Raw genomic sequence first — 115343 nt, forward strand, 5'->3', positions numbered from 1 at the left:
GTCATGGGTAGTTTTTAATCGCAATCGTATCTGCCGGATTTCTCCTTTACCTTACGATTTTTAATCTTTCTTGTGCGCAACCAAGTGTGAGAGGCCAGATGCTCCACTACTCAGCAGATCTATTCAGCAAAACTGCCCGTTAGTTGAATGAATTTACGGGCAATATAACGATTAGATATACGCCTAATCGGCAATAGGAATATGTTCTTGTCCAGTACGGTAATCGGTTCAAGTTCTTGTCCTTGGCTTGGGACAAAAGCTTGTATCTATAAAATAAAAAAGCCGCTAAAATAGCGCCTTCAATGGGATCATGTTCTTGTCCCTTAACAGTTGGCTCCCCGTTTAGTTTATATTTCAAATGATAAAATCATTTTAATATCAATGAAGCGAAAAGAATCTATAATTTTAATATCTTCTATTTTAAGCCTGTATTCAAAATTTAAATCTAGATAGTAACAAACTTCCTCATTGTATTTCCGTGGTATATAGCCAATCTTGTGTTCAGAAAATTGAACCCCTACGTCAAAGCTGTTAGATCCTTAGTCTAGTAGCCGTATGTGGTCATAATTAATGAGAAAAATCAGCAAACACTAATGTACCAAGAGAATCGTGACTTTCCGAATAACAAGTGAATACACAACTTTAAATATTTTATGAGTTTCTTCATTTCAAATAAGTGTTCTGCTTACTTTTTTCCATCACAAATTTGTAGTGTTGATCAATTTCTGCTTTAAAAACGATAGATTTATTTAACTCTTGTTTTAATCTTACCAAGAAATTGTGTACGTCCGTAGTTAAAAGGGCTTCCGATTGCTTTCTATACAAAAGCATTACAGTGAGCCTCTTCACTTCCCTTAATGCAGAATCCTTTTTCTTCGTTTTTGTATACTTATAGAGATAGTTGAAATCTACTTTGATTTTACTCACCTTAATAAAGGGAGAATTACTATTTGATACCTCTAGATTACTCAATACATTAATGATTTCATCTATTGAATAATATATCTCTGTGATTTTCATTGATCTTCTCTTCTTCCATCTCTCTCTCCACGCCAGAACTACTGTATCAAGAATAATAAAAGATAAAAATGCCTCTTTAATTGTTGGCAAAAATTCAATATACATAGCGTATTCTTCAAACGTATAATCCAAATTAACACGCATAATGTGACTTATCCAACGCATAGGGTAGAAAAATATATTCGAAAATATTCCCGAGGTGAATGTACTTAAAGTAGTGAAAATATATAGGACTCCTGCAATAAAGTATAGCTCTAACCTAAATTCAAATAATAAGTACATCCATAAGAAGAGAATTAAGGCCGATAAATAGAAGCTACCATTCATAATCTTGCTGTTTAGATCAGCTATTAGATTCATATATGTAATTAAATCTTCTGTTGTTAATTCTTTTGAATTCAAGTAGCTAATATATTCACTATTCTTTTCTATCTGGTGGATGAAAAAATGCTCGTCCTCTAATAACTTGGAAAATGTATCTTGAGTACTATCCGTCTTTAGCTCACCTTTTAACTGGAATATCTCTTGAATTGTCTGACCTATTTTTGTTTCTTTATCAATCTTTTCAGAAAAGAAGATATCTTCACCATACTTGTTATCAGTCGCATACCTATAAAAAATACCTGTATCTACTTTCATGATAAGATTAAACAACGAGCTTGAAAGCCAAATATTTAGCGGAACATACATCACTAACATAATCATTGCGATTATACTTTTTCTTATTAAGTTATCCATTAATTATTGCTCTCTTTCATATTTTAAGATAAGTTACTTACTTACAAAAATACGAACTCTATCTTGAAACAAAGAGTTGATATAGTAATCTTCTTTTATTTAAATTCAACATATAAACTCAGGGCAATTTAATAACCAAGTTGAATCCATAATCCTTAAGGTAGGTAACTACAAATACGGAATTCACATTTATCTATGATTATATAATATTTGGTACCTACTTCACATGAAGACGAGCATTTATGTAATATATGTAGTTGAGTATCCTGAATTGGATATAAACAAAGTAACTTATTATTTGGGTACATCTTCCCTTTTGTAGTAGTTGTTTAAATTTTCTCTTAGGAGATTCTATGAGTACTCCTGCTGTCTCATTTTTTACGATTGTTTTGCTTTTCAGCAAAATGAGATGTTTTAAGATTCCCTCCCTTCTTCGTTTCCCTTGATATTTCATCTATCAAATCAAAATTATCCTGATTAAATAGATTCACTCTAAATGGTCGAGATACTTGTCCAATCTTTTTCAAGGCTTGTTCCAGATGACTCTCATGGATACTATCTTCACCTTTTTTAGAAGCAACTTCAGTAGCAAACTCCAAACTGAAACGACGTCCGATTTCATTAAATACGATTTGTTCAACTAAATCAAACACTTTAACGATCTGTCCAGAATCTAATTTTTCCGTACGAACCGTAAAACCTCCCTATTTTCCTCAAATTCCATAAAAAAAGATCGAGATAACTCCTCTCGACCTCTTTCTACTCCCTAATCAATTATAAGATTCCTTGCACAACCCTACTTTCATTTAACTACATACCCTTTATCCTCCAGCAACTTCACGATACTATCATCACTTAGGAAGTGCGCTGCACCAACCCCGATGATACTCTTCTGTTCCATTAGATTAACAAAATATTTTATAAGTGTGGAATGCCACCAAAAACATGCATATCAATTGTATAAAAATACATTTCTCGCTAATTGTGAAAAAGTTTTCTCATAAATTATGAAAATATTATCACTAATTATGACAACCTGTGCGTTGTCATAATTAGTGAGAAAAAATAGCAAAAAAAGGCTTATTTATTATCCCTAAATTTCATATTTAATGAGAAAAATTTATTATAGCATTTAAATTTCTCAGTGATTTTCACAATTTGTGAGAAAAACAACAACACTCACTTTGTATCTTTATACATGATAATGTATACTTTTTTCAGTGATAACTTCATCTAAATTATAACACTGCAAAAAGACTGTTATCTAATATTAGATAGCAGTCTCAGTTAAGATTTTATATTTATTGAAATCAAATCAATATATCGTTTTGCATTCTATAATAGAGCCGCCACCCCCTTTTCCTTCTCCTTGTAGAGAAACCGTAATCGCCACAATATTGCCTTGTTCTATATCGTTCAATTTTTCTTTATGGGCTGTACTTCCAGGAAACCTAGTAGCTCTCCAGTTTCATCTTCCGCCACAAAAATCTCTGTACCAGTTTGTACTTGGGTTGGGACAAGAACTTCTACTGATAAAATAAAAAGCCGCTAAAATAGCGACTTTAATGGGAATATGTTTTTGTCCCTCGACATCTTTTCAGCAATTTTATCTTCATCCTGCTCGTGTTTGACTGATGTAAAATTCTTGCTACTATCTGCATGGTTCTTATTCTTTTGATATTTTATTTACCCACCAGAATATCAAGCTAATTCCTGAAATGATGGCAAAGCTAAAAATAATTATAATAGCCATATTATAGACCCCTATTAGATATTAGATACCTGGGATGTTAACCTACACTTTATTGATCAACTCAGTCATTCGTTCAGAAATTCTTTCTTTCATATTAGCGTCTAAGTTCCCCACGTTAAATAGCTCAGAGTACCACAACCCATCAATGGCCAATCTTATGATTATAGCTGTAACTTCATCTAATCCATCCCGGCGCATTTCTTCGTATATTTTCTCAAGATTATCTTTAAACGACGAAAGCATTATCGGATCAGTGAATAATGCTGCTTTATACGCAGAAATAACTTTGTTAGATGAATTAATATCAAGTATTGTGGATTCAAGATAAGCGCGATGCCATTTTCCACGGGAAACTGGATCTTCATCGACTTTCTCTTTCATACTTTGTATAAAAGCATCTGTATATTCATCGATCATTGCTTTAATAAGTGCATCTTTGTTAGGAAAATGATGAAGAAGACCGCCCTTACTAACACCAGCCTGACTGGCTACAGCTTCTAGCGTTAACTTATCCATTCCATTATGATCTACAATGAATGAGGCAGCTGCCAATAAATCTTTACGCTTTGAATTACTTCTCATTATAAAACTCCTTCCTTATGGGACAGAACTTATTATACCCTAACTCATTAACTAGAAGGAGAAGCTTCTTTTCCTGTTTTCTTGGCTGTATTCAGTAAAACTACACCACCTATAATTAGAACCAGACCTACACCAGTGAATAACCCAAAATGTTCGTCCCAAATGATTATACCTATTACGGCGGTTAGTGCTGTCCCAACTCCAGACCATATAGCATAGGCGAGGCTTAATGGAAGTGTACGTAAACTTTTTGAAAGCCACACAAATGACCCACCCATCCCAACTATAAAAGCTATAGTTGGCAGGAGAATAGTGAAGCCAGAGCTTAATTTCAACATAGTAGTAGCAAATATTTCAAATATGATTGCTAATGCTAAAAACATAAATCCTTGTTTCAAGAAGCACACCCCCTAATATTAATTTGTTGCAAGTTTCATAAAAACTACTCCTGCAACAACCAAAATGAGACCAAATGTCTTTGGAGTACTCAATTTTTCTTTGTATATGAGTACACCAACTAAAGCTGTTAGTACTGTACCGACACCAGACCAAATAGCATAAGCTGTTCCTAATGGAAGAGTCTTAAGAACTATTGAAAGCAAGAAAAAAGCTATTCCCATACCCGCTATCGTACCAATGGTTGGTAGAATCTTTTTAAAACCATCGGATAATTTCATCATTGAACTTCCAAATACCTCAGCAAGAATTGCAAATGCAAGAATTAAATACGCCACTTTCCGACCTCCTAATCAATAACTTTGTTTAGTATTAAAATAAATATACTGTGTTAAAAAATAAATCCCTCTTTATTAACTATACCGTACAGACGGTTTTTTTGTAAAGAAATTTTTTAATATTTCTTGCACGTGATCGAATGGAGCAGATCGATTTATGATCCTTATTCTGAGGATAATTGCTTATGCAACTGTTTATTCCTGATATTCAATATCCATAGATTCTGCCTCATTACAGTCATATTTCCTAGCTCGTAACTAGTGGTAGATTTTATATTGTTAGTCAAGAGCTTCTTTTTGAATGCATGGTTGATTAAATCAGAGATATCAAACATAGATATGCTGCTTAAAGTTAAAATAAGTTGCCCGTTTGCTAAAAAACTAATCGGTAATAGGAACATCTTTATGTCCATCCAGCAATTGGTACAAGGTTCAGGGCGTGAATCTGCACCGATAAAGTAAAAAAGCCGCTAAAATAGCGACTTCATTTGGACTATGTTCTGTTCTTGTCCCTTGACATTTATTGAGTATTACGTGGGTCTGATCCTAACACTTGTTCACATATAACAGGCATCGAGTTCTCTTTCACAAAAAATAGGCTTTAGTAGATATATCCATTACCAACTTTTTAAGTTTATCAGCATCATCCATCGTTAGTAAATCTAACTGGGCATCAGCAAATTTAAGTTGATGATTAAGAAAGTTTGATTCTCATGCAGCATTCTACGCTCAACTTGGCGAGCATTCCGACCGACAATACGGATTAAGGTGCCGTCTGCATTATAATCAATTTTCATCATATCACCCTGAAGCGACGTCCGATTTTATTAAATACGATTTGTTCAACTAAATCAAACACTTTAACGATCTGTCCAGAATCTAATTTTTCCGTACGAACCGTAAAATCTCCCTGTTTTCCTCAAATTCCATAAAAAAAGATCGAGATAACTCCTCTCGACCTCTTTCTACTCCCTAATTATAAGATTCCTTGCACAACCCTATTTTCATTTCACTTCATACCCTTTATCCTCCAACAACTTCACGATACTATCATCACCTAGGGAGTGCGCTGCACCAACCACGATGATACTACTCTGGTCCATTAGATTAACATTTTTATAAGTGTAGGAATGCCACCAAAAACATGCATACCAATGCATAAACATACATTTCTTATCTATGCTGTTTATTTTACAACGCACATGTCTGTTCGTAAACTTGGATCAGATTTTATACGCCTTCATCGCTTTGAACAATTCCTTGAACGTTGGGCGTTTACCGTACATCAGCACACCTGTACGATAGATTTTCGCTGCGAGCCAGCCGAAGATCATAATCGATACCACAAGAATGGCCAGGGATGTCCAGATCTGCCAGGTTGGTGCAACACCTGCCCCAATCCGTACCAGAATTGCCGTTGGCGATGTGAACGGAATGAAGCTTGCTACTTTTAAGAGCAAAATATTCGGTGTAGCAATACTGAAAATCGCAATATAGAAGGAAACCAGGGACAACATTGTAATCGGCAATACGGCCTGACCGAGTTCTTCTGTCCGACTCACCATCGATCCAATGGCCGCAAACATCACCGCATACAGGAAGTAACCCAGAATGTAGAAGATGAGTCCATATACAATAACGGCGACGTTCACATCACTCAGATTCATATTGAAATCGCTCAATACATCGCGGTTATGCGGTAACAGCATATTACCGGCAACTACGGCACCGAAAATACCGATTTGCAGCAAACCTACCATGAAAATACCGATGATTTTACCAAACATCTGACTGAGCGGAGATACACTCGTAATCAAAATTTCCATAATACGCGAGCTCTTCTCGGCTGTAATCTCGGAAGCGATCATATTACCCGTCATCATCGTTGATGTGAACAACAGGATAATCAGCAGGTAAACAACTACGTAGTTTATGCCACTCATGCCACCTTCCGACTCTGCAGCAGTTCCGCTTTGGTCAGAATCAAGGCTGTGCTCCGTCAGTTTTACCGGCGTACTAATAAGCTGTTTTTGTTCCACCGTGAGTGTATCCTTCACCACCACATCCAGCTTCACAATTTGCAGCGCAGCTTCAATGGGTGCTATAACTTGCGGGGAAATATCATCGCTTGAATATAAGACCGGCTGGGGGAAATCTTGCCCCGCCACAGGTTCGAACTTCAGGTACCCATCCAGAACCCCAGATTCCACATCGGCCTTGAGTGCCGCTTCATCTTTACTTGCGTCGTTAACGACTTGATACATCTCATTTCCTTGTGCGGACGAATATGTCTCCAGTTTCTCGGCTACCTCTGTTTGGTTCGTGCTCAGAAGACCGATATTCACTGGCTGATTTCCGCCTGCACCTCCGCCAATGGAACCACCATTAAATAGGGTAATGAAATATGGAATATTGAGTCCAATCGTAATTAAAAGTGCAAGTACAATGGTCGTCACCATGAAAGATTTCGTTTTCACTTTGTTTTTGAACGTAAATCCGATAATCGTGCCCATTTTATTCATTCGACTCACCTACCTCACGAATAAAGATTTGGTTAAGCGTTGGTTCCTTGATTTCAAAATGTTCAACCGTCGTCTGAGCCATGGCTGCTCTCAGAATTTCCTGAGCTGCTTCCATCTGACCAATATGGATCAGGTATCCACGCTCATTTTGCTCTACCTTTTTCACACCTGGCAACTGTTCCAGACCGCCCACATTACCCGTGGTGCTCAGGAATACATGCTCACGTGGATAACGGCTCTTGATCTCCTTGATCTCTCCTTGCACAACGGTATTGGAGCGATGCAGAATTGTGATCTGACGACATAATTCTTCGACGTGCTCCATTCGGTGTGTCGAGAACAGAATGGCTGTGCCTTCATCACGCAATTCCTTCACCGTGGACTTCAGTAATTCCACGTTCACCGGATCAAGTCCGCTGAAGGCTTCATCCAGAATGAGAATTTGCGGTCTGTGGACTACTGCGGCTATGAACCCCATCTTTTGCTGATTCCCTTTGGATAGCTCCTCAATCTTTTTGTCGTAATACTCCGGCACCTCGAATCGGTCCAACCAATATTTCAGGCTCTGATCCGCATCCTTTCCATTCATGCCACGCAGACGGGCCAGATAGTTGATCTGTTCACTGACCTTTACCTTAGGATACAAACCGCGCTCTTCCGGAAGATATCCCATAATCTGCTGCAATTCTGTGCTATAGGGTTTGCCGTTGTACTGGATATTTCCCCCGTCCGGATGGATCAGCCCAAGCACCATACGCATCGTTGTTGTTTTACCAGCGCCATTGGCTCCAAGCAGACCGTAAATCTCCCCTTCTTTTACATTGAGCGTTACTCCATTAACTGCTGTTTTGTCTGCGTATTGCTTGACTACCTGTTTCAATTCCAATCGGTTCATCTTGTATCGTCTCCCCTCGGTTATCTCCACTGTGCCGGTGCATACCCGGCAATCCAGAATGCCAAGACTTCATCCAATTCCAGGTTACGGATTTTCAATACCCGGTTATTGGACAGCTCCAGCCTTTCCTGCGCTTCACTGACCCGGGTTGTAATTACGCGGACCAGCCCTCTCTCTTCAGAAGAAGATTCCACAACACCAGGGATACTCTCTGGTCGCAAGTCTCCTTCATACCAGACTTCTTTCCACTGATCGAGCACCATATCTTTCTCGGCCATCCCCAGCGACTGACCACGGTGCATCAATACGATGTAATCTGCAAGCCTTTTAACTTCATCCGCAATATGTGTGGCAATCAGAATCGTGGTGTCTCCCTCAGCCATAAAGGTACGGAACTGCTCGACCATCACTTTCCAGGCAAAGGGGTCCAGACCTGATGAAGGCTCATCCAAAAGCAATAATCTTGGGCGAGCTGCGATTGCAGCAGCGATCTCGAATTTCCGCCGTTCACCCTTGGACATCTTGTTCAGCTTCACATCAACAGGTACTTCCATATCGTGAACCAGTTGGTTGAACAACTTCATATCCCAACGCGGGTACCAGTAGGCCCGAAAATCAGCTGCTTCCTGTGCAGTAATCCGGTTCTCTTCGAGCCCAGCGTTGTCAGCCACAAAACCGATCTGTTGTCTCAGTTCAATGGGAAGCGGCCCCTCATGTTCCTTCCCAAACCATATAATCTGCCCGGCATCTGGCAATACCACTTGTTGTAGCATGTTAAGAAGTGTGCTTTTGCCTGAACCGTTATGACCGAGAATAGCAACTATATACCCTTCCGGGATGGTCAGATCAATCGGGCCAATTACTCTGCGTTTTCGCATTTTGGATACGCCGTTCAACTGAACTGCTATGGGCTCCATGTATGAATCACTCCCTCACTTCGAGTAAACTGCCTTCAGGACTTCCCGGAACAGACTCTCCAGTTCTTCTTCCGTACATCCTACCGATTTTCCGGACTGTACCGCTGCCTGCATCGCTTCCTGCGCAGCCTTCAATCTATAATTTTCTCTGTCGCCGGCTTCTACCTGGGCCACAAATGTACCTGTCCCCTGCTTCGTACGAAGCAGACCTTCATTCTCCAGATCTTGATAGACCCGTCTAACCGTAATGACACTGCAATTCAGCGCTCCGGCGAACTCACGAATGGACGGCAAATGTGTCCCCTCCCCCAACTGACCCGTAACAATTAACGATCTTAACTGATTTTCAATTTGGTGATATAAAGGTTCAGCGCTATTTTCATTAATTTGAATGGGTATTTTCACATCTTGCACCTCGCCCTCCGGTACACTCCAGTCTGTTACCTGTCCGTGCCGGTTTCATCCTGTATTCATTTTTTTTGCAATCATCCCTCATACCGTTAACTCAAATCCCGAGTGGAAAGTTTCTTCAGCGTCAATCGACTGAAAAGCCATAATCCCGCTAGGCCAGCCACCAAAGCAACCCACATAATCGGGGAAAGCAGCCCCCATGTTTTACTCATATCAATTACAATCGAAAATCCGTAACTACCCGATGTCCGGATCAGCAAGGATAAGATGATCGTAAGCGGCAAGAACAGCGAACTGAGCAGCAAATATTTTTTACCACTGTACAGAAACTCTCCGTAAATATATAAGCCTGTCATGAGAAGTCCGTAACCTGTACACGTTATGCCAAAGGCCAGGTACTGATCCCACCGGAACCCTTCCTGATGTAACCCGACCACATACAGTGATCCATAGAAAAAGATACCATTATACGTAAACGCCATCAGAGACTGCTGAAGTCTCGACCACATCACCGTCTCGTTAGGAATGGGAAGTCTGCGATAGTAGGCCAGCATCTGTGTATAGGAATCCTCCTGTATGTAACGGAAAGATCGTCTGCTGAACACAAACCCCTGAAATGGCACCATGATTAAAAAGAAAGTATCTACAACAGGATTAATGAAATCTGTCTTCTGTTGTCCTAATAACATCACACCACTCATGCCGCCAGTGTATATCATAAAAATTGCAGTCCACAGCCATTGGAGCTTATCCTTGTTCATCTCACTACGGGTCAACCACCACGCCTGTTTCCATGCGTTCATATCGCCTGCCTGCCTTTCCATCTTGACTGTGCTCACTGTATCTACTGTATATATCAATATACACAGTATACAGACCGCTCTCTTGTCCCGTCAACCCCTAGCAATGACAGTGGTGGCGACAGCGGTGGTGGAGATTAAGATAACTCCTCAAACCCAAAAAAGAGCTGTATCCGATATTGTGCGAACACAATTCGGAACAGCTCTTTCCTGTTTCCCGGCACCTGAATACAAAAGAGGTCTAATCCTTAAATCAGCTCAAAACCACTTGGCAGAGTACGATTCCTACGGATGGCACGAATCTCTTCCAGAGACAGCCGCTGATTGGTGGAGATCAGGGATTCCACATCGTTGCCACGGATCAGATCATCCAAATCTCTCAAGCTGGTGTTCCCACGATAGACACGGAATCCGCCTTGAAAGTTAGGTCTCGTAAACACAACCAGCGTTGCATTTGAACTTGTCGAGAAGAAACGCAGGCTCTCTACCCCACCCAGAATGTTATCCAGATTACGGAGACCCGTGTTACCACGGTAGATCCGGCTTCTACCAGCGAAGTTTTCCTCCGAATACACCGTGAGACGTGGATACGTTTGACTTACATGGACTGTTTTTTTCATTTGTTTTCCCCCTCTCGATCTCATTCTATGAATGAATGAGAGAGGAAGCTTGGACCAATCAACGGATGGATTCATCCATTTTCATATTTTCAAAGAATTCTATTCATCACATAAACTATTAAACGCCCAGAATAACTTCCCATACCGGACGTGTATGTCCACCAGGATACAGCAGGTATAACAGAACGTATACAATAACGCCAGTGATGGCACTGCTGAACCAGATCATGGATGTAAATCGTCCCCAGCGACGATGCGTCTTGAATTTCTTTTTGAACCCAAGCACCAGAGTGGAGATGCCGAAGACCGCTGCCACCGTGGCGAGGATAATATGAAAGATTAGAAATATCCGATAGAATATCTCCATCTCCGGGTCCCCGCCCCAAGCCGTATTCCCGACAAAGATGGTACGAGACATATAAATGACAAAGAACAGAAGGGCAGCAATGGCCCCTGCAATCATCGCGGTTTGGTGCGCCTCCCGTTTGCCACGGATAATTAGCACCCAGCCAATTCCAACCAGCACCGCGCTAATCACAATGAAAGAAGTACTGATCGTGGGTAGCAGAAAATACATATCCATCGTGTGTTTCCCCCTCTTGTCCAAACAAGACTTGTGTTATTTCGCTGCAGGATTAAGTGGACCTCCCGAATTCTCTATAGGATACGGATCATCATCATCTTCCCGTTTTTCTTTACGGTACCATTGGAAAAAGACATATGCCAGCATAGAGACGAAGATGCCTTCCTGTATGAATTTCATCAAAATACCGCCTACCTGCTGATCTTCTTTCGCAGAAGACAGGAAGTTGAAGAACGCCGGTCCACCGAACGAACGCAGCAAAGCCGTAGAATCCCCGGATACACAATACCGCATCGCCTCAGCCCATACCGCCGGGTTGCTGTAAGTTGCATATAAGGGTTCGGAAGCAAAAATAATCAGCCCACAAGCTGGTGTCAGAAGCACCATGTTCAGAAAAATAAAACCAATCTTGGACAACCCTGACGCCTGTCTTCCTTCCGGCAACGGATTGAGCAGCGTCCACCACATCAGCATGGAAGTAATGAAAAGTACAATGTAATACAGACGGTGAACCGTGAAATTCAACATTACATAATCATGTACCACTGGTAGATGATATAACGAGAACAATCCGTTAAACAACACAGCCGCCACGATGGGATGGGCCAAAAAAGAGAACTGCCGTGTTGGCAGCCACCGAATGATTCCGCGCCATACCCAGAGGGGTAATCCCTTCATCAGTAGCGGTGGCGCTACAAGATAGGACAGAGCCATACTCACCATATGGAAGCTGAACATCACATGCCCCAGCAGATTGAAGGGCCCCGCTTGTGCAAGGTACAACACAGTAAGCCCCGTAATAAACATAATCTTCTGTGCAGCTGTCGCCTGATCTGCCCCCTTGATCCGCTCACTGAACGGACCGACGAGCACTAGATAAGCTGCGGCAATGAGCAGAAACAACGCCAGAATAAGTGGACTCCATAAATCGTTGAAACTAAAATATTGCAACCCGAGCATACGGGAAACCTCCCCGTGACCTGTTTTGGTTGTTGCCTGAATCCATTGCGAGATTGATTCGCCTAAAAGGGGAAAAGACGGCGACACTGCGCCGCCGCCATCTCTTTTACCACCAAACCCAATAGAGTGCCATAATGATGCCAGTAAAGGCTACGAAGAATCCGAAGGCCATGAATAGGATCGGCATCAAATGTCCTTTGTCTTTCAAGTGCATCCAGTAACCAAGTTGTACAAATACCTGAAGGATCGCCATGACCACCAATATAATAATCGTAAAGGTCGTATTGACTCCTCCCGCAGAAGCAGCCGCGAATGCAATGAGTGTTAGGATGATCGAGAAAATAAACACAACGATGTGTTTCTGTGGTCCTTCCGTCCGGTGACGGTGTTTCACAGGCTGCTGATCACTCTTATCCTGTACCGACATGTGTTAGCCCACCTTTCCGAGCAGGTACACGACCGTAAAGATAAACACCCAGACGACGTCAATAAAGTGCCAGTACATTGCAGAGACGTATACTTTAGGTGCAGTTACGACCGTCAATCCTTTTCTGAACAGTTGCCCTATAATGAGTCCAATCCACACAATACCGAATGCAACGTGAGCTCCGTGGAACCCAACCAGCGTATAGAACGCTGAACTGAATGCGCTCGTGGTCATGCCGAACTCTTTATGTTTCACATATTCATAGAACTCGTAAATCTCAAGACCGAGAAATCCGAGACCAAGTACAACGGTAATGCCAAGCCAGAGAGCGAGAGCATTGCGCTTGCCCTTGTGCATGGCCTGGATGGCAAACACACTCGTCAGACTGCTGACCAGGAGAATAAATGTTGCTGCTGCCACCAGTGGCAGATGAAACAGTTCATTCGCCGTCGGTCCATCATTGGTTTGGCCACGGAGAGCAAGAAAGGTTGCGAAGAGTGTTCCGAACAACACCGTCTCGCCGCCAAGGAACAACCAGAAGCCGATAAGCTTGTTGCGTCCTTCCAGCGTTGCTTTCTCCGGTTCATGCGGCAAATTGTCGTTTACCGGTTCGGCATGTGAGGTTGTCATGTTCTAGCCCCCTTCTCATCCTGATCCTCCGGTTCAATATGCCAGCCATGATCATCATAGAGTGAACGCAGCGCCATCGATCCAAATGTAATCAGAAGTCCGACAATGACTACAATATAATTGTTGAAAAGTCCGTTCATAAACGCATTGCCGAAATCATCCTTGCTGAACATCAGCCCAAGTCCGGCAATGAAAATCCCAACAGACATGACAAACGGTAACGGAGTCGCGGACGGCATATGAATCGAACCTACAGGCTCGGCCGGTGTCATCTCCGTATGTCCTGCCATCTTTTCCTTCCAATACGCATCAATTCCACGTACCAGTGGAGTCTGCTTGAAGTTGTATTCTGGCGGTGGAGAAGGAATGGACCATTCCAGTGTACGGCCATCTTCCCACGGATCATTCGGCGAATCAGCTGGTTTTCTCGTAGTGATCACGATGTTCACGAGGAACATGATCACCCCAACACCCATCAGGAACGCACCGACGGAGCTGACCAGATTCAACAGGTCAAAATCCTGATTCGGTAAGTATGTAACGATCCGGCGCTGCATCCCCATCAGACCAAGGAAATGCTGTACAAAGAACGTTAATTGGAACCCGATCATAAATGTCCAGAATGTCCATTTACCCAGTGTTTCGCTCAGCATGCGGCCGAACATCTTCGGCCACCAGTAATGCAGTCCCGCGAACAAGCCGAGTACCAGTCCACCAACGATAACGTAATGGAAATGGGCTACTACAAAGTACGTATCATGAAACTGGAAATCTGCTGGAGCAGATGCCAGCATGACTCCGGTAACACCGCCCATAACGAAGGTCGGAACGAATCCAACGGCAAACAGGTTTGCCGCAGTAAAGCGAATCTGCCCGCCCCACATCGTAAAGAGCCAGTTAAATATTTTGATCCCTGTTGGTACAGCAATCAACATGGTTGAGATTGAGAACAACGCGTTCGCAACCGTACCGAGACCTGTTGTGAACATGTGATGCGCCCACACCATGAATCCCAGGAAGGCAATCAGTATGGTTGCAAACACCATGGAGCTGTAACCGAACAACCGTTTACGTGCAAAGGTTGGAATAACCTCTGAGATAATACCGAATGCCGGCAAAATCAAAATGTATACTTCCGGGTGCCCGAAGATCCAGAAAATATGCTGCCAGAGTACCGGGTTACCGCCACCTGCAACATCGAAGAAATTGGCTCCCAGTATACGGTCAAACGTTAACAGTACAAGTCCTACAGTAACGGCAGGGAATGCAAAAAGGATAATGGCTGATGTAATAAATGTCGTCCAGGTAAACATCGGCATCCGCATATAGGACATTCCCGGTGCACGCATCGTAATGACGGTGGCGAGAAAGTTAATGCCCCCGATGAGTGTTCCGAGACCTGCTATCTGGAGACCGATCGTGTAAAAATCCACACCGTGCGTTCCACTGTACTCGCTGCCAGAGAGTGGCGTATACGAAGTCCAGCCCGCATCCGGTGCCCCTCCCATAACCCAGCTCAGGTTCAGAAGCAGTCCGCCAAACAGAAACGTCCAGAAACCCAGAGCGTTAAGAAAAGGGAAAGCAACATCCCTCGCTCCAATCTGCAAAGGCACAACGGCATTCATAATAGCAAATATAATCGGCATGACACCAAGAAAAATCATCGTTGTTCCGTGCATCGTGATCAATTCGTTGAAGACTTGTGCCGATACAAAATCATTCATCGGCTTCATCAGCTGAATCCGAATCAAAATGGCTTCAATACCGCCAATACCAAAGAAAAATCCACCCGCAACTAAATAGAGAATTGCGATTTTTTTGTGATCGACGGTGGTGATCCAATCCATCAAGCCCCTGTACCGCTTGACGCTATGAGCATGAGCCAAGGTAGTGTACCCCCTTCTTCGTCCTTGCTGTTCTATTCATAGTCCAATTTGTAGTTGGCCAGATATTCGGCAATTCCGTCGATTTCTTCATCCGTGAGTCCAAGGTCTTTCGGATTAGGCATCGTATTGCCTGGCTTCACGGATTGTGGATCATGCAGCCATTCTTTCATGTTATCCAGCACCGGATTGCCTTCTTCCTGTCCTTCAACCTGGTTCAATAGAATGCCTGCAACGGATTGCTTCCCGCCGATTCCCGTCAGGTTAGGCGCAACTGGCCCACCCTGATCGCCAACGGCGTGGCAAGAAAGGCAGTTCGTTTTGAATTTCTCAGCCAATTGAGTGTCTTCCGGCAATACTGCCGGTGCTTTCATTTCGTTAACCCATTTGTCGAAAGATTCCTGACTGACCGCTTTTACCTTGAATTCCATGAAGGCATGCGACCTGCCGCATAATTCAGCACATTTACCTCGGTAAACGCCTTCATTTGGCGCCGAGAAGCTGAACTTGTTAAGCGTTCCATCCGGGTTTGTGTCCATTTTACCCGCAAGTGACGGCACCCAGAAGGAGTGAAGCACGTCAGCGGTTTTCAATTCGAATGCGATTTTCTTTCCGGTCGGGATGATGAGATCTTGAGCGGTGGTTACATCATATTGAGGATAAGTGAATTCCCACCAGTACTGATGTGAGGTGACTTTGACCTGAATTGCATTTTTGTCGTTGGACAGATCTTCGCCTTGGGCAAAAATCGTTTTTACCGTCGGTACTGCCAGAACGATAACAAGCAACAACGGAATGGCTGTCCATATTACTTCCAGCTTGAAATTACCTTCAACCTGTTCGGGCATTTCATTCTGCCCGGCTCGTCTGCGAAACCGGATAAGGACATAGGCGGCAATGGCAAATACAATGATGAGCACCACGATCATAATCGCAATGGATAACTTCATCAGATCATATTGGCCTTGCGCCACAGGACCCTGAGGTTTCATTACCGACAAGTCTTCCCGCCCGCATGCGGATAGCAGCAAAGAGAACACCGCCAGCAAGGGGAGAATTCGCTTTGCAACCTGCCACTGTTTCATCATTGATCTACCCCACTTTTTTAACATTTTCGTAGATTTCCGTTTTCGCCCAAAATAAACTCAAATTAAGTTCATTTCAGCACGATACAGGTAATCCTGTCCGACATACAGAACGCTTACAAAAATAACGCTTCCACTACTCCCGTCTTTTCCTGCTAAGGGCATGTCTGCGCATTCTTCCAATTCATTCTATATGGTTCAATCACTTATTAAATATAAGTTGAGGGTATGATTTTGTCAATCTTTGGACACATGTTCACAAATTGTTCACTATATGTAAAAAACCGCACCACAACTTGATTTGTAACCGATTTCAGTTAAAAGTATTACTCTCTACTTTTGAAAAATTTTGCCAAATTTCGGTGATGAAATTGATTTTTTTGCCGATTTTTCTCACATTGAAAACATGCAGTATTATGCAAAAAAGAAAAGCATGCATCGGGTGATCTCCCTTATAGCTCCTGGAAGGAGCAGTGAAGCTCCATACCGCCTCCATTTAGAATCAGACGGTACGGAGCCTAAACCCATTGTATATCTCGACACCGTTATGCAGCCCCACTACCAGCTTGCAAGTGACTCAGCATTCATGTTCCATCCGTCAGTATAAGAGGTCCATCCCCTGTGATAGCCACCGTATGCTCATACTGGACGCCCCAGCTTCCATCAACGGTTCTTACCGTCCAGCCGTCTTCATCCCATACAACCGCTCCAGAACTGCCTTTTGTAAATATGGGCTCGATGGTAATAACCATGCCCTCTGTCAGCAGCATACCCGTTCTGCGTTTCCCGTAAGGAAGCACGTTTGGGGGTTCATGGATGTATTGACCAATGCCATGACCAATGAGAGGCTTCACAATACCGTAACGATACATCTTCGCTGTCCGCTCAATCGCATTCCCGATATCCCCCAGCGTATTTCCTGGCACTGCCAGTGCTATCGCCTTATGAAGTGCCCTTTCCGTTCGCTTCATTAGCTTACGAATGGACCTGCGTTGTTCACCGATCCCATACGTCCATGCAGAGTCGGCAAGCCAGCCGTCTTTGTTCACTACCATATCAATCGTCACCACATCTCCTGTGGACAGTTCCCGGTCATCAGGGAAGCCGTGGCAAACCACTTCATTAACGGAGGCGCATGTAGCGTATGGATACCCTTTGTATCCCTTTTGCTCAGGTGTAGCTCCTCTTTCAGCCAAAAAAGCTTCCACCCGCTCGTTAATGTCACCTGTGGTTACACCAGGGGCGAGCCACTTTTCAATTTGTTCGTGACAGCTTCGCAGAATGCGTCCTGCTTCCCGCATGTAGCCAATCTCTTCTTTTGTTTTCAAAATAGGGTCCACATGCATTCATCCTTCCTGCCATATGTGTACTTCCATGTATATGCAGCAGGAACGGAACAAAGCCCCCCAAAAGTGCAGCAGCTCGGAGGCTTATTCCAATTACTCCTAGGGGACCCATTACCCATTAGAAATATAAACATATCATTTTCCAAACAAAAAAAACCGCCTGCCGGAGCCTAATGCCCGGAGACGGTTCTATTCATATCGGAACAGTATATTCAGAGTTGTGTGTGTTTCAGGACACGGAAGAATCCATCTTGACAAGCTCATGCTCGACCACAGAAGTCAATTCTTCCTCGTATCCACCCGTAATCCGGTATTTTCTCACGTACTCCTTCACGAATTTTTTTGGATCTTTAGGACGGAAAATCCGAGTCATTTCCCTCAAACTTTCTTTGACCTCATTGTGACCTTTCGTTGCCATTGTAATTCCCTCCCAAAACGTTGAAAGTGAATGCTCCGTTTAGAGAATGCCGAATAAGTCTTAAATGCCATCCATGAAGTTGTGTGCGCGGCTCAAAGCAAGCTTTAGGTCGGGAACCCTGCTTAAGCAAGTACCTGACACTATAAATACCCGATATGATTCGGTATGAATCATAATCTTATTGTAGCATATTCGGAAGTATCTTACGACTTGACAACTTTACCTAATATTTATAACGGTTTTTATGCCCAAAAAGTTTAATTCCGAATCATATGTAATAAATATGACACTTCTATACGGAATTAATATATCCAGCATAACACTCAACTATTCGGGGGATATTATCACGGACAACCCATACAGTTAAAATACTGGGATCTAAGGAGGCGTTGTTTTATGGATCAGAAAGACAAAGAAATGCTGCCCCTTTCGCATGAAAAGGTGGAAGTGGACGGAATATACACCAACGAAGCTGGACAAGAAGAGCATCTGCATCGCGGACAACACTTCCCGGCTGACCCTGTTCTCGGTAAGACCGAATGGGAACTGACGGAATTCGCTTTTGACAACCATCACGAAGGTCGTACCGACGAACGTTTGGTTCCCAAAGAGAATGACATCGATAAGATTGGCAAGATTACCCATCCACGAAGACACTTTCAGCGTGGTGACCGTTAAGTTATATAATGAGGCGAGAAAGGGGCATGTTCCAGGGCAGCATTAGGAACATGTCCCTTTTGAATGAGCAAAGATACATTTCGTCCCATCCGGTTCAGTTCTGTCCCCCTTCCTCATAGCCTATATAAAAAGGACAAAGGAGGCTGGACCGGATGTCCCCCATGAAATCATCAAGCGGTCTGGATGAAAATATTGCCGGCATGCTCTGTTATCTGTTCACTTTTGTAGGCGGAATCGTATTTCTGGCTGTAGAGAAACGCAGCCGTTTTGTTCTGTTTCATGCACTTCAATCCGTCACGGTATTTGGCATCATCATGGTCGGTCATGTGCTATGTGCATTCCTCCCGCTGTTTGGCCCACTGCTGGCATCACTGTTGTCCCTGCTTGGCGTGGTGATCTGGCTTCTCATGGTGGTCACCAGTCTGCAAGGCAAATGGCTAAAGCTCCCTTGGGTCGGAGACTTTGCAGAGAACCAGATGCGGCATCTGTAAGATATAACGTGTCTATCGGCTTTACCCCCAAAGTAATTCATCCCGTGAGTCAACATAATAATTCATCTTGTTTTTAAGCCAAAAAAAGCAAAAACACCGGATATCCTGCCCTTTCGAGCATGAGTTTCCGGTGTTTTGTTTATTATCCTCAATAACGATTCACAGCATAGATGATTCATCCCCTGAATCGTTCAAGTCGTTTATCTTTTTTATTCACAGCATTTATTATTCATGCCATGAGGAATTTGAAGTTAACATAACATACATATTGGATGCATTGAGGTAATGATAATGAGACAATTTCATCTTTACATTTTACGCCGACTTGCCATTATCCCCGAGGATAACATCCGCTTGTCGTTCTGCCATTTTGGCAGCTGTTGCTGGAGTACCCAGACCATTGAACAGCAAATTCATGAAAATAGCTGTAAAGCTACCTGCAATGATTCCGTTACCGAGCATAATCTGTGCCCAGTCCGGCGCACCTGCGAACAATTGAGGCACAACCGTTACCCCCAGCCCCATACCTACAGAGCATGCGATGATGAACAGATTCTCATGGCGGTTCAGATCGACCTGACTGCCCAGAATACGAATACCAGACGATACTACCATACCGAACAATGCAACCATGGCCCCGCCAAGAACAGAACCTGGAACAAGCTGTGCGAGTGCCGCAATCTTCGGTACAAAGCCGATGACCACAAGCAGTCCGCCTGCTACAACGATCACATCACGCGTTTTGACCCGGGTCATCTGCACAAGCCCTACATTTTGAGAATAGGTCGTGTATGGAAACGAGTTAAAAATACCACCCAGTACTATCGCCAAGCCTTCTGCACGATATCCACGGGCCAGATCTTTGGAAGACAGGTCTTTATCCAAAATTTTGCCGAGAGCCATAAATACACCAGTGGATTCAGCCACGCTGACAATCGCCACCAGAATCATGGTCAGAATTGGTACAACCTCAAACGTTGGTTTACCAAAGTAGAACGGCTGCACAACGTGGAACCAGCTCGCTTCGCGAATTGGCGCAAAGTTAACTTCACCCATAAGCCCTGCTGCCACGGTACCCACAAGAAGACCAATCAGCACTGAGATGGAACGAACGAATCCTGTAGTAAACCTTGTCATCAGAATGATGAACAACAATACGCCGAAGCCGAGCAGAAGATGAACTCCACTGCCAAAATCTTCTGCGCCCTGGCCGCCGCCGAGATCGTTGAACGCTACCGGAATCAGGGTCAGACCAATAATGGTTACGACCGATCCGGTGACGACTGGCGGAAAGAGCCGAATCAATTTCCCAAAAATGCCCGAGAACAATACAACGAATATCCCTGACGCGATGATCGCACCATAGATGGCAGACACACCGCTCTTCATCCCGATTAAAATCATTGGGGATACGGCCTGGAATGCACAGCCAAGCATGACGGGCAGTCCCACTCCGAAGAAACGATTGCCCCATACCTGTAACAATGTTGCGACGCCACAGGCGAGCAGGTCAATCGCAATTAGGTAGGTCAATTGCTCCTGCGTAAAGCCAAGCGCCTTGCTGACGATAAGCGGAACAACAACGGCTCCTGCATACATCGCCAGCACATGCTGGAGACCCAGGGAGAACGTTTTGATCGGATGCCGATGCCGCTGAAAAATACGTTCGCGTCCCATATTAGATCGTGACCTCCTCGTCCGCAAACGTGACCTGTCCGTCGGAAAGTGCCCCGATGCGAACCAGCGATTCCACCCGGTATCCTGCTTCTTTCAGCAAGCGACCTCCTGGCTGGAACGCCTTCTCGATAACGATGCCAATCCCAACCACTTCAGCGCCTACCTGCTCCACAATGCGGGCCAGACCAAAAGCTGCTTCACCATTTGCCAGGAAATCATCGATGATCAATACGCGGTCACCGGGCTGCATGAACTTCTTCGCAACTGTAATTTCATTCGTCTCCTGCTTGGTAAAGGAGTACACCTTCTCGACAAGAATGTCTTCGGTGAGCGTAAGTGATTTCTGCTTCCGTGCAAAAATAAGCGGCACGTTGAGTTCCAGTGCGGTCATGATGCCTGGTGCGATACCTGATGATTCAATGGTCAGTACACGTGTAATGTTCTCCCCTTCAAAACGACGGATGAACTCCTTGCCCACTTCCTTCATCAGAACCGGGTCCATCTGGTGGTTCAGGAACGAATCCACTTTGAGTACTTGCTCGGACAGAACAATGCCTTCCTGTATTACCTTGTCTTTTAACAATTGCATCGTAATTCTTCCCCCTGTGCGCCCTCCCGTACAGAAGCCTGCATGACCATCGATCCGCTCGGTAAAAAAACAAAAAGCCCGCCTTTTTACACGCTGCGGAAGGACCGGAGACGGGAAAAGACGGACTTGTACGTATGTGGACAAGCCGCATGGATACTGCGAGTGTAATGGAATGGAAAATCATGATTACAGGATGACTCAGAGCAAACCTCACTCAAAACTCCCTATCGAAATAGGAATACGAAGCTGCCTGAACATTCTTTTTCAGACAAACTGCCCGAGAATCCTTTCTTTACATACCTTACAAACGTTGCAGATCTTTCCCGTAGTCCGATCATTCCGGTGATCGGGTAGAGACATGCAGGCCTATTCCTGCACATATACGAGTAACGGCATATTTAATTTTGTTGGCTCCATGATTCGTTACAATGTATGATCGCGAACCTGAATGTAAAAGTGTGAACAGAACTGATAATGTTAGAAGTATACCGAATCGGCGGCGTGAAATAAAGAAGTATTTTCATGGAAGTTGCGGAAACTTGTCTTAATTTGCATAAAAGGGATGATTGCTGCGTGTTTTTTATGTACAATATGAGGGCGGAAGCGTGTGTCCGAACGGAGAATCGATGGATACGCCGCCTGTATTTTGAGTTATTTGATAAAGGAGATTTGCAGACATGAAAGGCGTACTGAAGGAATTTAAAGAATTTGCCGTACGTGGCAACGTCATCGATCTGGCGGTCGGTGTCATTATCGGGGCTGCTTTTGGCAAAATTGTCACATCCCTCGTGAATGACATCATTATGCCGCCAGTGGGTAAACTGCTTGGAGGGGTTGATTTCAGTCAGAAAATTATCAATCTGGATTGGGATATGAGAACCGCCAGTGGGCAGGAAATCAAAACATTGGCACAAGCCAACGAAGCTGGCGCAACCGTAATTGCTTACGGGCAGTTCATCAACGTCATGATTGATTTCATTATCGTTGCTTTCTGTATTTTCATGCTTGTCAAAGGTATCAACTACATTAAAAGCAAAGAACACAAAAAGCCCGAGCCGCAAAAAACGACAAAGGCCTGCAAATACTGTCTGTCCGAAATTCCGGCTGCCGCTACCCGCTGTTCGCACTGTACTTCAGAACTGAAAGCCGAAGGAACTGGCGCAACGGCTTAATCGTTTCCGCACTTCGAGCGTCTCAGAATCCAATTTCTGAGCCGGACTTAATTGAAGACCATTGTTATGATGATCGAATTTATGTAAAGTAAATCCTGCTTGCTCTGTCCGTTATTCTTCCTTCATCCGTGTTGTTGGGAAAACCCGCACGATGGCGGGTGGAGTCAAAACAGCTCCCACATGAAAGGTCTCACCGTAAAGGTGGGGCCTTTCCTTTCCTTTATTTTACGAGCCAGGCGCAAGCAGCCTTGTTTACCACACTTTCACTCACACTCACACCATGATACTAACTAGAATCGACGCGGCAGCAAATGCTCCAAAATCGACTTCAAGTCCTTATCTTCCTTATAAACCTCTTCCCCGGTATCAAGCTCTGTCACTCGAATATATTCAAAGTTTGCCGAAGCATCCGTAGGTTTGAACAGCAGCTGTGCTTCATCTTCCAAACGTACATGAAATCCCATATCCTTAAACATGGTCGTTAACTGATTGGTTGCCGGTTCTTGTCCCTGTCCAACAAATATAAGACCTCTAAGACTTTTGCGTTCCTGAGGTTGCGGATAAATGACTTGAAAGTGTACAATGCATTCCATAAGATGGTTCCCCTTTCGTTTAAAACATACTTTGTGAAATTTTGAACTTTAAAACTTGCTATATAAGGAGATACGTATCATGACCCCAGAACGTTTCGATATTTACGACGATCAGCAAAACTGGATAGGTACAGAGCTTCGCAGCGTAGTGCATGCCAAAGGATTCTGGCACCGTTCATTTCACTGCTGGATCGTGCGCGACGAAGGTTCGCGGCGGTTGGTACTTTTTCAACGACGACGGGATATCAAGGATACCTTCCCCGGAAGTTACGACATAACAGCAGCAGGGCATCTCACTGCCGGCGAACAGCTGCATGAAGCCAGTCGTGAGCTTGAGGAAGAACTGGGCGTGCAAGCGCCTTTTGAAACACTGACCTATCTGTTGACTGCAAGACAGCAACTTGAAGGGCAGGTTCGCGGTGTTCCTTTTGTCGATCGGGAATTCAGTTCCGTCTATGGACTGTGCTTAAACCAGCCTCTCGAAGCCTACACCTTGCAGGCAAGCGAAGTCGACAGCCTGTATGAAGTGCCTTTGGATGAACTGATTGCCTTATTCCGTGGTGAAACCCATGCGATTCAGGCAGTGGGAGTACAAGCCGTACAGTCGGCGTCTAATCAGGTGGATCAGGCAAATGGTAACTCTGTTCCTCTTCCCGTTCAAGCACGTCACATTCGCGAGATTCAAGCAGCCGAGTTCGTGCCACACGGTACAGGATATTATATCGATGTACTTGAAGCGTTATATCATATACCCAAAGACAGATCCAATCCTGTATAAGATTGCGTTACGTTCCTAGCTTCATTTTCTCAAAAATAGCATGACTTCATACCCTACTACATTAGCTCAACAGGGAACATTTGCTGTGATGAACATCACTGCTTCCGTTAAGTAGCATAAACAGGCGTCTGCCTCTAGGCAGCGCCTGCTTCCGTTAGCATGTATTTAAGCGTTAATAAGATGCCTTCTCTTATTAGATTGAAGCCGTAATCACGGAAGCTCCAGACCCTTAATCCGGCTTAATTCCCTCCGAGGGGACTGACCAATAACGTGCTGAGAGGTTTTGGTATCGATGCCCGTAACGAGACTCCAGTTCCTCCCCCATATCCTGCTCCAGCTCATACAACACCAATTCTTGAGCAAAATGATTCAGCAGCAGCCCGGTCATGACCGGATGCTCTGTCACCATCGCCTGAGTGACGCAGGATTCCCCGCGCATCCCTACCATGCACCAACGCCGATCCACCACTAAAGAGAATTTCCGGCCATTACCTGTTCCGTATGAAGGCAAACCAGGCCAAGGAGCGGGCTGATCCATAATGCCCTCTCCACCATCGCACGACCATAACAGTCGCACGCCGCGGTCTTCGGCACGCTGCAAGTCGGCACGCAACAACTCCGCTTCCTCACGCCACACGTCCACCACAATCTCATGTTTGGCCTCTGCCAGTTCACGGCTTAGATTTTCAAATACGTTTTTGTCGCCTTCAATGTTGTAGAAGACCGGCTTCTCTGGCTCATGCTGCGGCATACTGGTCTGCACATATTCAAGGGAAGCACGCATCTGACCGGAAATCATGCTGGCCATCTCCTCCGGCTTCAAGACACTGTATTTTGCAGGCTCTCCTGCGCTGCAACGCAGGAACCCCCGCTGTTCCAGCCGTTGCAGGGTGGCATATACATTGGAACGGGACACACCCAGCCTTTTAGCGACCTCATATCCCGAGGCCGAGCCTTGGCGAGCGAGTTCCACCATAATTTTAGATTCCATCTCGGTAAACCCCAGATGACGCAAATGATGCAGCAGTTGGTCCATATTCCCGTCCCCCCATGCTGTAAGCAACCAGCGCTGCCTCACAATGATTCCGCAGCGCTTTCTACTGCATCAGATCTGTTCTGCTCCGCAGCGTGGGCACCATTTCGAACCTTTGGGCAGCTCAGCCGCACAAATCTGACAATTCACCATCTCGCGTGGCACTTCGGTCTGTACGTCCACCGTGTTCACGATCGGATTATTTTCTTTCCAGTACCGAATGCGCTCATCCAGCTCCTGCTGACGCTCACGCTCCCGCTGCATTTCTTCATCCCGACGGCGTTCCCACTCTGCATCGAACGCTTCCTTTTCCTCTTGGGTAAACTCTGTGCTGTTATACTCGGATTCGGTCTCCAGATCCGCAATGGACGGAATCACCGTGTGATACGGCTCAGCTTCCTCCAGTTCCTCTTCAGTTGGCGCATCATAAATTGGTCGCTCCGGGCTATGAGCCACGGCCGCTTCCTGTCTCGCAGGGCTCGTCGCTCCTACAGACGCTGCTGCGGGTTTGAATTCGCCCAACTTGCGTCCGCATTTTGGACAGAAGTTGGCATCCAGTGAAGCGACATGTCCGCACTCGCATAAGCGCTCATTTTTGAGTTGTGCAATCTTGTTGCGCAAGCCATCGATTTCGTCCTGCAATTCGTCGCACAGCCCCGACAGATCCACCATCTCTTTTTCGGCACGCGTCAAGTCCTGTGCGCGATAGCCTTCATAGAAGATACGACCCATATCTGTAAAATGGACTTCCTGTTCCTGCTGCAAGCCCACAATCTGATTATTTATTTTGCCGATTTCAACGGCGTGCTGGGCACGCTCTGTTGCTTTGTTTGCTCCGTTTTTAATTCGTTGAAGCAGTTTCATAACATCTCCTCCTCATCCCGTCAAAACCCATATCATTTTAATTTTCCATAGTATAGCATTTTGCATAACTCGATATAATCACAAGCGGTACAACCTACCGAGGGATACGAGCATTCCGATCCATATGTATGCTGATTGGAAGTCACTCTCCTGATCTTATGCAAAAGCTCAGCATATAACTTATACGATATCATGCCAAAAAGTTGCGAAATCGCGCGCGAATGCCCGTTTTCTGCCGATGCTGGATGAATACGGGGGCTTTCGTCAGGACCATACGTTCGGGTATAATGAAGCTTTGGCCCTGTTGATCCGCCTCTTTGGGCGGTTAACCCTATCATACCAATTTACAATGCGATTGTGAAAAGGGCAAATGAATTACTTTTAAGCCGGGATAGTCCTATCCCTGAATGCATATAGAGGTGGATGAATGATGTTAAGTCCGAACTCAACGTTTTACCCCCGTCCGCTCGGAGTTACCCCGGCGGCATCCCTGCCCCAGTCCCCTTCGGCTCCATTGGAGACCAGTAGACAACTCGTTGGCAGTGATGAACGGGATGCCCCATATTTCCGCTCTCTGGAAGAGGTAGGCATCCGTCTAAACGGGCCCCAAATCTCAGCGGTTCGCCACGGCAAAGGCCCCCTGTTAACTCTCGCAGGAGCTGGCTGCGGCAAAACAACTGTACTGGCTGCACGAGCCGGCTACCTGATGGAGGTTAGTGGTGTTCACGCGGGAAGCATCCTGCTGGTGACGTTCACGAACAAAGCTGCCACCGAAATGAAAGACCGCATCGCTTCGCTGCCTGGCATTCGTCCAGCAGCTGCAAGAGCGGTGCAGGCCCGTACATTCCACTCGTTCGCGCTGACGCTGCTTCGTCATTACGGCGTGCAGGAAGAGATTTTTGGCGAGTCGCGCGCTCAGCATACCGTACTTAAGATGCTCCTGCGCCAGAATGGCATGAGTGAGGCCTTTCAGCCGGAGAGCCTATTGGCCATGCTGTCCGCCTGGAAAATGCAAGGATCTGAGACGAGCGATCTCCCCGAAAAATCACAGGAGGAACGAGACGCCAAACGTGTTCTCCTTGGTTATGAAGCCTGGAAGCGGGATCGCAACAAGATGGATTTTGATGATATTTTGCTGCGAGCTGCCGCACTTCTTCGTGATCCTGCTGTCCTGGGTCCGCTTCAGCAGCGTTTTCAGTACATTATGGTCGATGAGTTCCAGGATACGAACAGTCTGCAATATGAAATTGTACAAAAACTGGCTGCCGCCCATCGCAATCTGATGGTTGTGGGAGACGACGACCAGACGATCTATACGTTTAATGGGGCACGGCAGGAATCTATTTTGGAATTCGATAAAGTATACCCCGGTGCACGCATCGTGACGCTGGATATCAACTACCGCAGCGATGCGCGCATTCTGGGACTAGGCAGCGAATTGGTCGCCCGGAACAAACGAAGACGCGACAAGCGGCTGCGCGCAGCCGGGCATCGCGGAGATGCGCCACGGTTCGCCACCCCCTCCAATGCCGAGGAAGAAGCCGCTTGGGTTGTTAACCAGTTGTGTCAGCAAATCGAGGAAGGTCTGCATACATATCGGGATATCGCGATTCTGCATCGGACAGCCAGCAGCAGCCGGGCTATATTTGAGCAGCTTGTATTGAAAGATGTGCCGTTTGTACAACACGGCGCTTCCCCGGTCTTCTATGACCAGTCACTGATTCGACCGTTGATGGATCACATGCGCTTGTCGCTGAACCCACGTGCTGTAGATGCTCTGCCAAGTGCGCTGGGACCTCTCTATGTATCCCGCGATGCAGGGCTGGAGTGGATTCAGCGCAGTGAAGAGCAGCAAGCGAAGAAATATCCGCTCATCCATCTGGCCAAATGGGACAAGCTGAAGCCCTTCCAGCAGGAACAGGTCAAGGAACGTATCAAGCTGATCAAATCGCTAACGAAGCTGAAACCGGTGATCGCCATCCAGGAGATGCGCCGCCAGTTTTACGACAAATATATGGAGAGCGGTGATCCAAGCATCTTCACCCATTACAAGGAAACGATGCTGGAGACTCTGGACGAGTTCGAAGCCGCCGCCAAAAAATTCGAAACCGTGGAAGAGTTCATTCAATTCGCTGATGAGCTCTCTCGCAGACACCGTGAGATGGAATCACTGCGTCGTGCTCAGGACAGTGACGCGGTACAACTGATGACGATCCACCGGGCCAAGGGACTTGAATTCCCATGCGTGTACTGGATCGGGGCCAGCGAAGGAATCGTGCCTCACAGCACGGCATTGCGGCAGGATATTCCGGAAGACCAGAAGGCTGCCCTTACGGTGCAGCAGACGGATGCAGAATTGGACATGGCTCTGGAAGAGGAGCGACGGCTCGCCTATGTTGCAATCACTCGGGCGAAGCAGTATTTGTACGTCACTTCTCCCGCCAGTCATCACGGAAAACCGGCGGACGTTTCCCGCTTTCTGCTGGAGGCCTTCGGCATGGAGGTGCCGGACAAACGCAAAAACCGCGATGAAGCCCGAACTGGCCATCACGCTTCATACGGCAAGGGAAATGGCAATAGTCAGAACTCCCACTCTGGTGCCCGTTCTGAAGGCAGGAACGTGGTACACAGACGGACAATCAGTAACAATGAACGTCGTGACTTCGATGTTCATAATGAACGTGACGATGATCGGCTCAGTGAACGGCGCGGGAGTGGCATCATTGGGAACCACAAGGCATTTAGCACTACGGGTGTGAGTCAGGCAACTTCGTCTTCGTCCAGTTCGGTATCGCGCACCTCAGGAGATGCTGAACTTACAGAGACTGTAGCGATTTGGAAATGCAGTTCTTCCACCTGCAAAGCTTGGCTGCGCCAAAAACCGGATGTACCTTCGGCCAAAGCATCCAAAAAGGCAGCGTCTGGGCCCCCTCCTTGTCCGCTGTGCTCAGGCAAGATGGAAGCCAGTACCCGTAAGGTTCCCGTAACCGGTCGGTTCGGAAGGTAAACGATTACCATTCGTTTCAGGACGCTTGCTGCTGTTTATTAACAGTAGAAGCGTCTTTTTTCCATTTTAGAATGGAGGTTGGATTATGCAGGACGGCAAAAAGCATTACTATGTATCGGTAACCCATAATCTCATTGAACAGACCAAGAACGAATCAACACCGTTTGAAGTCATGGTCGACGATGAACAGTTAAATCGGCTGAAAGACCTAATGAAAGTACTCGAGGATGAAGATGCCTATACACTGCAGAGAGCCCCGGTACCCTATAAATCGGCTGATCATGACGATGCTACGGAGCAATTCTCGGATGGCATGACGCTGCTGTATTCCTTTCTGTATGACCATGGTACTCCGGATAGCCGACAAGCGATTGAGAGCATGAATGTACTTCCCCGGCTGCAAGATACGGATTATGATGACCCGGGATATGAGAATTCACCGCTTAATAAATGAACTCTTTTCACAAAGACTTCCTCTCCGATGACAGACCCATTGTCTGCTTCAGGAGTGATGGAAGTCTTTATTTTTTTACAGATTCAGTCCCAATAGTATCAATATTGATACTATAAACCAAAAATGATACTACTATTTATTTTTGATATTATGTCATATATTTATATATACATTAACTTATTTCTGCAAGGAGGATAACTATCGACATGGGAAATTCAATCATGATGAAAGCGTTCGGATATTACGAGCCTGGGTTAGAGGCCGACATACCGCCATTTCAGGAGGTGGAAGTGGAGAAACCAAAACCTACAGGACAGGATTTACTTATTGAAGTGAAAGCAGTGTCTGTCAATCCGACGGATTGGAGGTCGCATAGTTCCAAACATTCGGACGATTTATCCCTGACCATACCTGGTCGTGACGTAGCGGGCGTGGTCGTGGACATCGGCTCCGATTGCCATTTGTTCAACGTTGGTGACGAAGTATATTATGCGGGGAGCAATACGCGCCCAGGCGGACACAGTGAGTTTCATTTAGTGGATGAACGAATTGTGGGCAGAAAGCCGAAAAGTCTGGATTTCGCTCAAGCGGCAGCCTTACCTCTGACAAGTCTTACAGCAGGAGAAGCTATTTATGAGCGCTTGGGCATCTCCAGGAATGCATCGGATAACGAAGGTAACAGTATACTTATAATCGGGGCAGCGGGAGGTGTCGGATCGATCGCTACTCAATTAGCCAAGTTGGCTGGCCTTAGAGTCATAGCAACTGCCTCTCGTCCCGACTCGATCTCATGGACAAAATCAAACGGAGCAGACCACGTGATCAATCATCATCAGCCATTCGCACCCCAACTTAAAGATCTCGGACTAGTCGGGGTACAATATATTTTCGTGCTTAATCATATAGATGAGCATATGGCCGAGATGGCAGAAGTTATTTTGCCACAAGGAAAGATTTGTTCAGTTCTGCCGTTTGAAAAACCAGCCGAACTTCAAAAGTTATTTTTAAAAAGCGTAACACTCGTTTGGGAAATGATGTTCACCCGTCCGATGTTCCAGACAGATGATATGATTGAACAACATCTTCTTCTTAATGAAATCGCAGATCTGGTGGATGCCGGAAAAATTCACACAACGATGGCAGAGCGGATCGAACCAATTAATGCGGCTAACCTGCTGGAAGCCTACCGAAAGAGCAAATCGGGTACTGCGATTGGCAAAATCGTGTTAGAAGGGTTTGAAAAGTAACGTACATCCGTCTAGTCTGATCACGATCAATGAATCAACCAAAGGGTGTTGTCTCTCCAAAGTTAAGACGGAGAAACAACACCCTTTTAATACTACTTTAGATTCAATCTCCTATATCAGTCCAAACGAATCTCCTGGCCTTTTTCGGCTGATTCGTAGATTCCGCACAGCATCCTGGTTGAAGCCACACCATCCGCAATGGGACTGATTGGTTCAGTACCATTCAGACAACAATCCACAAAGTGATCAATCTGATTCTGGAAGGCACCGTGAATATCGAGACCCTTGTAGTCTGTCTGGGGCTGGATATTCAGGATCGTATTGTGTTTCTCGGTGACGATGAGTGTCTCGGGCTCCAGTTCAAACCCACCACGCTCGCCGTATAATCTAACTGAAGATTCTTCCCCACGTGCATGCAGGGTAAAGCTCACATCTACCGCCAAAGAAGCCCCGTTCTCGAAGCGAATTAGCGCATTCGCCATATCCTCTACATTGTTGACAGCAGAACTGTAATCTGCGGCTTTGTAAAAAGAAAGATGCTCGATATGGGCACGATTGCCCAGTTTTCGATACGTATTGCCACTCACCGAAACAGGCTTCGGTTTGCCCATCAGATACCAGCATTGGTCAATAATATGTACGCCAAGATCAATGAGCGGGCCACCGCCGGAACGGTTCTTGTCCGCAAACCAGCCTCCGGGATTTCCCAAGCGTCGCAGGATAGAGGCTTTGGCATAATACAATTCACCAAACTCACCGGCATCAATGAAACTGCGCACCATCTGCATGTTATTATCATAACGACGTACAAATCCCACAACAAAGGTACATCCGCTTTTTTTCACAGCCTCTTCAATCCGCAGCGCATCTTCCACATTGGTTGCTACCGGTTTTTCCAGCAGCACATGTTTGCCAGCCTCCAGAGCCGCGATGGCAAATTCGGCATGGGTATTATTCCACGTACAGATACTAACGGCATCCACATGCGGGTCCTTCAGCATCTCCCGATAATCGGTGTACACGGATTGTGCACCATACTTCTCTGCGGCTGCGGCTGCACGCTGTTCGTTCAGGTCACAGATGGCGTAAATGACGGCATTCTCGTTCTTGGTGTAACACCTCATATGAAGATCCGAGATGGACCCTGTGCCAATCATACCGATATGCAGCATTTTACTCGTACTCATCCTCTTCCTCCTTACCTTTCCAGAACATGGTTATGGTCTAGTCTGCCCGGAGCATGCCTTTGTAAATCCCTGGTGTTGAATTTTCGATCTTCACGGCCCCCAGTGTCTGAGCATAGAAATCTACGGGTCCTGCCGATCCTATGATCGCGTAAGCGTAACCATCTGCCTTCATGGCGTGCATACAGGCCAGCAGCAAGGCTGTACCTACACCTTTGCCCCGCGCCTCCTGACTAACACCTGTTGGACCAAAGAAATTGCGACACGTCGCCTCATAACAAGCGAAGCCGATCATTTTCCCATGCTCAAGTGCAATATAACAAGTCACAGGTTGACGTGCAAAAGCCACATCACATTCATCCACCCAGGGCTGACTAAAATGGGATCTTACCCAATCCAGCACAAGCTGCTTCTCTGGTGCAATGGCTCTTCGGATGACAATGGAGGAATCCTCCAACTTTTTGAGTCTACTCTCTTGCTCTGGCAAATGGTAAAGCGCCACCAACATATCACTCATCTGACCTTGTTCCTCCTTGTATTGAATGTTAGCAACCACACTTGAATTCAAACCAACATCAAGACGATCCGTAATGTAAATCACAGGTTATAGCACTCTCTTGAAACTTAACCCTATCTTGATGCCTGTAACCTGCAAGATGACTGATATTGCAAATTAGAACTGACACACTTCTTCCATAACTTACATAACAAGTGCAACCCTTGATCAAGTTGTCCCGTCTATAAGAATGAAGCGCGGCCCCAATTAGGAGTTTACCGCGATATAACCAAGATTAGAAGGGATGAAAATCAACAATGAACAACAGCATGAAAAAAGTAAGCGCCCTGATGGTCCTGTCCTTGGCCCTGAGCGGTGGAGCTGCATATGCAGCTACCCTGGACAGTACACAGCCCGTTAATTCAACCTCCGTATCCGCTGACAGCAAAGCAACTGAAGCCGTTAAAGTAACTGTGAACGGCGCGCCAATGGCTGACGGTTATTGGAACAAGGATGGTCAAGTACCCATGATTGCGCTGCGCGATCTCACGGAGGCACTTGGCATTGAACTGAAATGGAACAAGGAAAACAAATCTGCCGAATTGACCAAAGGAACGCTCTGGACACTTGTCACTACAGGCAAAGACCAGTATTCGGTCAATAAAATGCTGCTTAAACTGGGAACAACACCCGAAATCACGGATGGCAAACTGTTCGTACCCGCTTCTTTTGCAGAAGAAGTACTGCATGGTCAAGTGAAAACAACAGGAAACCAGGTAAACATCTCTCTTGAAGAGGACGTGAAAACCGTTACTGAGCGTGGTGTCATTACAGGAATCAATAGCGAAGGCAAATATCAATCCATCCATATCGGCGGTGCAGGTACAGACGGTATCGTACTTAATGTCGGTGAGGATACTACTTTCAAATCCGCGGATGGCAAAGATATCAAACTCACTGATCTGACCATTGGTATGAACGTGGAAGCGGAGCATTCAGAGATTGCAACCCTCAGTTTACCGCCGCAAACACCTACCTACAAGGTCACTGTGCTGGATACCGTTGCTTCAGATTCCGAAGCACAATTGAAAGAGGTTCTGGGTACAGCAGGCACGATTGAAAATGTAAAAACGGCTGCAGACAACATGATCCAAATTGAAATCTCTGGCACACGCCTGACTGAGACAGCACCTGATCACGTTATTCTTAACATTGGCAAGGATACACAACTGGTGAACCATGAAGGGGAAACCATCAAAGCAGAGGAACTGACCAAAGGGGCCAAAGTCATTGGATTCTATAGCCCGGTCCTGACTCGCAGCCTGCCGCCAATCGGAACGGCTTGGAAAGTAGTCATCGAAACACCAACCGAGCAACCTGAAGCAAAATAAGCAGCATGGAGGAACGACTAGCTGTTTAGGTCGCTGCCTTCCACCAGCATAGTGACATTATGTTCATCATGCAAAAATAACCTTACCCCACTTCCTTTTCCATGGAGGTGTGGGTAAGGTTATTTCTCTATCCTGAGTTTTACATAATCAATGTATAACGTTCTGTCCTAAAAATTTCTTCACGAAATGTATATAATAGCTCTATTTCGTTATTTCGCCATCCGTTTCAGCTTCTGCATCAATAATCGCTTCCGCCTCAATTTCCACCATCAGCAAAGGATCAATGAGCGCACTAACCTCTACCATCGTGGCGACAGGCTGGATCTGACCAAAAAATTCACCATGAGCCTTGCCCACTTCTTCCCACCGGGAAATATCAGTTACGAACATCCGGGTTCTCACGACATGAGACATGTCTGCTCCCAATTCTTTCAGTGCATTCTCAATAGTCTGCAAAACAAATCTTGTCTGTGCATATGGATCGCCCGCTCCAACAACCACGCCGTCCTGCATGGCCGTTGTACCAGCCACCTCAATTCGGTTACCAACACGGATGGCTCGGCAATATCCCACAAGCGGCTCCCATGGGGAACCCGTAAAAACCTGTTGTCTGCTCATTCTGCTTTCCCTCGCTTTAATTGTCATTTTCCTTAATTAATCTTTGAAGTATATCAGCCCACTGCCCTTCCAGACAATCCGTTTCATTCCAGATTAATTCTGTGCACATCAAAAAATCCCTGTAAGACAACCCATTCGCCTCAGTAAATGGCGTTCTTACAGGGACTCTTGATACTGGTAAGTTGTATGCAAAATATGAAGCAATCTGCTTACAGCTTGATATTAGCCTCGTCAAAGTATTCTTCCAGCGTCAATCCGCTTTTCACAACATCAGGGGCCAAATCGGTGCCGACATAGCGGATATGCCATGGCTCATACACATAGCCTGTTATATCATCCTCACCTTTCGGATAGCGGATGATATACCCGTATTCTGCTGCATGCTCGGCCAACCACTGGCCTTCTTTCGATGTGCCAAACACTTCTTCCAGCGCATTGCCCACACTTGGACTGGAAACGTCAATCGCAAGCCCGGTCTGATGTTCGCTGTGGCCTGGGACAGAGCTTACACGATCCGTGTATTCCTGACCTTTGGTTTTGACATTATTGTTGTAGATCGATACTTGACGCTCATACGAACGGTATCCAGACACCGCACGAAGCTCAATGCCGTCCGCTTTGGCACCTGCAAACAGCTTCTCCAGCGCCTCGGCAGCTTCCTTGCGCAAATGACGCTTCTCATGCGGTCCGTCAAAGGAGAACGGTACGTTAGGCTCCACCAGATCACTTGGCTCGTAGCCTTCAGGCAAGCTGCGCTGTTTGTTAACGATGACGGTCATCGCCTGTGCGTTGGTAACCACAGCTTGTGTATCAATCGTCGTTTGCAGTGCACTAATGCTGCGCTTCTCCATGAGTGGATCTTCTGTTGTAGCTCCGTTGCCTGCATCGGAGGAACCCTCTTCTCCGGTTGAAGCATTGCCGGAACCACTGTCCGTGCCTTCACTGCTATTGTCCGAAGATGAGCTGTCATCCACACCTGTGTTGTTGCCATCTTTGCCAGTATCCTCGGTCAAATGAACCGTGGTACCATCCGTCTCTTGCTGTGCGCTCCCTGCCGCGTTCAGACCCTTGTTCTCCTCTGAGCCCGAACCGTCCTGGCAAGCGGACAGCAAAGCTCCGCATATCATAAGTGAGGACAGCATAACCGCAACGTGGCGCTGTCGTCCTGTACGTAATTTCATGTAAAAACTCCTATCGCATATTGTAATAATGATTGCTGCATTCGTGCATGCGGGCTTGTCTTCCCCTGCGACAGTATACCTTAAATTGCAGCGAAGCTCCACCGATAAAGACCCCCTTGAGAGGAGGTCACCCTAAAGATATGCCGGGTGTACAGCTTGTACGGTCGTTTTTTGGACTTTTAGAACCGTATCCCAAGGTTCTACACAAAAAAAGGAATTGGAAATGGGTGCAACAACCATTTCAGATAAAAAGCTTGTGCTGATGCACATCACAAACAAGCGGGGGATGATCTGAGATCTCCCCCGCTCCGAGTGGTGTATCATTTGGTTGCCGGGCTGTCCTTCTTCTTCTTTTGGACAGCCTCCCACATCCGCGCAGCTACGCGCTCGCGGATCAATGTCAGCCCTGCAGCGGTAGGCACGCCTGGCAGCAGCGCCACCAACTCCGGCGTCGCCGGGGGCTTGCCCGGCTGCGCCAGCCGCACCTTCACGGCGCCGAAGCCAGGCCCCGGCTGGTGCATGGCGCCGTCCGCGGCTGCCTCGGCGATCCACTCGCCGACGGCTGCGCCGCCTTCGCCGCCCCGCGCTTGCGGGCGGCCGGCCGTTTCGGCTGCGCGGCCGGGGCCGCTGGGATCATGGGCAAGTTCCTCCGCCCATGATCCCAGCACGCCGGCGAGCAGCGCTTCGCGCGGCAGGCCGGCGTGCGCCAGCTGCAGCAGCGGCTCGGCCGCGAAGCGCGCGGCGATGGCGCGCTCAGCGGCCGCGGCATGCGCGCAGCCCGGGCGGCCGCAGCTGCACGCCGCTGCGCCGCCAGCGCCGAGCGGGCCGCCAGCGGCTGTGCCAGGCGCGGCCTCAGCCGCTGGCGCAGCGGGCAACAGCCCGGCGAGCTCTGCCGGAGCTGGGCCGCCGCGCAACAGCGCGTACAGCGACAGCGGTCGCTTGCGCAGCTGTGCCAGCACAGCCTCGCGTTCAGCTTCACTGAGCTGCGGCAGCGTGCCTGTTACCGTGAACAAGCCTTTGGCTGATTCGGCCTTGCTTGCTACTGACGCCTCTTTGCCTGCATCAGCAGCGGCACTAACTTCTGCTGTCCATCCACCGGGGGACATATGCAGCTCTACATTCCATTTTTCGCTCACAACAATCCCCCTCCTTATCTCTATCTATATTCCCTATATATCTTAAAACTTACAGCCATGTCTCGCCCTGAAGCGAAATCAGGCCACGCAGCTCATCATCCGACATTTCGGTCAACCAGTTCTCACCAGAACCGACGACTTGCTCAGAAAGCGCCTTTTTGCTCTCAATCAGCTCATCAATCCGTTCCTCCAGGGTTCCCTGACAGATCAGCTTATGCACCTGCACGTTTCGATTCTGCCCAATCCGGAATACCCGGTCCGTTGCCTGATTCTCCACCGCAGGATTCCACCATCGATCGTAGTGAACGACATGACTGGCACGCGTCAGATTCAGACCTACACCCCCGGCACGTAGAGACAGGACGAACAGGGACGGCCCCTCCCCTTTTTGGAAAGTTTCCACCATATCATCCCTCTGCGACTTCGACACACTGCCATGCAGGAAATACGGTTCTTCCTCATACCGCTGTGTAAGCCGGGATACGAGCAATTCGCCCATCGCCACATACTGAGTGAATATCAGCGCCGATTCACCGTTATCACGGATCGCATCCAGCAACTCCAACAGACGCTCCATTTTACCGGACGCCTCTGCCTTGCCATGATCCTTGCGGCTGCTGTCCGCCAGTACAGGATGATCACAGATCTGCTTCAGCTTGGTCAGAGAGGACAATACAATCCCCTTACGGGCAATACCGTTTCGTCCATCCAATCCGCCCATCAGGTCATCCACCACTCGCTGGTACAGAACGGTCTGCTCTGGTGTCAGAGAACAATAGGATTTTAACTCCAGCTTCTCCGGCAGATCCTTGCGGATATCCGGATCACTTTTCAGCCTGCGCAGCATAAAGGGCGATACCAGCCGATGAAGCTCACGCAAAGATGCTGCATTTTCTTCCGACGGACCCATTCCTGTATACCGCTGGCGGAATGAAGAAGCCGTACCCAGATACCCCGGATTGAGGAATTGGAAAATGGACCACAGTTCGCTTAGCCGATTCTCCACTGGTGTACCCGTCATCGCAATACGATGTGGCGTAGATAGTCGCATGACGCTTTGCGCTTGCTTCGTACGGTAATTCTTAATATATTGCGCCTCATCCAGCACAACGGTAGACCAGTGCAGTGAAGCCAGATCCGGGCCATCCCGGCCTGCCAGATGATAGGTCGTCAGCACAATATCATGGGACTGCGCTTCTGCCTGAAAAGCATTGCCATGCAAGCGTTGTCCTCCATGATGGATATATAACGACAGATTCGGGGCAAACCGCTTCAGCTCACGCTGCCAGTTCCCGAGCAACGAGGTAGGGCAGACAATAAGTGCTGGCAGATGCGCATCATGCACATGTGGCTGTTCACCGTTCGTGGACTGTTCTTCCATTCCCATAAACGCTTCGTGCTCACGTGCTTCCTCAGCCGCGGCCTGCTGTTCCTCATGTTTCAAGTCCAGCAGGCAGGTAATAACCTGAATCGTTTTCCCCAGTCCCATATCATCGGCAAGACATACGCCGAAACCGAGTTCACGCATGGCGGACAACCATTGGTACCCCCGCTCTTGATAAGGTCTCAACTCGCCATGCAGCTCTGCCGGAACCTGACGCGGCTCAATACTGCGGAGCACCTGTCCGTCGAGCAAAAAGGACAGCAGCCCCTCAGATTCCGCACCAAAGACGGAAAGCCCCTTCCATGCGGTATCTTCGCCTTCCTCAGCTGCGAGATGCAGCCATTCGGAGAGTGGCATATATTGTTCTTCTTCTTTTTTCATATAACGCAGAACCTGGCGAATCTCTTTCGTATCCACTTCAATCCATTCGCCGCGGAACATCACATAAGGCACCGTTGCTTCCGCAAGGGCAGCCAGCTCCTCTGCCGTAACAGGTTTCCCGTCCAGCATCGGTTCTGCCTTGAAGGCAACCAGCTGCTCCATACCCAGTGCAGACGGAGCTCCAAGCGGTCTTTCTGTTCCGCGATTGAGCATCTGCAGACGAAGTCCGGCGCGGCGTTTCCCTGCACGGCTCCAGCGGGAAGGCATTAATACCGTTACTCCCGCCTTCTGCAGTCGAGGCACAGCATAGGTTAAAAATTCAAAAAAGGCTTGCTGCTCCAGCTTCATTCCTTCCGGTCGTGCATGAAGCAGCGCCGTTTCCAGCTCCGGTGCCAGTTCTGCTGCATGACCCAGTGCCATCAGGAGCTGTTCTGCAGCTGAACTATAACAAACCTTCCCTCGATCCAGATCCCTTTCCGGATGTGCCCAGATCGTGCGCGCAGGCAATCTCAGACCAGATTCCTGCACACTATCTGCCCAGAAGGTAATTCCCCACAATGATTCATGATCACCCAGTGGCGGTTCCAGCCGCAGTACCAGCTTCAGCTCACCTTCTGTGGGAGCCGTTTCTTCACTTCCTACCACCGGTCTCGCTGTACCACCAGCTTCTTGCAGCGTTCCAATGAGCTCTGCCATTTCTTCCGTAGGTCCCTGAACCGTCACCGGGCGGAACATCGAGATCAGACTGTTCCACCACAACTCCACTACCGGAGAGGAGCCACGCCGGAAAGATGTGCGGTAACGAGACAGTTCACTATCCATGCCTTCCATCTCACCCGTGACAACCGCATGAACCATTCCGCTCATAAATGAAAATAATACGGCCGCTCCCGCTTCCTCCCGTGATTCCGGTTCAGAAGATGCGTATGCTCCGGGAGCAGACAAGCCGATCGGCGGCATGGATTCCGCCAACTCCCGGAAACGTTCCACATCCGCTTCCTGCAGCAGACGCGGACGCCATACACCTGTCAGCGTTTCTTGTCCGGTCCGGCGACGCGCACCCGTCTTGGCGGCAAATTCAGCAGACGGAGCAAATTCTCCGCGCAGCAGCAGTTCCTGTGTAAACTGTGCTGCTTTTACCCAGTAGCGAATCTCTTCTCCAGCCTGAATTCCTGCCGTATTCAATATACTGTCATCCCAATGGAGCAGCAGCTTAAATGTATCTTTGGGCGAGATTGCCAGTCCTTCCAACGTCCGTCCGAGCAATTGACGCCGCTTCGTACCCTTCGCTTCCGCGGCATTACGCATCGGATTGGGCCAACGAAGCTCCGCAAGACGCAGAGCGGCAGGCTGAAACAGACGACCCCCGTCGCCAAAATTCAGCTTCCTTACCACGTGGCTCCATGCATCCACACGCGGCTCCGATGTTTCACCGGAAAAACAAAAAAATACGTCACCAAGCCATACTCCATACAGCGATTGCATCATTACAGTCTCCCGTCATCCCTTCGCATTGTTACTCTCCATCATATACGAAAATGCTCGGATTTAAAAACGTTTACGCATAAAAAGTGCTACATCACTTCGAAAAAACATCTCTGAACCACTTCATACTATATTGTGTATGCCTATTAAAAGGTGAAACACGCCACGCCTTTGCGTTTGAAGAAAGATGCTTACACAAAAAAAATGCCCCTTATCCCGAAAGGGGTAAGGAGCATTTTCATAATCCATTCGATATGTGCTTTGTATATGTCACTTATGAGTTGCATTTACTGCAATTTGGTTAAGTTGCCCAGCAATACATCCAGATTAAGAATGCCTGCCTCATGATCGTCATTGTGGGCGATTTCCTTGAATATTCCTGTTGTGTAACGACGATATTCTTCCGTAGGCTCCTCAAATCGGTCATATGTCACAACGGAATCCACGGAATCGACGACGAGCGGCACATAACCGTCGTGGTAAGGCACAACAATGATGCGTGTGGAAGGTGTAGGCTCCTCATCTGGCATGCCCAGCAGAACGCGTACACTGACCACAGAAACCACTTTGCCGTACAGAGGTGTAAAGCCCTTGATTTCGGGACTGCCAAAAGGAACCGTGGTCACAGGGAGCATTCTGATAATTTCATGAACTTCATCAATACGAAGCGCACAAATCTGATTTCCAATCGAGAAATTAATGTATTGAACTTGAACTTCCTCATCCATAGTTATATCCAAACCCTTCTTGTTTTCAGTTTCATGGAAGTCTTGATTATCATAATCTTTACCATGAGAATTTACTTAGCACGATATCTACAGATCTAAGAACACGATCTCACGTTTTTCGTTAGATCCTTCATTTGCCGCTACTTGGACTTCACGCTGCTCAAGCCTTTACTATTATATCGGTCTATGTCAGATAAATTTTTACCTGGGGAATAATGGAATGTCGATATTGTGTCCCGATGAAAGATCAGAGAATTCGAATCGAACAACGGTCTCGACAAGGATACCCACGTCAAAAACACCTTCATGTCCACCAGATTCGCGGACAAGAAAGTGTCTTCGGTTGGTTCGATTCTGCCTTCCTAATACAAATGACACGCCACCTGGCGTCCCGGGGAAATCTCCCTCAGATCCGGTATAACGGATCGACATTCGTCCTTCACATAAGGACAACGGGTATGAAACGTACAGCCGGACGGGGGATTCTCCGGATTGGGCACGTCGCCGCCCAGGACGATCCGTTCCTTTTGCACATTCGGATCGGGAACCGGAACAGCGGACATCAATGCTTTGGTATACGGATGCAGTGCCTCAGTGAACAACTCAGATGTGGGCGCAAGCTCGACCACTTTGCCCAGATACATGACAGCTACACGATCACTGATGAACTTGACGACGGACAGATCATGAGAGATGAACATATACGTCAGTCCGAATTGTTCCTGGAGATCCTGCATCAGGTTCAGCACCTGTGCCTGAATGGACACATCCAGCGCTGACACTGGCTCATCACACACAATGAATTTCGGGTTCAGGGCGAGGGCACGAGCAATACCGATCCGCTGGCGTTGTCCACCCGAGAACTCGTGTGGGAAGCGGTGCGCCTGATAGGGAGACAATCCGACTACTTCCATCAGCTCTTCGATTCGGCTTTTCAGCTCGTTTTTCCCCAACTTGTGATGGGTAATGAGCGGCTCCTCCAGTGTACGTTGTACCGTCCAGCGCGGATCGAGTGAGGCATACGGGTCCTGGAACACCATCTGCACATCCGTTCGGAAACGGCGCAGCTCTTCTGGGGGCAGCTTTCGTACATCCTTGCCTTCGAAGAACACCTCGCCATCCGTCGGCTCAATCAGGCGCAAAATTGCACGACCTGTGGTGGATTTGCCACAACCGGACTCTCCGACCACGGCAAGCGTCTCACCCCGCTCCACGGACAACGTAACACCATCGACTGCTTTGACTGCACCGACCTGTTTGGAGAATAGGCCCTTGCGGATCGGATAATGCTTCTTCAGGTTTCTGACTTCCAGTATCGCACTCATATGATCCCCTCCTGTTGCAGCAGACAGCGGCAGCTGTGACTTGGTGCTGTCTCCAGTAATTCGGGCTGTATCGTCTCGCATCGTGCTTCCTTCACCGGACATCGAGGGGCAAAACGGCAGCCAGACGGCATATGGGCCGGATTCGGCACCTGACCGGGGATAGACTGAAGACGATCCTGATCTCCCGCAAGCTGTGGCAGCGAAGCCAGCAAACCGCGGGTATACGGATGCTTTGGATCGGCAAAAAGGGTTTTGACATCCGTCTCTTCCACCACTTGTCCGGCATACATCACCATGACACGATCACACATCTCAGCTACAACGCCAAGATCGTGGGTAATCATCATGATTGCCATATTTTCCGTCCGCTGGAGATCACGCATCAAGTCCAAAATTTGTGCCTGGATGGTCACATCCAGAGCCGTTGTCGGTTCATCCGCGATGAGCAGCTGCGGACTGCATACCATCGCCATGGCGATCATCACCCGCTGGCGCATCCCGCCGGAGAGCTGGTGCGGGTATTGTTCTGCAATTTTATCAGGACGGGGAATGCCGACTTTGCGCAGCATCTCAACGGACCGTGCCCAAGCCTCTATTTTGCCCAGCTTCAGATGGTATCGTGCCGCCTCGGAGATTTGTTTGCCGACTTTGAAAACCGGATTAAGTGAGGTCATCGGCTCCTGAAAGATCATCGCCATTCGGTTACCCCGAATCCGGCGAATTTCTCGTCCGGACAGCTTGAGCATGTCTTTCCCCTGAAAACGGACTTGTCCTGACGCCACACGGCCGATCTTCTTGGGGAGCAGCTGCATAATCGATAACGAGGTAATACTTTTCCCGCATCCCGACTCCCCGACAATACCCAGCGTCTCACCCTGCCGTATGGAAAGGCTGATCCCGTCCACGGCGCGGATGATGCCTGCATCCGTGATAAACTCTGTCCGCAAATCCGAAACTTCGAGCAGTGCAGTCATGTTGTTCCCCTCCCATACCATTACATTCTCAATCTTTCTACACCCGTACACATGTCCCTACCACTCTGTCGTTCACTGGTTCTTCAATCGCCCTTCTCTCCCGAAAAGAGTTAACGCTTGATGGTCGCCGCTTCTTCCGAAGATGCACCGTTCAAATCCTTCAATGACGTATCATCATCCATGCCTTCCACACCCAAATATTTAAGTGCACTCAGCGCATACACTTTGGCGCACTGGATAATCTGCCACACGGGTGCTTTTTCGTTAAAATTGTGAATCGTGGACAGCTCTGCCGGACCATATTGCAAGACCGGAATCTGATGATTACGGAAGTGGCGTGCATCGCTGGATGCCCATTGCAGCACACCATACGCTTCCTCGCCGCTCACTTCGCTGATGCTCTCCACCAGTTGGCTAACGATCGGTTCATGCGCTGGAGTCCAGTTTGCGTTGCCCTGAAAGCCAAACGGCTTCAGCTCTGACTCAATTCCCGCTTCAAGCAGCAGCGAGCGGGCACGATCGAGCACATCCCGGTAATCCACACCAAATGGGACACGCGAATCCACCTGAACAGTGCAGCGATCCGCAACCACATTTACCTTGGTTCCACCCTGAATTGAACCGATATTTACCGTGACATGGTCGAACACCTGATAGGCCAGACCTGCCTGTTCGCGGTCACGCGCATATTCCTGCGAGATGCGGATAATATCCTTTACTTCTTCCGGAATGTCCGGCTTGATGTCCCACAGCCGCTGCAAGGCTTCAATGCCTTTGGCTGCCTTCACAATCGCGTTATCCCCTACAATGGGCTGCAAACTGCCATGACCTGGCGTGCCTTCCACCGTAAACTCGAACCAGCAGCTCCCCTTTTGTCCAATCGTTGGATGCTGCGGGCTGGAAGGTTCAGCGATTACTGCGGCGGTTCCGGTTGCAAGACCACGTTCGAGAACCCACGGCACCCCCAGATCACCACCTGTTTCTTCATCCGGGACAATCATCAGCGACAGGTCACCGCGCAAAGGCACACCCAGCTTCGCCAGAATAACCGTTGCATAGATCAGGCCCGCAAGCCCGCCCTTCATGTCGGATGCTCCGCGTCCAAGCATGTATCCGTCCTTGATTTCGCCGCAGAACGGATCAAAATCCCAACGGGAGAGATCCCCGGCTGGCACAACGTCTGTATGACCACAGAAAATGAGATGTTTATCTGACTTGTCTGCGCCTTCTCCATTCAACGTCGAGATCAGGTTAAACATGGTTTCCGTTGCCGCGTGTACTTTGGTGTCGATTCCAGCCTGATGCAGATATTCGATAATAAAAGCGCTAATCTCACGCGAATCCCCTGGAGGGTTCTCTGTCGGAAAACGGATCAATTGTGAACATAGCTCCAGCAATTCGTCCTGGCCTTCCTCAATTGCATCAAGTACCTTCCTTTTCCAATCCATTCTGATCAAGCTCCTTCCAAATATGGGTTGTATTGTGGTCAATACGAATCGTCAGAAGACAGGCATAATTGCCTGTCCCCCGAGACGTCCGTTCAATTACTGCTCTTTGCTAAGTGGATAGAAACGGAGAACCTCATCCGGGTAATACACATATCCGCTGACTTTGTTATTCATGCCAACAACCCGGTTGTACTCGTAAAGATATGCCCATGGCGCTTCGGTCGTAATGATTTCCTGCGCCTTCATGTACAGTTCGTTGCGTTTTGCCTGATCCGGTTCGGAGCCTGCTTCTTCCCACAGTTTGTTCACTTCCGCATTGTTGTAATGAATGTAGTTGGAAGAGCCTTCACCGTAGAGCAGGAAGCCCAGGTGGTATCCAGGATCGTTAACAAAAGAAGTCCATTTGGAGATGTAAGAGACCAAATTCCCGTCTTTTTGCTGTTCCAGGAACTGAGCACGAGCCACTTTGTTAATGTTCATTTTGACACCGATTTTGGCCAACTCAGCTTGGATCAGAACCGCGTCATATTCCCAATCATCAAATCCGGAACCGAGGGTAAAGTCAAAGCTGAATCCTTCCGCATAACCTGCTTCTTTCAGCAATTCCTTGGCTTTATCCAAATTGTACTCGTACACATATCCTGCATCCGTAAAGCCTGGTGTGTTGCTCGCTACAGCACTCTTCATCTCTTTGGCCTGACCGTACATAACATCGTTGATTAATTGGTCATAAGGGATCGCATAGCTGATAGCCTGACGCACTTTTTCATTATCAAACGGTTTGACATTGTTGTTCATGGCGAAGAACAAAATGCGGTTACTCGCATTCGACTTGATCGTCAAATTACTGTTCTCCTGCAAAGCCGCAACATCTTTGGGAGGAATCTCGATCGCCATGTCTACGTCACTTTTGTTCAGCAGCAGCACACGGTTGGAGGCTTCTTTCGTGAATTTCAGCGTGACTTTGCTGAGCTTCGGTGCACCTTGCCAGTAGTCGTTGTTGGCCTGGAAGACCGCTTCACTGGCCGGGTCCCATTTCTCAAGCGTGAACGGTCCTGATCCGGCTGCATTTGTTTTCAAATAATCGTCACCTTTTTCCTCGACCAACTTCTGGTCCACAATGGAGAAGGTATACATGGCAATGATTTGGGTGAACATGTGGTTTGCTTTATTCAGTACGATCTCGACGGTAGAGTCGTCCTTGGCGGTCACAGTCTTAATGTCGGCCATGCCGTATAGAAAGCTGCCGGAGCTGGATTTCGCCACACGGTCAAACGAGTACACAACTGCATCCGCATTGACCGGATTTCCACTTTGGAATTTCAAACCGCTTTTGATTTTGAATGTATACGTCATATTGTCATCAGACACTTCCCAGCTCTCGGCGAGCATTGGCTGAATATCCTCTGTGTTGGCAACGTCAGCACCATCTACCGTTTTGACACCATAGGTTACCAACTGGTCATAGGTTGCCAGGACCAATGTGTCCGAGGTCAGGTCATTCGCCTCCGCCGGGTCCATCGTAGTTCCACCCTCAGAATAAGCAACCGTCAGTGTAGGCGCAGGCTTCGTATTTTCTCCTGAGCCGGATGCCGCAGGCTGCTGGTTGGCATTGCTGGCACAGCCGCCAAGAACAACGGTAAGAGCAATCATTGCAGAAAACCATTTGAGCTTTTTCATTTTTAGTTTCCTCCCCTTTTTGAACCAGTCTTATGATGTGACACTGTAAAACGTTGCAGCTTTTATTAGACAGAGCGAATGTGTGCACCAGTACCTGATAAGCAGCGTGCTTATATTCCTGATACTAACCGAAGCAGCATTCGATCCGCCTACTGCTTGTGATAGAACCTTGCATACCTTTATCTCAAGGCATTCCCCGCAAATCGGTTCCCCCATCCAGCTATCTATGAATCGGTTCTGTAGAGGCAGATGTAACCCTCCTCTATTTTCCCGAACGCAACCTTGGGTCCAGCACATCACGGAAACCATCTCCGAGCAGGTTAAAGCCAAGAATGGATGTGGCTATAGCTAGTCCAGGGAACGTCACGAGCCACCATTGTCCGGAAATGATATACTCCCGACCTTCAGAGATCATGGCCCCCCATTCGGCTGTAGGCGGTTTAACGCCAAGACCAAGAAAGCTCAAACTGGATGCCGTCAGAATGGCAAAACCCATACCGAGTGTGGCCTGTACCAACAGTGGTGCCAAAGCATTCGGCAAAATGTGGCGAAACAGAATCACTCTGTCCCTTACACCAATGGCTCTGCTGGCCTCCACGTACTCCTTCTCGCGCAAGGATACCGTCTGTCCATACATCAATCTGGCAAACTCAGGAATGCCGACAATCCCTACAGCAATCATGGCACTCGTCAGTCCGTTGCCGATGGAAGCCGCAATCGCCATGGAGAGGACCAGCGAGGGAAAGGCAAGCAGTACATCCATCACCCGCATAATGATATTGCCAGTACGTCCACCGTAATAAGCAGCAATTCCACCAAGCGGAACCCCGATGACAAACGAGATGCTGACGGCAATCAAGCCCGTCCAGATGCTTATTCTGGCTCCATACAGAACACGACTCAGAATGTCCCGGCCATAGTTATCCGTACCAAACCAGTGACCACCTGACGGGGATTCCAGCTTCACAGCCGTATTCGTCACGTACGGATCATAAGGGGCAATCCACGGCGCAATAGCAGCAATGACAGTCCACGTGACAATAAAGGTCAGACCAATGGCAGCGAGCCGATTGCGAAGCAACAGTCTCAGAAAGGTTTTGGGTTTGGGAACAACCGCTGGTACAGGTTTGGTTCCCATGGAAGTCGGTGCGGCAGTACTCACAGCGGTACTCCTCCTTTCGCGGCGACCCTATTCATAACGGATTCGTGGATCTATCAATCCATAGACCAGATCCACCGCCAGATTTATAAAGCTGAACAGAATTGCACTTACAAGTGTGAACGCCTGAATTGGTGCATAATCGGCAGCCAGAATCGAATCTGTGACATAACCGCCGACACCGGGCCAGGAAAAGATCGTTTCCGTAATTACCGCACCACCGAGTAATCCACCGAACTGAAGGCCAAGTACGGTCAACGTGGGAATCAGGGCATTGATCAGGGCGTGTTTGCCGACGACCGCGGTTTCACTCAAGCCCTTGGCTCGTGCAGTACGCACATAATCCTGTCCGATGACTTCCAGCATGCTGGATCTGGTCATACGCGCCACAATCGCCATTGTTCCTGTGCTCAGGCATATCGCCGGGAGCAGCAAATGTGCCAGACTGCTTTTGAGTGCAACCATATCGCCAGTCATAAGACTGTCTATCACGTACAATCCGGTGATATGCGTCGGCGGATTGAGGTCCCCACTGATGCGTCCCATTGGAGCTGGAGCCCAGCCGAGGATGGAATAGAAGATGTAAATAAATAGCAGTCCCAGCCAGAAGATCGGTACACATGCTCCAATCAGGGAGAACACTCTGGAGATGTGGTCCATAAAAGACTCTTTTCGAGTTGCGGCGATGATACCTACCGGAATCGCAACACAGATGGCTATAATCACACTGGCCAGCGTCAGCTCAATGGTTGCCGGAAAGCGGGTGGCGAAATCACTCAGCACCGTATGACCAGTATGGTAGGCGAAGCCCAGATTGCCTTGAAGCAACTGTCCCACGTAGCTAAAAAATTGTACAAATAATGGCTTGTCCAATCCCATGTCCATTCGGATTTTGGCAATGACATCATCCGTAGCCTGTTCGCCAGCCATGACAATGGCCGGATCTCCCGGAAGAACGCGGGACAGGATGAAGGTAATCACCACAATGCCGATCAGCGCCGGAATCATCTGCAGCAGCCTTCGGAGCGTGTAAGCAAACAATCGATCAACCCCTTTAACTCTGATGTCTCACTTGCTGTTTTACGGTTCTCTGTGGACGGTCCAGGCTTGAAAACTTGTCTGTTTATCCGTCTCTTCTTTGTAATTGTGCTTATTTTACCTATAATCCTTGCGTCGAACTACGTCCCTTTTAGCTAAAAAAAAGCACAACCGTTTGTCGATTGTGCACTAATGTCTCCTATTAATGTCATGTTAAATTACACTCTAAGACATAGTTCGCTATTTTTCGACCTATATCTACCATATCCTCCATTGTTGATTTTGCTGTAGAAGCAAGTGCCCGGTGGGCAGGACCTACACCTCTTGTTTATCCTGCTTCATGTAGTAATACACAAGACACAGATGACAGACAAATTGTTCACGCGGCTGGTTCAGGTCAAAGCCCGTAATATCCCGGATTCGCTCCAGCCGATATTTCACGGAATTCCGGTGAATATAGAGGCGATTGGCTGTCTCGATCAGGCTCCCCCTGCTTTCCAGATAATAAAAAAAGGTCCGCAGCAAGTCACCACTGTGTTCATCGTCATAAGCCCGCAATTTTCCCAGCTTCCGCTCAAACAATGCTGCAAAACCCGGATCATTCGCCGTTTCACTCAGCAAATGATATACCTCCACATCCTCAAATCGGGTTGTACGCCCACCCGACAAACGGGAGGATACCATCAGGGCATTCCTGGCCTCGCCATAGCTTTGATGCATATTCCAAAGTGGAACCCGGGTGCCCACGCCTGTCCTGAACTGTCCAAGCTTGTTGGCCGGATCTTCGAGCCATAGCCCAATGGTATCGGTCCAAGATTGAACGTCATCCATCCACACTGCATCCCTGGACTCCGGTGTTGGCAAAAAGAGGACTGCCCTGTTGGTCCGGAACTCAATATGAGGCGCTACTCTCCGTTTTCTGGCCTCCTGACCAAGCAATTCGGTCAACAGGTCTTCATCCGGAGCCGTCTCCCCTTCCATCACGGCCACTTCCCATAAATGATCCGGATTCATGCCCAGCTTGCGACCTCTCGATTCAGCTTCATGCGGTAGCAGTAGAGGGGGTGTCAGCAGCTCGTCGATGAAATTGCCTCGAAGACGCAATTCGGTATCTTCCGCCACCTTGTTCCTCATCAATTCCAGCGATAGTACCAGTCTGGCCTGTTCAATTCCGACTTGTTCCATCTCATCCAGGGAGTCCTTGTCCACCAGCAGCCGGGCAACCTTGCGCCGATCCAGATTAATCTCCCATACAAGTGGGTCCAAAGCTTCCTTCCAGTCATAATCCGGTGGTGAAGACACAATCATCTGTCCCGCATTATCGATAACACCTACAGGTGCCTGAAGCAGTTCAGCCACATTGTCCCCTACAGCCTGAATTCCGCTGTTTTCAAGCACCATGGTCATCAGCGTCCGATATACTTCCTCTGACCTGCGGAGCAGTGCGGCCTGTCGATCCAGTACCAATTCCATAACTGGCTGCGTAATATCCATGTAGGGTATTTCCGGAGGAATCTCAATGATGGGCAGACCGCAGTCATTACTGGCTGCAACGGCTTCTTTCGGGATTTCTTTGAGGAAACGCGCTGGCTTGATGGCCAAAGCAGCAGCCCCGGCTTCATTAAGCGTATAAATCAGTTCTCCGAGCAACCCTGGATTATCGCGAATTGAGTAGGCTGTCGTCAGCATAAGCATGCCTTCTCGCAACCACCCTTGCAGATCGGGCACCTCCATAATATCCACGAACCGCACAACCCGATCCAATCCCTGGTGTCCGCTAATGACTTTGGCCTTGCTGAGTATAGGAATATTCAACAGTTCTTTCAATGTTATACCTGTCGTTTTCAAGCCTATCGACCACCCTGAGCCAGATTTGCATATCATTCTTGCATACTGCATCTCATTTTTTTGGATAGTTTACCAGACTATCTATTCAAAAAAAACGGGAAATTCTGTGATATCCATATACCATGAAATGATTTCACAAAATAAAGTAACAATAATACGTTGTTAGATGTAGTTAACGATATTAAAAATAAACTCATTACTTTATCGCGTCATATCAAAATAAAACAGAATACATTATACACACCCCCTTTGCATACATTCGCCGCGCTACTCCCATCAGACCCGGCAACCCTTTATCCAACATAAATAACGCCGATGCAGTTATTCCCCCTAGCATCGGCGTTAGAATCAAACCCTACAAACCTAAAAGTCAGCCAATAGTACACATCCCGCACGCCCTTGATCAGACATTCAATGCAGATACGGCTGCCCCTAATGAATAGATCGGGTCAAGCACTCGGATATGCAGTTCTTTTTCCACTTCCATGGCAAAACCCATCGTGGCAAAACCGGTACACGCAAGAACGATGGACTCGGCGCCCTCCGCCTTCAGTCTTCTGGCGGCTTCCATAGCCGCAATTCGCCCTTGTGGCGTGTTGAGATCCAGCGTAGTTACCACACCTTCGGGACGCTCCATCCCAATATAGGCATCACCCAGTATTCCTCGAATCAGGAGTGGCACTTCCTCCAGGATGGTCAATACACCTACACGCGCTGCTGATGTAAGCGCAAGATGTGCAGCACATGATCCAGCACCATAGACGGGGATGTGAACAGCGGCACGAATTTCTGCAAGAGCTGGATCGGCTGCACAACTGATACCGATAGCGGTACAGCCTTCCTGTTCGAGTTCCCGCGCCAGATCCACAATTTTGGGAATCGATTGAAGCTCTGTGGTGTGATCATATACCCCCAGCGGTTGATCGGGAATACAGCGACTCCGAACCGGAATGCCATATCGCCCTTCAATCAATGCCCCGTGTCTGTGGATATCCTCTTCATGATGAAGCGTAATCACTCTGATAAGACCCAACATCGGCATTCCTCCCCAGGCTGTGGATATCTTGTGCATATGTTACCCACAAACTGTTGATAGTTACCCCCAGTTATGTGGATAACTATTTATATATTGTGAATATGTTGTGTATTTGTCGCCAAAACTACCGCGTAATTTACGCATCGGTCCCCACTGTGGATATGTTGTGTACGCTCTCATACACCTTTTCTTTGATCCACAAGGATATCTCTTGATTTTTCTGTTCTATTTCTGATCGAGCAATTCTCCCTGACGCATAATCAACACATCATCAATGTACACATCCGGCTTCTGCACAACGGCATCAATATGAACACCAGCTGCAACTGTGCCACCAAAGGTATTGTTACTGCCAAAGGCAACATGAATCGTACCGTAGACTTTCTCGTCCTCCAGGACAACACCTGTGATTCGTGCCTTGTCATTGGTACCAATGCCGAATTCGCCAAGAATTCGACCATCACCATTCCCCAGCATGGATAACAACTTGTCTCCTTCAGCGCCAGTTGCCTTAATAAGGCGGCCCTCTCTAACCGTCAATAGAATAGGTTCGCTGATCGCACCTATTCCTGCGATTGAGCCATCCACCAGGATTTCACCCTCTCCAATGCCTTCAACGGGGGCGATATACGCTTCGCCGGAAGGCAAATTCCCGGACTCACCTGGCTTTAGGTACATTCCTGTACTCGGTACGCCATTGCGTCCCTGTATGGAGAACGACAGCTGGTGTCCATCTTTCTCGATACGGACGCTGCTGCCTGCACTTAGCATGGCTGTGACCTTATCTGTCAAAGCCTTCACTTTGGGATATTCTGCGGTAATAGCGCCGTTCATGAACATATCGTCCGTCATCCCCGGCATCGTCGCTACCCGAGTCCCAGCAGCTGCCGCCTGTTTACGAGCCTGCGTATGGGTTAGTGAATAGCGGGTTACGCATACGGCAACATCTGCACGCTTCATCGCTTCGGCGATCGGTGCAGGCGGTTCTTCACCGGATTTGCTTCGTTCCTTCATCACCATAAGCACCGCATCCGCTCCCAATGCCTTGCCAGCCTCATATATCGATTCGGCCAGTTCTCTCTTGGCATCATCCGCCACGACAGCCAGCGTCTCACCACTGCGAAGTCCAAGGCATTCCACCAAAACATTTTTACTGACGTCAATTCGTTGCTGATTCATCTGTTCGTCTCCTCCTGTGTCAGACCATTTCCGCTACTAGCTTACCCATTAGAGCATTCGACAAAATGACCGGGATTCCTGCGCTGGCATTGGCAACCCACTGACGGTGGCGCTCATCATACCCCATGCAATCCAGTAAAATGAGTTCAACACGTCCCTTCAGTGATTCAGCCGCCTGACGGAATTCAGTTTCGCCGGATGTATAGGGAGAAGCTGCGGCAAATGCAGGCTGGACCAGGGAAGAAAACTTCAGATCGAGCTGTCCCCCTTGCTCGGGTAATGGCCCGATAAGCCCGAGACGTCGCCCATCGGCCATGGCCTGTACGGCTGGAGGAATAATGCGATCAGGTTCAATAAGGTGCACCTTGGCTGAACGCAGACCCGGGAATGAACCTGTGCACAGCAACAAAATATTGGAGATGCCCAAGGCTTCGATCTCACGGATTTTGCGATCCAATATCGGCCTGATTTTTTCACGGGATACGGTGGCTGCACTGCCGTCCAGCAGACGAGAAGTCAGGACATAATCACCAGGCTCCGGTGCCAGCTTAGCAATCTGTGCTGCCGACAGTCCGTCCAACAACCCGACCTGAACAAGTTCGGCCCGCCCCTCCAGATGCTTCTCGATGACAGGCGCAACATCGGTCCGTGGAGCTTGTCCAATCGTAATCATGCCAAGCTGCTTAATCATCTTATAGCCTCCTACATATCAGATCGGCTGGTAGATGCCACGTTTATCCATAGCAGCATTTCTACCTGCCGCTTCAATCGTGACCTTCTCGGATTAAACTATGCAGAAGGAGCGGCCTGCTGTATCCCCGGGGTCTGAAGCACTTTCATCGATCCATACAGACGAGTAATCAGGTTATATTCCTCCTCATTGTAGAACGAACAGGTGCCATTCGTGAATTCCTTGGCTGTCTCCACGACCAAACGAACTGCGCTTGCAATATCAACCTCATGGCTCGCTCCTGTGCCGCATCCAGGGACTGCTGATTGAGCGGTTATAGCTACGCCTACAACGGGTGCATGGGTAGCCACAGCTGGCTGCAAAATGGAATTGATATGGTATAAGTCATTGCCATAAGGCGTAATATCCTGCGTCGTAATCGGGAAAGTCACAGCCAGCTGTCCTGTGGTCATCTCCATGATTCGAAGCAAATCGTCACTTACCCGTAAAATGTATCCCTCTTTCACCGTTGGCGAAATGGCGATGCCTTTATGGTTAATCACCCGGTTTCCTTTGGTGGTATCAATGGACAGAATGGCTTCCATCTCGGGCAGAACCTCATGCTCATTCATCTGCAAAATGTCGACCGGGGAGTCCATAAAATCAACCGGCTCATGCGGAAGAGTAGGGGCATCCGGACAGATATGCGTCGTCACAATGACATCTCCCTTGAGCGAATCACCCTTGGTCTGCATATCGGCGAGTTTCAGTCCTGCTGCAACAGCAGCGACAGCGCCATCGGCATCCGAGACGAGTCCGATACGCGTTGGACGGGCACCAATTCCACCCAGCCGTCCGACAATTCCCATCGTCGGGGCCTGCCCTCCGGACAACTTGCCGTCCGTACCCGGGATGATGATTTTGACAAAATCCGTACTTCCCTTTTCCCCTTGTACCGTCAGCACTTCAACCGAAACCTGTGGATATTGAACAAATAATTGCTTTACACTCTCACCATTTACATAAGCGCTGTCCAGCGCGTCCAGTGCCAATAACGTTTTTTGAAGTGGCATCGTACACATCCTCCTCTTAGCTGTTGATCTTGAAATCAAGTCTATCGCAGTTCAGAAGAGGGTCACAATGTACCGCCTTGCCAAAATGAGCATCGTTTATTTGTGCGACAAGTATAAATGGGAGTGAAAATAACGCTTTCATTCATTTTATCTAACTGTATGTGTAATATAATTTAACATTTTGTTCTTGAGCGACCTGAATATTGTGTTATTTCGGGAATGCACACTTCATTTTTTCGCGTACCTTCCCTTCACTTGCCATTCCACAAGCAGTGAAGCTGTTTCTTCCGCATGAAACAGGGGAAATTGGTGTCCATAGGGCAGTTCCACTTGTTGGACGGATGAATGGAGATTTTCCGGGCGCGCGTATCCCTTATCGTTTGTCCCCCACATCATGAGTGTGCGCTGCGTATCTGCACTTGTCTGCGACACTTTATCATTGGAATGAGACTGTATCCAGTGGAGCAAATCAGCATTCGCTCCTGCGATGCGGGGAGACTTCAAACCAGAAGAAGCACTCCTCGCATAGCCTTCCAGCAGGGTTGGATTGATCTCAGAAGCATCTGTGCTCTTTAGCTGCTCGACCACTTGCTGTGGGGTCATCCGTGATAACATTCCTTGCAGCATTCTTCTCGGGAACTTTGATATCAGGCGCTGTATTCTGTCCTTCGATTCTCCCCACACGGGTTGCAGCATGGCGAGCTGAATATGTTCCCTCACACTCTCCTGCATGACCATTGCGGCTATCGCTGCCCCAACGGAATGTCCTATCAGTTTGACTGGACCTTGTACCTCATTCAGAACACTTCGAACCGCCTCGACCTGTCCTTTGAAAGCCATCCCTTTTCCCCTGTTCCGATGAACTGGAGAACGCCCAAATCCGGCAAGATCCACAAGCCATGCCGGGTTTCCCGTCATACTCCATAACGCATCTCCCAGAGGAATCATATCGTCAGCACTGCTCATCAAACCATGAACAATCACCCATGGGTCACCCTGACCCTCATGGACCAGCACCGCCAGATTGCCCTTGCGCGTCCAAGTCCAGCCTTGAGGCAGATCATTCTGTGCAGGATAGCTGAAACGATAATCCAAATCGGCTGTCACGTAAGGCAATAGCTCGCTAACTTCAGGCAACTTTAGTCCCATTCGCTGAAATAACCGCTCCGTCTGCTGCACTTCAAACTCATGTTTGGTAATAAACGCAATTGATTCGGGCGGTATTCCGCTGATCTTTGTGCCACCAGCCTTCATCGCTGCATGGATCATGGGCAGAGGCACTGACCATCGAGGTGCAGATACATCCAACTCTGCCGCAAGTAGCCGAATCAGTTCCTTCATATCCGGACTGTCCGCTTTTCTGGACAACAAGGGATATGTGCCGCCGGATGGATTGCTGTCCTGAGTCAGAAAAACGAGAGTCTGTGCCACCACATCATTGGATACAAGGGGCAGCCAATGCTGTAGGCCACCAGGAATCACCGGCATTCTACGCCTTCTCATCGCTTGTATCATCATGCCAATTCCGCCGGTTTGTTCAGTTGCACCTGTGGGATATGGACCGACGACCGTACTCGGGTTTACAACAGATAAGACATATGAATGCTGCTCAGCGTGCTGTCGAATATAACGGTCCGCTTCGAATTTCATATGCTCATAGGCACTTTCGGAATGGAACGCTTTGCTCATCCATGATTTCTGTCTGTTCGACTTATCCCCAGCATCTCCATTGGCTGATGATATGGGCGGAGAGTTCTTCCTTCCATATGGACTCATAAAACCAACCACGTGGATAAAGTGCCTCAATCCGTGTTTGCGCTGAATATCTTCGGCGAGTTCGGCAATGCCTCTTGCTCCATTCATAAAAATCTTTTCTGCCACCTTCGGTTGCAATGTGACATCCATCGTTCCACCTGCATGAATAATGATGTTGGCCTGAAGAGCACGCTCACGATCGGCTTTGGTTAGGCCGAGGCCAGGAGCTGACAAATCCCCCTGAATACAGGTTATCCGGCTGAAATTCGTTACTCCGTATGCATTCAGAACCATCCTTGCTTTGGATTCAGAGCGCACAAGCAGCACTAACTGCGCCTCACTGTTCCAAAGTTGTTTTACTGCCTCTTTACCTATAAATCCGGTACTGCCCGTCATCAAAATAGTTCTTGATTCAGTCGCCATGTTGTTCTTAGCCGAATTAGTTTCAGTCTTACGTTCTGCGTTTGAAAATGACGAAGTATGTACACTCATTTCTAATCTCTCCCTTTTCATCAACATTTATTTTAGTACTATATAGTACTAGTTGTGGTCAAAAAAAGAGCTTCGTTTACCGAAGCATCTGACAAAATGTACGTGCTGATTGTTCAATAATTCCTATATCACGTGCAGTCTCCGCGAGTACAAGTGAACCTTCCAAAGCTGCAATAAATAATGCAGCCGCTGGCCCCGGCTCAATCCCCTTGCGGAATTCCCCACGATCCATCCCTTGCTGCACCAGCTTTTCCATTATGGGCTGCAGCTCACGGAAGAAACGGGCTATGCTTTCCTTTACCTCGGGTGCGCTGGCTGGTGTCTGCATGTACAGTGTAATAAAGGGACAGCTTCCTTTATAATCGCGCCCTTCCATGCCTGCGGACAGTAACGCTATAAACGAATAAATCCGCTCCGTCACCTCTCGTTCCCGCTGACTAAGCAGCAGGTATAGCTCTGATTCATACTGAGCAATCCAGTATTGTACCACGGCCTGGAGCAATTCCTCCTTGTTTTTGAAATGGTAATAGATATTCGATTTGGATACCCCGCTTGCCCGCACGACCTCATCCATGCTGACATAGCTGTATCCCTGACGCAAAAATAACTGAGCGGCTACTTCCACTGCCTTGGTCCGATTGACCGGATTGGAACTCTTGGATTTTAAAGATCCGGAGATTGATTTTTCATTTGTCATATTTAGAACTATACAGTACTAATTAAACAAATACAAGTTTTGCCGTTAACAAAAGATGCTCTTTGCCCGAAATTTGTCGTACTTGTCCACATTTGGAACGCTGTACACACAGGATATCCACATATAGTATTAACCCTGTGTTAAATAAGTCAATGAAGCTCCAGATATGATGGGGTTATCCACATTTCTGAAGCATTTTTTTATTGTGTTCTTCCGATCTGCGATCGTGGAGCCCCAAAACTAACAAAACAGGCCAACCAGAATGGAATTCTGGCTGACCTATTAGAGTGGACTACTTATCCAAATCATTTGCGAAATGAATTGAAGCCTGTGGATACTAGTATGTGGATAACCATTCAAGATTGAGATTCCTTATACTTTACTTATACGGATAAGTGATCCGTGTTCGTTTACTTTTTCAGACTATCCCAGTTTTGTTGCAATGCATCAAGCAAAGCTTTTTTGTCCGATTTGCCTGCTACATACGCCTGAATCGTGCTGCCAAATTCTTGTGGAACACCTTCAGGGAAACGGTTGAAGTTCCAGCTTAATGTTTTGTTCTCTTGGCTGTATTTCATAATATCAGTTGCGAGGTCACCCAGATCCTCTTCGGATGCCTGAATCGAGCTGAACGCAGGGATAAACTTGAATTCTTTGGTCATGTATTGTTTACCGATATCCGATGTCACGAGCCATTCCAGGAACTCTTTCGCTTCCGGTTTCACTTGCGAATTCTTGTTCACAACCCAGTAGTTCGGTACGCCAACAAACAATTTGTCATTCGGTTCATTCGTAATTGGCATTGGCAGAATGCCGAGATTCAGATTCGGATCAATTCCATCAATCTGTACCTGAGTCCAGTTCCCTTGCTGCATCATCGCCGCTTCTCCACTTGCAAACAGAGTCACTTGTGTATTGTAATCAGTTGTCAGTGGGTTTTTGTTGCTGTATTTCAGCGTCAAGTCGAGCATGTTCATCCAATCCGTGAACACTTGGTTACCAGGGATTTTCTCCGTTCCTTCGTTAAGACCTTGAATAAATTTCACCGGATCTGCCTGATTCGCAAATGCCACGTTTACGTTATGATTGCCGAGTACCCACCATTCCTGATATCCATTGGAGAACGGGGTAATACCTGCGGCTTGAAGTTTCTGTGCAGCCTGATCCAATTGTTCCAATGTGGTTGGAATTTCAGTGATGCCTGCTTTTTTGAAAAGGTCTTTGTTGTAAATGAAGCCATAACCTTCCAGTGCCAGCGGTTGTCCATACAGTTTGCCGTCTTTGGTCATCGGCTCTTTGGCAACATCAAGCACATCTTTTACCCATGCCTCACCTGACAGGTCTTCCAAGTATTCGAGCCATGTGTCCAGTTCACGATATCCACCAACGTTGAAAATGTCCGGTTGTTCACCTGAAGCGAACTTGGCTTTCAGTGCAGCGCCATAGTCACTGCCGCCGCCCACGGTCTGGATGTCCAGCTTGATGCCTGGATGGGAGGACTCATATTCCGCCTTGAGACGGTTAAGCGCTTCCGCAATTTCGACTTTGAATTGAAATATTTTAATGGTTTTCTCTCCTGCAGCAGCCTCTCCGCCACTTTGGGCGTCTGTGTTTACAGGACTTCCACTCTTATCTCCGTTGCCACAACCTGCGAGCATTACGGAAAAAGCAATTAGCATAAGCAACGTCAACTTGGTCATTCTTTTCATACATACACTCTCCCTATAGTAGTTTCAGTATAACAGCTTGTTGGCTTTATGCAGCCACCGGGGAGCAACTGCGACCGAAAGCGCACATGATCCCGGAGCGGCCCGCTCTTGCATACCTCTTTGCCTTACCAATTTTGCTTTACATCTTTTTGTACTTGATCTTCCCTTTTTGAACTTTTTGCACTTGTTCACTTCTCTTTCAGGAGTCAGGCCCATGTTATGCGGGCATGACTCCTTTTGCACCCTTCGTGCGAGGTTAGAGCGGAGGGATCATGATGCGCTGGAGGAGCGGAGCGCTCGCCTTTGATACTCGGTGGCTTCTTTGCCTTAATTTATTCAGGCCACCGAGGAGCAACAGCGACCGAAAGCGCACATGATCCCGGAGCGGCTCCTACCCCGCACTTACCCTTTAACTGATCCGGCGGTAATCCCCTGAATGATGTATTTCTGCATCAGCAGGAAAAAGATGATAATTGGCATGATGCCAAGCACCAGTGCAGGCAGGGCTAGATCCCATTGCTTCGTATATTGTCCGAAGAGCGCAAAGGTCGCAATCGGAATGGTACGCAAATTCGAGCTTTGCAGTATCAGGGATGGCAGCAGATAGTCATTCCAGATCCAAAGTGTATTCAGGATAATGACGGTAACATACATCGGCTTCATGAGCGGGAATACAATCCGGAAGAACACGCCGTAAGCGGAGCTTCCATCCACTCGTGCCGCTTCCTCAATTTCGAGCGGAACCGATTTGACGAATCCGTGGAACAGGAAGATGGACATCGGTGCGCCAAAACCGAGATAACAGATGATGAGCCCGAACAGACTGTCGATCAGTCCAAGATTACTGGTTACAGTAACGAGTGGAATCATGATAGACTGAAACGGAATCACCATGGCGGCAATGAACATGCCGAACAAAATCCGGTTGAACCGGGTATCGCTGCGTACCATTCGGTAGGCGGCCATGGAGCTGATCAACACCAGCAGCAGATTGCTGACTACGGTGACGATGAGCGAGTTCATCAGCGCTGACGGGAATTTGATTTTCTCCCAAGCGTTCGCATAGTTGCCCCATTGGAACACTTCCGGCCATGCGGCCGAATTGGTAAGCAGGTCACCGAATGTTTTGACCGAATTGACAAACAGGAAGTAAAACGGAACCAGGAACATTAAACCAATGAGTATCATAACAATCTCGGTTACAATGGTACTGAAACGATAATTTTTTGACGTATCCATCTATGCCTCCACCTCCTTGCTCTTCGTCACACGCACCTGAATCATGGTGATAATGGCAACGATTACGAAGAACACAAGTGCTTTGGCTGTACCGATGCCGTACCGATTGTTAACAAAAGCCTCATTGTAAATATTCAGTGCTACCGACTCTGTTGATCCAAACGGTCCGCCTTTGGTTAGCGACAGATTGAGATCGAACATTTTGAATGACCAGGAGATAGCAAGGAACAGACAGATCGTGACTCCCGGCATAATGAGTGGGAAAATAATGCTGCGCAGTACCTGCCAGCGGCTGGCACCATCAATTTCAGCAGCTTCCAGCAGATCGGGTGATACGTTGGTCAAGGACGAGATGTAGATGACCATCAGATAACCTGCAGTCTGCCAGACAAATACAATGACGATACCCCAGAAGGCGGTCGGTTCATCTCCCAGCCATGGGAGGTTGAAGAAGGACCATCCGGTCACGTCGCCTACTGCTGAAAACCCTTTCACAAATATGAACTGCCAGATAAAGCCGAGCAACAATCCACCGATCACGTTAGGCATAAAAAAGATCGTGCGCAGAAAGTTTCTCGTCTTGAGCGGTTTGGTCAGGAAATACGCCAGGAAAAAACCGATCACATTGGTCAAGATTACACCTACCAAGGTGAAGCGTACCGTAAACCAAAACGCAGATAGAAACTTGGGATCATTCGAGAAAATTTGCTTGAAATTGTCGAATCCTACCCAATGAATGTTCGCTGACACCCCGTTCCAGTCGGTAAAGGAATACACCATGCCAAGCAGGAAAGGGACCACGATAATGAGAATAAAAAAGACGATGGAGGGACCCACGAACACAAGCTGCTGTAACAGCTGTGAAGATTTGCGATGCTTCATATCGTTCTCCCCTTCTATAGATGGATGAAATTGGTCTCTTGTTCTATTAAACCCCAATCTCGCACAGGGAAACACCGACCCTGGTGAACAGTTGGGTGTAAAATATTGTCCTTTCTTAACCTGCAACCAGAAGGGGTGTCACGATGTCAAAATACTACAGTATTCGCACCAAGCTAATTGCTTTTATGCTCATTGCCACAACGATTCCGCTGCTGGCATCCATCAGCATGACGTTTATCCAGACCAAGACCGCCCTGCGCGAGCAGGCCGTCGCCGAGAACAAACGCCTGATCTTTCAGGCATCCACCAATCTCAACAATTACGTGGATAACGTGGCAAGAGCTTCGCTGGCTGTGTACAATGATCCGAATTTTCTGCGGAATCTGGCGAAAATCCCCGGCGACTACCGCGCAGTTGCAGAGGTATACACCACCCTGCAGACGATACGCTCGGCTGTGCCCGATGTATTCCAGCTATATCTGCACTCCTTTGCTGCCAATCAATCGACATTGATTGCAAATCCTTTCCCGAAGCGGGAAGAGCGCAAACAGGCCTACTCCGACACGCTTCATGGAAAATCGGACGATAAAAATCCGGATATCTGGGTCGAATCGGCGCACCTTAGTCATTCCTACGGCTTCAAGGCAGCGTCAGCAGATGACCCTCCAAGAACAGTGATCACCCTCCACCGTGTGATCAAGGATGTGCCTTCGACAGAACGCTTGGGTGCGCTCGCCATCGATTTGAACATGGATACCATTGCCGAAATTTGCAGCAGATTGTATGATCCGGCAAAGGAACAGATCTATGTCATCGACAATCGGAACCAGATTATTTACGAAGGAAAGTCGGAAGTTAGTGGAACGGAAGCATTACGACAGGAGGCGGCGACTGAACTCAATTTGGCACGTTCCGACGAAGGGACAGCGCAGACCGCTTCAGGGCATTTTGAACAAGATCATTCGATGTATGTGTACCAACAGTTAGGCAGTCCATTTGCAAACTGGACCATTGTAAAACAGATTCCGAATGAAACGTTGTACGCAAGTGCCACCACATTAACGTGGAATAACGCCATGATCGCCCTTGCCGCGCTGTTATTGGTCATTGTGGCAACCCTGTTCATCTCGATCCGCATCACCGGACCTCTGAAGCAATTAATGCGTTATATGAATCAGATTCAGGCTGGACGCCTGCATGTGGATATCCGGTTAACGAGTCGGGATGAGATCGGTGTGCTGTCTCGTCATTTCCGGGATATGATGGATACAGTGAACAATTTGATTTTGCGGGAATATCGCCTGGAAATTGCGAATAAAACGAATCAGCTTAAAGCACTGCAAGCCCAGATTCATCCCCATTTTTTGTATAATACATTACAATCCATCGGTACTTTGGCGCTTCAGCAGCAAGGACAGCGGGTGTATGTGCTGCTCTCTTCCCTATCCAAAATGCTGCGCTACAGCATGCGTGACCAGACTCGGGTCACTTTGCACGAAGAATCCGAGCATGCACGGCTCTATCTGGAACTTCAAAAAGAGCGGTTCGGTGACCGTCTGGAGGTCGAACTGGATTTTTCCGAAGATACCTTGCGCGCCGAAATGCCAAGAATGACCTTACAACCTTTAATTGAGAATTACTTCAAGCATGGGGCCGATGTTCAGCCTGGCAAAGGCAGGATACGCATATCCAGTCACCGAACGACTGACAACTGGATTCAGATTCATCTGGAAAATAACGGACCGTGCATCCCGGAAGAGAAGTTGTCCGAGATTCAGCGTAGCTTGCGTCTGGCGTCCACATCCTCCGATTCCTCTCAGGAAATGGACGAGACCGAGTCGATCGGACTACGTAACGTGATGCGCAGACTCCAACTGAACTCACCTCCGGGATACAATGCGACGCTTACGATCAGCAATCTGGAACCGAATGGTGTAGAGATTATAGTCAAACTATACGCGGGAGAGTGAACAACATGAAAGCCTTGATTGTCGATGATGAAAAACACGTCCGCGATGCAATTAAGCTGCTTGGTCAATGGGAAACCGCAGGAATTGATACCTTGTATGAAGCGGCAGATGGTCACGAAGCGGTCGCTGCCATCACGGCCCATCAACCGCAAATTGTACTCAGCGATATGCGAATGCCTGGCAAGGACGGTATGGCTCTGCTTGAATGGATATCTGTTCATGCCCCGCATAGCAAGGTACTGGTTATCAGCGGTTATGATGACTTTGAACTGGTCAGACATGCGATTCGATATGGTGGTACGGACTACCTGCTCAAGCCAGTCGAAGCAGACGAACTGAATTCATCTTTGTTTAGGGCAGTCGATGCCTGGAAAGAAGCCGATGCCGTTCGGATGCAGTCCACAAGACAATCCATGGTGGTCAATCAGATGCGTCCGCATTATCATGACAGACTGCTTACTGAGCTTGTCGTTGGACGTGGAAGCAACAATACCCAATTCCAGCGGCTGCGGGATGAATTAAATCTGCCCAAGCAGATCGACAGTTGCAGTGTGGCTGTCACCAGCCTTTCCCATCTCGATGCTCAATGTTTGGCAAAATATCGCAGCCAGCCTGATCTGCTCGTATTCTCCGTACTGAATATCTGTGCAGAGATGTTATCTCCACCCGCCGAAGGTGTCGTGTTCCGCCAGCTTGACCAACCGGATGAGGTCGTTCTCCTGTACTGGGGTCAGTGTTCATCCCTGCAAACCATTCTCGAAAAAGTGAATGATGGTCTGGAGCAGACCATCCAGCGCCGCCTTCATTTTGGAATATCCAGCTGTGAATTTCAGCCTACCGGAACCTCGGGAGCATATCAGGAAGCAAGCTTGCGGTTATGGCGACGCAATGCTTTGCAAACGAAGCAGTGTATTCACGATACATTGGAGTCTTCCATCGGAAACAAGGGGCTGCGGTTATCCGCCTTTGAGGAGTCCTTACGACTCGCGTCTATGAGTGGGCGCGCTACCAGCGTGTCCAATGCGGTTGCAGAGTGGATGGAACCTATCACCCGGCTCGATGTAGTAACAGCGGAGCAGATACAGCAATGGGTGGATGAAATGGAATGGATGATTGGCCGTTGGCTCGACGATGCCGCAGGCGCCCCACCGAAGGAGGAAGATGAAGCGATAGAGGAACAACCGATTCCGTTCGCCGAGTTACCTTTGGATCGTGAAGGGCTGTTATCACTGCCCTTGCTCCGTTCTCTGCTGGAACAGCGGCTGCTCGCAGCCGGAAAGGCCCTCACTGCACATCATCACGCCACACCGGACCCGATGAGTGAGATTGCACGTTATATGGATGCCCATTATCAGGAGGACCTGTCTCTGCAGCAGATTGCTGCACGGTTCTACCTGAGTCGTGAATATATTTCACGCAAATTCAAGCAGCAGTTTGGGCTAAACTGGTCAGAGTATTTGGGCAAGCTGCGAATCAATAACGCTAAGCTGCTGTTACAGAACCCTTTCCTACGAATTGCAAAGATCTCGGAGATGGTCGGCTATCAGGACGAGAAGTATTTCAGCAAAGTGTTCAAAAAAATGGAGGGCATCACACCGGGGGAGTACCGCAAAACGTTATCTGACGGAAATGTTTAATGAGTCTCCTGAACTGTAAAAGGGGCATCCCGCCATTGTTTATGGCTCTGGGATAGCCCCTTTTTCTTTTCTAAGGGATCAACGATCCCGTAATATGACGGAAGGAACAATACGAATGTAGATCAACTCACCCGCCAACTCCACAATCGTCTGGGTTACAATTACAGCGGCAGCAATTGTGGCCCACTCCGGGGGCAGTGCTAGTGCCAATGGCAGAACGACGAGCGAATTTCGGGTCCCTGCACTGAAAATAACGGCCCTTCCTGCGCCTGTATCCAATCGGAATAGAGCCGCAACGATTCGTGACACGAAGGGCATAACGATCAGAAAATTAATATAGATGGGTAGTACATCCACAATTACAGCAAAATCATTGTAGACCTTCCCGATCTGCGATGCGACAACGACAATCAATACCAGAGCCATCATGGGTACAGGCAGCCAAGCGGTCGCGTTCATCACCCGTTCTCCTCCGGCTTTGCCTCGGGTCACGACTTGCGTAAGAATAGCCAACAGCAACGGTATTACGATCAGGAATAGAAAAGCTTCCACGAAAGGCCCCACCTGCATGACCTGTGCTGCCTCCTTCCCAAGGAACAACCACAAATACACCGGTAATAAAACCATTTGTATAACAAACAGGATTGGCGTTGCTGCCAGCATCAATTTCTCATTGCCCCGGCCCAGCTGTGTAAAAACAATGACGTAATCAATGCAAGGGGTAAGCAGCACCAGATAAACGCCTATGAGTACGGCAGGAGGTTGCGGAAATGCCAGGAGTAACAACCACACAACCACAGGTACAATGATAAAATTAGCAACCAGCAAAGCACCAATAAATCGCAGGTTGGACCAGGATTCTTTTAGCTGTAAAAAAGGAATCTGTGAAAACATGCTGTATAGCAAAATGGCAAGCACAGGGGAAACCGTATAATGCAGCGCTGTTCCCCATTCAGAGGTACTCAGCCCAATCGCCGCTCCTACGAACAGGGCAGCGATATAAAACCACGTTTGTTGCTTCTCCATCGTTTCTCTTGTAAACAACCATCTTCCTCCTTAAAAGTGAACATATTTCCGCGTCAATCAGCGTACATTGAGACGTAGCAAAGAGAATAAGAGAGCGGCAAACCGCAGGATAGCCCGACCACGATCCTGTGAATTTTTTGCGGCTTCTTATTAGAATGCAAAAGAACTGGGTAATTCATTGTAGACTGACCCGTGGTTCATTCATTTTTGTTAAACCAAGGAGGAAACACAATGTCACGTAACAATCCATACAAGTGGTTAAACGCGATTGGGTTTATCGCTGTTATCGTCGTAAACTACCTTTCCAACGCACTGCCGATCGGAGGCAGGACCAACAAGGAAGTTTCGGATATGTACCCTGTATTGCTTACCCCTTCGGGCTATGCTTTCTCCATATGGGGACTGATCTATCTGCTGCTCGCAGGCTTTGTCATCTATCAATTCGTTCCCTCTTCGTGGAAAAGGGACTCCATTACCCGTCTCGGTTACTGGTTTCTAGCAAGCTGTGCCTTTAATGTAGCGTGGATCTTTGCTTTTCAAAATCTCAAAATCGGCCTCGCATTAGTCGTCATCGTTCTGCTGCTGCTATCCCTGATCATGTTATATGTAAAGACGCGTGCAATCACCCTTCCCACAACTGCCGAAGTCTGGCTCGTGAAGCTGCCGTTCAGCATATATCTTGGGTGGGTGAGCGTGGCAACCATTATCAATGCGGCTGTATTATTATATAAAATCGGCTGGGATGGCTTCGGACTCAGTGAACCCACCTGGACTATCATCATGTTAATTGTAGGTCTGGTGCTGGCTGTACTGGTGAGCTTTCCTTACCGGGATAGTGTGTACCCACTTGTCTTTACATGGGCATACATTGCCATCGCACTCAAACAAAAAGACATTACTTCCGTATATTATACGGCAATTATCATTGCGATTGTACTGGCCATTTATGCGGTATGGCTGTTCTTCGCCCGTAATCAGGATCGGGATTAATCCCGATCTGTTTATATAAAAAAAGCCGATTCTGGTCATGTGTGAACTGTGACCAAAATCGGCTTTTTATGTAATTTTTCCTTGCTTGGAGAATATCAGTCTCCCCTATTTGAGGGCAATGACCTCAATCTCCACAAGAGCATCCTTCGGCAGACGGGCAACTTCAACTGCGCTGCGTGCCGGATAAGGCTGTTCGAAGAACGTGCTGTACACTTCATTCACCGGAACAAAATCATTCATGTCTTTCAGGAAAACAGTCGTTTTTACGACTTTGTCCATACTCGTGCCTGCTGCTTCGAGAATAGCCTTCACGTTGCTCAGAGACAAACGAGTTTGCTCCTGTACATCGGCTCCAAATTCTCCCGTTTGCGGGTTCAAACCAAGCTGACCGGAAGTATAGATGAAATCGCCTGCTTCAACAGCCTGGCTGTATGGACCAATAGCGCCTGGCGCCTGATCGGTAGAGATTGGTTTTTTCATGGACGAGTTCTCCTTCATGTTCGCTGTCCTGCCGCCGAGAGGAGACAAGCCTCGAACTCATTTTTGAAGCTTATTATACCACGATCCCGCCCCAGGCACGAAAAGAAATGTCTATCCGTAGCATTCATACCTATAGGAGAAACCATGAACATCTCAGGACTCATCCAACCCAAGTACATGGATAACGTCATTAGAATACACATGTTTTCCCTTGGTTTGGACAAGTGCAATGTTCATCATGGCCCGGGCTATGGTGGAGGCCTGGATTGCGCGGTATTTATCCACTCTGCCTTTCATCCAGCGATCCAGAAATGTCATAACATGAGCTGCCAACTGCTCACCTAACCGTTTTTCTTTGCGATCTCCGAGGATTAACGATGGACGGAAAATATGCAGTGAACGGAAACCGATAGCCGATAACGCCTCCTCCATCTCTCCCTTGGTCCGACTATAAAATACACGTGACCCGGGATCGGCTCCCATGGAAGAAATGACGATCATCTGGGATACACCGTGCTCTTTGGCAAGTTTGGCAGCTTTTACGGGATAGTGTAAATCCACTTGGCGGAAGTTTTCCTGACTGCCGGCTTTTTTAATGGTTGTGCCCAAGCAACAATATAAGTCATCAACATCGCGAAACAGATCCTTTTGCTCCTCAAGTCGTTCCCAGTCCACGACATGCTGCTCCAGCTTTGGATGTCCCCATTCGAGCGGACGTCTGACCAATACACATATCCGGCCATAAGCCGGATTCTGAAGCAAGCTGCGTACGAGCAGCCCACCCACAAGCCCAGTGGCTCCAATCACAAGGGCTTGCCGTTCGTGATTTTCCAAGTGCATCCCTCCACATATCTCTATTTCAGAAGCACACGACGTCCAAGTGTAAACGTCAGGACCAGCATCGCTGCACCAACACCCACTTGGAATCCATAGGCGGAAACCCAGGTCAAGGCTTCCGGCCAGGTTTCCATTCTCTCATACAACCAGCCACCAATCAGCGGTCCAAGAAACGAGGTTACTCCGGTTAGAGCCGAATAAACGGCAACAAACATTGGTCTTTCGCTTTTCGGTGTATCACCGATTGTAAAGTTGAAGGCAAGCTGGTTGAACCCTCCAACACCAATACCGAGAAAGATATGAGATAAAAAAAGCGCTATCAAAACAGGCATAAACGACATCAATCCCCAGGACAGACAGGAGAGTGCAATGATCGGTAATGTCCAAAATAATAAGGTTCTGTTGCTGAATCTCGCGTTCAGATTGCCCCAGATATAGAATCCGGCCATCATTACAAGCGTCTGGACCACGGTGATGATGGATACCGTTTGATAATTAATGTTAAGCAGGTCAAGCATCACGTAGGAAAATAGCGGAACGATCAACGTCTGGATCAGTAACCAGGCCGCGAGGAACAGTGCAGCCTTCAGAAAGGAAGGATCCTGGAACGGCTTCTTGAACATGCGCCAGAAAACCTTTTCAGTTGAACGTTCAAATGGCACATCCGGATAAAAGAAATAAATTACCGTATTGGCGATAGCGCAAATCCACACAGGAATAAACAAGAGTAAGAAGCCCATTTCCCCGGGAAAACGGTCCAGAACGATACCTCCCGCAAATAAGCATACGCTTCCAAGTGCATTCAGAATCGTGTTTCGAATTCCGAAATAACGCCCTCTTACCTTGGCAGGAACGATGTCGCCAATCAACGAGGTCCAGATCATACCACCAATCGTATTGGCTATGAATGCAACCGTATACACACCAATATAAATGCCTACCCACCATTCCTTGGGAAACAGGAAGGGGATCAGTCCCGTCGAACTCCACAGGATGCGATGTATCCCCACAAACAATATAAGCATACGTTTGCGGCTCCGAATACGCTGCATCCAGTAAGCCGCTCCAATCTGGGCGATATTAACAAAAGTCGTAATGGCGAGCACAAAGCCAATATGTCTTGACCCGGCCCCAAGGTACAGCAGAAATCCGGTTAAAAACGGGCCTCCCAGCAACGTCTGCAAAATAATTGCCGGTACACCCTCCCATGTTGCAATGGATAAATTCATGCGTTGTGTCGAACCCTTGCGCCGTGGTTTGCCTGTAAACGGAGGAGGGTTAACGTTGACCGTCTTCTGTATGGGGATACACTCCTTAGACCGGGTTTCAAGTACCGGTCGATGCTAGTTGTCACCCCAAATTCTACTCACAGCGTGAATGTTGTCAACTCATTTTTTCACGGTTCAACGGGAGATAGAGGTAGAAGGTACTTCCCTTGCCCTCAGCGCTTTCAAGTTCGATCGACCCGTCCAGTAATCTCGCCAAATCCCGACTGATGGAAAGGCCGAGTCCTGTTCCCCCAAATTTGCGGCTAATGGACCCGTCAGCCTGTTGGAATGCCTCAAAAATGGATTGATGTTTATCTTTAGCAATGCCAATTCCTGTATCTTGCACCGAGAAAACAATCCATTGACTCAGAATGCCTGACTTCTTGATTTGCTTGGTGCTCACGGTGAGTGTGACCTGCCCCTGATGTGTAAACTTGATGGCATTGGACAACAGATTACGCAAAATTTGCTGGACCCGCTGGGGATCCGACCAGAGGGTTTCTGGCAGCCCTGACTTCTTGTCCAGTCGGAGCTCTACTCCCTTTTTTTCGGCAACCAGCTGGAAGTGATTCATGACATCTTCCGTGAGTTGTGCAACACTAATATCCTCCAAAACGATATCCAGTCTGCCCGCTTCAACTTTGGACAGATCGAGAATGTCATTGATTAACGCAAGCAATTCCTGACCAGAATCTTCAATCATTGCAGCAAAACGTGTGATATCCTCTTGTTCCATCGTATCAGCGTTCTCGCTGATCATCTGGGCGAAGTTAATGACACTGTTCAGCGGTGTTCGCAGTTCATGCGACATATTTGCCAAAAATTCCGATTTGTACTGCGAAGCAATCATCAACTGCTTGGCACGGTCTTCCAGCACAATATGGGCCTTTTGCAGTTCTTCTTTTTGTACAGACAATAATCGGTTCGTGCTCTGAATAAGCAAAATCCGGTTCTGCTCATTCTGGAAATCGCGCAAAATAAAAGCAAAAATAAGACTAAGCAAAATACCCACAGGAAGGGTATACGGCATAATATGAGAGAAAAAATATGCAGCCGGGATAACGCCGACGATAGCAATGTTCACACTATTGACCACATTTACAATCAATATGACGATGATACCTTTTACAATCAGCCTGTAGTCACTGCGTCTCATCCATATATTCAGCCCTGCACACACCACGCCCAGAATCGACATATTAATAAGTGCAGCCACCGTAGCATCGTTGATACCAAAGGTTAACCGGGTCAGCCCAATCCCAACCCCTACGATAATAACGCTATAGGGTTGTCTATACGTCAAAACGGCAACAATTAAAGGAACGAAACGAAGGTCGAAGACCACTTCATCGTTAAGCTGAAATCCAAATACAGTGCTGATCCAGCCTGCAAAAATAAGCACAAACAACGAACTGATCTGTTTCACCCGTGATGAAGCACGTATTACGATGTATTTATAGAACACACTGGCAAGGTAAGCAATGGTAATTAGCATCCCCATATTTAATACGAACATTTTTGAAAATTGCATTCACTCACTCCTGTTGTCGTGTATTCATTGACAGAAAACCTGTAGTCCGTATATACATCTATCATATCATGCCCGTTCAACCTTCGACATTCCTTCGTCGTCAAAAAAATGCACAAAAATACACAAATCAGGATTCAATTTGTGCGCTGAACGTAGTAAAATATATTGTTGTTCGATTTTATTTGCTGTGATCCAGTTCCTTGCGAACATGGATGAAAGGAGAAACGGTGTTGTGCACGTGTTAAAAACTAAATCCTACTGGCTGTCGTTAAGCTTGATGCTTTCCTTGGCTGTCTTGGGAATGTTGTATGATATTCTGAATAGTCCGGAACGCGGTTTCTCTTTGCTTGATTCCCCACTGGACCGGATTATCCCTTATGTCCCTTCAATGTCCATTCCTTATCTGGGCTGGTATCCATTTGTCTTCGGGGTGTTGGCTTATTTATGCGCCAAGGATCGGCTCACTTATTATCGTGTCCTGCTATCCATGAACATCTGTGTCTGGATCTGTTACCTGATCTATTTTAATTTCCAGACCATGGTGCCCCGTCCGGAGTTAACAGGTACAGGTCTCGGTGCATCTGTTCTTGGATGGCTCTACGGTCAGGATCGTCCATATAATTGTTTTCCAAGTATTCATGCCCTTCATTCTTATCTGGTTATGCGTGCTGTTCTTTCCGTTCAGAGCATCCGCAAACACGTTAAGGTGTTTGTTGCTGCCGGGGCAGCTCTGATTATACTATCTACCTTAATGATCAAACAACATGTAATCTATGACGCCCTCGGTGCGGTCATTCTGGGTGAATGCATTTTCACAATTATCACCGGGCTTTCACTGCACCGTCGCCGCAGAAAAGAATCGAAGTGGACCGAGGGGATCAGCTGACCCCTCGCTCCGACGATTTCTGGAGATGCTGCTGCCGCCTCCACTCATCAATAAACAAAGTTGCAAAATAGGGATCCCACTGGGTCCCTTTTCCTTCTTCCAAAATAGATAGCGCTTTCTCATGGCTCATCCCATTCCGGTATGGACGATCAGACGTCATCGCATCAAAAGCATCAGCCACGGCAATGATACGGCCAAACAGCGGAATCTTTTGACCTGCTATTCCATCAGGATACCCTTTGCCATCATATCTTTCATGATGGGACCTTACACCCGGCAGGAAGTCTGCCATGGCATCAATCGGTTCAATCTGTAACAAGATACTCTCTCCAAGAACGGGATGTGTGCGAATGATGGCGAATTCCTCATCGGTGAGTTTCCCATCTTTCAATAACACTTCATCGGGTATGCCGATTTTCCCAATATCATGCAGCAGCGCTGATTTGTATAACAGATCTGCTTGTTCTTCATTCATGCCGCTCAGCTTGCCGATCATAATGGAATACTCTGCCACCCGCATGGAATGACCGGCGGTATATTTATCCCTTGCGTCCAACGCAGCGGCCAAGGTGGAAAAATAACTTTGCAGCAACTGCCGATTGCGTTCCTGTCTCATCTCAAGCCGATTAATCATCATATTGAATCCGGAGATGAGCGTTGAAAATTCATCCGCGTACAGATCGGGGGTTCTTCTGCCGAGGTCTCCCTCCTGAATCCGATTCATCTCCTCCGTTAGCTCCGCAACCGGACCGCGAACATCCCGTATCAGCAGCCAGCTACCCACAAGGGCAAAGCCCCCGCCCAGCACAACGATAAGAACTGCCCACAGAATATACTCTTTCGCAAACTCGCTATCCATATACTGAAGACGGATTGATGTAGCCAGGAAGAACAGAAATAATGGGAATAAACCGATCAACGCTGTACTCAGCTGAAATTTACGCTGAATGGACACCAGAACTCGTCCTCCGAGAGATGGCTCCATGCCATGCTGCTCTTTGCCTCGGCGGCGAACTTCCAGCAATAGCGGTCTCACCGTCCGAACGGTCAGAAAATATTCAATCAGGGCATGCATCACAGCGATTAATAAGGCACACGCAGCTGCAACTGCGACATATCCGTACGGAAAATCCAACCACCCTGTGGAGATCATCCATAACGTCAATCCGGCTGCTGGGAGTGAAAATCCAAGCATATGCGGACCCAAAATACGATAGATCGTTTGTCCCGGAAAACGGTGAATGGTCTCATACATTTTTGTCAATTCAGCCTTTTCATGATGCTCGGCGGCAAAGAATTGCCGAATGGGGCCAAGTTGTGCCCATAATGTAATCAGTTCAGCAACAAGCATGAACAACAGTGAAATCACCACAATGATAATGAGGCGTACAAATTGAACGTTCGGTATTTGTAAGGTAGACACCATAACCACTGTACCTACCACAAAAACAGCCGCCAATGAACCGAAAAGATAATTTCGCATCAGACGAAAGATAAATGAACGGTATACTTCCACCCCAACCCCTCACTCTCTAGGTGTAACCAGTTCTCCCCATTGATAATGACAGAGGGAGATTTAAGGGTACAGTCTCCTATTTGTTATCGGTTACTCGGACTGAAAAAATTAATTCATTTCGCGAATGGAAAACCTCCGTATTGAATGAACTATAAAACGTTTAGGTAATTTATATATACTCATGCAACCACATAAAAAAGACTGCTCCCCGTAGGGAACAGCCTGAAATAGCAAAACATTTTTTATCCTTTAATCTTGGCAGCCAGAATCATTGTACCACGCGGCTCATCACCCATCGCATCCGGTTCAAGCGTAATCGCGACCGTGTCGTAGTCGTTGGCTGAGTCTAGAGTATAATATACTGCTCCCGTTCCTTTATGGCTCAGGAAAGTCCCTGCATTCTGAGGAGTATCACCCTTGATCAGCCAAACCTGAAACGCCTCGTTCCCTTCCAGATTAGGCAAGTTCTCCGCCTGGACGACCAGGTGGGTGCCTTTGCTGTCAATGACGATGGTAGCCAGGCCTTGGGCCACAATATCCTGTGTCGCCGGGCTAAGCTTGACGGCTTCGCCTGTCTGCATTCCTTGCGCAGGCTGCAGAGATGAAGCAAGCTGCTCTTGCAGCTGCGCATTCTGTGCCTGTGCCTGAGCAAGCTGCTCTTGCACAGCCGATGAGCCCGCAGCTTGCTGCCTCAGCGAATCGATCTGGCCTTGCAGCTGCCCGGCGTAGATGCCGAGCACGAGCGCCGCTGCCGCGAGGGCTGCGCTCGCTATGCGCCAGGCGCGGCTGCTGCGCGCCCGCGCGCGCCCTTGAGGCTGCCACGGCTGTGCCTGTGCAGCCTCTTCTGCCCGGGCTGCAGGCACCGCCGTCTCCGGCGGCAAGCCCTGCCCGGGCTGCGCCGCTTCTTGCTGCGGCGCAAGATCCGCCTGAAGCACCACGGGTGCTTCAGGCTCCTCAGGAGCAGCCGCCGGCTTCGTTCCGGCGCTCACCTGCGCGTGTCCGAGCACGTTGCCCAGCACACGTGCACGCATGCCAGGCGGCGGGTCAACAGGTTCCGCCGCGAGTGGCAGGAAGCCAGTTACTTCCTGCAATTCCCTCACCTCCTGGCGACAAGACTCGCATTGGGCCAAATGCGCTTCAAATGCTGCCACTTCCTCCGCTTCGAGTCCTCCCAGCACATACACCGGTGCCAGATCAGACCATTCCTCATGTCGTTCTATCATGGATGTATGCCCTCCCTTCCCGCGTCCGAATGCATTTCAGCATCGGCGAGCAGCTTCTGAAGCTGTCGCATCGCAAGCCTGACACGGCTCTTTACTGTACCCAGCGGAATCCCGAATCTGCTGGACACTTCCTGTTGTGTTAAGCCCGCATAATAGATCAATTCAATGACCTGTTGCTGGTCACCATTCAACTGGGACAAGGCCTCCTTAATTCGGACACCTTCCCATTTACGCTCTATTTCTTCTTCTGTATTTGTATGTTCATCGGCAAATGCCGCCAGCGTTTCGTTCTCCACTGAGGTCGTAGCTGCGCTTTTGGATTTTCGCCTCAGCATGTCCACTGCAATGTTACGCGTAATGGCAAACATCCACGTGGTCAGCTTCCCCTGTGAGGCCTCATATCGTTCAGCATTGTTCCAGACACGCAGGAATAATTCCTGAACGGTCTCTTCTGCGGTCATTGGATCACCAACGATCCGATAAGCAAAAGAATACACCGCCCGCTCATAGCGGTCATATAAAAGCTCCAGTGCGGAAGGATCTCGTTCCGCAATCTGCCGCATTAACCTGCTGTCCTCTATAGATTCAGTCATGCGAGGGCCCCTTTCCGTGTCATCCCTCTTATTATAACCTACGCAGAATCATTTGAAGAGGATTACCTTATTGAAGAAAAAATCTGAAATGTTTTCGCAATTGTTTTCAAAAAAAGCTTCAACCTTCCTTTTTATTGCAAAAAATTACAGCCTGTAGTATACTATTAGAGTTGGTAATTAAACAACCTCATATGATTTTCTGTCTTCTTTAAACCCCGGAATATTTTCTTCATGCTGCGACCGCAGCGAACATGCACATTAACCTATGAAGATTGAAGAACCTGAATCACAATAACCCGGTATTACAGAGTTTCACAAGATGTTCCCATTCACACTGGCGCGGTCATCGGAGCCGCAAGGACAAAAGAGAGGTAGGGCTTTTGTTGTTTTGGATGTCACTTATTCTTGAGAAGATTGAAAACATACACAAAGCACCCGGAATTGGGTTCCGGGTGTTTTTCCATGTCCATTTTTGATAAAAATGGCCTGAACAGGCAAAAGGCGCCGATACAATCTCGGCGCCTTTCCTCGGAGTTGTATGGATCAACTCCCTGATTATGTTGCTGTTGCACGATTTAGATAAACATCGTTTTGGAGATAATGACCAGCAGGATGAACAGTACGAGAATGGTACCCATGGATCCCCAGCTTCCCCCGGTATGCCCATAAGAGGTTCCACAACCCTGATGACACCCATGCAGCATCGGAGCATGATTAGCATTATGAGCGTATCCGTAGCCATACCCCATTGGCATTGTTCCGTAACCATACCCGTATCCATGCATTTCATGCCCCATGTAACCTTGCATGTGCTCATAGCCTCCCATGTACCCGTATACGTGTCCCTGTCCGTTCGGTGAATTCGGTTTTACTTCGCTCATTGTTCATTCCTCCTTAACATTTGCCTACACCCCTAAGCTATGTATTCGCCCTACCTCTGGACCGGGCTATGGCCCTACTTTGACAAAATGGGCGTTACTACTATTCATGTAGGCTTGTCCTCAAGTTAAAAAAAACCCCGCCAGTTACCTGGCGGAGTTCAAACATATTATACCCAGAAAGATTTAGTGATGATAACGAGAAGAATGAACAGAACCAAGATTGCACCAGTTGATGTCCAACCGCCGTATCCTGCGCCTCCAAGTACTTCGCTCATGGAGATTCCTCCTTTACCAATGGTTTAGGTGTTAATAGAATTAGATCAGGAATGCTTTAGAAATGATAACCAACAAAATGAAGAGAACCAAAATGGCACCAGTCGATGTCCAAGCGCCGCCGTATCCACCTACAACTCCACTCATTGAAAACCCTCCTTTTATTTGAGGTACAGTTCACTATATGCAAAAATCATGCAGTAGATCGGGCTTTGGTTAAAATTGGGCAGGTATACCCCAAAAGGAAGTATGTTGTCTTTTTCTCTGAATTAATGGAATGCAAAAACTGCAAGCCCCAGAAGAGACTTGCAGTACATTGTATAAAATGATTCCCTTACGCCGCTGACTTTCCTCAGTTCGGCCGTGCCTGACGGGAGGCCAGTTTTTCTTGAACAGATTGCAGCTTCTGCACACTGGAGGCATCCGGTTTGTCCCGACGATCGTCAATCTTGACGGAGGTGGAGACTCGCTGAGCTCCCGATAGGAATGGAGCTTCGTGCAAAGCCGCAATCGCTGTAAAGACCTCATTGAGCGGACCTTCGATAATTGTACTCATGGAGGTCAACTGATATGTAATGCCCCGCTGATTTTCCAATACTTTCTGCATGTCCGCCACATAACTGCTCAAGCTGGTCGTCCCGGTGCCAATTGGAATTACGGTCACCTCTGCTATTGCCATTTTGCTCCGCCTCCTCTGGACTCCGTAAGTTACCGGTGCCACTCATTTTTAGTCGATTTCTGCCTGTTTTTATTCTACCAGTTGAAGGAGCCACAATTCAAACTGACGTGATAACGTCATCCGATTTGACCAAAAATTTTTTTTGATAAATCTTCAAATCTTCCAGTCCTTTTCCTTTGCGGAATCTCGGCTTAAATGGTATACTCGGAATTACGTTTCACTGTGTTAACCCTGTTTACAAACACTATATGTTGGGTTACAGTATGATAACAGCAACAAAATGTAGTGTAATTGAATTACCCCACTTCTATTAGTCATCTTCTGAAATCTCGCGAAAAACAGGATGAAATCACCTCCAAAGGCACGTCCCTGTAGGTGTAAATCGCTTTCTCGAAACAGACTTGACTCGGAGGTTAACGGGGCTATTTGGACTGCACCGGTATCCTCAAATTAAAGGCGTCTCTTCGATAGACAAAAGATTACATAAGCACCCTTTTCTGTCTTTTTCAGATCATTAAAGGCAGTAAGGAACTCAGAGCATCTAAGGGCATTTTCAGCCAATAGGCAGGGGGAATGCTTTTTATGTGACCATGTTCTGCGTGCTGCTCCGATGTCGCAAGATGGCATGACGTCCTATTACCGCCGCTCCGTCCGCAATATGCAGCTTATATCTTTATCTCACCGTAAGAAGACACTCAATTCTTTATATAAAGAATTTCTCCAATTTATCTCTTAAACATGCGAAAGCGAGGAATATTCATGCCACAAGTTGTGACCAAGCCGAATAACCGCCAGCTTGCCTTTGATGATATGCGCATCTCGGTATATGCAGATCGTATTCTGGAAGGACTGGACATGCTGGACAAGGAACGTCTGGTACGCGGGGTAAACAGCAAGCTCCGTCGTGACGAAGTTACCGGAGACGAGATCAGCAACGCTTTTATGATGAGCGCACTGGAACTGGTAACGAAGGAAGAGCCTAACTGGAAATTTGCAGCTGCACGCTCCCTGCTGACTTCCCTTTACAAGAAAGCGGCCACCAACCGCAGATACAAATCTTACCCGGAAGAGCCTTACGGCGCTTTCCACCCGCTTCTTGTGGATCTTGTGAAGAAAGGTATCTACCGCGAAGAACTGCTGGAATGTTACACCAAAGAGCAGATCGACGAGCTTGCTGAATGCATCGACTACCGAAACGACCTGTTGTTCGACTACATCGGCTTGCTCACACTGGCAGAGCGTTACCTTGCTCACGATTTTGATGGAAAAGTAATGGAATTGCCGCAAGAGCGTTATATGGTTATCGCCATGTTCCTAATGCACCAAGAGCCTGCCGAGAGACGTATGGATCTCGTCAAGGAAGCATACTGGGCAATGAGCAATATGTACATGACTGCAGCTACTCCTACGATGTCCAATGCAGGTAAAAAAGTAGCCGGACAGCTCTCCAGCTGCTTCATTGATACTGTGGATGACTCACTCGAAGGCATCTTCGATTCCAATACAGATGTAGCACGTCTGAGCAAAATGGGTGGCGGCATCGGCGTTTACCTCGGCAAAGTCAGAGCTCGTGGTTCGGATATCCGTGGTCACCAAAATACAAGTTCCGGTGTAATCCCTTGGATTCGCCAACTAAACAATACAGCGGTCAGCGTAGACCAGCTCGGTACGCGCAAAGGTGCCATTGCCGTCTACCTGGACGTTTTCCACAAAGACATTCTGGCCTTCCTCGATCTGAAGCTGAACAACGGCGACGAGCGTATGCGTGCGCATGACGTATTCCACGGCATCTGTCTGCCTGACTTGTTCATGGAGCGGGTATCCACTCGCGGCGAATGGAGCCTGTTCTGTCCCCACGAAACGAAGAAAGTGATGGGGTGGAAGGACGAGAATGGTCGTGCACTCGGACTGGAAGATTTCTATGATGAGTCCTTTGGCGAAGGTGCGTTCCGTGATAAATACGAAGAAGCAGTGAATCACCCACTGCTGTCCCGGATTACAGTACAGGCGATCGATATCATGAAGCGTGTACTTAAATCCCAACTGGAAACAGGTACGCCATACATGTTCTACCGGGATACGGTTAACCGCTCGAATCCTAACCGTGCACACGGTATGGTATACTCCTCCAACCTGTGTACCGAAATTATGCAGAACCAGTCTGCCACTGTGATTGAAAAGGAAGAACTCGTAACCAAGGATGGACAAACTCGCATCGTGATTTCCAAAGTACCTGGCGACTTTGTTGTCTGCAACCTGAACTCCATCCATCTGGCACGTGCTATACCTCATAATGTATTGGAGCGTCTCGTTCCAATTCAGGTGCGCATGCTGGACAACGTTATCGACATTAACAACATTGAAGTGTTGCAAGCCCAATATACCAACAGCCAATATCGCGCAGTCGGTCTGGGAACGTTTGGACTTCACCACCTGCTTGCTCTCGAAGGCATTCATTGGGAGTCTGAAGAAGCTGTAACGTATAACGATAATCTGTATGAAAAAATTAACTACCTGCTCGTGAAATCCAGTATGGAGCTGTCCAAAGAAAAAGGACATTATCCGAAATTCAAAGGTTCCGATTGGGAAAGTGGTCATTACTTCGACCAACGCGAGTACACATCAGGTGAGCGCGTAGGTGAGTTCGTGACAACCGAACAGTGGAAAGAACTTCAAGCCGAAGTACGACAAAACGGTGTACGTAATGCCTGGTTGTTCGCCATTGCACCTAACGGTTCCACGTCCATTATTGCCGGTTCAACGGCTAGTATTGATCCGCTCTATGAGCTGTTATCTTATGAAGAGAAAACAACATACAAAATTGCCAATCCGGCTCCGGATCTGTCCGAAAAAACAAGCCCTTATTACCAAACGGCGTTCCAGGTGGATCAACATGCTTCCATTAATATGGCGGCTGCCCGTCAGCGCCACGTCGATCAGGGACAAAGTTTCAACTTCTACGTTCGACCAGATATTAAAGCAACAGAATTCCTGGAATTGCATCTGCACGCCTGGAGAGCCGGCATGAAATCAACTTATTATGTTCGTAGCCGTGCATTAACGATTGAAGAATCTTGATTTTTGCGCAAGTTACGTTTTATCCGTGATAGAGAAGATTGACTAGATTTACGATGACTACCAGGGCATCCTGTTTTGAATGCAAAATGGCGTTGCCCTGGTACTTTTTTGCCCAAAACACGATCACAACATCATGAGATGTTGATATAGATGCCAGATTACAGCCCCTAATATTTAAGTTGAAATATTATTACAGTGTAAATTCATTCAAGGAGTGAACGGATTATGCAATTGCAGAAAATTTTCAATACCGAAGCGCCTAACCAGTCTACCCGTATCATTGAAGGGGAATGCTCAGGCATTCTGAACTGGAACGATATTCGTATGCCTCATATGTACAAGCTGTACAAAGTACTGCTGCTCAACCACTGGATCGCGGATGAAATTCCGATGTCCAAGGATGCTTCCCAATTTGCCCAATTGGACCCGGAAGAACAGCGTACATTTAAAGTAAATATCTCCCTGCTCGCTGTACTGGACTCTATGCAAACGATGTTTGTAGGTGACGTGAAACGCTATTTCACCGATTCATCGCTCGAAGCGATCTCGGCAATTATCGGACAACAGGAAGTTGTACACAACCAATCCTATTCCTACGTCCTGTCCTCCATCGTATCTGATCGGGAGCAAAAGGAAATTTTTGAATACTGGAAACATGATCCGGTGCTGCTTGACCGTAACCGGTTTATCGCCGACATCTACCAAACCTTCCGGGATAATCCGTCTCCACAGACGTTCTTCCAGGCTATGGTAGCTGATTTGGTACTTGAAGGGATCTTCTTCTATAGTACGTTTGCCTTCTTCTACAACCTGGCCCGTGACCAGAAAATGATGGCAACCAGCCAAATGATCTCTTATATTCAGCGCGATGAGAACCAACACTGCTACTTCTTCGCTGAAGTGTACAAACAGCTGCTGGTCGATTTCCCTGAACTGAACACTCCAGAGAACATGGACTATGTATACAAAACGATCAACCGTGCCGTTGAACTCGAAACCAACTGGGCACACTACACCCTCAGCAACGTACGCGGCATTGACTTGAACGAGTTGGAAGACTACATCAAGTACATTGCTAACAAACGTTTGCGCCTGATGGGTATGGAAAAAGCGTACGAAGGTGTGGATGTGAACTGCATGCCTTGGATCAAACCTTTCTCCGATGAAGCGCTTAATGCTACGAAAACAGACTTCTTCGAAGCCAAGTCCCGTAACTACGGCAAAGTCGGCGACGATAACGGATTTGACGATCTGTAAACTGATGGATCAGTGAACACAACCTAAAATAAATACTCAACACTCCCCTTCTTGGAATGCTTAATGGCTTTCTGCTTGTGGGAGTGTTTTTTCTATACGCCTGGATATTAAAACCATCCATCCCGCTAGCTTGTAAGATATAATGGAAAAAGGTTCACATTCTCCTGTCGAAATGAGGCATAGTGATGGCAAACGAACTGCTGGAACAACTAAACAAGTGGCATGAACAGGACGAGTTCGGTCTTATTATTGAACGTATTCAGGATATTCCTGAAGTGGACCGGGATTATGAGCTCATTGGTCAACTAGCCAGAGCGTATAACAATGAAGGACGATACCGTGAGGCTGCCCAACAGTTACTAGCCGTGAATGAGCAAGGAACAAGCGACCCTCTCTGGCAGTACCGTTTGGGTTACGCTTATTATCATATCGCCAAGTATGAACAGGCGCTCCATGCGTTTGAGATGGCTAACGAGCTCTTGCCCCATGACGAATCAACCAACGAATTTCTCGAATGGACACGGCCCAAAGCTGAAAAAATGCAGCAGGACCGACTGCGCCACCAAGAGATATTGTTGGAATTGGAGCAGAGCGGCAGGCTAAACCACCTTAGAGCTGCTTCCGGGTCCTACGATCCGGCCTCCTTCTGGGAACAGAGTGAATATGCATTAGAAAGTTATGTATCTCCACCTTTTGACGAAGAGTTGATCCAAACCATTGAACAGGAGCTAGGCTACCAATTACCTGCCTCCTACATCCATTTAATGAACAAACAGAACGGCGGAATCCCTGCACACACCGTTTTCCCAACCAATGAAGCCACTTCATGGGCTGAGGACCATATCGCCGTTACGGGGATTATGGGCATTGGGCGGGATAAATCCAATACACTGGCCGGAGAATTTGGAAGTCGATTCATGATTGAAGATTGGGGATACCCTGATCTCGGTATCGTCATCTGTGATTGCCCTTCTGCCGGACACGATGTGGTGATGCTGGATTATCGATTCTGTGGCCCGGAAGGCGAACCTGCTGTGGTTCATGTGGATCAGGAAGATGATTATGAGATTACATATCTGGCGCCTAATTTTGAAACTTTTATTCGCGGACTGGTTGATGCAGATACATTTGATCTGTCAGGTGAAGAGGACGAAGACTGAAATTGCAGGAGGGGCTTATGACAACCCGTATCTATTTTGGCTCCAATAAACTTGGTGAGATTGAGGAAGCATCGTTGCAAAAGGCGCTTCTTGATTTCAATCTGGGAACGCTTATAGATTATAAGCGAACCGATGAAGGGGTGATGGGCCAGACACTTCTTATTCGCTCTTCAGAGGGAGAATATATTCTGAAAGGTAACCCATTATATGCAGGACAACTCCAGGAAGAGCAATTTTTCGTAGAACAGCTCATCAAGCACACCAATATTCCTGTACCTAATCCATATTTGCTGCATGAAGATACCGACATGCTGGGCTGGAGTTATGCCATCATGCCCCGATTACCCGGAATACACCTGCATGACCCGCTATTACAGGCCTCCCTGTCACAGGAGGATCAGACGAATATCGCTACGATGCTTGCCCATTCCTTAGCAGAATTGCACCGTTGGAAGGTCCCTGACGCCGGAGAGTATGATCCTGTAGCGAAGCAAATCGTTCCCTTTGCGGGCAAATATCTGGACTGGTTGTATGGAACTATCCACCACTGGCTGCAGGATGCTGCAAAATACTCTGTGATTACCGATGAAGATATACAGTGGGTGGACGAGCAATTAAACAATGCTGAATCTGCATTCCAATCGATGCCCGTTCCCGGATTTGTGATGGGAGATTTTAAAGTGGAGAACTTCCTGATTCACAAACGAGATGATCTTGGATCAGAATGGCAGATTAGTGGTCTGTTCGATTTTACGACCTCCTATTTTGGAGACGGCACAGCTGACCTAACCAAAATGACAGCCATGTATATCCGTGAAGGCCAACCCGAGCTTGCCAAACGATTCCTTCAAGGGTACCGGGAACTTGTCTGCACAGCGGATTCAGAGCGATACCAACGCTTCGCTACACGGCTTAGGGTGCATCTGCTCTATCAGCGCATTTTGTTGTGGGGTGAATGCAAAGCAACAGGCCGAGTGACCTGGGCAGCGGATATACCTTTTGCACATTGGGCGGAGCAGTACATGGATGCGGTTATTGCTTTGCTGGATTAGTACACCAAAAAACCGCCAGAAAGATGAAGATATCTCTCCTTCTGGCGGTTCTTCTTAAACTATGAATCTATATTTAAATAGGTAATACGCCCATATGCATTACGGTTGTGCGACCGGTGCTTCCTGATGTTTCTGCAAAAACTCCAGCATCCGCCGATAAACGAGAATCTCATTCGTTTTTCTGGAGAAGCCATGGCCTTCATCATCCAGAACGATGTATTCCACGTCCACCCCTTTTCCCTGCAACGCAGCCACGATCTGATCCGATTCCGCCTTGACAACCCTTGGATCATTTGCCCCCTGAATGACCAGCATCGGGTTCACCATTTGGTCCAGATACGTAATCGGCGAATCCTTCGTTAAACGTTCGCGGTCACGGATCGGATCACCCAACCAGTTGTCCATCATTGGCTTCCAGTCTTCGGGCACGGATTCCAGGAAGGTAAACAGGTTGCTTGGTCCAAAAATATCGACCGCAGCCCGGAATAATTCCGGGTGACGTCCTGCCAGAAGCAAGGTCATATACCCGCCATAACTGCCTCCCACCACGAACAGACGATCCGGTGACGAGATACTCTCGTCAAACAGCCAGTTTATACCGGCAACGCAGTCCAGCCTTGGGCCCTCGCCCCAATCTCTCTCAACCATTTTGACAAATTCGGCGCCATATCCCGTGCTTCCCCGGAAATTGGGTGCAAAAATATGATAGCCCTGTGCTAGCATCAATTGGAACATCGGGCGGAAGAATTTCGCTTCCGATGCCTGCGGCCCGCCATGCGGCCAAAATACCGTGTAACCATTAGCCTGCTCCGGCTTCGCCTTGAAGAAGAGTGCTTCGATCTCCAGTCCATCGTAGGAGTTATATCGAATAACATCCGGGTAGACGAGATCACTCGGATCAAGCCCTGTTACCCGATTGGCAGTCAACGGCTCCCATGACTCACTGCCTGCCATTAATCGATAGATATTATGCGGCTGGACGGCTCCACGCCCCGAAATATACACATTGCCGGCCTTGGTAACCGTTACATGTTCTACGGTATCCAGTGGCATGTCCACACGCCGAGGCTGCTCGGAACCTTTGTCCAGCGCGTACATCCGATTCTCAGGACCTGTAAACGTCCAGAAGTATAACGTCTCTGAATCCTTGTGCCAGCGGATGATCTCCACGTCCTCGCCTTCCATTTTGCACAAAGGACGAAATTCATGAGTGTCCAGTCTGTATTCAGCCACATAGGAGTACGGTTCGTTATCATTCGTAATCATCAGAAGCCGATTATTGTCTGCAAACAGGACATATGGGACCTGACTCTGCCGCTCGGAGACCGGAATAATGGATTCTGACTCACCGTTCCGATACACGTATGCTGTCTGGTAGGTATTGGAGTATACATTCAGGATTACGTAGGCTTGTTCATCCGAACTCACAGCAACCAGATTGCTTGTAACCTCTTTCCCCTGATGCAGAAGCTCATCTTCTCCTGTTTCCAGGTTAATCCGGCGTGAATTGAGATAGTTCGGGTTATCCCTGCTTGTCATATAATACAGACGCTGTCCATCCTCGGACAGATGGGAGAAATAACAACGATCATTGGGCTCTGCCGGAACAACAGGTAATGGAACTCCACCTTCCGGTTGAAGTGCATACAGATGATAATTCTCATCACCATCCCGATCAAACGCGGTGAGAATATGACGTCCTTCCGGGTCTGGTTTGATAAACTGGCTGCTCTGATTCAAATACGTCAAAGGATACGGGTAGCCACCCGGCAGATCCATAGCCCAGATATTGGGCTGACCATTCAGATTGCTATCAAAAAACAAACGCTTCTCGTCGGCCGATACGGCAAAATGGGAAATCCGATACGTCTGGAAATACTGTTCTACATCCGGTTTGGGAAACTGAATCATGACAAACCTCCTTAAGTATGAATGAAGTATCAAACAGTGGTAAATTAAGGGTATATTTGTCCATATTATATGTACATCCATTGTTTGCACAATAGATATGGCATATTTTTTTCCAATTTAGATCTTTCTTCGATTACGAATAAAAGGTCATATGAGGTTTGTCCTCCCGATAATAATCCAGCCTTTGCTTCATATTTCCGGTATGCAGCTCGAACAGATGACCATCCGGATCGGTAAAATAAACAGACAATGCATCCTTGGGATCACGTGGTCTTCCGGGAAGAATGTCAGCCCCGGCTGCTCGCAGCTGCTGCACGGACTCATCGAATTCCTCTTCTTTTACGGTAAATGCAATATGTGTATACGTTCGTTCCGTATAGTTGCGAATGACGTCGTCTTCCTGATTTAAAGCGATCCACAGACCGGCAAGTTCGAAATACGCCAGCTTCCGGCCTTTCACTTGAATACGGGCACCGAGAGCCTGCTCATAAAAGGTAATGGACCGATCCAGATTGGATACGGAAAAGCACAGATGATTAATTCCCTGAATATTCATTTGGCTTCTGACACCTCCACATTTTAATGACCTGCTGCAATAGCTACATCCTTATTATGGTATATTTTGCGTTAAAAACAAATGTCCTTCTTCCTCCTGTCGCACCTTCTTCTGGGCGAATGCATAGTTTAGGCGTATGAACGAACGTGCGAGGAGGATGTAAAACAAATGAATCCTGTCTATCCTTTTTACGGTGAGAAAACGGTGTGCAAGGAACAAAAGCTGGCTTTCCCACCCCAGCATCAGGATCAGCAGCCTGGTCTGGAAACCCTGATGGTGCCTGAACCCATCAGCGAAGATCCTGCCTATATTGGCAGCTGCAAGCTGGAAGGCAAGGTGGCGATTATTACCGGTGGTGACAGTGGAATCGGCAGAGCGGCAGCCATAGCTTTTGCCAAGGAAGGTGCAGATATCACCATCGCTTATCTATATGAACGGACCGACGCCGAAAGGACGCGTGATCGCATTGAAGAGCTGGGGCAACGGTGTCTGTTGATCGAGATTGATCTCCGCTTGAAGAAAAACTGCGAGGCGGTCATCCGTACAACCATGGAGACGTTTGGAAAGATCGACGTTCTGGTCAACAATCATGGCGTGCAATATGTACAGCCGAGCATTGTCGATATTACGGAAGAGCAGCTGTACCATACGTTCCAGACGAATGTGTTTTCCTACTTTTTTCTGATTCAAGCGGCTCTCCCGCATCTGTGCAAAGGAGCATCCATCATCAATACGGCTTCCATTACGGCCTACAAAGGTGAAGTGCAGCTGATCGATTACTCTTCCAGCAAAGGGGCTGTAGTCTCTCTGACTCGTGTACTCGCCAAATCGCTCGCTGCACAGGGTATTCGGGTCAATTGCGTCGCACCCGGACCGATCTGGACACCGCTTATTCCTTCCAGCTTCTCCGCTGAAGATGTGCAGGTATTTGGAACTGAGACACCGATGGGCCGCGCAGGCCAACCTTATGAACTTGCTCCAGCCTACGTCTATCTCGCTTCCCGCGACTCTTCCTATGTCACTGGTGAGTGCATTCATGTCAATGGCGGGGATATGGTAACCACCTAGTCATCTGGAGAACACCTTATATTGGGAAGATAAAATGGTACTGATATGAATGAAACTGTATTATCTCTGTCCATGGGCCATGTCAGGTTGGATTTCGTACGGTCAGCAGGAGAACAGCAGCTTCGCTACGAAGAGGGTTAGGAGTAATTGATCCGGCAAGCCGGAACCTGACATCTTGCGACAAGGAGCTGAACAACCTGATGAACTACGATCCACTCTACCAACCGTATCCGTCATACCGTGTGCCCGTCTACGCCAAACAGGGCATGGTCGCCACTTCACAGCCTTTGGCTGCACAAGCCGGTCTGGATGTGTTAAAAAAGGGCGGCAATGCTATCGATGCCGCTATCGCAACTGCTGCTGCACTAACCGTGCTGGAGCCAACGTCCAATGGCATTGGGGGCGATGCCTTTGCCCTCGTCTGGACCGAGGGCAAGCTGCATGGCCTGAATGCCAGTGGGCCTGCGCCTCAGAGTATTTCAATTGAGGCGCTCAAGTCGGCAGGCCATACGGAGATGCCGAAGCTGGGGGTCATTCCGGTGACGGTGCCTGGCGCACCAGCGGGTTGGGCCGAGCTGAGCCGCAGATTCGGGCGGCTCACGCTGGCGGAAGCGCTGGAACCGGCTGTCCGCTACGCGGAAGAAGGTTACCCGCTTGCGCCGGGGCTGGCCCGCCATTGGGCACGGGCAGCCGATATCTATGCACGCCAGGGTGATGCGGAAGCCGGGCGAGCATGGTTTGAGACATTCGCCCCAGGCGGACGTGTTCCGGCCGTGGGCGAAATGTGGCGTTCGCCGGATCATGCGGCTACACTGCGCCGGATTGGCGAGAGCGGAGCGCGAGACTTCTACGAAGGTGAACTCGCGGAGCGTATTCATTCTTTTATGGCAGAGCACGGCGGTTACTTGACGAAAGAAGATCTGGCCGCATTCCAGCCAGAATGGGTTGATCCGATCTCGGTCTCTTATCGCGGATATGACGTGTGGGAGATCCCACCGAACGGTCAGGGGCTGATTGCTCTGGCAGCGCTCAATCTGTTGAAAGGCTTCGATTTTGACGAGAAAGAATCCGTACTGGGGTACCATCGACAACTGGAAGCCATGAAGCTGGCATTTGCCGATGGTGAGAAATACATTACCGAGGAACGCAAGATGGGCGTAACCGTACAGGAACTATTGTCCGAAGCGTATGCAGACGAACGGCGCAAGCTCATTGGCGATATGGCACTTCCGCCTGAAGCAGGCGATCCGCGGGCAAGCGGAACGGTCTATCTGGCTACAGCGGACGGTGAAGGCAATATGGTTTCTTTCATTCAGAGCAACTATATGGGCTTCGGCTCCGGGCTGGTTGTGCCGGGAACAGGCATTGCCCTGCAAAACCGGGGACATAATTTCTCGCTTGATCCGGATCACGCCAACGCGCTGGAGCCGGGCAAACGGACGTATCATACGATCATTCCGGGCTTCCTCACATGCGGCGATGAAGCGGTCGGTCCGTTCGGGGTCATGGGCGGTTTCATGCAGCCCCAGGGTCATGTGCAGGTCGTCATGAATACGGTGGACTTCCACCTCAATCCGCAGGCTGCGCTCGACTCTCCGCGCTGGCAGTGGACCAAAGGCAAAACGATCCTGGTTGAGCCCGGATTCCCTCACCATATTGCACAGGCACTCGCCCGCAAGGGGCATGATATACAGATCGCCCTCGACCCGTCGATGTTCGGACGCGGTCAGATTATATGGCGAGATCCGGACAGCGGTGTATTATGCGGTGGCACAGAAAGCCGGGCTGATGGCTCCGTAGCAGCGTGGTAATCCGTTGTATGTGCAGCTAACTAAGAGCTGAAAAGCCTGGAGCATTGCAAATGCTGGGTGAACGGGGAAAACCATTCATATATATGAATGTATTGATTCATGCGAAAGTGTAGTTCATATGAAATTATCTTTGGATCACAGGCAGAGAAGAGATCAAATCGGTCTCTTCTTTGCCTTTTTTGTCTATCTTTTTTCTCGTTGACCCGCAAGATGCACAGGTTCTTTCGAGAATGCATGCCTCTTCTAATGTAAATCCAATGTATAATTCATGGTTTTCATTGAAATTTCATTGGATTTTCATTTTATTTTCGTAAATTTTCATCATTCCCCATTACGGAGACTCTGCTCCCGTCCGATATAAATATAGGGGAATTACTCACCTCATACATCATCTCCACCTTATAGAAAAGAGGTCATGAAGCACATGAAAACACAGTGGAAATACAAACTCGGGTTCACCATGATGATGATTCTGGTTGTCCTGGTGCTGGGAGCGTGTTCGACAACCGATAAGGCCTCCCCCGCAGATCAGCGAACCAAAGTCGGCATCGTTCTTACCGATGTCGGCCTGGGTGATCATTCTTTCAGTGATGCAGCATTTGAGGGTTTGGTAGAGGCCAGAAACGAGAATAGTATTGTTTTTGATTACAAGGAACCGGGAAAGGATTTGACATCCGAGGCAGCCTTTGAGCAATTTGCGAAGGATAAAGTCGATTTGATCATTGGTCTGAGCGACACGGTAAAAGCCGATCTGGAGAAGGTTGCTCAGAAATATCCAGATCAACATTTCCTCATCATTGACGGGCATTCGGATCTCCCCAATGTGACCTCCATGTCCTTCAAAGCAGAAGAAGGCAGCTATCTTGCGGGCATTATTGCCGGCTTTGCAACGACCGAAGACCATGTAGGCTTTTTGGGTGGAATGGATATCCCCGTACTCCACAATTTTCAGCAAGGCTTTGAGCAAGGTGTCCAGGCTGCTAATCCGAATGCCACAGTCCATGTCGTGTACGCCGGAGATTTCGGCAATCCTGATCTTGGAGGACAGCTCGCAGCACAGATGATTCAGGAACAGCGTGTTGATGTCATTTACGTCGCTGCCGGACTTACGGGCATAGGTTCACTTTCAGAGATTCAAAAATTAGGGAAATACGCCATTGGCGTGGACCAGGATCAGTTTTTTTTAGCAGAAAAAGCCGTACTCACGTCCATGCTCAAAAATGTAGATATCTCTCTTCATAACGCCATCAATACATTCATTCAGAACCAGCATTCATTCCCGCAAAAAGAAATGCTCTTCGGTCTGGCAGAAAATGGAGTAGGTCTAACCGCTCTACATAACATCACCCTTACGAAGGAACAAGAGCAAACTTTTGATGATTTGAAAGCACAAATTGCTTCCGGCAAAACCAAGATTACCCTAGATCAATAAACCAATTGCTAAAATGGAGGCACGCTTATGAAATTGCAGGGAAAGCTGATATTGAATGCCATAGTTTCGTTACTGTTATGCCTCGCGCTGGTCGCTTATATCATTATTCAATTATTGAGCATGAATGCCAAAAACCAAAACCTGGTGCCTGCCATGCTAAAGGTTACTGAGCTGAACGCAAATCAGATACAGACCGAGCAGGCGCTTGATGTATATTCGTTCTCCATGACAGCTGGTAATCAGGATAACGTAGCCCGATTGCTGGACGAAGGTAAAACGATGGTGAAAGAGCTCACGGAAGGCTTGCTGGAAACGGAGGAACAGCTTCGTCTAATCCAATCGATCCAAACGAAATTGACGGCTCTGGACAATGGTGCCACGGAGGCCATCACAGCCATGAACAGTTCGGACGCCAAACGTTTCAGCTCACGGGTCAAAGGTATACAAAATGATATCTATATGCTGGATGAGGTGACCCGGGATCGATATGAGCAATATACGGTGGATCTGGAACAAGACATCCAGCGAACCTGGCAAATTGCTCTCGTCGGAGCCATCGTCCTGCTGATTGCTGTCCTGCTGTTCAACATGAACGCTTCACGACAATTGGCAAGACGCATTCGCACCTTGAAGGAAGCGGCAGGACAAATTGCGAACGGGGACCTTACCCAGCAGCTTCCGGAGGCCCGAGGCAAAGATGAGCTGGATGACTTAAACCGCTCCTTCCGCCTTATGACGGGTAATATTCGCAGTATCATCCAATCCATCGGTGAGGCAGGAAACCGTGTTGATGGAATGGCACAGGACATTGACCGCGGTAATGATACCGTACAGGCCATAGTGCAGCAAGTGTCCCGAACGACCGAAGAACTGTCGATTGGCAGTCAGAAAATTGCTGAGGATCTAAGTGACACGGTTATGGTCGTGGATAAGATGCAGCATACGTTCGAAAGCAATCTTCAGGCGACTTCACAATCGGCCATGTATGGCAACGAGGTTCTGAGTTCCGTGAAGGAAGGACACATTGCTGTACAGGAACAGCTTCGTCTGGCTGAAGTCAACCGGATTGCCATGTCTGAGGTAGAGCAGACGGTCCAGGAACTGGAGGAGAGCGCCTCCCGAATTGCCACCATGACTGCCTATGTGTCGGGCATCGCTACACAGACCACCCTGCTGTCTCTGAACGCCTCCATCGAAGCGGCACGTGCAGGTGAAGCCGGGCGCGGCTTTGCTGTCGTCGCAGGGGAAGTGAAGAAACTGGCCGAGCAATCGGAGCAATCGGTACAGCATATCTTTGCAGCAGTCAGCGAAATTACAACGGCTATGAGCAAAGTAAAAAGCTCGGTGACGCAGAGCATTCAGCTCTTTGCGGAACAGGAGAAGGCTACTGGAAAAACCGGCGAATCCTTCTCCGGAATCCGTGACAGTGTGGAGCGGATCAGTACAAGCATTAACCAGCTTGCGGAAGACATGAAGCAGTCCAGTGAACTTAGCGCACAGGTTCAGCAGGCGATTGAAAACATCAGCGCCATTACGGAGCAATCAGCTGCAAGCAGCGAAGAAATTACCGCTTCAACGGCTGAGCAGCAGCGTTCGTTCAATGAAGCAAGCACCAAGGTGAAGTCTTTGCGGGACATCAGTGCGGAGATGCATCAGGAGCTATTACGGTTCCGGTTGTAGTGGAGGCGTTATAAAAGAGAGAAGAAGCGGCTGTCCGAAGGCTGGAAGGGACTTCCCTTCTCGGGTCGAAGCGCTAATCCATTCTAACGAATCGACCACACCTTAATTGGAGGATTTGAGTCGAATGCACAGTTTAACGAATTCCAGGCACGCTATTCTCGCTATACGGATACAAACTTGGGCCAGAACCTGCCGAGCAGCGAAAATAACGCCGCTGTGATTCGTTAAAGAGCAGATCAATGGAAAATGCAGCTCTTAGCGGGTGCTCGGTTCGTTAAACGGTATTCACACTAAAAAGGGATGTCCACGTCATGTTAATGACTATGGGACATCCCTTCCTTTATGTTATGAATCATTTATATCATTGTTGTGTCCAGAGGCATGCAGCACATGAAGGACATGTACTCTCTAACTGCACCTATCACACAAACCCAAAGCAACGTAAATTTAGCTTATGAAATAACGAATGTACCCAGAATGCAGCAACAAGCGTGCCCCTGGTTTACAGGGCATCCATGATATCCCCGGCGAGCAGGGATGCCGGATCACCTCGCAGCAGCGCGGCCCTCTCCGCTGCCTGGCCGTGCAGGAACACGCCAAAGGCGGCAGCTTGCTCCGCGCTCAGCCCTTGGGCGAGCAGACCGGCAATGATGCCGGTCAATACGTCTCCCGCACCGCCGGTTGCCATGCCGGCGTGCCCGGTGGTGTTGATATACGCCTCGCCGGATGGCGTTGCGATGACCGTGCGTGCTCCCTTGAGCACCAGGGTCACGCCCTGCTCGCGGGCGTACCGTGCAGCGTGTCCGATTCGGTCACGCTGCACTTCGGGGGTCGACATGCCCAGCAGTCGGCCCATCTCTCCGGGGTGCGGCGTCAGGATGGTCGCCGCACTTCGTTTGCCCCAGTCGCGAGGCCCGGTTGGGCCTGCGTCTGCAAGCATGTTGAGGGCGTCCGCGTCGATGACGAGCGGGCGATCCGTGTGTTGCCACAGACGGCGCAGCCAGTCTGTGTCGCCCTTGAAGCGGCCGAGGCCCGGGCCGGTCGCAAGCACGTCGCGGCTCTCCGCGAGACGCAGCACGGCGTCGGCGGAAGCCGCGTTCCATTCGCCGCTGTCGCCATCGGCGGCGGCAGCGAGCATGAGCTCGGGCACGGTGCCGATGACATGCGGCAGCAGTGCCGCGGGCAGCGCCCATGTGGCGAGCCCGCAGCCAGCGCGCAGCGCGGCCTTGGCCGAGAGCAGGCCTGCGCCGCTCATGGGCAGACTGCCTGCGGCCAACAGTACGTGGCCGTAAGTGCCCTTGTGGCCGTCCGGTGCCCGGAGACGGCCCGTGTCCACGCGCAGCGCACCACGCAGCACCTCATCCGTCAGCAGACGGACCGAGGGGCCATGCTCCGGCGCAAGCCGCGCAGGAATGCCGATGGAGCGCACCACGATGCGCCCTGCGGCAGACGCGCCCGGGTACTGAACCAGTCCGCGCTTAAGCAGCGCGAGACATACAGTCACCCGGGCCTGAATGCAGGGCTCATATACCTCCCCAGTGTCGGCATTCAGCCCGCTTGGCACATCAGCGGACACGATCGGCTTGCCGCTATCGTTCGCCGCCGCAATCAGCGCCGCGTATGTTCCGCGCGGCGCCCCCTGCGAGCCGGTGCCCAGCAGCGCATCCACGATGCCTGTGCACCTGCTGAAGTCCACGGCTTCACGCCCGTGGACAAGGGCAGGGATGCCGAGCTGTGCCGCGGCATCCCGCTGCACTGCAGCTTCGCCCCGCAACGCATCAGGCGCATCGGTGTAGACCAAAGTCACGCCGAGCCCCGCTTCAACCAAATGGCGCGCCGCAACCAGCCCGTCACCGCCATTATTACCCTTGCCGATCAGTATGTACCACTGCTGATCACCGGGTTGCCCCATCACGAGCGCCGGATCGGCGATGATGTCGCCACCATAACCTTGCCGATCCCCGGGCCCCGTGTGCGCCCGCTTCCGGTTACCATCGTTCAAGCGGCCCTGCTGCTCCGAACTGAGGCCAACGCCCTCTTTCCAGCCTTCCCGGCACAGCCGGATAACTTCCTCGGCGATGGCTCTGCCGGCGTTCTCCATCAGACTGGCAGCCGGAATGCCAAGCTTGTGAATCGTATGCTCATCCACAGCTCTCATCTGTTCAGCGGTTACGATAAACAACGTTCATCCCTCCCCGGTGAAATTCACGGAAATTTACATCTTCGAATAGGTTATGTCGCAATGCCTCTTTCGTTTTCCAAGCTGCTTCGCTTCATTCTAATATTCGCAGCTGTTTTTCCCGTCCTTTACTCTGCAGCCCTTAGTACCCCACCGTAAACCGGGATTGAATAAATTGAGGATCATCCAGCTCATCCACCAAAGCCGCTGCAAAATCGCCAACCGAAATGGAGCTCTCACCAAGATCATCTGTGATTACACGATTCATACCAACCCGGAACAGGCCTGTCCGTCGTCCCGTTGTGATCGTAGCTGCCGGACTCATGTAGGTCCAGTGAATATCCGACGCCTCAATCAGGTTATACGCATCTACATGGGCCTTCGCCAGTGGCTTGACTTCCTCCGGGAACCCTGGCGTGTCCATCAGCATTTCTCCAGAATCCGTAATCAAGCTTCCCGCTCCGCCAACCACAACCAGCCGTCCTGCTTTCGAACGACGAACACCCTCGATTAGCGAACGTGTAACTTCCAGCATCTCTTCTTCCTCACCGAACTTCGGTCCATAGGCACTCACAACAGCTTCCTGTCCTGCTGTAAAATCGGCAACCTGGTCCGGGTTAAGCAAATCCCCTTGTACCACACGTAAACGCTCATGCTCCATCTCCACCTTCGAAGGCTCACGAACAATCGCCGTTACTTCATGTCCTCGGTCCATCAATTCCCACAATATCGTCTTTCCAATCACTCCGGTTGCTCCAAAAATGGCAACTTTCATATTAAATCCCTCTTTTCAGTAGATATCCTCTTGTCAACTTACCGTTATTTTAATACTTAATCCCATTGTTATATACCTTAAACGGCTCACGCCATCTTAAACCGTCTGTGCTCACTTGTAAACCAATGCTTAAAAAATCCTTTCTAGTCTTCATCCATACGAAAAAAGCCGCTCTAAGCGGCCAATCATTTACCTCATATTTAAATGAGTTTCTGCATAATATCCCACTTGAATTTTTCGGCTTACTCCTTTTTTATCTCCTATTCCCCTTGTCTCCACCACATGCCTTCCGATTTCGGACTCGTGTATGCAAAGCCAAATTGGGCGTACAGACGGTCAGCAGGGACATCTGCCAGCAGGCTGACCAATCCACGAGCAGGCACATGTTCACGCAAATAATTCATGATCTCGCTCATGATCAATTTGCCATATCCTCTTCCCTGCTGGTCCGGACGCACGGCGATATCCACCACCTGAAAGAAACAACCGCCATCTCCGATGACCCGACCCATGCCTACAATTTCATTTTCTTCACGCAGACAAACGGCAAAAAGACTATTCGGCAGCCCGATTTCGGCGCCCTCCTGGCTCATCGCACTGAGACCCGCACTCTTTCGTAGCGCAAGATACTCGGCTGCTGAGGGCGGTGTATGTTCAATGTTGATGGGGTCCATGGATCATGCTCCCTTCCTATTAAACCTGTGATTAATTGCAAAATAAAAATTTTATGGGTGATTACATCTTCTTTGCTTAGGTACCTTGGACCTTCTTAAGACCGTAAATTCCTACTGTTCCTGCTTGAATTCACGCAATTCCTGTGTAATAGTGAGAGAAAGCTTAAGTGAACCGTGTTTCATGCTACACTACAGTTTTTGCAAAGGAGGAACTATTTGTGCTTCAACGCTGGATACCTGCTCTGTTCTCATATCCGGGCTTCGGGGCGTTACTACTCGGAATGATCGCTGTGCTGCTTGGACTATACATATGGTCTGCAACTGAAGTCAGACGAAGTCGTGACAGGCGAATACAAGCGATACGAGATACATTATACATAAGTACAACCCTGTTGGGACAACTCACTGTAAAAGAACATCGGAATGATGCTCTTACGGAACATGAGCATCATGAATTGTTAACCGCCATGCTGTCCTGCAGAACCGCAGTCCATCTATCTCCTCAGCTTCAGGATCAAATCCGCAGCTGTATCATTGATGTTGATCCTGCTCGACTCGCATTGATGCACAGGGCTCTGGAACGAGAGAGTGCAGCATTATCGGATGAATTGAATCGGTACACCCATCCAGACCATTGGGGAAAAGCGGTCTGGAATGTCATTCGTCCAGCTGCTGAACCCGCCGCCGTGGCTGCTGTAGTGTACCTGATCGCTGATTTTATATTCCGTCAACAAGGTCTGATGTATCCTTTCTGGCACTCCTGGTTCAATGCTTTGCCCTGGATACGCTTCGTCTCCTTAATCATCACGGTATTCTATGGTTATCTGCTCTGGTCCAGCCCAAAACAGCGTTCATCGGGCACAGTAACCAAAGCCCTAGTCACCCTAATTGCCCTGTGCTCCCTCCTTCATCTAATCGGACTTGCTGCTGCTCCCTACGCATTGGGATTACAACTCATTCTGTTCATCTCTGGCTTCAGCCTGACAGGAACGCCTTCCCGCAGTGATCGCCCCTTCGTGGGACACAGCGATTCGGATAAGGAATGGAATAGCCGTACAGAAGTACAGGAGAATGAGAATGTGGACATGGAGCTAAACCTCTATAAACCACGTACATCCGGAGCAATTCCCGAAAAGTGAACCTCTCTCTGAATTTGGTTGACCTAGTATCAGCAATCTCCGTTCATTCAAAGCCCAAAAAAGAGAAGCCCACAGAATCGTCGGCTTCTCTTTTTTGGGTTCCACTTATTTCAGCATTTGCCTAATTCAATTTCCGATTTTATAAAAGGTCCGTGCACAATTACAAATTCAATCCCGAATTACATGAAGGATGACGACGCCTACCCCTTCGCGCTCGTATTCGATCCGCGCAATGAACGGGGCGAGCTGCTTCGTGCAGTGCTGCCGGATTTGGAGGCGCTGCTGGAGGGCGTATTTTCAAAACGCTTGCGTTCGGTCCGCTCCATCTGCACGATCTGGCCTTCATGTACAACGATGTGCAGCGAGCCAAACTCCATGTCATTCAGTTGTCCGGCGATTCGATCCATCCATACCTCATCCACTTTTAACGGCTTAGCCATAGAGCCGCCTCCTCTTCTCGGGCTACTGCCCGCTATATTCCTCAAGTGTGCTGTCATCCAACTCGATTTATAATTCATTCTTATCCAACCTATATACTTGGTTTATACATTAGCAGGGCTTCCAGTAGCTGTCAATCCGAATTTTCTTGAATCGGAGACAATATCCAATTTCATTCGGAACCCTCTTAAAAACCAAAATGTTCGGCATGGATTTCGGAGGGTTAGTCACCTTTCGGGAATCGTTTTATGACCCAGCCAGCTCTTGAGCAGCAACGTTGCCAGAGCCAAAATGAGCAGCAAGGAGGCGACGGCAAACGAAGCAGAGAATTGATACTCGTTATATAAAATTTCGACATGCAGCGGAAGCGTGTTGGTCTCCCCGCGAATATGACCGGACACGACAGACACAGCTCCGAATTCACCCATGGCCCGCGCATTACACAGAATGATGCCATACAGCAGGCCCCACTTGATGTTAGGCAGAGTCACGTTCCAGAAGATCCTCCACCCGGAGGCTCCCAGCGTTACCGCTGCTTCTTCTTCTCTCGTGCCCTGATCCTCCATCAGTGGAATCAGTTCTCTGGCGACGAATGGAAACGTAATGAACAACGTTGCGATAACAATGCCCGGCAGGGCAAAAATAATTTTGATATCATGCTCGGCCAGCCACGGTCCAAACCATCCATTCGAACCAAAGACGAGCACAAAGATCAACCCGCCTACCACCGGCGAGATCGAAAAAGGAAGATCAATCAGGGTGATCATGAGCCCTTTTCCCCTGAATTGGAACTTGGTAATGACCCAAGCGGCTGCCACGCCGAATATCGTATTAAGCGGCACGGTGATCCCGGCAACCAGCAGCGTAAGTTTCAGTGCCGACATGGCATCCGGTTCGGTTAGCGCGGCGATGTAGACACCCCAGCCCTGCTTCAACGCCTCCATCAGCACGATCACCAGCGGCAAGATGAGCAGCCAGATCAGCACCAGACTTGCCAAGCCGATCAACAACCATTTGACCCATGTGGCTTCTGTCGTTGCACGGTTGGGACCCGGTCGGGTTCGTACACGGGCAGCAGGCGTTAATGGAACGGAACCCGCCATATTCTGTACCTCCTTTTGGTTTAGGTTGGCTCACTGCTTACTAAGCTCTGCCTGCCTTCCGGCTCCAGCGTTGAAGTGAATTAATGATCAATAGTAGGACAAAAGAGACCAATAGGAGCAGCAAGGCTACCGCCGTAGCTCCTGCATAATCGAACTGCTCCAGCTTCGCCATGATCAGCAGGGGGGCGATCTCCGTTTTCATCGGCATATTACCTGAGATAAACACCACTGAGCCATACTCGCCAATACCTCGGGCAAAGGCTACCGCAAAGCCGGTCAGCAGCGGCGGAATTAGGTCCGGAAGCAGGATCTTCCGGAATATCCGCCATCTTCCCGCTCCCAGCGTGGCCGCAGCTTCCTCCACCTCAGCCTCCAGCTCCTGCAAAACCGGCTGCACCGTGCGTACCACAAACGGAATCCCGATAAACATCAGCGCCAGAGTAATGCCCGCCTGAGAATAAGCCAGCTTGATACCCAGAGGCTCCACGAACTGCCCAATCCAGCCATTTCCGGCATATAACGCGGTTAAGGCAACCCCCGCAACTGCCGTCGGCAAGGCAAAAGGCAGATCAATGACGGCATCAAACAGCCGCTTCCCTGGAAATTCATAACGAACCAGTACCCATGCCAGAAGCAGCCCGAGGACCAGATCGATCAAGGCCGCTGCACCAGCAGTCAGAAAACTCACCTGGAAAGAAGCCAGTACCCGGGGATTCGTTGCCACCTCCATCAATGTGGACCAGGTCAATCCCGTGGAGTTAAACAAGAGCGCTGCCAGTGGAATAAGTACAACCAGGCTCAGGTAAAGCACACTGTAACCCATCGTCAATCCGAATCCCGGCAGTGTGCGACTCCGGGCCACCATCCCCTTGCTCATGGACGTTCATCCTCTCTGCCTTCAGTCGGTAGGACTGGTTGGCCGCTTACATGATCATGCAACAACGTCGACATAGATAACATTAGCTTCCCGGAACATAAATCTGGTCAAAGATACCGCCGTCATTGAAATGCTTGGCCTGTGTATCCCGCCATGTGCCAAATACATCACTCAACGTGAACAGCTCAAGCTGCGGGAACTGATCCTTGAACTTTTCCTTCACGCTGTCAAGTGTTGGACGGTAATAGTTCTCGGCAGCAATGGTTTGCCCCTCTTCGCTGTACAAATATTTCAGATAGGCGTCTGCTACTTCGCGGCTACCCTTTTTGTCTGCATTTTTATCCACGACCGCTACAGGTGGTTCAGCCAGAATGCTGACCGAAGGCACAACAATATCAAATTTGTCCGGACCCAGCTCTTTTACCGATAAGAAAGCCTCGTTCTCCCAGGCAAGCAGCACATCACCAATACCGCGCTCTACAAACGTAGTCGTTGCTCCACGCGCTCCAGAGTCAAGAACAGGCGCATGTTTAAACAATTCTGCAACGAATGCCTTGGCCTTCTCTTCGTCATTGTTGTTATGTTTGAGCGCATATCCCCATGCCGCCAGATAGTTCCAACGTGCCCCGCCGGACGTTTTAGGATTCGGAGTTATGACCTGCGTATCTCCCTTGATGAGATCATCCCAGTCCTTGATGCCTTTCGGGTTGCCTTTGCGTACCAAAAACACAATCGTTGATGTATACGGGGAGCTGTTATGCTCGTATTTATCCTGCCAGCCCGCATTGATCAAACCTTTATCTTCGATGGCGTCGATATCGTAACCCAATGCCAGCGTAACCACATCTGCATCCAGTCCATCAATGACTGAACGACTTTGTTTACCTGAACCGCCATGAGATTGCTTAACCGTTACTTCCTGACCTTTCTCTTTCAGCCAATACGCCGCAAACGCCTTGTTATATTGCTCGTAGAGTTCACGTGTCGGATCATAGGATACATTCAGCAGCTCGATCGCTTTTGCTCCTTCTTTGCTGCCTTCCGCTCCCTCAGATGTTCCCGCCGCATTCGTGCCACCACCATCCGATCCGCATGCCGCCAGTACCCCTGTTAATACCAATGCCAGACCAACCAGAATACCCTTATGAATTCTCTTTTTCATAGATAACACTCCCCCCGAATGGATCTGCAAGATTACCTCCACAGGCTGAACAGCATGGAACGCACCGAAAAAAAACAGAAAACGGAGGAACCCCCGCGCACTTCTCCCTCATAAAGTCATGCCGGCCCAAAGGCCGTGTATGCTTCATCCAGAATTCATACGCTACGGTGTTCCTCCGTCTATACGGTGAGAACGTTATTCTGTTCACGTTACGATCTCTCATGTGACTGTAAATGACTGCTTCCGCAAATCAAGCGAAGTCATTTTTATTATTCCTACCTGTTTAGTGAGTTATATACGTATCATAAGGGCAGTGCATATGGCTGTCAAACGTTTTTTTCCGTTTTCTACCTAATATCTGTGTAAATGGCAGAAAAAAAAGAACAACGAACCCAAGTCCGTTGTTCCCTTGTCAGCGGCGCGCTTTTTACGCTGTAAAATTATCCTAGGACTTGGCATGAGACCATGCCATTTCCCTATCTTTATTTGCCCGCATACCGAATATTCGGCACTGGAGGCGTACTCATGCCATCCCCCAAATAAAAGCCAGTGTGTGGCGGTTGGTTATAGGCTACATTTTGCCAAGCTACGCCAAGACGGTATACCGGATCATGCATCAGGGTGTAGATGCGTTTGTCCGTAACGGCTGTTGTCGTGTAGATACGCAGCGCAGAGCTGTCATTGGTCCGCCATATCACTTCTTCTCTCCAGTCTCCAAACAGGTCGGCCTGCAAATTCGGTGTGGATTTCGTTCCATTATTGGAAGAAACACCGGAAGCGGTCAACAGATTCACCGTTTTGCTATTGGCGTAATCCCATTTATCAATTCGGTTGCTGTCCAGCAGCTCGCGAAGCAAATCACCGTCCCACCAAATTCCAAAATTCGTGGAGGAAGGCAGGGTCGTCCCTATTTTCTGTCCTTTGGCTGTGTACAACCCGCCGTCTGCCCAAACTTCTGCACCCTTATAACGCGGATCGATATCGGCTGCCATACCGCGTCCAATATCCTTCGTTGTAGGTATGCCCCAGATCAATTGACCTGTACGTGCATCGCGGAATTCCACGCCTGCATTGGATGGTGTCTCATGAACCTGAAATACTTCGAGACCCGCACGGTCGGGGTCCAGATCGCTTAGATGCATGGCATCCCCATGATGAAGCCCTGTCGTGTAGAGCCCCTTCCCGTTATCATCCACCGCCATCGCTCCGTAAACGATTTCGTCTTTGCCATCGCCATCCACATCCGCCACACTCAGATTATGGTTGCCCTGTCCGGCGTAACCTGAATTACCCGACGTGTTGGAGTCAAACGTCCACTGCTTGGTTAGTTGTCCATCCCTCCAATTGTACGCCACCAGCACAGTCCGGGTGTAATAACCGCGTGCCATGACCAGACTTGGCCGCTCCCCATCCAAATATGCAATCGCTGCAAGGAATCGATCGACCCGGTTGCCGTAGTTGTCTCCCCAATCGGACACATTGCCGCGCGCCGGTTCGTAGTTCACCGTAGAAAGTGCTTTGCCGGTCTGTCCGTTGAAGATTGTAAGAAACTCCGGTCCTGACAGAACATACCCGCTGGATTTGCGATAATCCTTGCTGGCATCACCGATGACTACTCCGGTGCCATCCTTGGAACCATCAGCTGTTTTCATCGCCACCTCGGCCTTGCCGTCACCGTCCAGATCGTACACCATGAACTGGGTGTAATGAGCACCGGCACGGATGTTTTTGCCCAAACTAATGCGCCATAGGCGCGTTCCGTTCAATTTGTAGGCATCGATAAACACCTCACCTGTGTAGCCGCTCTGGGAATTATCCTTGGAGTTGGACGGGTCCCATTTCACGATTAATTCATACTCCCCGTCCCCATCCAGATCCCCTGCACTCGCATCATTGGCACTGTACGTATAGGCCACCCCATCAGGTGTTGTACCGCCTGCCGGCACACTGAGAGGTACGGACAAGTAATTATTTCCCCAAACGCTCGCTGCGGCTGACGCTGTCTGTTCCGTTCCGCCCACTACGGCCCGAACCGTATATTTGGAACTGCTTGTCCCGCTTGCATCCTGGAGGTTGGTGCTGTTCGTTATGGGCGATGCGTTTACCTTGGTTCCATCCCGATAGACATTAAACGACACATTCGACCCTTCCGTACCCAAAAGCCGCCAACTGACAAATACACCCGTGCCTGTCTTTACCGCAACCACACCACGGTCCAGAAACTCCATCTGACGCGCACCTGCAGCATGCGTGACCGACGTGTTCCCAAGACCGAGCGAAGTAATCAGCAGCGCAGAACTCAGCAGGGATACCCCCGCAGTCCGCAAAGTGCACTTCCATAACGATCGTTTTCCCATAAAGCCATTGCCTCCCCAATCGAATTGGTAAGCCCGATGCCCTTGGTAGCGCCATCTTATATGTAAGCGCTTTAATAAAACTATCTTAAATTAAACATATAATTCCATCTATAGGTCTAACTTAGTAATTTTATGTATAAAAAAAAGGAAAAAAGCCGAAAGATAACTCTTTCGACTTAAATGCCTCTTTAGCTCACGCTTAATTTCAACCTGAAGAAACAACCTGAAGTATCAAAGAACTAGGCTTCATCTCATCTTAAACTACAGGTACGATACATACTGGGCGGGACATCTCCAGCTTGAAACCATTATGGGTCAGACGTCCATCTTCGCCATTGATCTGAAAAGCAACAAGGTTGTTGCTGTCCTGATTGGCCACCAGCAAAATACCGCCAGGCAGCAGGTTGAAGTTACGCGGAGTCTGTCCAATGGTGGAGGTCCATTCAACAGCCTCCAGCTCACCGGATTCCTGGTCAATGTGATACAGCACAATACTGTCGTCCCCACGGTTGGAAGCATACAGGAAACGCCCACAAGGGGACACGCGGATGTCCGCCGACGTACCTTCTCCACTATGACCTTCAGGCAGTGTGGAGATATGCTGCAGCGTAGTGAACTCTCCTCTGCGCTCATCATACATGAACGCTGTAACGGTATTGCTCAATTCATTGACCACATATGCCCATTTCGAGTTTGGGTGGAAGACCAGATGTCTCGGTCCGGAGCCTGGAGGCTGATTCATCTCCCGGTGTGTAACCAGACGGCCTTCTTCGTTACGGTACACAATGATCTGATCCAGACCAAGATCACATACAATAGCATACTGTCCTGAAGGATCTGGCTGAATGGAGTGGGCATGTGGGCCTTCCTGACGGTCATCATTCTGCCCCCTTCCCGTATGTTCAACCAGCGCGCTCATCTCCCCAAGCGTTCCTTGATCCCCCACCGGGAATACGTTCACACTGCCGCTGCTGTAGTTCGATGCCAGCACCCACTTGCCGTCCTGCGTCACAGACACGTAACAAGGTGAAGCGCCCTTCGTCAACTTGCGATCCATCAAGTGCAACTCGCTCGTTGCGGCATCCCGCCGATAGACGAGCACCTCTCCCTCGTCCGTTTCGCTTGCAACATATAGACAAGTCCCATCCGGGCATAAAGCAAGATATGATGGATTGTCCACCCCGTCCATATGATTTACAATCCGCATCTCACCTGTATCCTTATTCAACGCACATAGAAAAATCCCCGGTTGATCCGCTGATGCATAAGTACCTGTATAGAATAAAACTTCATTGGTTGCTGTCGTTTCCATCATTTCATTCTCTCCCTATTCATTCAAATGGTTGGTCTTGCTCTATAATCACATGCCGTTACACGAAGCTGTAAACCGTATGTTTGATTCCACTATTATGTATTTACCCAATTCATGTCGCCTTGCTTCAGTGGGTATCCTCCCTCACCATAATACAAAGTATGAAACCTTACAAGAGCTCCACCGCATGGCGAATGTCCCAACGAAATCAAGTATGCAAAAACTCGATGTATTGCCTGATTCATTACCGCAGAAACGGTTGAACGGAGTAGTAACGATCCATTTCATATTGAAAATTCAATGGAAAATTGCAGCAACCTTTTGACGAATAGGGTCGTCTATAGGGGCAAATAGCAAATAGCTTTTATACAAAGGGATAATCCCGGAAAAGTGAGGCGAACCTGATATGAAAAAAAATATGTTGGCTACGTTAACCGCCGGAGCTTTACTCACTCTTTCTCTGAGCGCTGGTCCGATTCATGCAGCTCAAGCAGAATTCACTGATATTCAAGGTATTGCAGGCGCGGACAAGATTGAATCCCTGCATCAGGATGGCTTAATCAAAGGAGTGAGTGACAGCTTGTTCAACCCGGAACAGGAACTAAACACAGCTCAGGGCATACAGCTCATTGCAGATGGTCTGCATCTGAATTTGGACACGATTCGTTTTATCAAGCAGCCACTGCCCAGTGACTATTTCTCCAACGTAAAAGATGGCGTATGGTACAGTGATGCTTTTATCCGCGCCCAGTTCAATGGCATTAAGATGTCAAACGATATCGATCCTTCCAAAGCGTTGACCCGTGAACAATATACCCTTTTCTTGATGCAGGGTATTGAAGCCAAAGGCGGCCTGCCGATGATTAACATTAAACCTGTAGATATCACGGACGAAAAAGAGCTTACTCCAGAATATCAAGGCGCTGTCCAACGCTCCCTTGTCTTGAAGATTAACACCCTTGATGCAGACGGCAACTTTAATCCAAAGGAAACGATTAGCCGCGCCGAAGCTGCGGTTATGATGTATAACGCGATTGAGTATATGGAAGATTTCAATGCACCGAAAATCCCGGAAACACCAGAGAAATAATGCCCATTGTTATTGTTATTTTTTAAAATACCAAACAGCCGCACGTTCCCTCTAAAGGGGACATGCGGCTGTTTCCGTTATATCTATAACGACAACTGATCCAAGATCAGTCTTAGAAAGAACCTTTTACAACAACTTCGGACAGCGGGAAACGACCTGCCGGACGAGCTGGTACTGCAGCTTTACCTACAGTAATCAACAACGTTGGCAAATAACGCGCAGGGATGTTGAATGTTTCGATCAATTGTTGCGGGTTGTAACCACCCATTGGACAAGTATCATATCCCAGGGAACGTGCAGCAAGCATAATGTTCTGTGAAGCAAAAGATGCATTGCGAATCGCTTCGTCACGGGCGATTTGCGGATTTTGGTAAGCACCGTTGATCTGTCCAACCAATGCGTCACGAACTTCAGCCGGGATCGCACCTGCTTCAACAGCCTGATCATAAATCACGGCGTTGCGGTTCGCTTCCAGATCTCCGAGTACAGCAATAGTAACGGAGCTGTCTGTGACTTGACTTTGACCGTAAGCGATTGGCAGCAGCTTGGCCTTGTCCGCTTCGGATTCGATCACGAGGAATTTCCAGTGTTGCAGGTTCCATGATGATGGTGCTTCGGAAGCAGCAGTCAGGATAGCATTCAGATCTGCTTCAGGCATAACAAAACCACTTTCGTATTTTTTGACAGCGTGACGTTCATTAATCACGCGAAGTGTTTCATTGTTTTCAATGCTGGACATGCGTTCCACTCCCCAAGTTCTTTTTTTATTTTTTTACGTTCGCAAGGGCAAACTCTACCGAGTACTCACCTTCCGAAAATAACATCAGCGCAGACGATCGCTTCCATCTGTGTTCACGTTATGCCCGGAATCGCCTGAAACATCTTCGGATCATACAACCGGAGCAAACGCCCTTATATAGCCTCTCCAACATGTTTGGTAACATCCGTGCAGGTCTAGATCATGAAGAGCTGGTAATGATCAAATCTGTCATGATCTATCCTTCATGGACAAGGGTTCCATGGACAAGGAACATTCTTTCCCATTACCGATACGATGCTTCACATCCTCAATAGATATGCGGTCAAAATAAGCGCTTAGCGCTACTTCTCCTCCATCGTAGATGCTTCCCATTACATCCTGCATATTGGAAGAAACGACGCATGTGGAGCCGGATTCTCCCGAACACCAGCTGGGTCCAAGTGATCCACCTGCTACCAGCCTGTACAAGTCTCCAAGCTTGATTTCTTCACTCGGACGGCTGAGCAGATATCCACCATGGGCACCTTCCTTGGTTGTCAGGTATCCGTGCTTCCGCAGAACACTAAGTACCTTGCGTACCCTGGCTGGGTGCGTACCAACACTTTGGGACAAATCTTCACTATTGGCCATACACTCATCCTTCATGGACAAAAAGACCAGACAGTGCACAGCAATGGTAAATTCACTGTTCATTACTTACTCCCTTCCCGGCATATCGTTCACCGATGAAAATTCAATCCAAGGTAAGTATAACTGTCATTATAGGAATAACAGTTATGTTTGTCAATACTCTCAGCCAAGGGGTTGAAAAGCCTGAATTCCCCTGTCATTCCAGTATTACAGGCCTTTCATAGGTTAAATGAAATGGTTGAGTTCTATACGTGTTTTAGGGCAACAGAACAAAAAAAGTGAGCCGATCGCTTCGCGAAAGGCTCCAATAAGATAGACATATGAAAGGGCTTACGAGATTATTATAATCGGTTATTCCTATTTTGAAAACGCTTTTTTTGTAAAGTGGCTTCGGTTCTGAAAATATCCTATTTTTTAAGCAAATCAACATGGGTATTGCAAAAACTAATGACATTAGTTATATTACTAACAACATTAGTTTTAAGGAGGATTCAATGATGCGAATTACACGTGAGCATGATGTTGTCCAAGTTTCATTCCTTCCGCGTCTTTTCCCTGTGAACGTATATCTCGTTGAAGAAGAAGACGGGTTTACCCTTATCGATACCGGAATGCCATTCAGTCTCAAGGGGATTCTGGCTACCGCACAATCCCTAGGCAAACCGATTACCAGAATCATTCTGACTCACGCCCATGGCGACCATGTTGGTGCACTGGATGGTCTTAAGGATGCGCTGCCTAGAGCCGAGGTCTGCATCTCCAGAAGAGATGCCCCGCTGCTCGCCGGAGATGCTTCCCTGCTTCCCGGCGAGCCACAGACTCCGGTACGCGGCAGTGTGCCCAAAGCGATCCGCACCCGGCCGGACCGCTTGCTCGATGACGGCGACCGGATAGGCTCCCTGGTCGCCATTGCTACCCCAGGCCATACGCCAGGCCACATGGCCTTGATGGATACGCGCAGCCGCGTGATCATCGCTGGCGACGCATACCAGCTGCACGGCGGCCTCGCCGTATCCGGCCGCCTGCGCCCGCTCTTTCCGTTCCCCGCGCTGGCGACGTGGAACCGAGAACTTGCTCTTGCCAGCGCCAAGCGCCTGGCTGAGCTGGAACCGTCCGTGCTCGCTGTGGGGCACGGACGAATGCTGCGTCAGCCCGCCGCGGCCATGCGCGCAGCTACGGCAGACGCGGAGCAGCGGCTGCGCCCTGCCGGGGGGCGCCTGTGAGCCCCCGCCAAGGGCTGGATCGCGGCGCTTTGTTAAGCGCCGCCGCCCAGCTTGCCGACAGCGACGGATTCCACTCGCTGACACTGGCCGCTCTGGCCCAGCGGCTGGATGTGCGCTCCCCGTCGCTCTACAACCACATCAACGGTCTCCCCGGGCTTCGCCAGGAATTAGCGTTGATGTCCGCCCAGCAGCTCAGCCGTGCGTTAACCGAGGCTTCCGCTGGCCGTTCGGGCGATGAAGCTATTCAGGAGGTGGCTGCCGCATATATCGGCTTCGTCCGCAAGCATCCAGGGCTGTACGAAGCCTTCTTCCATGCGCCGGACCGTAATGAACCGCAGCTCGTTGTCGCCAGCACGGCTGCCCTGGATCTGCTTTTGCGTCTGTTGCAGCCCTATCCGCTAAGTGAAGCGGAAGCGCTGCATGCCGTTCGCGGTTTACGCAGTCTTTGCCATGGCTTCGCCTCCATGGGTGAGAAGGGCGGCTTCGGCATGAGCTTCGACCCCGATGAGAGCCTACAGCTGACCGTGACTGCTTTCCTGAATGGATTGCAACATCTTCATACAACCTGAAATATATATATATCTTGATTTCAAATGGGAAGAGGGCTGCAGATCATCTGCTGCCCTCCTTATGTATCCTACCGTCCCGCTACCGAAGGAACGGTTACTCTATCGCCAGGGTACTCGCCCTGTTTGGATTTCCTGCAAAATCTTCTTCATTACGGGAACGTATACTTTCCAGTAAAAACGATCCGGAACACCCTTTTGATCGGGTGTAAGCTTCGTTTTCACGACATCCCATCCCTTGATACGGCGCCAGAATGAGTAATGTTCCAGCTCTCCGAATGACCCTGCCATATAATAAGTCCGGTTATAGCCCTCATGCCGAATAAGAGCAGCGAATTCCGCCGGGATACCTGCGTCCATTAGTTTCTGCTGACCATTCTCCGTCAGATCCGTCTTATACCATGCCAGTACAGAAGCCTGTCGTTCAGGCACGACGATGTCAAACCATTCGCTGTAATGGATGTCCCTGGTAATGCCACTCCATTCCTTCCCTTCCTGTGTAAAGGCAAGTTTTATATTACCCGTCTTTACATCCCGGCCTTGCTTCAGTACAATCACCCGTCCGTCCTCATGAATCAGTACAATGCCCGCACCTTGAAACAACCAATTCTTCTTCTCCCGAAGCTCATAGTTCATCCGTACCTTCCGGGGCACTTCATCCGCGCTTTGCAGATCCAATACGGATTTCCCCTGCCATCCGCTGCTTCTCATCCCCAGAATCGGATACAATTTCTCTCTTGTTATGTTTGAAGCAGCGTTCGACAAGGCGCTATACTCGACCACAACCGTTACACCTTTGGTTGCAGCTTCGTTAATTTTGTGCGCATCGTATATCGTGAGGCCCTCATATGCTTTGCCTTGTATACGTTCTTCCGGACCTGTCGATGAAACATTTTGATTCGCCGTCAGGTAAATCAAGTCCGTGTCGGTTACCTCATCCGGTAATGTCCGCTCACTACGAGAGACCCCATCCTGTATATGATATCCGTAGTAGTCTTCTTCATACCGATAATGTTCCCCTGTCTGTTGGACAATCTTCTGCTGATTCAGAATCCATACCAGTCCCTTATGCCCCGCATAGGCGAAGTCCGGTTTACCTTTGTCGACAATCATGATATTGAGCGGTATTGGAGCCTGGGACTGCCACAAAATCCAGGGGATAACCAGGACCACTGATACTACGGTGAGGGAAGCCAATGCCCATACCGTGAGTGGCCTGTGATTTCTATTCATGAAGCGTATTCCTCCTTGCTCTGTTCCAAGGTATTTCTATGATCGGCATATTACCCCTTTCCGCTCTTATGGTCCTTCTTCATCCCATACTTCACCAAACGCCAGAACCGATCCTAATCATTCAACAAGCACACGGGTTCGCAGCTGACTTCATGTCTCTGATACTTTGATACAGCAGACCGGATCGGGATGTATATAATACGTCCACGCTCTTTCATCTGTTTCATGTGTTTGTATAGCCGCATAACAGGCCCGATTCGATCTGATACCTGCATATCCATCTTAGAACCGCCGATTTCCTTGATCCTGCTGCATTCGTAAGTTCATTTCCTGATTTGCCCTTACTCGAATAAACCGCTTCACACGGGGCACAATAATACAAATTTTTCAAATGAACCCTGTATATACAATCCGGGTAAATGATACACTAAGCATTCTATCGGCTTTCTTCGTTTGTGATATAATAGGAACAGAAAATTCCGGTAATTCGTAGCATGTTCCGGATGTCCGGATAACATCTTATTCCAGAGAGAGGGCGTTTTACGTGGCTCAAATCAGTCCATTTTACCTTCAGATCGGTGCAACCCTGGGTATGCTCATCATGGCCCTGCTTGCCATTTTCATTCGAATGAAAGCCAGTCATCGTCCGGTAACCATTCGCAAAATACTTATTCCTCCTCTGGGGATGAGCACAGGTTTCCTCATGTTTGTTGTACCGGAGACTCATGTTCCGCTGCTATGGGCACTTATTGCGCTGTTGGTGGGCTGGTTTATCTTCTCGTATCCCCTCATTCGCAGTACACGGTTTGAACGAGTTAACGAGGAAATTTTTGCCACACGTTCACGGAGCTTTGCTTTCATTCTGCTTGGATTGCTGGCCATACGTCTAATCCTGCATGAAGTCATTCAGCGTTATGTAAGCATTCCTCAAACGGGTGGATTGTTCTTCCTTCTGGCCTTCGGCATGATCGTGCGCTGGCGGGTATATATGTACAAGCATTACAAGGAAGTTGTTGCTGCCGAATCCTAGCAGCATCGCAACGTCCAACCAACCAAAAAGACACGTTCTGCGCACTTACCGTGCGGAACGTGTCTTTTCCTGTTCAGGCATATGTTCATGGGAATATATCTATTCAGGGTTTGCAACCTTTACGAGCTGCTTGCCCAGGTTATCTCCAGAGAAGAGGCCCATAAACGCTTCCGGTGTCTGTTCAAAACCTTCCACGATGTTCTCTTCGTATTGAATATGGCCTTCCTTAACCCATTTCGCTAATTTGGCCCGGCCTTCCTTAAAGGATTTGGCATAGTCGCCCACCAAAAAGCCTTTCATCAGTGCTGTATTGGTTAACAGCACCGTCTGCGGGCGCATACCGATGTCCGGCTTCTCCAAATTATATGACGAAATCTGTCCACAAATCGGAATACGCGCATTCCGATTAATATGGCGCAAGACCGCATCAGAGATTTCACCGCCAACGTTGTCGAAATACACGTCTACGCCAGCCGGGCAAGCCCGTTCAATGGCAGCAGACATATCTTCTTCACGCTTATAATTCAACACCACGTCGAATCCCAGTTTTTCTTTCAGATAAGCACATTTTTCGTCAGAACCCGCAATTCCGATGACTCGTGCACCTACAATCTTGGCGATCTGCCCCGCTATCATACCTACCGCTCCGGCTGCTCCCGATACCACCACCGTTTCGCCGTCCTTTGGCTTGCCGATATCTTCCATGCCAAAATAAGCGGTCAACCCGGTCATGCCAAGCGCACCCAGGTAAGCTGTAAGTGGAGCCTCTCCTGTATCAATCAGGGAAATGTCTCCCGTATTTACGGCTGCATACTGCTGCCAGCCCCACATTCCGGATACCAAATCCCCTTTGCGCAGATTGGGCTCCGAAGACTCCACCACCTGACCAATGGTTCCGCCCTTAATCACTTCATTCAATGCATAGGGGGGAGCATAAGATTTCGTATCTTTCATGCGGCCCCGCATGTACGGGTCTACAGACAAATATAGCGTACGTACCAGGACTTGTCCTGCATCCGGCTCAGGAAGCGGTGCATCAATGAATTTAAAGTCCTCTCTGGATGGGGCACCTTCGGGACGAGACGCAAGTACGATCTGTTTATTTTCAGACACCAAAATGACCTCCTTCTTGCCAGTGGACCAGGGATAACCCTCAGTCAGCTGATATCATTCACCACTGGCTCTATGTGTATCGCCTCTAAATAGTTTAAACCGAAACAGGCGGATCACAAACGTGGGCCGCCTTGAAATATGCAAATATCATCCCATTGAAGACATCGGGAGCCATTATTGGGCAGTCAAAATCACAGGACCATCTGCTGTAATGGCAATCGTATGCTCATATTGGGCAGACAGACTTCCATCCTGGGTACGCGCTGTCCAGCCATCCGAGTCCAGCTTGCTGCGGTACGTACCAATGTTCAGCATGGGCTCAATCGTAATAACCATACCTTCCTTGAGACGTGGACCACGGTGTGGTGGGCCGTAGTGAGGCACCTGCGGTTCCTCATGCATCTTCTCACCGATGCCGTGACCGATAAATTCACGGACGACAGATAGACCTTCACCTTCCGCATATGTCTGAATCGCATTGGAGATATCCCCGATCCGGTTGCCGACCACGGCCAGTTCAATCCCTTTGTAGAGGGAGGTTTTGGTGACATCCAGCAGGTGCTGTGCTTCCGGAGTCACTTGACCCACCGCGTACGACCACGCGGAATCGGCCAACCAGCCGTTCAGATTCACAACCATATCAATCGTAACGATGTCGCCATCCTTCAGTACATATTTTCCCGGGAACCCGTGACAGATCACATCATTAACTGACGCACATGTCGCATATTGGTACCCGTTGTATCCTTTTTGTTCCGGCGTAGCGCCATTTTTCTTCATAAAGGCTTCTGCAAACTGATCGATTTCCTGTGTTGTGATCCCTGGACGGATCATTCCTGCGATTTCTCTATGGCATGCGGCAAGGATTTCTCCGGCCTTCTTCATATATTCTATTTGTTCTTTAGTCTTCAACGTAATCATTACAGATTCTCCTTGTCCGTTAAAATCTTATCCTGTCTTCTATTGTAACGCGAAATGCTCCAAATAAAAAATTCCGTGTAATCCTCAACATCCTATTATACGCCAAGCTCCTGTCCAATGAATACTATTCCCCTTTAAAAAATTCGAAACCCGCTTCGACGGAGCCCCGTATATGCTTAAAACGGCTGAAGTCGAAAGGAGGGAAACCTCATGCTCAGGAAAATGTTAGGCAAACTTCTGGATTCCAAATCTTCTTCGCACCGTAAGCGATATAGCAGTTCCTCCGGCAAACGCAACTACAGACGATATTCATCTTCAGACGCGAAACACCGGGATAGCCGCCACGGCTCCGGTTATTATAAAAGCAGAAAATACAGCTCCAGCTAAGCGGGTATTTTCATTTTTTGAAACAGAAATGTTCATACCAGCCTAGACTGGCGCTTAATCCGCATATGTATTGAAAGGGGTGATCTGCAACCGTCCTCACGGTTAGCAAATCACCCCTTATTTTTGGATTGATCATCGCAATTTCATCAGCACATGCTCAATATCCGCCTGTAATTCCAGTGCCCCGCCTTCGTATCCTGGACGGAGTCCAAGAAGTCGTTCCAGCATATCGTGAACTTCCGGCGTGAGCTTGAGTTCTTCCTGCCAGCTGGCTGGTTTTCGACCCTTCTCCGGCTCATAAGATGAATACAGCATGAACAAAAGAAAATGACCGAGATCCTGCAAATCCTGGTCAGGTGCAGCCAGTTCATCCTCTGGTTCGGGCAATTCACGCATCCGGCGTTTCAGCTCAGGCAACAACGGCTCCCCCATGCGCCGCGCCAGGCCAAAATCAATCAAATGCACCTGCCCGTTACGTAAAATGACGTTCGGAATACGCACATCCCCATGAATAAATCCCTGCTCATGAACATGCACAATGGGAGCCAGCAGTTGCCTTGCCAGCTCCAGGCATTGCCGTTCCGTATATTTGAGATCTTGATCGAATATGCACTGTTCAAGTGTCTCCCCAAGGATATACTCGGTGACGATGTAACTGCGGGCCCGGTATGTGAACACATCCAGCAACTCAGGGATGGCTGGATGATCCATCCGATTCATCACATCCGCCTCCCTGTCCAGCAAGCGTGCAGCGAGTCTGCCCTTGCTGGGTTTGGATTCTTTTAAAGCCACATCCTTGCCAGTATGTTCATCTGTACACAGATATGTCAGTCCGTAGCTTCCCATGCCGAGCAGTCCATTTATCGTATATCGCCCGGCGATCCCCGTACCTTCCCGCCGGGGACGATCAGTCCATAGGCCGAGCAGTCTTTGCCAGCTTCGTCGCAGCTCCACAGATCCTCCCACGCCAGCCATCTGATTTCTCCCTGTTCTCCGGTTGTGCAGAGCAGATCAGCAGCCAGTCTTCTTGTTGTTGTTGTTGTATGGGCTCATTATATCAAGCGATCTGCTCAAAATCACGACGAGGTTGGACCTTGTCCTTAGGCTTCTTTATGCTTTTTCGGCAGCAGCCCGAACAACATTCGGAGCGACGTTCCTTTGGGTTTGCGTTTTCTTCCCTGGAAGCTGCGCAGATTGGTGACCAGTTCACGGTCCCGCTCCTCTTCCAGCTTCTCATTCATCCACAGGCGCTGTTTCTCCATCTGCTCCTGAAGAGCAAGGTGGGTGTCCGCCAGGTGCTGCAGCGTTAACTCCAGTTCATCTACCCGGTGCTGCAGCAGCTGGACCTGGTCATCCTGCTGTTCTACAGCGCCGAATGTCACTTCACTCACCAGCTGTCCCAGACCTTCATAGGATCTCAGAGTACCTGTTGGTTCAGGTCCCTCAGGAAATATTGCGGGCATTACTGTTGCCGCACATTCCGCCCCCGAAGCATCCTCCATTGCCATCACAGGCACGTTTGGAGTCAATACGGTCACCACAGCGTCTGCAAGTGGCAGATTATGCTCCCTAAGTTCTGTCATCAGGCGTTCGATGCACTCAATATCGTCTGATTTGAACAACCTGGATTTGTTGGCGGAACGTTCGAATCGGTATCCCTGTTCCTCAAGTGCTGCCGCATATTTACGAAGAGTACTGGCACCAATGCCCAGGCTCTTGGCCGTTTCCGTCGTTGCTCCTGCTTCTTCAATCATTATTATTCCCTCCCGGAATGAAGTCTTTTTGAATACAAGGTAGTGGCTTCAGCGTTCCCTTCTGGAACTGTCATCGGATCGGGTCAACCTGTCTCATGGATCAAGTACGCATGTTTCATTTGCTTGTCCGTATGTATTCGTCGGCCTCCTTGCGGATCCCTTTGACGCTTTTCTTCTGTTTCTGCGGATTCATAAGAACTTTTGTCAGATGGCTCATTCGTAAAAATAACCCTTCATCCGACAAGGATCACGAATGCTGTCATGTCGAAATTCGTTGGTGCAAACGCCGTCATTTTTTATGAATTGGAAATATTCATGTCAATTTTGTTAACTCCGTCGCTCCAATACGCTCCCGCGACAGAGGAAATCATTGCTGCACAGCTTTTCCATGTGTTATCTTATGTAACGTAGAAGCAATAGTTGCCATAAAATAAAGGACTATACTTAACATAAGTACCATGAAGAACGGATAAATCAAATGTAAACGGGGGCTGAACGGCAGTGTTAGGCAAATCAGGTAAAGTAGCGGTGATCGGGGCGGGACTTGTCGGTTCAAGTTGTGCGTATTCCATGATTAATCAATCGATATGCAGAGAAATTATGATGGTTGACCGGACGTATGACCGTGCTGTTGCACAGGCGCTGGATTTTTCCCATTGCATGGACTTCACACATAATCGCACGAAGGTATATGCTGGCACTTATGCAGATTGCGGCAGCATGGACGTCA

Annotated in this window: 105 protein-coding genes and 1 riboswitch (1 of these 106 running past the window's edge); of the genes, 27 read left to right on the forward strand and 78 right to left on the reverse strand. The window is 48.5% G+C overall.

Annotated elements, in window-relative coordinates; genetic code table 11:
* Nucleotides 1-663: 663 nt before the first annotated feature.
* The 20 genes from P364_RS0121405 to P364_RS0121510 all read right to left on the reverse strand — a co-directional run bounded on the left by P364_RS0121405 (nucleotide 664) and on the right by P364_RS0121510 (nucleotide 18324).
* Nucleotides 664-1758: a hypothetical protein gene (locus P364_RS0121405; RefSeq protein ID WP_024632119.1), complete on the reverse strand. Its 1095-nt coding sequence runs from the start codon at nucleotides 1756-1758 to the stop codon at nucleotides 664-666.
* 371 nt (nucleotides 1759-2129) lie between these two features.
* Nucleotides 2130-2411, reverse strand: coding sequence for a hypothetical protein (locus tag P364_RS0121410; protein ID WP_024632120.1), 282 nt, complete (start codon nucleotides 2409-2411; stop codon nucleotides 2130-2132).
* A 1142-nt stretch (nucleotides 2412-3553) separates the two neighbouring features.
* Entirely contained in the window at nucleotides 3554-4093 is a 540-nt protein-coding gene (locus P364_RS0121415; RefSeq protein WP_024632121.1) for a TetR/AcrR family transcriptional regulator, read from the reverse strand.
* A 47-nt stretch (nucleotides 4094-4140) separates the two neighbouring features.
* The gene (locus P364_RS0121420) at nucleotides 4141-4491 is read right to left on the reverse strand and encodes a DMT family transporter (RefSeq protein ID WP_024632122.1); all 351 of its coding nucleotides are present in this window, start codon (nucleotides 4489-4491) and stop codon (nucleotides 4141-4143) included.
* 18 nt (nucleotides 4492-4509) lie between these two features.
* Nucleotides 4510-4827: a DMT family transporter gene (locus P364_RS0121425; RefSeq protein ID WP_024632123.1), complete on the reverse strand. Its 318-nt coding sequence runs from the start codon at nucleotides 4825-4827 to the stop codon at nucleotides 4510-4512.
* Nucleotides 4828-5831: 1004 nt separating this feature from the next.
* Nucleotides 5832-5993, reverse strand: coding sequence for a TraB/GumN family protein (locus tag P364_RS38630; RefSeq protein WP_328285970.1), 162 nt, complete (start codon nucleotides 5991-5993; stop codon nucleotides 5832-5834).
* Nucleotides 5994-6050: 57 nt separating this feature from the next.
* Nucleotides 6051-7349 carry an ABC transporter permease gene (locus P364_RS0121440; protein WP_024632125.1) on the reverse strand — a complete coding sequence of 433 codons (1299 nt, stop codon included), beginning with the start codon at nucleotides 7347-7349 and terminating at the stop codon, nucleotides 6051-6053.
* Entirely contained in the window at nucleotides 7342-8244 is a 903-nt protein-coding gene (locus P364_RS0121445; protein ID WP_024632126.1) for an ABC transporter ATP-binding protein, read from the reverse strand. Before P364_RS0121445 ends, P364_RS0121440 begins: the two co-directional genes overlap by 8 nt.
* A 20-nt stretch (nucleotides 8245-8264) precedes the next feature.
* Nucleotides 8265-9161 carry an ATP-binding cassette domain-containing protein gene (locus P364_RS0121450; protein ID WP_024632127.1) on the reverse strand — a complete coding sequence of 299 codons (897 nt, stop codon included), beginning with the start codon at nucleotides 9159-9161 and terminating at the stop codon, nucleotides 8265-8267.
* A 15-nt stretch (nucleotides 9162-9176) separates the two neighbouring features.
* Nucleotides 9177-9566: a GntR family transcriptional regulator gene (locus P364_RS0121455; RefSeq protein ID WP_024632128.1), complete on the reverse strand. Its 390-nt coding sequence runs from the start codon at nucleotides 9564-9566 to the stop codon at nucleotides 9177-9179.
* Nucleotides 9567-9661: 95 nt separating this feature from the next.
* Nucleotides 9662-10375, reverse strand: coding sequence for a hypothetical protein (locus P364_RS0121460; protein WP_024632129.1), 714 nt, complete (start codon nucleotides 10373-10375; stop codon nucleotides 9662-9664).
* 245 nt (nucleotides 10376-10620) lie between these two features.
* The gene (locus P364_RS0121465) at nucleotides 10621-10992 is read right to left on the reverse strand and encodes a hypothetical protein (RefSeq protein WP_024632130.1); all 372 of its coding nucleotides are present in this window, start codon (nucleotides 10990-10992) and stop codon (nucleotides 10621-10623) included.
* Nucleotides 10993-11110: 118 nt separating this feature from the next.
* On the reverse strand, nucleotides 11111-11575 hold the full coding sequence (locus tag P364_RS0121470) for a DUF420 domain-containing protein (protein WP_024632131.1): 465 nt from the start codon (nucleotides 11573-11575) through the stop codon (nucleotides 11111-11113).
* A gap of 36 nt (nucleotides 11576-11611) precedes the next feature.
* Nucleotides 11612-12535, reverse strand: a complete 924-nt coding sequence (gene ctaG / locus P364_RS0121475; RefSeq protein ID WP_024632132.1) for a cytochrome c oxidase assembly factor CtaG — start codon at nucleotides 12533-12535, stop codon at nucleotides 11612-11614.
* A 106-nt stretch (nucleotides 12536-12641) separates the two neighbouring features.
* Entirely contained in the window at nucleotides 12642-12962 is a 321-nt protein-coding gene (locus tag P364_RS0121480) for a cytochrome C oxidase subunit IV family protein (protein ID WP_024632133.1), read from the reverse strand.
* A gap of 3 nt (nucleotides 12963-12965) precedes the next feature.
* Nucleotides 12966-13592, reverse strand: coding sequence for a cytochrome (ubi)quinol oxidase subunit III (locus P364_RS0121485; RefSeq protein ID WP_024632134.1), 627 nt, complete (start codon nucleotides 13590-13592; stop codon nucleotides 12966-12968).
* The gene (gene ctaD / locus P364_RS0121490; RefSeq protein WP_373456389.1) at nucleotides 13589-15439 is read right to left on the reverse strand and encodes a cytochrome c oxidase subunit I; all 1851 of its coding nucleotides are present in this window, start codon (nucleotides 15437-15439) and stop codon (nucleotides 13589-13591) included. The genes P364_RS0121485 and ctaD overlap by 4 nt, the downstream gene beginning before the upstream one ends.
* A gap of 71 nt (nucleotides 15440-15510) precedes the next feature.
* Nucleotides 15511-16563 carry a cytochrome c oxidase subunit II gene (gene coxB, locus P364_RS0121495; RefSeq protein WP_024632136.1) on the reverse strand — a complete coding sequence of 351 codons (1053 nt, stop codon included), beginning with the start codon at nucleotides 16561-16563 and terminating at the stop codon, nucleotides 15511-15513.
* Between the two features lie 581 nt (nucleotides 16564-17144).
* Nucleotides 17145-17906, reverse strand: coding sequence for a type I methionyl aminopeptidase (map, locus tag P364_RS0121505; RefSeq protein ID WP_024632137.1), 762 nt, complete (start codon nucleotides 17904-17906; stop codon nucleotides 17145-17147).
* A gap of 229 nt (nucleotides 17907-18135) precedes the next feature.
* Nucleotides 18136-18324: a hypothetical protein gene (locus P364_RS0121510; protein WP_017690840.1), complete on the reverse strand. Its 189-nt coding sequence runs from the start codon at nucleotides 18322-18324 to the stop codon at nucleotides 18136-18138.
* Nucleotides 18325-18720: 396 nt separating this feature from the next.
* Between P364_RS0121510 and P364_RS0121515 the strand changes: the two genes are divergently transcribed.
* Nucleotides 18721-19002, forward strand: a complete 282-nt coding sequence (locus tag P364_RS0121515) for a hypothetical protein (protein ID WP_024632138.1) — start codon at nucleotides 18721-18723, stop codon at nucleotides 19000-19002.
* A gap of 152 nt (nucleotides 19003-19154) precedes the next feature.
* Nucleotides 19155-19493 (forward strand): DUF4870 domain-containing protein, encoded by a 339-nt coding sequence (locus P364_RS0121520; RefSeq protein ID WP_024632139.1) that lies wholly within the window; start codon nucleotides 19155-19157, stop codon nucleotides 19491-19493.
* Between the two features lie 315 nt (nucleotides 19494-19808).
* On the opposite strand, the gene P364_RS0121525 is transcribed toward P364_RS0121520, so the two are convergent.
* Both P364_RS0121525 and P364_RS0121530 read right to left on the reverse strand, forming a co-directional pair.
* Entirely contained in the window at nucleotides 19809-21170 is a 1362-nt protein-coding gene (locus P364_RS0121525) for a nucleobase:cation symporter-2 family protein (protein ID WP_024632140.1), read from the reverse strand.
* A gap of 1 nt (nucleotide 21171) precedes the next feature.
* Nucleotides 21172-21759, reverse strand: a complete 588-nt coding sequence (locus tag P364_RS0121530) for a xanthine phosphoribosyltransferase (protein WP_024632141.1) — start codon at nucleotides 21757-21759, stop codon at nucleotides 21172-21174.
* A 306-nt stretch (nucleotides 21760-22065) separates the two neighbouring features.
* A riboswitch (purine riboswitch) is annotated at nucleotides 22066-22165 on the reverse strand.
* Nucleotides 22166-22436: 271 nt separating this feature from the next.
* On the opposite strand from P364_RS0121530, the gene mscL reads away from it, so the two are divergent.
* Nucleotides 22437-22931, forward strand: coding sequence for a large conductance mechanosensitive channel protein MscL (gene mscL / locus P364_RS0121535; protein WP_024632142.1), 495 nt, complete (start codon nucleotides 22437-22439; stop codon nucleotides 22929-22931).
* Nucleotides 22932-23221: 290 nt separating this feature from the next.
* Here the strand turns inward: mscL and P364_RS0121540 are convergent, their stop codons facing one another.
* On the reverse strand, nucleotides 23222-23524 hold the full coding sequence (locus P364_RS0121540; protein ID WP_024632143.1) for a hypothetical protein: 303 nt from the start codon (nucleotides 23522-23524) through the stop codon (nucleotides 23222-23224).
* A 79-nt stretch (nucleotides 23525-23603) separates the two neighbouring features.
* On the opposite strand from P364_RS0121540, the gene P364_RS0121545 reads away from it, so the two are divergent.
* Entirely contained in the window at nucleotides 23604-24302 is a 699-nt protein-coding gene (locus P364_RS0121545) for an NUDIX hydrolase (RefSeq protein WP_024632144.1), read from the forward strand.
* Between the two features lie 229 nt (nucleotides 24303-24531).
* Here the strand turns inward: P364_RS0121545 and P364_RS0121550 are convergent, their stop codons facing one another.
* Complete coding sequence (locus tag P364_RS0121550) at nucleotides 24532-25338, reverse strand: TrmB family transcriptional regulator (protein ID WP_024632145.1); 807 nt, start codon at nucleotides 25336-25338, stop codon at nucleotides 24532-24534.
* 69 nt (nucleotides 25339-25407) lie between these two features.
* Nucleotides 25408-26199 (reverse strand): zinc ribbon domain-containing protein, encoded by a 792-nt coding sequence (locus tag P364_RS0121555; protein ID WP_024632146.1) that lies wholly within the window; start codon nucleotides 26197-26199, stop codon nucleotides 25408-25410.
* Between the two features lie 430 nt (nucleotides 26200-26629).
* Between P364_RS0121555 and P364_RS0121560 the strand changes: the two genes are divergently transcribed.
* From P364_RS0121560 to P364_RS0121570, 3 genes are all read left to right on the forward strand, one after another.
* Nucleotides 26630-29206 carry a UvrD-helicase domain-containing protein gene (locus tag P364_RS0121560; protein ID WP_024632147.1) on the forward strand — a complete coding sequence of 859 codons (2577 nt, stop codon included), beginning with the start codon at nucleotides 26630-26632 and terminating at the stop codon, nucleotides 29204-29206.
* A gap of 85 nt (nucleotides 29207-29291) precedes the next feature.
* Entirely contained in the window at nucleotides 29292-29660 is a 369-nt protein-coding gene (locus tag P364_RS0121565) for a hypothetical protein (protein ID WP_024632148.1), read from the forward strand.
* Between the two features lie 206 nt (nucleotides 29661-29866).
* Nucleotides 29867-30907, forward strand: a complete 1041-nt coding sequence (locus P364_RS0121570) for a zinc-binding alcohol dehydrogenase family protein (RefSeq protein WP_024632149.1) — start codon at nucleotides 29867-29869, stop codon at nucleotides 30905-30907.
* Nucleotides 30908-31023: 116 nt separating this feature from the next.
* Here the strand turns inward: P364_RS0121570 and P364_RS0121575 are convergent, their stop codons facing one another.
* Together P364_RS0121575 and P364_RS0121580 are read right to left on the reverse strand one after the other, a co-directional pair.
* Nucleotides 31024-32094, reverse strand: a complete 1071-nt coding sequence (locus tag P364_RS0121575) for a Gfo/Idh/MocA family protein (protein ID WP_024632150.1) — start codon at nucleotides 32092-32094, stop codon at nucleotides 31024-31026.
* A 37-nt stretch (nucleotides 32095-32131) separates the two neighbouring features.
* On the reverse strand, nucleotides 32132-32608 hold the full coding sequence (locus tag P364_RS0121580) for a GNAT family N-acetyltransferase (RefSeq protein WP_024632151.1): 477 nt from the start codon (nucleotides 32606-32608) through the stop codon (nucleotides 32132-32134).
* A gap of 296 nt (nucleotides 32609-32904) precedes the next feature.
* Between P364_RS0121580 and P364_RS0121585 the strand changes: the two genes are divergently transcribed.
* Nucleotides 32905-33978, forward strand: coding sequence for a copper amine oxidase N-terminal domain-containing protein (locus P364_RS0121585; protein WP_024632152.1), 1074 nt, complete (start codon nucleotides 32905-32907; stop codon nucleotides 33976-33978).
* Between the two features lie 201 nt (nucleotides 33979-34179).
* Here the strand turns inward: P364_RS0121585 and P364_RS0121590 are convergent, their stop codons facing one another.
* The 21 genes from P364_RS0121590 to P364_RS0121700 form a co-directional block, all read right to left on the reverse strand.
* Nucleotides 34180-34596, reverse strand: coding sequence for a RidA family protein (locus P364_RS0121590; RefSeq protein WP_024632153.1), 417 nt, complete (start codon nucleotides 34594-34596; stop codon nucleotides 34180-34182).
* Between the two features lie 209 nt (nucleotides 34597-34805).
* Nucleotides 34806-35777 (reverse strand): M15 family metallopeptidase, encoded by a 972-nt coding sequence (locus P364_RS0121595; RefSeq protein ID WP_024632154.1) that lies wholly within the window; start codon nucleotides 35775-35777, stop codon nucleotides 34806-34808.
* Nucleotides 35778-36097: 320 nt separating this feature from the next.
* Nucleotides 36098-36913 carry a hypothetical protein gene (locus P364_RS0121605; protein WP_024632155.1) on the reverse strand — a complete coding sequence of 272 codons (816 nt, stop codon included), beginning with the start codon at nucleotides 36911-36913 and terminating at the stop codon, nucleotides 36098-36100.
* Between the two features lie 49 nt (nucleotides 36914-36962).
* Nucleotides 36963-40166, reverse strand: coding sequence for a DEAD/DEAH box helicase (locus P364_RS0121610; RefSeq protein ID WP_024632156.1), 3204 nt, complete (start codon nucleotides 40164-40166; stop codon nucleotides 36963-36965).
* 284 nt (nucleotides 40167-40450) lie between these two features.
* Nucleotides 40451-40891, reverse strand: a complete 441-nt coding sequence (locus P364_RS0121615; protein ID WP_024632157.1) for a chemotaxis protein CheW — start codon at nucleotides 40889-40891, stop codon at nucleotides 40451-40453.
* Between the two features lie 362 nt (nucleotides 40892-41253).
* Nucleotides 41254-42216, reverse strand: a complete 963-nt coding sequence (locus P364_RS0121620; RefSeq protein ID WP_024632158.1) for an ABC transporter ATP-binding protein — start codon at nucleotides 42214-42216, stop codon at nucleotides 41254-41256.
* Nucleotides 42213-43190: an ABC transporter ATP-binding protein gene (locus P364_RS0121625; protein WP_024632159.1), complete on the reverse strand. Its 978-nt coding sequence runs from the start codon at nucleotides 43188-43190 to the stop codon at nucleotides 42213-42215. Before P364_RS0121625 ends, P364_RS0121620 begins: the two co-directional genes overlap by 4 nt.
* Before the next feature lie 110 nt (nucleotides 43191-43300).
* Entirely contained in the window at nucleotides 43301-44638 is a 1338-nt protein-coding gene (locus P364_RS0121630; RefSeq protein ID WP_024632160.1) for a M20 family metallopeptidase, read from the reverse strand.
* Nucleotides 44639-44734: 96 nt separating this feature from the next.
* Nucleotides 44735-46318 carry an ABC transporter substrate-binding protein gene (locus P364_RS0121635; protein ID WP_024632161.1) on the reverse strand — a complete coding sequence of 528 codons (1584 nt, stop codon included), beginning with the start codon at nucleotides 46316-46318 and terminating at the stop codon, nucleotides 44735-44737.
* Between the two features lie 262 nt (nucleotides 46319-46580).
* Nucleotides 46581-47456: an ABC transporter permease gene (locus P364_RS0121640; protein ID WP_052016717.1), complete on the reverse strand. Its 876-nt coding sequence runs from the start codon at nucleotides 47454-47456 to the stop codon at nucleotides 46581-46583.
* Between the two features lie 51 nt (nucleotides 47457-47507).
* The gene (locus P364_RS0121645) at nucleotides 47508-48518 is read right to left on the reverse strand and encodes an ABC transporter permease (protein ID WP_024632163.1); all 1011 of its coding nucleotides are present in this window, start codon (nucleotides 48516-48518) and stop codon (nucleotides 47508-47510) included.
* Between the two features lie 312 nt (nucleotides 48519-48830).
* The gene (locus P364_RS0121650) at nucleotides 48831-50363 is read right to left on the reverse strand and encodes a PucR family transcriptional regulator (protein WP_024632164.1); all 1533 of its coding nucleotides are present in this window, start codon (nucleotides 50361-50363) and stop codon (nucleotides 48831-48833) included.
* Nucleotides 50364-50766: 403 nt separating this feature from the next.
* Nucleotides 50767-51399 (reverse strand): aspartate/glutamate racemase family protein, encoded by a 633-nt coding sequence (locus P364_RS0121655; RefSeq protein ID WP_024632165.1) that lies wholly within the window; start codon nucleotides 51397-51399, stop codon nucleotides 50767-50769.
* A 225-nt stretch (nucleotides 51400-51624) separates the two neighbouring features.
* Nucleotides 51625-52578: an aminopeptidase gene (locus tag P364_RS0121660; protein WP_024632166.1), complete on the reverse strand. Its 954-nt coding sequence runs from the start codon at nucleotides 52576-52578 to the stop codon at nucleotides 51625-51627.
* 19 nt (nucleotides 52579-52597) lie between these two features.
* A complete protein-coding gene (locus P364_RS0121665; RefSeq protein WP_029881186.1) occupies nucleotides 52598-53269 on the reverse strand; it encodes an AroM family protein in 672 nt (223 codons plus the stop codon).
* A 98-nt stretch (nucleotides 53270-53367) separates the two neighbouring features.
* Entirely contained in the window at nucleotides 53368-54321 is a 954-nt protein-coding gene (locus tag P364_RS0121670) for a DUF1177 domain-containing protein (RefSeq protein ID WP_024632168.1), read from the reverse strand.
* Nucleotides 54322-54549: 228 nt separating this feature from the next.
* Entirely contained in the window at nucleotides 54550-56568 is a 2019-nt protein-coding gene (locus P364_RS0121675; protein ID WP_024632169.1) for an alpha/beta fold hydrolase, read from the reverse strand.
* Between the two features lie 76 nt (nucleotides 56569-56644).
* Nucleotides 56645-57265, reverse strand: a complete 621-nt coding sequence (locus P364_RS0121680; protein WP_024632170.1) for a TetR/AcrR family transcriptional regulator — start codon at nucleotides 57263-57265, stop codon at nucleotides 56645-56647.
* 410 nt (nucleotides 57266-57675) lie between these two features.
* Nucleotides 57676-58974, reverse strand: a complete 1299-nt coding sequence (locus P364_RS0121685; protein WP_024632171.1) for an ABC transporter substrate-binding protein — start codon at nucleotides 58972-58974, stop codon at nucleotides 57676-57678.
* Nucleotides 58975-59376: 402 nt separating this feature from the next.
* A complete protein-coding gene (locus P364_RS0121695) occupies nucleotides 59377-60213 on the reverse strand; it encodes a carbohydrate ABC transporter permease (RefSeq protein WP_024632173.1) in 837 nt (278 codons plus the stop codon).
* The gene (locus P364_RS0121700; protein ID WP_024632174.1) at nucleotides 60214-61095 is read right to left on the reverse strand and encodes a carbohydrate ABC transporter permease; all 882 of its coding nucleotides are present in this window, start codon (nucleotides 61093-61095) and stop codon (nucleotides 60214-60216) included.
* A 143-nt stretch (nucleotides 61096-61238) separates the two neighbouring features.
* Here P364_RS0121700 and P364_RS0121705 point away from each other — a divergent pair, with 143 nt between their 5' ends.
* On the forward strand, nucleotides 61239-63065 hold the full coding sequence (locus P364_RS0121705) for a cache domain-containing sensor histidine kinase (RefSeq protein WP_024632175.1): 1827 nt from the start codon (nucleotides 61239-61241) through the stop codon (nucleotides 63063-63065).
* Nucleotides 63066-63070: 5 nt separating this feature from the next.
* Nucleotides 63071-64702 carry a response regulator gene (locus P364_RS0121710; RefSeq protein WP_024632176.1) on the forward strand — a complete coding sequence of 544 codons (1632 nt, stop codon included), beginning with the start codon at nucleotides 63071-63073 and terminating at the stop codon, nucleotides 64700-64702.
* Between the two features lie 78 nt (nucleotides 64703-64780).
* Here P364_RS0121710 and P364_RS0121715 read toward each other — a convergent pair whose 3' ends face one another.
* Nucleotides 64781-65728, reverse strand: a complete 948-nt coding sequence (locus P364_RS0121715; RefSeq protein WP_029881189.1) for an arsenic resistance protein — start codon at nucleotides 65726-65728, stop codon at nucleotides 64781-64783.
* A 231-nt stretch (nucleotides 65729-65959) separates the two neighbouring features.
* On the opposite strand from P364_RS0121715, the gene P364_RS0121720 reads away from it, so the two are divergent.
* Nucleotides 65960-66718: a tryptophan-rich sensory protein gene (locus P364_RS0121720; RefSeq protein ID WP_024632178.1), complete on the forward strand. Its 759-nt coding sequence runs from the start codon at nucleotides 65960-65962 to the stop codon at nucleotides 66716-66718.
* A gap of 105 nt (nucleotides 66719-66823) precedes the next feature.
* On the opposite strand, the gene P364_RS0121725 is transcribed toward P364_RS0121720, so the two are convergent.
* From P364_RS0121725 to P364_RS0121740, 4 genes are all read right to left on the reverse strand, one after another.
* Complete coding sequence (locus tag P364_RS0121725) at nucleotides 66824-67198, reverse strand: RidA family protein (protein ID WP_024632179.1); 375 nt, start codon at nucleotides 67196-67198, stop codon at nucleotides 66824-66826.
* Nucleotides 67199-67351: 153 nt separating this feature from the next.
* Nucleotides 67352-68032 carry an oxidoreductase gene (locus P364_RS0121730; RefSeq protein ID WP_024632180.1) on the reverse strand — a complete coding sequence of 227 codons (681 nt, stop codon included), beginning with the start codon at nucleotides 68030-68032 and terminating at the stop codon, nucleotides 67352-67354.
* Nucleotides 68033-68052: 20 nt separating this feature from the next.
* On the reverse strand, nucleotides 68053-69264 hold the full coding sequence (locus P364_RS0121735) for an MFS transporter (RefSeq protein ID WP_024632181.1): 1212 nt from the start codon (nucleotides 69262-69264) through the stop codon (nucleotides 68053-68055).
* Between the two features lie 154 nt (nucleotides 69265-69418).
* Nucleotides 69419-70834 (reverse strand): sensor histidine kinase, encoded by a 1416-nt coding sequence (locus P364_RS0121740; RefSeq protein WP_024632182.1) that lies wholly within the window; start codon nucleotides 70832-70834, stop codon nucleotides 69419-69421.
* Nucleotides 70835-71066: 232 nt separating this feature from the next.
* On the opposite strand from P364_RS0121740, the gene P364_RS0121745 reads away from it, so the two are divergent.
* Nucleotides 71067-71720, forward strand: coding sequence for a phosphatase PAP2 family protein (locus tag P364_RS0121745; protein WP_024632183.1), 654 nt, complete (start codon nucleotides 71067-71069; stop codon nucleotides 71718-71720).
* Here the strand turns inward: P364_RS0121745 and P364_RS0121750 are convergent.
* The 7 genes from P364_RS0121750 to P364_RS0121780 all read right to left on the reverse strand — a co-directional run bounded on the left by P364_RS0121750 (nucleotide 71713) and on the right by P364_RS0121780 (nucleotide 76885).
* A complete protein-coding gene (locus tag P364_RS0121750; protein WP_024632184.1) occupies nucleotides 71713-73236 on the reverse strand; it encodes an HD domain-containing phosphohydrolase in 1524 nt (507 codons plus the stop codon). The two genes, P364_RS0121745 and P364_RS0121750, sit on opposite strands and share 8 nt — an antisense overlap.
* Before the next feature lie 242 nt (nucleotides 73237-73478).
* Nucleotides 73479-74459, reverse strand: coding sequence for an anti-sigma factor (locus P364_RS0121755; RefSeq protein WP_024632185.1), 981 nt, complete (start codon nucleotides 74457-74459; stop codon nucleotides 73479-73481).
* On the reverse strand, nucleotides 74456-75052 hold the full coding sequence (locus P364_RS0121760) for an RNA polymerase sigma factor (RefSeq protein WP_024632186.1): 597 nt from the start codon (nucleotides 75050-75052) through the stop codon (nucleotides 74456-74458). The genes P364_RS0121755 and P364_RS0121760 overlap by 4 nt, the downstream gene beginning before the upstream one ends.
* Before the next feature lie 575 nt (nucleotides 75053-75627).
* Nucleotides 75628-75933, reverse strand: a complete 306-nt coding sequence (locus P364_RS38780; protein WP_029881193.1) for a hypothetical protein — start codon at nucleotides 75931-75933, stop codon at nucleotides 75628-75630.
* A 167-nt stretch (nucleotides 75934-76100) separates the two neighbouring features.
* Nucleotides 76101-76208, reverse strand: a complete 108-nt coding sequence (locus P364_RS37970) for a sporulation protein YjcZ (protein WP_197521564.1) — start codon at nucleotides 76206-76208, stop codon at nucleotides 76101-76103.
* A 40-nt stretch (nucleotides 76209-76248) separates the two neighbouring features.
* Nucleotides 76249-76353: a hypothetical protein gene (locus tag P364_RS38280; RefSeq protein WP_017690880.1), complete on the reverse strand. Its 105-nt coding sequence runs from the start codon at nucleotides 76351-76353 to the stop codon at nucleotides 76249-76251.
* Nucleotides 76354-76558: 205 nt separating this feature from the next.
* Entirely contained in the window at nucleotides 76559-76885 is a 327-nt protein-coding gene (locus P364_RS0121780) for an MTH1187 family thiamine-binding protein (RefSeq protein WP_024632187.1), read from the reverse strand.
* Between the two features lie 759 nt (nucleotides 76886-77644).
* Between P364_RS0121780 and P364_RS0121785 the strand changes: the two genes are divergently transcribed.
* The 4 genes from P364_RS0121785 to P364_RS0121800 all read left to right on the forward strand — a co-directional run bounded on the left by P364_RS0121785 (nucleotide 77645) and on the right by P364_RS0121800 (nucleotide 83432).
* A complete protein-coding gene (locus P364_RS0121785; RefSeq protein ID WP_024632188.1) occupies nucleotides 77645-79963 on the forward strand; it encodes a ribonucleoside-diphosphate reductase subunit alpha in 2319 nt (772 codons plus the stop codon).
* A gap of 225 nt (nucleotides 79964-80188) precedes the next feature.
* Nucleotides 80189-81220, forward strand: coding sequence for a ribonucleotide-diphosphate reductase subunit beta (locus tag P364_RS0121790; protein WP_024632189.1), 1032 nt, complete (start codon nucleotides 80189-80191; stop codon nucleotides 81218-81220).
* A gap of 185 nt (nucleotides 81221-81405) precedes the next feature.
* Nucleotides 81406-82380: an SMI1/KNR4 family protein gene (locus P364_RS0121795; protein ID WP_024632190.1), complete on the forward strand. Its 975-nt coding sequence runs from the start codon at nucleotides 81406-81408 to the stop codon at nucleotides 82378-82380.
* Nucleotides 82381-82397: 17 nt separating this feature from the next.
* A complete protein-coding gene (locus P364_RS0121800) occupies nucleotides 82398-83432 on the forward strand; it encodes a phosphotransferase family protein (protein WP_024632191.1) in 1035 nt (344 codons plus the stop codon).
* 99 nt (nucleotides 83433-83531) lie between these two features.
* Here P364_RS0121800 and P364_RS0121805 read toward each other — a convergent pair whose 3' ends face one another.
* Together P364_RS0121805 and fosB are read right to left on the reverse strand one after the other, a co-directional pair.
* Entirely contained in the window at nucleotides 83532-85343 is a 1812-nt protein-coding gene (locus tag P364_RS0121805; protein ID WP_024632192.1) for a S9 family peptidase, read from the reverse strand.
* Between the two features lie 133 nt (nucleotides 85344-85476).
* Nucleotides 85477-85899, reverse strand: coding sequence for a metallothiol transferase FosB (fosB, locus tag P364_RS0121810; protein WP_024632193.1), 423 nt, complete (start codon nucleotides 85897-85899; stop codon nucleotides 85477-85479).
* Between the two features lie 168 nt (nucleotides 85900-86067).
* Between fosB and P364_RS0121815 the strand changes: the two genes are divergently transcribed.
* The 4 genes from P364_RS0121815 (at nucleotide 86068) to P364_RS0121830 (ending at nucleotide 91890) form a co-directional block, all read left to right on the forward strand.
* Nucleotides 86068-86967 (forward strand): glucose 1-dehydrogenase, encoded by a 900-nt coding sequence (locus tag P364_RS0121815; protein ID WP_024632194.1) that lies wholly within the window; start codon nucleotides 86068-86070, stop codon nucleotides 86965-86967.
* A 200-nt stretch (nucleotides 86968-87167) separates the two neighbouring features.
* Nucleotides 87168-88778, forward strand: coding sequence for a gamma-glutamyltransferase family protein (locus P364_RS0121820; protein WP_024632195.1), 1611 nt, complete (start codon nucleotides 87168-87170; stop codon nucleotides 88776-88778).
* A 424-nt stretch (nucleotides 88779-89202) separates the two neighbouring features.
* Nucleotides 89203-90210, forward strand: a complete 1008-nt coding sequence (locus P364_RS0121825; RefSeq protein WP_024632196.1) for a BMP family lipoprotein — start codon at nucleotides 89203-89205, stop codon at nucleotides 90208-90210.
* Nucleotides 90211-90237: 27 nt separating this feature from the next.
* Nucleotides 90238-91890: a methyl-accepting chemotaxis protein gene (locus tag P364_RS0121830; protein WP_024632197.1), complete on the forward strand. Its 1653-nt coding sequence runs from the start codon at nucleotides 90238-90240 to the stop codon at nucleotides 91888-91890.
* Between the two features lie 502 nt (nucleotides 91891-92392).
* Here P364_RS0121830 and P364_RS0121835 read toward each other — a convergent pair.
* The 3 genes from P364_RS0121835 to P364_RS0121845 all read right to left on the reverse strand — a co-directional run bounded on the left by P364_RS0121835 (nucleotide 92393) and on the right by P364_RS0121845 (nucleotide 95518).
* Complete coding sequence (locus tag P364_RS0121835) at nucleotides 92393-94072, reverse strand: bifunctional ADP-dependent NAD(P)H-hydrate dehydratase/NAD(P)H-hydrate epimerase (protein WP_024632198.1); 1680 nt, start codon at nucleotides 94070-94072, stop codon at nucleotides 92393-92395.
* Between the two features lie 139 nt (nucleotides 94073-94211).
* Nucleotides 94212-94844, reverse strand: coding sequence for an NAD(P)-dependent oxidoreductase (locus P364_RS0121840; RefSeq protein ID WP_024632199.1), 633 nt, complete (start codon nucleotides 94842-94844; stop codon nucleotides 94212-94214).
* A 260-nt stretch (nucleotides 94845-95104) separates the two neighbouring features.
* Nucleotides 95105-95518 carry a GNAT family N-acetyltransferase gene (locus P364_RS0121845; RefSeq protein WP_024632200.1) on the reverse strand — a complete coding sequence of 138 codons (414 nt, stop codon included), beginning with the start codon at nucleotides 95516-95518 and terminating at the stop codon, nucleotides 95105-95107.
* 218 nt (nucleotides 95519-95736) lie between these two features.
* On the opposite strand from P364_RS0121845, the gene P364_RS0121850 reads away from it, so the two are divergent.
* Nucleotides 95737-96657: a hypothetical protein gene (locus P364_RS0121850; RefSeq protein WP_024632201.1), complete on the forward strand. Its 921-nt coding sequence runs from the start codon at nucleotides 95737-95739 to the stop codon at nucleotides 96655-96657.
* A gap of 200 nt (nucleotides 96658-96857) precedes the next feature.
* Here the strand turns inward: P364_RS0121850 and P364_RS0121855 are convergent, their stop codons facing one another.
* From P364_RS0121855 to P364_RS0121880, 6 genes are all read right to left on the reverse strand, one after another.
* A complete protein-coding gene (locus tag P364_RS0121855) occupies nucleotides 96858-97097 on the reverse strand; it encodes a YezD family protein (protein ID WP_024632202.1) in 240 nt (79 codons plus the stop codon).
* A 225-nt stretch (nucleotides 97098-97322) separates the two neighbouring features.
* Nucleotides 97323-98198, reverse strand: coding sequence for a sulfate ABC transporter permease subunit CysW (cysW, locus tag P364_RS0121860; RefSeq protein WP_024632203.1), 876 nt, complete (start codon nucleotides 98196-98198; stop codon nucleotides 97323-97325).
* 40 nt (nucleotides 98199-98238) lie between these two features.
* Nucleotides 98239-99075, reverse strand: coding sequence for a sulfate ABC transporter permease subunit CysT (gene cysT, locus P364_RS0121865; RefSeq protein ID WP_024632204.1), 837 nt, complete (start codon nucleotides 99073-99075; stop codon nucleotides 98239-98241).
* Between the two features lie 82 nt (nucleotides 99076-99157).
* The gene (locus P364_RS0121870) at nucleotides 99158-100237 is read right to left on the reverse strand and encodes a sulfate ABC transporter substrate-binding protein (protein WP_024632205.1); all 1080 of its coding nucleotides are present in this window, start codon (nucleotides 100235-100237) and stop codon (nucleotides 99158-99160) included.
* A 482-nt stretch (nucleotides 100238-100719) separates the two neighbouring features.
* On the reverse strand, nucleotides 100720-102594 hold the full coding sequence (locus P364_RS0121875) for a rhamnogalacturonan lyase (RefSeq protein ID WP_024632206.1): 1875 nt from the start codon (nucleotides 102592-102594) through the stop codon (nucleotides 100720-100722).
* Nucleotides 102595-102850: 256 nt separating this feature from the next.
* Nucleotides 102851-103909: a lactonase family protein gene (locus P364_RS0121880; protein ID WP_236642074.1), complete on the reverse strand. Its 1059-nt coding sequence runs from the start codon at nucleotides 103907-103909 to the stop codon at nucleotides 102851-102853.
* A gap of 403 nt (nucleotides 103910-104312) precedes the next feature.
* Between P364_RS0121880 and P364_RS0121890 the strand changes: the two genes are divergently transcribed.
* Entirely contained in the window at nucleotides 104313-104996 is a 684-nt protein-coding gene (locus tag P364_RS0121890) for an S-layer homology domain-containing protein (protein ID WP_024632208.1), read from the forward strand.
* 112 nt (nucleotides 104997-105108) lie between these two features.
* Here P364_RS0121890 and P364_RS0121895 read toward each other — a convergent pair whose 3' ends face one another.
* Nucleotides 105109-105735, reverse strand: coding sequence for a nitroreductase family protein (locus P364_RS0121895; protein ID WP_024632209.1), 627 nt, complete (start codon nucleotides 105733-105735; stop codon nucleotides 105109-105111).
* A gap of 249 nt (nucleotides 105736-105984) precedes the next feature.
* Nucleotides 105985-106449, reverse strand: coding sequence for an Rrf2 family transcriptional regulator (locus tag P364_RS0121900; RefSeq protein WP_024632210.1), 465 nt, complete (start codon nucleotides 106447-106449; stop codon nucleotides 105985-105987).
* Nucleotides 106450-106883: 434 nt separating this feature from the next.
* Here P364_RS0121900 and P364_RS0121905 point away from each other — a divergent pair, with 434 nt between their 5' ends.
* A complete protein-coding gene (locus P364_RS0121905; RefSeq protein ID WP_024632211.1) occupies nucleotides 106884-107609 on the forward strand; it encodes an MBL fold metallo-hydrolase in 726 nt (241 codons plus the stop codon).
* Nucleotides 107606-108178 carry a TetR-like C-terminal domain-containing protein gene (locus tag P364_RS0121910; RefSeq protein ID WP_024632212.1) on the forward strand — a complete coding sequence of 191 codons (573 nt, stop codon included), beginning with the start codon at nucleotides 107606-107608 and terminating at the stop codon, nucleotides 108176-108178. Before P364_RS0121905 ends, P364_RS0121910 begins: the two co-directional genes overlap by 4 nt.
* A 99-nt stretch (nucleotides 108179-108277) precedes the next feature.
* Here the strand turns inward: P364_RS0121910 and P364_RS0121915 are convergent, their stop codons facing one another.
* Nucleotides 108278-109408, reverse strand: a complete 1131-nt coding sequence (locus P364_RS0121915; protein WP_024632213.1) for a hypothetical protein — start codon at nucleotides 109406-109408, stop codon at nucleotides 108278-108280.
* Between the two features lie 544 nt (nucleotides 109409-109952).
* Between P364_RS0121915 and P364_RS0121920 the strand changes: the two genes are divergently transcribed.
* Nucleotides 109953-110438: a CcdC family protein gene (locus tag P364_RS0121920; RefSeq protein ID WP_024632214.1), complete on the forward strand. Its 486-nt coding sequence runs from the start codon at nucleotides 109953-109955 to the stop codon at nucleotides 110436-110438.
* Between the two features lie 99 nt (nucleotides 110439-110537).
* Here the strand turns inward: P364_RS0121920 and P364_RS0121925 are convergent, their stop codons facing one another.
* Together P364_RS0121925 and map (P364_RS0121930) are read right to left on the reverse strand one after the other, a co-directional pair.
* Nucleotides 110538-111551 (reverse strand): NADP-dependent oxidoreductase, encoded by a 1014-nt coding sequence (locus P364_RS0121925; RefSeq protein WP_024632215.1) that lies wholly within the window; start codon nucleotides 111549-111551, stop codon nucleotides 110538-110540.
* A 174-nt stretch (nucleotides 111552-111725) separates the two neighbouring features.
* Nucleotides 111726-112472 (reverse strand): type I methionyl aminopeptidase, encoded by a 747-nt coding sequence (gene map / locus P364_RS0121930; RefSeq protein ID WP_024632216.1) that lies wholly within the window; start codon nucleotides 112470-112472, stop codon nucleotides 111726-111728.
* 210 nt (nucleotides 112473-112682) lie between these two features.
* Between map (P364_RS0121930) and P364_RS37865 the strand changes: the two genes are divergently transcribed.
* Nucleotides 112683-112859: a hypothetical protein gene (locus P364_RS37865; RefSeq protein WP_173405241.1), complete on the forward strand. Its 177-nt coding sequence runs from the start codon at nucleotides 112683-112685 to the stop codon at nucleotides 112857-112859.
* 132 nt (nucleotides 112860-112991) lie between these two features.
* Here the strand turns inward: P364_RS37865 and P364_RS0121940 are convergent, their stop codons facing one another.
* Together P364_RS0121940 and P364_RS36300 are read right to left on the reverse strand one after the other, a co-directional pair.
* Nucleotides 112992-113834: a serine/threonine protein kinase gene (locus P364_RS0121940; RefSeq protein ID WP_024632217.1), complete on the reverse strand. Its 843-nt coding sequence runs from the start codon at nucleotides 113832-113834 to the stop codon at nucleotides 112992-112994.
* Nucleotides 113835-113959: 125 nt separating this feature from the next.
* Nucleotides 113960-114613, reverse strand: a complete 654-nt coding sequence (locus P364_RS36300) for a hypothetical protein (protein WP_024632218.1) — start codon at nucleotides 114611-114613, stop codon at nucleotides 113960-113962.
* A 501-nt stretch (nucleotides 114614-115114) separates the two neighbouring features.
* Here P364_RS36300 and P364_RS0121950 point away from each other — a divergent pair.
* On the forward strand, nucleotides 115115-115343 hold the beginning of the coding sequence (locus P364_RS0121950) for an L-lactate dehydrogenase (RefSeq protein WP_024632219.1). It continues 725 nt past the right edge of the window; only the first 229 of its 954 coding nucleotides appear in the window; its start codon is at nucleotides 115115-115117; its stop codon lies beyond the right edge, outside the window.

The sequence above is a fragment of the Paenibacillus sp. MAEPY2 genome, assembly GCF_000499205.1.
GTDB classification, from domain to species: Bacteria; Bacillota; Bacilli; order Paenibacillales; family Paenibacillaceae; genus Paenibacillus; species Paenibacillus vandeheii.

Coding starts and splice junctions, on each gene's coding strand:
- P364_RS0121660 (WP_024632166.1), bottom strand. CDS start 52,578: ATGAATCAGCAACGAATTGACGTCAGTAAAAATGTTTTGGTGGAATGC.
- P364_RS0121840 (WP_024632199.1), bottom strand. CDS start 94,844: ATGAAAGTTGCCATTTTTGGAGCAACCGGAGTGATTGGAAAGACGATA.
- P364_RS0121675 (WP_024632169.1), bottom strand. CDS start 56,568: ATGAGTGTACATACTTCGTCATTTTCAAACGCAGAACGTAAGACTGAA.
- P364_RS0121845 (WP_024632200.1), bottom strand. CDS start 95,518: ATGGACCCCATCAACATTGAACATACACCGCCCTCAGCAGCCGAGTAT.
- P364_RS0121540 (WP_024632143.1), bottom strand. CDS start 23,524: ATGGAATGCATTGTACACTTTCAAGTCATTTATCCGCAACCTCAGGAA.
- P364_RS0121655 (WP_024632165.1), bottom strand. CDS start 51,399: ATGTTGGGTCTTATCAGAGTGATTACGCTTCATCATGAAGAGGATATC.
- map (WP_024632137.1), bottom strand. CDS start 17,906: ATGCATGTGGACCCTATTTTGAAAACAAAAGAAGAGATTGGCTACATG.
- P364_RS0121705 (WP_024632175.1), top strand. CDS start 61,239: ATGTCAAAATACTACAGTATTCGCACCAAGCTAATTGCTTTTATGCTC.
- P364_RS0121740 (WP_024632182.1), bottom strand. CDS start 70,834: ATGCAATTTTCAAAAATGTTCGTATTAAATATGGGGATGCTAATTACC.
- P364_RS0121590 (WP_024632153.1), bottom strand. CDS start 34,596: ATGAGCAGACAACAGGTTTTTACGGGTTCCCCATGGGAGCCGCTTGTG.
- P364_RS37970 (WP_197521564.1), bottom strand. CDS start 76,208: ATGAGCGAAGTACTTGGAGGCGCAGGATACGGCGGTTGGACATCAACT.
- P364_RS38280 (WP_017690880.1), bottom strand. CDS start 76,353: ATGAGTGGAGTTGTAGGTGGATACGGCGGCGCTTGGACATCGACTGGT.
- P364_RS0121700 (WP_024632174.1), bottom strand. CDS start 61,095: ATGAAGCATCGCAAATCTTCACAGCTGTTACAGCAGCTTGTGTTCGTG.
- P364_RS0121905 (WP_024632211.1), top strand. CDS start 106,884: ATGCGAATTACACGTGAGCATGATGTTGTCCAAGTTTCATTCCTTCCG.
- P364_RS0121480 (WP_024632133.1), bottom strand. CDS start 12,962: ATGTCGGTACAGGATAAGAGTGATCAGCAGCCTGTGAAACACCGTCAC.
- P364_RS38630 (WP_328285970.1), bottom strand. CDS start 5,993: ATGTTTATGCATTGGTATGCATGTTTTTGGTGGCATTCCTACACTTAT.
- P364_RS37865 (WP_173405241.1), top strand. CDS start 112,683: ATGCTCAGGAAAATGTTAGGCAAACTTCTGGATTCCAAATCTTCTTCG.
- P364_RS0121825 (WP_024632196.1), top strand. CDS start 89,203: ATGAAAACACAGTGGAAATACAAACTCGGGTTCACCATGATGATGATT.
- P364_RS0121470 (WP_024632131.1), bottom strand. CDS start 11,575: ATGGATATGTATTTTCTGCTACCCACGATCAGTACTTCTTTCATTGTG.
- P364_RS0121570 (WP_024632149.1), top strand. CDS start 29,867: ATGGGAAATTCAATCATGATGAAAGCGTTCGGATATTACGAGCCTGGG.
- P364_RS0121595 (WP_024632154.1), bottom strand. CDS start 35,777: ATGAAATTACGTACAGGACGACAGCGCCACGTTGCGGTTATGCTGTCC.
- P364_RS0121915 (WP_024632213.1), bottom strand. CDS start 109,408: ATGAATAGAAATCACAGGCCACTCACGGTATGGGCATTGGCTTCCCTC.
- P364_RS0121715 (WP_029881189.1), bottom strand. CDS start 65,728: ATGGAGAAGCAACAAACGTGGTTTTATATCGCTGCCCTGTTCGTAGGA.
- P364_RS0121735 (WP_024632181.1), bottom strand. CDS start 69,264: ATGAATTTATCCATTGCAACATGGGAGGGTGTACCGGCAATTATTTTG.
- P364_RS0121780 (WP_024632187.1), bottom strand. CDS start 76,885: ATGGCAATAGCAGAGGTGACCGTAATTCCAATTGGCACCGGGACGACC.
- P364_RS0121415 (WP_024632121.1), bottom strand. CDS start 4,093: ATGAGAAGTAATTCAAAGCGTAAAGATTTATTGGCAGCTGCCTCATTC.
- P364_RS0121760 (WP_024632186.1), bottom strand. CDS start 75,052: ATGACTGAATCTATAGAGGACAGCAGGTTAATGCGGCAGATTGCGGAA.
- P364_RS0121670 (WP_024632168.1), bottom strand. CDS start 54,321: ATGCCACTTCAAAAAACGTTATTGGCACTGGACGCGCTGGACAGCGCT.
- P364_RS0121575 (WP_024632150.1), bottom strand. CDS start 32,094: ATGAGTACGAGTAAAATGCTGCATATCGGTATGATTGGCACAGGGTCC.
- P364_RS36300 (WP_024632218.1), bottom strand. CDS start 114,613: ATGATTGAAGAAGCAGGAGCAACGACGGAAACGGCCAAGAGCCTGGGC.
- P364_RS0121890 (WP_024632208.1), top strand. CDS start 104,313: ATGAAAAAAAATATGTTGGCTACGTTAACCGCCGGAGCTTTACTCACT.
- ctaG (WP_024632132.1), bottom strand. CDS start 12,535: ATGCTCGGGTTGCAATATTTTAGTTTCAACGATTTATGGAGTCCACTT.
- P364_RS0121665 (WP_029881186.1), bottom strand. CDS start 53,269: ATGATTAAGCAGCTTGGCATGATTACGATTGGACAAGCTCCACGGACC.
- P364_RS0121620 (WP_024632158.1), bottom strand. CDS start 42,216: ATGAGTGCGATACTGGAAGTCAGAAACCTGAAGAAGCATTATCCGATC.
- P364_RS0121725 (WP_024632179.1), bottom strand. CDS start 67,198: ATGAAAAAACCAATCTCTACCGATCAGGCGCCAGGCGCTATTGGTCCA.
- P364_RS0121515 (WP_024632138.1), top strand. CDS start 18,721: ATGGATCAGAAAGACAAAGAAATGCTGCCCCTTTCGCATGAAAAGGTG.
- cysT (WP_024632204.1), bottom strand. CDS start 99,075: ATGAGCAAGGGGATGGTGGCCCGGAGTCGCACACTGCCGGGATTCGGA.
- P364_RS0121440 (WP_024632125.1), bottom strand. CDS start 7,349: ATGAATAAAATGGGCACGATTATCGGATTTACGTTCAAAAACAAAGTG.
- ctaD (WP_373456389.1), bottom strand. CDS start 15,439: ATGGATTGGATCACCACCGTCGATCACAAAAAAATCGCAATTCTCTAT.
- P364_RS0121875 (WP_024632206.1), bottom strand. CDS start 102,594: ATGGGAAAACGATCGTTATGGAAGTGCACTTTGCGGACTGCGGGGGTA.
- P364_RS0121520 (WP_024632139.1), top strand. CDS start 19,155: ATGTCCCCCATGAAATCATCAAGCGGTCTGGATGAAAATATTGCCGGC.
- P364_RS0121830 (WP_024632197.1), top strand. CDS start 90,238: ATGAAATTGCAGGGAAAGCTGATATTGAATGCCATAGTTTCGTTACTG.
- P364_RS0121550 (WP_024632145.1), bottom strand. CDS start 25,338: ATGGACCAACTGCTGCATCATTTGCGTCATCTGGGGTTTACCGAGATG.
- P364_RS0121555 (WP_024632146.1), bottom strand. CDS start 26,199: ATGAAACTGCTTCAACGAATTAAAAACGGAGCAAACAAAGCAACAGAG.
- P364_RS0121465 (WP_024632130.1), bottom strand. CDS start 10,992: ATGAAAAAAACAGTCCATGTAAGTCAAACGTATCCACGTCTCACGGTG.
- P364_RS0121450 (WP_024632127.1), bottom strand. CDS start 9,161: ATGGAGCCCATAGCAGTTCAGTTGAACGGCGTATCCAAAATGCGAAAA.
- P364_RS0121525 (WP_024632140.1), bottom strand. CDS start 21,170: ATGGGACGCGAACGTATTTTTCAGCGGCATCGGCATCCGATCAAAACG.
- P364_RS0121755 (WP_024632185.1), bottom strand. CDS start 74,459: ATGATAGAACGACATGAGGAATGGTCTGATCTGGCACCGGTGTATGTG.
- P364_RS0121710 (WP_024632176.1), top strand. CDS start 63,071: ATGAAAGCCTTGATTGTCGATGATGAAAAACACGTCCGCGATGCAATT.
- P364_RS0121790 (WP_024632189.1), top strand. CDS start 80,189: ATGCAATTGCAGAAAATTTTCAATACCGAAGCGCCTAACCAGTCTACC.
- P364_RS0121585 (WP_024632152.1), top strand. CDS start 32,905: ATGAACAACAGCATGAAAAAAGTAAGCGCCCTGATGGTCCTGTCCTTG.
- P364_RS0121685 (WP_024632171.1), bottom strand. CDS start 58,974: ATGAAAAGAATGACCAAGTTGACGTTGCTTATGCTAATTGCTTTTTCC.
- P364_RS0121630 (WP_024632160.1), bottom strand. CDS start 44,638: ATGGATTGGAAAAGGAAGGTACTTGATGCAATTGAGGAAGGCCAGGAC.
- P364_RS0121560 (WP_024632147.1), top strand. CDS start 26,630: ATGTTAAGTCCGAACTCAACGTTTTACCCCCGTCCGCTCGGAGTTACC.
- P364_RS38780 (WP_029881193.1), bottom strand. CDS start 75,933: ATGAGCGAAGTAAAACCGAATTCACCGAACGGACAGGGACACGTATAC.
- P364_RS0121445 (WP_024632126.1), bottom strand. CDS start 8,244: ATGAACCGATTGGAATTGAAACAGGTAGTCAAGCAATACGCAGACAAA.
- P364_RS0121565 (WP_024632148.1), top strand. CDS start 29,292: ATGCAGGACGGCAAAAAGCATTACTATGTATCGGTAACCCATAATCTC.
- P364_RS0121405 (WP_024632119.1), bottom strand. CDS start 1,758: ATGGATAACTTAATAAGAAAAAGTATAATCGCAATGATTATGTTAGTG.
- P364_RS0121485 (WP_024632134.1), bottom strand. CDS start 13,592: ATGACAACCTCACATGCCGAACCGGTAAACGACAATTTGCCGCATGAA.
- map (WP_024632216.1), bottom strand. CDS start 112,472: ATGATTACGTTGAAGACTAAAGAACAAATAGAATATATGAAGAAGGCC.
- fosB (WP_024632193.1), bottom strand. CDS start 85,899: ATGAATATTCAGGGAATTAATCATCTGTGCTTTTCCGTATCCAATCTG.
- P364_RS0121795 (WP_024632190.1), top strand. CDS start 81,406: ATGGCAAACGAACTGCTGGAACAACTAAACAAGTGGCATGAACAGGAC.
- P364_RS0121460 (WP_024632129.1), bottom strand. CDS start 10,375: ATGAACGCATGGAAACAGGCGTGGTGGTTGACCCGTAGTGAGATGAAC.
- coxB (WP_024632136.1), bottom strand. CDS start 16,563: ATGATGAAACAGTGGCAGGTTGCAAAGCGAATTCTCCCCTTGCTGGCG.
- P364_RS0121615 (WP_024632157.1), bottom strand. CDS start 40,891: ATGGATGAGGAAGTTCAAGTTCAATACATTAATTTCTCGATTGGAAAT.
- P364_RS0121510 (WP_017690840.1), bottom strand. CDS start 18,324: ATGGCAACGAAAGGTCACAATGAGGTCAAAGAAAGTTTGAGGGAAATG.
- P364_RS0121640 (WP_052016717.1), bottom strand. CDS start 47,456: ATGGGAACCAAACCTGTACCAGCGGTTGTTCCCAAACCCAAAACCTTT.
- P364_RS0121635 (WP_024632161.1), bottom strand. CDS start 46,318: ATGAAAAAGCTCAAATGGTTTTCTGCAATGATTGCTCTTACCGTTGTT.
- P364_RS0121695 (WP_024632173.1), bottom strand. CDS start 60,213: ATGGATACGTCAAAAAATTATCGTTTCAGTACCATTGTAACCGAGATT.
- P364_RS0121805 (WP_024632192.1), bottom strand. CDS start 85,343: ATGATTCAGTTTCCCAAACCGGATGTAGAACAGTATTTCCAGACGTAT.
- P364_RS0121880 (WP_236642074.1), bottom strand. CDS start 103,909: ATGATGGAAACGACAGCAACCAATGAAGTTTTATTCTATACAGGTACT.
- P364_RS0121625 (WP_024632159.1), bottom strand. CDS start 43,190: ATGACTGCACTGCTCGAAGTTTCGGATTTGCGGACAGAGTTTATCACG.
- P364_RS0121820 (WP_024632195.1), top strand. CDS start 87,168: ATGAACTACGATCCACTCTACCAACCGTATCCGTCATACCGTGTGCCC.
- cysW (WP_024632203.1), bottom strand. CDS start 98,198: ATGGCGGGTTCCGTTCCATTAACGCCTGCTGCCCGTGTACGAACCCGA.
- P364_RS0121815 (WP_024632194.1), top strand. CDS start 86,068: ATGAATCCTGTCTATCCTTTTTACGGTGAGAAAACGGTGTGCAAGGAA.
- P364_RS0121895 (WP_024632209.1), bottom strand. CDS start 105,735: ATGTCCAGCATTGAAAACAATGAAACACTTCGCGTGATTAATGAACGT.
- P364_RS0121680 (WP_024632170.1), bottom strand. CDS start 57,265: ATGACAAATGAAAAATCAATCTCCGGATCTTTAAAATCCAAGAGTTCC.
- P364_RS0121900 (WP_024632210.1), bottom strand. CDS start 106,449: ATGAACAGTGAATTTACCATTGCTGTGCACTGTCTGGTCTTTTTGTCC.
- P364_RS0121580 (WP_024632151.1), bottom strand. CDS start 32,608: ATGAGTGATATGTTGGTGGCGCTTTACCATTTGCCAGAGCAAGAGAGT.
- mscL (WP_024632142.1), top strand. CDS start 22,437: ATGAAAGGCGTACTGAAGGAATTTAAAGAATTTGCCGTACGTGGCAAC.
- P364_RS0121785 (WP_024632188.1), top strand. CDS start 77,645: ATGCCACAAGTTGTGACCAAGCCGAATAACCGCCAGCTTGCCTTTGAT.
- P364_RS0121530 (WP_024632141.1), bottom strand. CDS start 21,759: ATGCAATTGTTAAAAGACAAGGTAATACAGGAAGGCATTGTTCTGTCC.
- P364_RS0121940 (WP_024632217.1), bottom strand. CDS start 113,834: ATGGCTGGCGTGGGAGGATCTGTGGAGCTGCGACGAAGCTGGCAAAGA.
- P364_RS0121610 (WP_024632156.1), bottom strand. CDS start 40,166: ATGATGCAATCGCTGTATGGAGTATGGCTTGGTGACGTATTTTTTTGT.
- P364_RS0121800 (WP_024632191.1), top strand. CDS start 82,398: ATGACAACCCGTATCTATTTTGGCTCCAATAAACTTGGTGAGATTGAG.
- P364_RS0121855 (WP_024632202.1), bottom strand. CDS start 97,097: ATGGCTAAGCCGTTAAAAGTGGATGAGGTATGGATGGATCGAATCGCC.
- P364_RS0121870 (WP_024632205.1), bottom strand. CDS start 100,237: ATGAAAAAGAGAATTCATAAGGGTATTCTGGTTGGTCTGGCATTGGTA.
- P364_RS0121720 (WP_024632178.1), top strand. CDS start 65,960: ATGTCACGTAACAATCCATACAAGTGGTTAAACGCGATTGGGTTTATC.
- P364_RS0121545 (WP_024632144.1), top strand. CDS start 23,604: ATGACCCCAGAACGTTTCGATATTTACGACGATCAGCAAAACTGGATA.